The following is a 115343-nucleotide window of genomic DNA, read 5'->3' on the forward strand; positions in this document are numbered from 1 at the left end:
GCAATCTGTAAGGCCTCGTACTTGGCGCAGACCGCATCGTGAAAGCGGTGCGGCTCGGTGTCCAGTTGTACCAGGGCGAGAAGAGACGATCCGGCATAGAAGGCTGGCGGACCGCCCATGCGTTTCGCCAGGAACCGTTCGACTCCGGCGGCGAAATCCGAGTCGCTTTGGCGGGCAAGTTCCTCGGCGGGAAGCGTCCGGACGCCCAGCGAAGCCGTGATGACGGCGTCGGCCGGGCTACGTTGCGCGGTCTCCTCCGAGGCTTTCAGGAGCACGGTTTCGTCGTGCGTGCTTTTCACGACGTACCAGCCGGTGGTTTGCGGAAACGAAGCGGCGAATCCCTGGCCGTCAATTCGTCCGCCCATCGTTTCGGCGGGCTTCAACGCCCGATGGCTCGCACACCCCAAGATCGTGGAAGCCATACCGGCAACAAGCAGAAGTTTCGCGCTGATATGCATCCGTGCCTCCTTGCCGCGTAGCAGCGGCACTCTTTCCGCGCTTTTAAAAGTCAGACTGGTCCGACAGCTCGCGGTTCCTATTAACCCGGCCAACAAATATCGGCCGGGTTGCCGGGGCAGGGATGCCCCGGCGCGGCAACAAGCCGCGTGAGCCCAGGCCGGGCGTGTACCGGCCTGGGCGTCGGCCCGTAAATATCAGGAGGGTATTTACGGGCCTGATTAATAACCGGGCGGTCTCGCCTGTCATTTCGGCAGCACGTCATCAGCAGCCGCTGTTGTACGGCCAACAGTCCCGAGCTTCTATCCTCCAATAAACCCGCGTAAGAACGTCGTTCCGCTTTTGGCACAGGCTCTGCACACGGGGGAGACATCGACAACTCCGAGCTCAGACTTCTTGCCATAGAACCTCATGGAACATTCCGGCATCTCTGCCTCCATTTCCCGCCGCGTGCGGAATTTCATGCTGCTGGCGGCCCTCAACGGCACGATCATCGGCCTGGTCGGCGTCGCCGCGCCGCTGTTCGCTTTATCCCTCGACGCTTCGACCTTCGAAATCGGCATGGTGACTGGCGTCTTGCCTCTAGGGATCGGAATCATGAGCATCCCCATCGGCATGGCCATCGACCGCTTCGGCGCGAAGCGGGTATTCGCGTTCGGCAGCGTGCTCGGAGGCATTGCATTCTTTCTCGTTTCACGGGCCGCCAGCCCCGGTTGGCTGATCGCGGCCACGGTTCTCGCCAGTCCCGCCGTGCCCATGCATTTCCTTTCCATCCAGAGCGATTTCTTCCACTACCTGAACACGGCGGGCAAGCGCAAGGCCGGGTGGATCCGGGCCACGCAGATGGGCGGATCGGTAGCGCTCGGACCCTTGCTGGCGGCCGTCCTGATCGGTTTTCTCGACTACTCGACGCTTTACGTCCTGGTGGCCTTGTCCTTCGCCCTGATGCTGCCGCTCGGGGTCAAGGTTCTGACCGGACGCCGCGATGCCCTCGCGCGGCGTTCGTCTTCTCACGGGAAGCCGGTGCTCGAACAGCTCAAGGCGCTCCTCGGCCATCGGGAGATCGCGGAAACCAGTCTGATCGCCTTCGCCACCTTCGGTGCCTCCTCCTTCTACGGCGCCTTCATCCTGATCATCGCCATCGAACGGTTCCATCTCTCCGAGGCAGCGGCGGCGCCGCTGATTCTGGGGCAGGGCGTCAGCTACATCGCGGCTTTGCTCTTTCTGGGAGGCGCCCTGGAAACCTTGGGACGGCATGTTTACTACCGGGCGGCCTACGCGGTGGCCGTGTTGGGGCTGGTGCTGCTCGGGTTCGCCGAGAGGCTGCCGGCTCTTTGGATAGGCGCGGTTCTGTTGGGACTCGGTCTGGGCATGGTGGCGGTCGCCAATGTGGTCCGCCAGGCCGCCGTCAGCGATCTGCTCGGACGCGGCAACGTGGCCGGCGCCGGCAATCCGCCCGCGGCTCTCGGCGCCTGGGCCGGGGCGTTCGTCGGCGGCGCGCTGGGCGGCTGGATCGGCTTGCAGAACGTCTTCCTGGTGTTCATCGGCAGCTTCGCGGTGCTGTTCTGGTTCGAACTGCCGCGCCAAACCCGGGATAAGCTCCGCGCTTCGTTAGCCGGCCTCGCGGTATCCGTTCCGGCTGCCAGCCGTTTGGGCGTCCCGGCTGAAGGTGCGGAGAGGAGAGTGTCGGAATGAGCCTTCGCTCTTCGATCCCCGCCGCTGATTTCGAACGCCGTTTCCATCCGGCTAGGTCTCGCACACGCTCCTGCTCCCTCTGGAGAGTGTCGCAGGAACCCCAAAAAGCAGGCTGGGATGAGCGAAGCGTTCCCTGCGGCCGGCGCTTCGCCGGAAACGCTAACGCCCTTCGACGTCGCTCAGGACAGGCTTATTCCGGCCTACAACCGATGCCCACTATGGATTTCGAACGCCGTCTCCCGATCGACGAGGGCGCGGACTTTCCATCGTTTTCATCCACCCAAGGACACTACCCGACATGAACAGACGTTCCGAACGCTGCGGGCTACTGCTCGCCGGCTTTTTCGCTTTGCATACCGTCGCCGCTCAGGAGACGCTACCGAAACCCGATCCGGGCTTCCAGGGCAAGATTGGTGTGACCCTCGAGGATTCGGTGCCGGCCTGGCCGGCCCAGCCGGTAGCGCCGAAAGGCGCGCCCAACGTGGTGCTGATCCTGCTGGACGACGTCGGTTTCGGTGCTTCCGCCACCTTCGGCGGTCCCGCCGCGACACCCGACCTCGACCGGCTCGCCTCGGAAGGGCTGCGCTACAACCGTTTCCATACCACGGCCCTATGCTCGCCGACTCGCGCCGCGCTGCTGACCGGGCGCAACCATCACCAGGCCGGCTTCGGCGTCGTGATCGAGACCGCCCGCGGCTATCCCGGCTACAACGGCTACTGGCGCAAGGACACGGTATCGGTGGCCGAAGTGTTGCGCCGTAACGGGTACAGCACCGCCGCGTTCGGCAAATGGCACAACACGCCCGCCGGCGAAATCACGCCGGTGGGTCCCTACGACCGCTGGCCGACCCACTTGGGTTTTGAATACTTTTACGGATTCCAGGGCGGTGAAACCAACCAGTGGGAGCCGCAGTTGTACCGTAACACCGAAGCGGTGGAGCCGCGGAAAACGCCGGAACAAGGCTATCACCTGACCGCCGATCTGGCGGACGAAGCCATCGGCTGGCTTCGCAAACAGCGCTCCCTGGCGCCGAACAAGCCGTTCTTTCTCTACTTCGCGACCGGCGCTACCCATGCCCCTTTGCACGTGCCCAAAGAATGGATCGACAAATACCGGGGGCGGTTCGACCAGGGTTGGGACAAGCTACGCGAAGAGATCTTCGAGCGGCAGAATCGCTTGGGTGTGATCCCGGCGAATGCCGAACTGACCCCCAGGCCCAAGGAGCTACCCGCTTGGGATTCCCTGAGTCCTGATCAGAAACGCTTGTACGCGCGGCAGATGGAAGTCTATGCGGCTTTCCTGTCCCATACCGACTACGAAGTGGGGCGGCTTCTCGGCACCGTACGGCAGACCGGACAGTGGGACAACACCTTGGTGCTCTATGTCGTCGGCGACAACGGCGGCAGCGCCGAGGGCACGCTGGACGGTTCGATACGCAATATCGCCAGTTTCTTCGGAACCCGCGACGACGTGGCGACCCAATTGGCGCATATCGACGAGCTAGGCAGCCCCTTGCACGACAACCATTACGCGGTTCCCTGGGCCTGGGCCACCAACTCGCCTTTCCAATGGACCAAGCAAGTGGCCTCTCATTTCGGCGGCACCCGCAATCCCCTGGTGGTCTCTTGGCCGGCGCGCATCAAACAGCCGGGCGGGCTGCGCAGCCAATTCCACCATGTCAACGACGTGGCACCGACCATTTACGAAGCCGCGGGCATCACGTTTCCGGAAACGGTCGACGGGGTCGCCCAGATTCCTTTGGAAGGCAAGAGCTTGCTGTACAGCTTCAACGACCCCAATGCCCCTGACACTCATACGGTTCAATATTTCGAAATGTTCGGTAACCGCGCCGTCTACAAGGACGGTTGGCTGGCCGGGGCGCGTCACGGATTGCCCTGGGAGTTGCAGGGGCGCAAGGACGATTTCGAGAACGACCGCTGGGAGCTGTACCACGTCGCCGAGGATTTCAGTCAGGCCCATGATCTGGCCGCTCAGTACCCGGACAAGTTGAAAGAGTTGCAGGCGGAATTCGACAAGGAAGCCTGGCGCAACAACGTTTATCCGCTCAGCGCGGGGCTGCTCGACAATCTGCGCGGCGGAGACGGACCCTCTCTCGCCAAGGGCCGGAGTTCGTTCGTCTACACGGCCGGTTCAGTGCGCATCCCCGACGCCACCGCCCCCAGGCTCGAAGGTCGCGCCCATCGTATCGTGGCGACGGTGGACATTCCGCCGGCCGGGGCGGAAGGCGTCCTGGTCGCTCACGGCGGCCGGTTCGGCGGCTACAGCCTGTATCTCAAGGACGGTCGCCTGGTGTACGAGACCAACACCTTGGGACGCAACCGGCACGTGCTGACCTCAACCGTACCGGTGCCGGCCGGCCGCGTGGAGCTGGGCTTCGAGTTCCAACCCGACGGAAACAGCGGCAAATCCGGCATCGGCCGGCTCTTCGTCAACGGACAGCCGGCGGGGGAGGCGCATTTGGCCGGCATCGGATCGCTACGGGCCGCGCTCACCGAGACCTTCGACGTGGGCGAGGAACGCGGTTCGGTCGTTTCGAACGCCTATGCCGCGCCTTATCGATTCACCGGAACGCTGGAAAAGCTGACGGTGGACTTGCAATAACTAGAGAGATTTTGCGGATGAAACCATTCTTGCTTCTCCTCACCCTCGTCCTGGCGTGGCTACCCGTCCACGCCGCGGAGACCGAAAAGCCTAAGACCATCAACATCGGCGTGGCGGCTACGGGTGTCGGCGGCCGGCCTTTCGTGGGCGGCGGGGCGTTTTCCGTGGCCCATGTCAAACGCTATCTGGAACAGGAATTCGAGAAGGACGGCATCGAAGTGAAGTGGCATTTCTTCAAGAATGCCGGTCCGGCGGTGAACGAAGCCTATTCCAGCGGGCAGCTCGATTTCGCCTGGCAGGGCGATCTGCCCCAGCTCATCGGCCGGGCCGGGGGACTCAAGGTCAAGTACATTCTGGGCGGCGGGCGGCGCGGCAACCTTTATCTGGCCGCGCGCAAGGATTCGACCGCTAACGGAATCGAGGACATCAAGGGCCGCAAGCTGGGGCTCCACAAGGGTACTTGCTTGCAACTCGGCGTTGCCCGCTTGCTGGGGGATCACGGCATCAAAGAGAAAGACCTCAAGGTCTACAACATGGATTATCTGACCTCGGCCACCGCGCTCGGCAATGGCGAATTGGAGCTGACTTTCGGTCTCTACAACCTCTACTACCTTCGCGACCAGGGCCTCGCCAAGCTGATCTACGGCGGCAAGGACGACGGCGGGAAATACGGCTGCGCCGGCGGCTACACTGTGGCCGAGGCCTTCGCCGACCAGTACCCGGACATTACCCAGCGGGTGGTGAATGCTCTGGTCAGGGCCAATTACTGGACGGTGCAGGAGGAGAACCGCGACGAGGTCTACGAGATCTGGGCCAAGTCGGGCATTCCCTTGCAGCACTTCCGGGAGGACTGGGACGGCCAGAACTGGACGCAGAAGCTTTCGCCGCTGATCGACGACTATCTGGTGCACAGCTACCGGGTATCCTTCGAGGACGCCAAGAAGTTTGGCCTGGTGCGCGGCAAGTTTGATTTGGAGCGCTATTTCGATCGCCGTTATCTCGACAAGGCGCTTTCCGAACTGCAACTACAGGGTTACTGGAAAGAGGAAGATCCGTCCGGAAAACCGAAATCATGAGATTTCCGGTGCGCCCGGAATGGGGATGCTTGCTGCTCGCGTTCTTCCTAACTCCGGTTCTGGTCGCGGCGGAGGAAGCGGACTATGTCGGCGGCGCGGCCTGCGGAGGCTGCCACGCCGAACAGGCGAAAGCCTGGGCCGGGTCGCACCACGACCTGGCCATGCAGCCGGCGACGCCCGCAACGGTATTGGGCGATTTCCGCGGCGTCCGCTTCGATTATTTCGGCGTGACGTCCCGATTTTTCCGCCGCGGCGACCGCTTCCTGGTCAACACCGACGGCCCTGACGGCAAGTTCGCCGATTTCGAGATCAAGTACACCTTCGGCGTATATCCGCTACAGCAATACCTGATCGAGTTCCCGGACGGCAGGCTGCAAGCCTTGGGCATTGCCTGGGACAGCCGTCCCAAAACTCGGGGTGGGCAGCGTTGGTTTCACCTTTATCCCAAGGAAAGGATAGGCCCCAGCGATCCCTTGCACTGGACCGGTCCGCTGCAGAACTGGAACCACATGTGCGCCGATTGCCATTCTACGAATTTCCGCAAGAACTACGATCTTCGAACCAACCGATTCGATTCCGCCTGGACGGACATCGACGTAGCCTGCGAAGCTTGCCATGGGCCGGGTTCGCAGCATGTCGCCTGGGCCGAGGGCAAGACGGAACACTCGGCCGACCGTGGTCTCGACGTCCGTTTTCGGCCGCGTCGGGAGAGAGTCTGGACGTTTCCCGCCAATTCTTCCATTGCTCGCTTGTCCGAGGCCACGAATACCGGGCCGGAAATCGAAACCTGCGCCCGCTGCCATGCGCGGCGCGAACAGATCCAGGCAAATCCTGTTCATGGCCGACCGCTGCTGGACGGTTTCGTTCCCGCGCTTTTGACCCAGGGTTTGTACCACCCGGACGGGCAGATGCAGGACGAGGTGTACAACTACGGCTCGTTTCTGCAAAGCAAAATGTATCGTCAGGGAGTCGTTTGCAGCGACTGTCACGATCCTCACAGTCTGAAGCTTCGGGTCCCGGGGAACGGCGTCTGCGCTCAATGCCACAAGGCGGAAAAGTACGATTCGCCGGCCCATCATTTCCACAAAACGGGTTCGGAAGGTGCGCGCTGTGCCGCGTGCCACATGCCGGCGACTACCTACATGGGCGTCGATCGGCGCCATGACCATAGTTTCCGCATTCCGCAGCCCGATCTCACAGTCGAGCTGGGCGTGCCGAACGCATGCAACCGCTGCCATACCCGGGAAAAACCGTCCTGGGCAGCGGCTAGGCTCAAGCGCTGGTACGGCCGCAAGCCGCGTGCCGGCAAAGATTTCGCAGCAATCTTCGCTGCGGCGAGGCAGGGCAGGGCGAGCGCAGAAGACCGCCTTGTCCAGCTTGCCATGAACACGGCTCAGGCGGGAATCGTTCGAGCCACTGCGCTGTTCGAACTCGGGCCTTATCTGAGCGGGAAGACCTTGCCGGTGGTACGGCAGGGGCTCGGCGATTCTGATCCCTTGGTCAGACTGGGCGCTGTGGAAGCCTTGAACGAGGCCGATCCCGGCGTGCGTTTCCCGCTCTTGTCGCCCTTGCTGAACGATCCGCTTCGTGCGGTCCGTATCCGAGCGGCGCGGGCATTGGCACCGCTCGTTTCGCAAGCCTTGCCGGTGGAGCGACGCACGGCCATCGAGCGCGGGTTGTATGAATACATCGCTGCCCAAAAGGCCAATGCCGATCGTCCGGAGTCGTGGATGAACATAGGTCTTGCCTACGCGGAATCGGGACGGCACAAGGGCGCGGAAGCGGCTTATCGTACCGCCATGAAACTGCGTTCCGATTTCACGGCGGCTTATGTCAATCTGGCCGACCTGTATCGTGCTCAGGGGCGAGACGCGGAAGGCGAAAGTCTTCTTAGAGCGGCTTTGAAGATCGACCCGGATAGTCCCGAGAGCCACCACGCCCTGGGCTTGCTGCTGGTACGCCACAAGCGCCTCGATGAAGCGCTCGAACATCTGCAACGGGCGGTGACCCTGAATCCCGAAGGTTCACGTTTCGCCTATGTCTATGCCGTCGCCCTCGATGCGGCCGGTACGACCGATAAAGCCGTCGTGGTACTGGAAAAGCACTACCGCCGCCATCCCGACGATCGAGACACCCTCTACGCCCTGGTACGGTTCAACCGCCAACTCGGACGGTTCCAGGCGGCTGCGGACTATGCGAAACGGTTTCAGGAACTCGCCTCCGACGATCCTCGGAGCAGGGGACTGCAAGACGGACTCGGAACGCCGAATCGGTAATTCCGGCCACACTCGCCGTAACGATACCGGCGCATCCGTTCCGCCCGGGCGACAAGGAGATTCAGGACAGGGGCGTGACATCAGCAACTGATGAATAGATGAATAGGAATATGCAAAAAAGTTATTTATAAAAATCCATTCATGCCTTTTAGATATATTGCGATGCTTGTTATAGTACGAACACGTTCAACAAACGCCAAAGTGCGTCCACTGCAGTCGAGCCAGGAAGCCGCACGCAGGGTTAGTTTCAAGTCCAGAGGAGAAGTGAAGCATCATGGAAACGTCTTATCCCGACCGATCGACCGAACTGCTCGAGGGAAGCCACCCTTCCCCCGTGCTGAGCTTTTCCGAGCCACGCTCGCTTACCCTTTCCGTTCGCGCCAGCGCGCTGGTCTTTGAAGACCCGGCCTCTCGGCAGTTGCTGGAGCACATCGAACGCATCGCGCCTAGCGATGCCACCGTCCTCATCATCGGTGAAACCGGCACCGGCAAGGAACTGATTGCCCGACATATCCATGCGCTCAGCCCGCGTCGGAACGGACCGTTCGGTGCCTTGAATTGCGCCGCCCTGAGCGAAACCTTGATTGAGAGCGAACTGTTCGGGCATGAAAAAGGCGCTTTCACCGGTGCCGTGAGCAGCAAGGACGGGTGGTTCGAAACCGCTAACAACGGCACTCTGTTCCTGGACGAAGTCGGCGATCTGCCTCTGGGGCTGCAGGCGAAGCTATTGCGCGTGCTGCAGGAACGCGAGGTGGTGAAGGTCGGAGCGCGGCGGGCGACGCCGGTGAACGTGCGAGTGATCGCGGCCACCAACGTCAATCTGGAAGAGGCGGTGGAAGCCGGCCGTTTCCGGGCCGATCTGTACTATCGCTTCAACGTCGCCATGGTGCAGCTCGTGCCTTTGAGGGATCGGCCCGGGGACATCCTGCCTTTGGCCCGTCACTTCCTGAAACTGTACGGCGAGCGTCTGGGCTACAAGGACGCCCGGCTGACTCCGGAGGCGGAACGGCTCTTGTTGAACTACGACTGGCCGGGCAACATTCGGGAGTTGGAGAACGCGATTCATAGAGCCCTGCTGGTCTGCCCGGGCGACCATCTCCGTCCCGAGGATTTCAAGCTTTCGGGACTGCGGCCTCAAGCAACGGCGGCGCCCGTGTCGATCACATCTACTGCCTCCCTGGAGGCCGCCGTGCGTCAGTTGTGCGAGCGGGCGCCGCCGAAACTGTTCGAGCTGATCGAGTCCACAGTTCTTCGTACGGCGCTCGAATTCTGCGAACATAACCAGGTTCAGACCGCCCGACTGCTGGCGATCAGCCGTAACGTGCTGCGTCATCGCATGGCGCTGTATGGCCTCTTACCAAACAGCCAAGGCGAAAAAGCAAATACCTCTGGTTCCGTTTACGCGCCCACACGGTCTTCCCATACCCTTGCGCCGGGCTGCTGCGACTGAACTGACAAAAGGATTGCCCCTGGGCTGGCAGGTGGAGCAATGAACTCACGGTCAGGGTCGAGCAAGTGGCCGAAGGCTTAGCCTTCGTCTGCTGCCTTGCTGATCGTATAGCGTTCGCATAGTTCGAAGGAAACTCCTTTGTCCCGGTCGCGAGACCTCATTTCATGATGGCCAGCCCATCGTCGTGACCACCTCGCGCCACGGCTCGTCGTTCGTAAGAACCGTTCACACGGAAGTCTGCGCCTGACTCGGAACACTTCGCTAAAACGGCGCATGTTGAACATAAGACAACAGCGTGCTGCTTGTCTGTTGTCTATTGATCAGCCGGCAAGGGTTTCGTCTGGAACCGTTTTCCTTCTCGCCGATAGTCCCGCCTGTGGAATGGGCGCATTGCCTCGTCCTCTCGGCCATGTCTTCCGTGGTCAGGAATAGCGGACGGCAATGGCATGTACTCTGCTAAATGGCAAGCGTTCGTTTCTGCACGACTGCTCCGGCCTACGAATAGCGTAGGCCGGGTCAACTCGGGGCCGAACTACCCCGATGCGGCGACGAACCACCTGAACCAGTCCCAAGCGTGTATCTGGCCTTGCCACAGGACCGGGATGCCACAAGGGTTTTAGGGGCTGGACAAATCGATAAACAGAATCCGTTGAATACGGCTATCCAGCAAGGAGAAAAATATGAGCGCCTTGAGCTTGGCTTTTGATACGCAGCGTCTTGCCGAAAAGTACGAAGAGCTGAGCAGTGACCGTCAATTTAAGCAGGGCAAATGGCTGATCGAGGAATTGAACCTCGTTCCGGGGGAGCGGGTCCTTGATGTCGGCTGCGGAACCGGGTTATTGGCGGAGCATGTCGCGGATATCGTCGGACCTTCGGGTTTCGTGGCGGGGATCGATCCATTGCCGCTCCGCATCGCCATTGCCAACCGTAGGGCGAAATCCAATCTGGTTTTCCGGGTCGGCAATGCCTATGACTTGACCGAATTTGCCGAAAACAGCTTCGACGCAGTCTATCTGAATGCGGTTTTTCATTGGCTTTCGGAGAAGGAAGAACCTTTGCAGCAAATTCGGAGGGTACTGAAGCCGGGCGGGCGGCTCGGGTTGACTACGGGCTCGAAAGAACATCCCAACCGGCTCTTGCAGATCAGACGCGAGATTCTGTCCAAAGAGCCTTACAACGCTTTTCCCGAATCCCGGTCCGGATATCCACACTGGGTGAGCGTACCGGAGCTGGTTTGGCTACTGGACCGCAACGGCTTCTCGATCAGTAAAGTAGAGGTACTGGAAAACGTTATCCATCACGCGAACGCGGACGCCGCCATCGATTTCTCGCAGGCCAGTTCCTTCGGTAACTTTCTCGGTCACCTCCCGGACGAACTGAGAGAATCGGCCATCGCCGAGATCAAGGACGCGCTGGAGGCATTGCGGACGCCGGAAGGTATTCGTCTGGAAGGCTGCCGCATCGTGGCGGTGGCGACAAGGAAGTGAGCTCGCCATCTGGTCCGGGAAAAGGTAGGGGGAGTTCAAGTTGCTGAACGAAAAAACCTGCCGTATGGCGCGCCCGAGCATCGCTGGCTGGAGCCGGAATTGCCCGAAGGATCGCGTACGGCGATAGATCTACAGGGACGTACATTCTGTCGCCCCCGGCGTAAGCCGGCGACGCGCAGGATCAGCGCGCCATACGGGTGCCTTTTCTTTGGGTTACTTTGGATTCGCACCTTCCCTGGTGCGAACCCTTCGGGCGCTCTCCGCGCGTCCAAATGTGTTCCCGACACATTTGTTAGTCACGCAAAGAACAAACTCGCCAGGAGCGAGTTTGGACAGGCGGAGGCTGGCCCGAAGGGCTAACCTCAGGGATGGGGTTAGCACAAGTAACTCGCCCGCGGGGCGAGACCCGCTGAAAAATAACGCGCTGCCGGAGGCAGCCTCCTTATTTCAGCCTACATCAGAGATGAAAACGGCGCTTTTGGATGTATCCAACTGCCGAATTTAGGAAAAGATTCTCGTCATTGGTAACGCAAGGCCTCGATCGGTCTGAGTTCGGCCGCTTTGCGCGCCGGATAGAAGCCGAAGAAGATCCCGACCGCGGCGGCGACGGTGAAGGCGAGGAGGATGGACGATAGGGTGACGACCACGGTCATGCCGCCCAGGACGGCGGCCAGCCAGGCGCCGACGAAGCCGATCGCGGCGCCGATCAGGCTGCCGGCGAGGGAGATGATCAGCGCTTCCAGGAGAAATTGCAGCAGCACGTCGCGGCGTCGGGCGCCGATGGCGAGGCGGATCCCGATCTCGCGGGTACGTTCGGTGACCGATACCAGCATGATGTTCATGATGCCGATGCCTCCCACCAGCAGCGAGATCGAGGCGATGGCGCCCAGCATGACCGACATGGTGCGCGTAGTTCCGGCGGCGGTCTGAGCGAGAGCGGTCAGGTTGCGGACGGTGAAATCGTCTTCCTGTCCCGGCCGGATACGGTGCCGTGCGCGCAACAGTTCTTTAATGCTCTGCTCCGCACGGGGCATGACCTCCCGCGAGCGCGCTTTGACCATGATGAAGCGGATCATGCCCGGAAACGGGTTACCGAACAGTTGGCGCTGGGCGGTCGTCAAAGGCACCATCGCGGTGTCGTCCTGATCGCGCCCGTCCAGACTTTGTCCTTTAGGTTCCAGGACGCTGACGACGACGAATGGGCTATTCTTGACGCGCACGGTCTTGCCGACCGGATCTTCGTTGCCGAACAGGTTTTGAACCACGGTTTGCCCGAGTACGATGACCCGGGTCGCCGAGCGCACGTCGCTGTCCGTGAACACGGCGCCGCCGACCGGGTGCCAGTCGCGCACCTCGAAATAGGCCGGGGTGGTGCCCATGATGGACGTCGCCCAGTTGTTGGGGCCGTAGATCACTTGCGCGACGTTGGAAAATGCCGGTGCGACCGCGGCGATCTCAGGCAGTTCGCCGATGGCGTAAGCGTCGTTGACGGTGAGCGTGGGTACGGTGCCGCTGCCCATGCGCACGCCGCCCGAGGTCGACGAACCGGTGAGCACGATGAAGAGATTGCTGCCCATGGAGGCGATCGCTTCGCTCACCATGGCCTGGGCGCCTTGACCGATTGCCATCATCAGCACGACGGCGCCTACGCCGATGATCATGCCGAGCATGGTGAGCGCGCTCCGCAGCCGATTGGCGCCCATCGCCTGCAGAGCCTCCTCGAGTAGGCTGCCGAACATCATGCGTACGCTCTCTTCAGAATCGTTTTCGTCGGCCCGTCCTCGGCGATGTGGCCATCCACCACATGGATCAGACGCTGGGCATAGCGTGCCACGTCCGGCTCGTGTGTCACCAGGACGATGGTCAGGCCCTGTTCCCGGTTAAGGCGTTCGAACAAAGCCATGATTTCCTCGCTGGTATGGGTGTCCAGGTTACCGGTCGGCTCGTCGGCCAGGATCAGCGGCGGTGAGTTGGCCAAAGCCCGGGCGATGGCGACGCGTTGCTGCTGACCGCCCGAAAGCTGCGGCGGCTTATGGCCGATGCGGTGACCGAGTCCTACTTGTCGGAGCAGCTCCACCGCGCGGGCTTCCCTCTCTTCGCGGCTCACGCCGGCGTAGAGTAGAGGCAGCGCGACATTATCTTCGACGGTTTTCCTGGGCAACAGATTGAAGCCTTGGAAGACGAAACCTATGGTTCGATTACGCAGAGCGGCGAGCTGGTCCGGGTCGAGCTTGGCGGTATCGGTTCCGTTCAGCACATAACGGCCGCCGCTCGGAACATCAAGGCAACCCAAGATGTTCATCAGAGTCGATTTTCCCGAACCCGAGGGTCCCATGATGGCGACGAACTCGCCGGCATCGATCGTGAAATTCAGGCCGTGCAATATTTCCAGAGTGCCGGCATCACCTACCGGATAACTCTTGACGAGATCGACGACTTCGATGAGTGGGGACGGCATGCTCAGAACATCCTGACCCTGAAAGAACCGCCGGGGCCACGGCCGCCGCTGCCATCCGGTCGGCCTGCCTGTTGATGCTGGTCCTCGGTGATCAGAGGATCGCCTTCCTTGAGGTCGCCTTCGACCAATTCCGCGAACCTGCCGTCGGCGATCCCGATACGCACCGGTACCGCTACCGGCGCTCCGTCTTTTAGACGATAAACGTTTTTCTTTCCAGGATTCGTGGATTCAGGTCTCCCCGTCGGTCGATAGCGCAGGGCTGGCAACGGCAGCTTCAGTACGTCCTTGCGCTCGTCGACGACGATGTTGACGAAGGCCGTCATGCCGGGCAAGAGAATTTCCTCGGGGTTGTCCACATCGATCACCACATTGTAAGTCACGACGTTTTGAAGAACTTGCGAATTCAGACGAATCTGCCGCACGGTTCCCACGAATTCTTGTCCCGGAAACGCGTCCACCGTGAAATTCACCATCTGGCCGACTCTTACCTTGCCTACGTCCGCTTCGGCGACCGTAGTGTCGATCTGCATCTTCTTCAGGTCCTGGGCAATGGTGAAAAGGGTGGGCGTCTGAAAGCTGGCGGCTACGGTTTGGCCTACGTCCACGTCCCGTGATACCACGACGCCCGATACCGGCGAAACGATGACGCTGTAGCGCAGATTGGTCTCGTCACGATAAACCTGGGCCTTGGCCGCAGCCAACTGGGCCTTGGCCGCGCCCAGCGCCTGTATCGCCTGATCGAGTTCGGCGCGGGAGATATAGTCCTGTTCGTACAGGGCGCGGGCGCGCCGTTCGTTGGCTTCCGCGAGTTCCAGGGAGGCGAGCGCGTTGGCCACGTTGGCGCGGCTTTGCTCGAGTTGGGCTTGGAACAGAGCTGGGTCCAGTCTAGCCAGAACCTGGCCTTCGCGCACCCGATCATTGAAGTCCGCATACAAGGTTTGCACAGTGCCCGATACCTGGGTGCCGACGTTGACCAGCACCACGGGGTTGAGGGTTCCGTTGGCTGAAACGGTCTGCCGGATCTCGCCGCGGGCGACCGGAAGCGTGCGGTAGACCGAAGCGTCGGCGGCCTTGCGGCGCTTGTCCCACAGCACGAATCCGCCAGCGCCCAGGGCGATTAGGATCAACAGGATCAATACTTTCGAACGCGACATCGTGAACCTAGATTAGGGGAGATTGGTTTTCTTTCCCACCGTCCGCAGACTGGCACCGATTTCGGTCGGGTCTAGGGCGCCGATCGCCTGTGCCAGGCGGGCTTTGCCGATATGCCAGTTATAGCGGGCCTGAACGTATTGCAAACGGGCATTGGCAAGATCCGCTTCGGCGTTCAGAAGTTCCAAAATACTGCCTGCCCCAGCCTTATAACGTCCCAAAGCCACTTTTTCCGACTGGGTTGCGCTTGCCAACAAATCGCGGGTGCTAGCCAGCGTTTCCCTGGTGGTGTTCAAGTCGAAATAGGCGCGCCATACGTCGAGGGCGATGGCCTGATCCAACTGATCGCGGGTAGCTTCCTGTACCGCCACTTGTTCTTCTGCGTTTCGAATCTGGTAGGTGTTGGCGAAGCCGGTGAACAGGGGCACGCTCAGCTGCAGGCCGACCGACCAGCTTTGGAAATTCTGCGAGACACTGGAATCGCTGTAGGAATAATTGCTCACCAGGGACAGGGTCGGCAGGCTGTTGGAGCGAGCCGATCTCACGTTCGCCTCGGCGGCTCGGACCTGAGCCTCGGCGGCCGCCAGATCCGGGCGTAACGCCTTGGCTTCTTCGATCAAAGCCTGCACGTCCCGTTCCCGTTCCTCGTCCGGCTCGATATAGGCGGGCGACGCGATATTCAATGACGGGTCGGGTTTGAGGCCCATCACGTTGGCGAGGACGCCCAAGGCGTTCTGCGCTTCGCCTTCGGCTCGCTGGCGGTTGAGCTTGGCCTGAGCGTAAGCAGTTTGGGCTTGCAGCTTGTCGGCCAGCGCCGCGGCTCCGACCTCGTAACGGAACGACGCGGCTTTGAAAGCTTCCTCGCTGGAGCGTTCGGACGCTTGCGTGGCTTCCAGGGCCGAGCGCGCCGCGAACAACTGGTAATAGGCTTGGACCGCGTTGAACAACACGTTCTGCAAGGTAGCGGCATGGCTCCAGTTGGCGGCTTCCAATGCCGCCCGCGCGCTATCCACCCGTGCCGACCGGCCGCCGAAATCGAACAGCAGATAGTTGAGGCTCACCGAGGGCGTGATCCGGAATTGTTCCTGACGTCCGAAGCTTCCGCCGCCTATCCCCGTTCCCAGGGTAAAGTCTTGCAGTTGGCTCTGAGAGGCGCTTCGGGTGCCGGTTTGGCCATACGAGAGCGAGGTATTGAAGTTGATGGTGGGCAGGTAGGCGGCTTGCGCCACGCCGAGTTGGGCCGCCTGGGCCCGAGCGCTGGCCCAGGTCTGCCGCGTCTGCGGATTATGGCAGAGCGCTTGATCGATGATGTCGACCAAGGTCCAGGTGCGGTCGATTCGGGCCTCGGCAGGGCAAGGTTCGCCTACGCCGGGTCTATAGGCCGATCGCGCACGCGAAGGCGACACGGCTTTGCGAGTGTTTAGAGGGTCTTCCAAGAATGGCGGGCGCTCCAATGCCGGCAGATCGCCGGCTAGGAAGGAACCTGCCAACACCAGGAGCTTGAGCCCACGAGCGGGCCGCGTACTAGGCTTTTTCACGGCGCTGTCGTGTTCTTCAATGTTCCGGTTTTTCGAGTAGGCGTCGACGCCCTTCGCTCGACAACTCGGGCGCGGACGTCAGGATCACCGAGCGCAAGCTGGCTTGTAGTGCGTCCATCGCGCGCTCGCTGCGTTCCAGAGCCGCTTCCAGTTGTTCGCGCTGGAAGGGCTCGGCTTGGAGCGTCTTTCTGACCTCATCGCGCGAGGCGCGCACCGCTTCAATGCGGGCGGCGAGTTCTGGGCGCTGCGCGTCCAGGATTCTGCGGAACGCCATCGCGTCCTGCTCAGGAAGCCTCGACGTGAATCTTTCCTCGAACGCTTCGATCGATAGCCAGGAGGGGCGATGCTTGTGCTTATAGGCGCCGGCGCCGATCCATGCCAACAAGAACACGTTGGTCGCCAAGGAGCCGAGAAGGATCAGAGCCGTTGCTCTGGACGATAGGCTTAGAGGTTTCATCGTTCGCCGAAATCCCCCGCCAAGGTGCTCAAGGCCGCCGTGTTGATCCAGTCTTCGGAAGGCGTGGCGTTGATTCCGCCGCCGTACCATCCAAGGAGGCAACCCATGACGAGTGCGACGCCGAAGCTTGCGATGCCGGGCCAGTACGAGGCGAACGGCCACACGATGACATCGGGCGGCACTTCGTTAGCGGATTTGCGACGTTGCGGGAGCCCAAGGGCCTGTTGGCAAATATGCTCGGCCAATCTTTCGGGTGGTGCCTCGATTTTCCATAGATCGAGCAGACGGTCGATGTGTTCGGCCTCGGTGCGTTCGGCGTTAAAGCGTGAAGAAGCGGCAAAACTATGCCAGCGCCAGATTTGGTAGCGCTTCTTCGGCCAGCGCCGGGTATCGGCCCCAAAGGCCGCGAAATAACGTTTGAAGCGGGATAAGAGCATTGGGCTCCTCCTAAGTTCTGATCAATGGGGCCAGACGTTCGCGCAAGGTGCGCCTCGCTCGCACCAACAAAGCTTCCAAGGCGCTTACCGAGATCTCGAGGATTTCGGCGGCCTCAGCGTTGCTGAAGCCTTCGTAATAGCAGAGGACCAGAGCGGTTTTCTGTCGCATCGGCAGTTCCTCGACGGCACGAGCGATCTGCTCAGCTTGCTCTTGCCGGAAAAGCATGGATTCCAGGTCGGGCGTGGGCATGGACGGCTCGTCGTCGCCCCACGGTTCGTAGCGGTCCCGGCGGAGGCGGTCGATGCACAGGTTGACCACGATCCGTCCCAGCCAGACGGCGAAACCGCCTTTTTGCGGAGACCAGGTCGCGGCGTTTACCCAAACCCTCAGAAAGGCTTCCTGGACGATCTCCTCAGTTTCCGTCGGCATGACGCCGAGTCGGCGTGCGATCGTGTACATACGGGGTGTATGCCGGCGCACCAACTGCGAAAAGGCGTCATGGTTGCCCTCGGTGACCCGCTCCATCAGGAACTCATCGGACGGTGACGAGGCATCGCCGTCTCGTTCCCGAGACCGGAATCCGGAGCCAGACTCCATGATCAGGCAGGAGAACTCGTTCACGAGTGTTTTCCGCACGAAGGCTCGTCTAGGGAACGGCGGTGGTCGGCCCGGTACCCTTGATGGGAAGGCAGTGAGCGCGATCGACGCAAACGCTGGCAAGGGCTTGTCGCCCTACGAGCGGCAGTAGGCAGCGTGGAAATGGGAGAGAAGACGTTCATACCGTGCATATACGCAGGTAAGGAAAAAAACTTGCGCGGGATTTCGACCGATTGGCTGAGGGCGGTCAGAAGAATTTCTCGTACAGCGACAGAATCACTTCCATCACGATGAGAATAACGATGTACCACTCGACCCGGAGCGTCTGACGGCTGTTGACCAAGTCCAGGTAGGTTTCGGCGGTGCGGGAGATCAGTTCCAGCTTGCGGGACAGCGCCAGGTCCCGGTCGCGCAACTCATATTCGTAGGCCAGCCGTTCATAGAGTCGCTCGAGTTCGACGTCCTCCCAGGTGATTTCCGGCTTTTCGGTGACTTCGACACGGCCCACCGTCCGGGTCTGGATCAGCAGGACGTTCCCTATTTCGTTGAGAATCTCTTTTTTGTCACGGGCGGGTCCCAAGCCTTGGCACAAGCGTTCCGCCAGCCGCTCGACGCGGTCGAAGACCTCGGCGACGCTGCGTTCGTAGTAGCCGAGAACACAGCTTTTCGCCAGCACGTGTGCGACCACTTGCAGCCGACCAGGGCTCGCCTCACTGATGCTCAACCGTCCGTCCTGGTCGAAGCGCTCGGGCTGATGGGGATCGATGATGATATCCACCTCGTCCGATTCGGGATGAGTGAAGGCATTTTGGACCGAGGGCGCCAGACGCTCGAGGATCTCCGTTTCTTCGGCCCGGGTCAGGCCGATGAGCACGACTACGCCGAAACGAAAGATGAGGCTATACCCTCTAGGCCCCACCAGCATGGTCAGCGGCCCCACGGCGAGCCGGCTACCGCGTTCCAGATCCCGAACGTCGATGCGAGTTCCGAGAAACCAAGCGCGGGCGCGTAAGATTTGGGTGGCCTCGTTCCCCTTGCGAATATCCTCCGTCTGCACCGGACTTCGGTCCTTATAGGCTAGCGGTCAGGTTTCGGCGCGGAATGCTGCCGGCCGAACTTTTCGGCGATCTGCTTGTAGTAACGGTCTTGCAGCGCCACGTTGCCGCCGCGCATTTCTCCCAAGCGTTGCACCAACAGCTGCAATCGGTTCAAGCCTTCTCGGTATTGCGTCGACGAGTCGTCGCAGAATTCCAGCAACCGGCTGACGTCTTCGATCTCCCGGCGCAAGCGCACCTCTTCGGGGACATAGCCGGCATTCTTGAGAACCCGATACGCCATGCGAAGCTCGGCGGGCACTAAGGCCAAATCGTCTTCGTCGGGGATGGGCTTGCCGGCACCGGGCAAATCGCTCAAATCGCCACGCTCGATCGCTTCCCGGATCTTTTCTTCCGCGATTCGATCGAGGAACGCGAGTGTGCTCATGGCGTTATCGAAAACCCTCAGTGCGGCCTTTGATGAATTTCCCGGTGCAGCGCCTTGTACTCCTCGGAGAGCTTGTGGTCCGGTGCGTAGTAGATCAACGGCTTGGATTCACTGTGCGATTCGCGCACCTTGACCGAGGGCGAAAGTTTGGTTTGCAACACGGGATGGCCTTCCGATATCAACTGGTTGACCAGTTGCTGCGGGAGATTGGCGCGGCCCTGGAACTGATTGACGATGATGCCTTCGATTTCCAGCGCATTATTGTGGTCCGCTTTGATCTCACCGATCACGGCCAGGAGGTTGTAAAGGGCTTCCCGCGAGAAAGCGTCGCAGTCGAACGGAATCAAGCAATGCCGAGCCGCGATCAGGGCCGAGCGGCTGTAAAAGTTCAGAACCGGCGGTGTATCGATATAGATGTGCTCAAAATCCCCGAGCGCATCCAGCGCTTCGCGCAGCTTGTAGATTTTGTAGCGCGATTCGAGGCGGCTTTGCAGCGGCTCCAATTCGGGATGCGACGGCACCACGTAAAGATTCGGAAAAGGCGTTTCGTGGATGGCGCCGTTGAGTCCAGGATTCGGGCTTTTGCCGAAGAGATTGAGGCTCAGGGTTTCCTTGAAGAAATGCGCAATGCTGGCATCCGGGTCGGCAATTTTATGGCCCAGCAAATAATGCGTGGAATTACCCTGGATATCGAGATCGACAACCAAGGTTTTCTTGCCTTCCGCGGCACTGATGGCGGCGAGATTGCAGGTAATCGTAGATTTACCGACCCCCCCTTTTTGATTGAATATTACCCGGCGCATAAAAAGTTCTCTCAAAGCGAATGGGTGAAAACTGATCCACGAAGTATAAAAAACAATTGCATTCTATCGCTATTCTATCGCTAGCGCGCGACGCGATTAATCCATACCCCCAATGTCGTCAAAATTTAAATTAGAGGCCGCTTCGTCATTCCGGCCGGATTTGAACAGACGGCACAAAGCGAATCACATCCGGGTGCCCTAGATGTCAAGTCCCGCAAGATCGTAAACCTTCTTTCGAAAAAGATGAGGATGGGACAGTTGCCAGTTTTTGAGAGCCTGGATCGGGGTGAGATGGCCTAAGGCCTTTTGGGGAATGTGATGATTGTACAGCTCGACATAGCGGTGCAAGGTGGTGTCCAGATCGGCGGTTGAATCGAAGTGATGGGTTTGCAACACCTCCTCGATGCGGCCATTGAAGCGTTCCACCAGGCCATTCGTTTGGGGCCGTCCCGGCGGAATCAGGCGATGTTCGATGCCTTGTTCAGTACAGAGGCGGTCAAACTCATGCGTCCCCGAGGGCTGCCGAGTTCGGGTCAGGAAACGGTCGGTAAACTCCGAGCCGTTGTCGGTCAGGCATTTCTGGATGCGGAAAGGCGCGGCCTGAATCACCGCTTTGAGGAAGTCCTTTGCGCTTAAGGCGGTGCGGTTGGGCTTGAGGGCGACATAGACCCAGCGGGTGGCGCGGTCGATGGCGACGAACAGGTATCGGCGGGGTTCGCCGTCGATGGCGGGCAAGTACTTAACATCCAGGTGAAGGAAGCCGGGCTCATAGGCCTTGAAGGGTTTGACCTTCGCCTTCTCTGTAGGCGGAAGCAGGGTCTTGAGGGACGCCACCCCGTGGCGGCGCAGGCAGCGGTCTAGCCCGGAACGGGACACGGCGGGATTGAGAAATTCCCGGGTCACGGCCAGGAGATCATCCAAGGGGAGGAGCAGAGCTTGGCGGAGGTAGACCACGATGGCTTCCTGGGCGGGCGTGAGCGTGGTTCTGAGGGTGTGGGGCCGATGCGAGGCATCTTCGACCGAGGATCGGTGTTTCCACTTGCGGACGGTCGTTCGGCTAATGCCATGCTTTTGGGCCAAGGCGCGCTCGCTCAACGTGGACGCTTGAATGGCCTGCCGAACGGCCGGGGTGGTACGGGCGTTCTTATGAAGACGAATCTGCATGGAGAGAAACCTCACTTGGACGAACCGAATATCTCCTGGAGAAGGCTCCGGGCTTCGAACAGAGCATAACTCCTTCTCGGTAAATAATCACACGAGACGCGACACCTAGAGGGCGCATGACGGCCTAACCTGACGGTATTGCCCATACCATGCCGAGAGCGGGAATATCCCAGCCGAAATTCGTCGATTGCGGCTTCGGCAACTTAGAGCCTATCCCAATAGGTTTATGAAACCCTTCGACAAGCCTGTTCTGAGCGGAGTCGAAGGGCCTGTCCTGAGCTCGGTCGAAGGGCTCAGGGCGAACCGCCAATTGGGATAGGCTCTTAGACCAGCGCGTCTTCTGCTGACGCCGATCTATGCCGAGCCGGTACGAGCCGTGTGTCGCCCGGCAATGCTCATACGGCGTGCCAAAGCCGAACCGGACAGACAAGGTTCGATACCCGCCCCCTCGACTATTGCACGATGTCTTGCCGTCACTAGGGCCAACCCTTCGCACTGGACTTCGCTCCTCCAACGTCCTTTCCGCTGCAATAAACGGCACTGCTGCTCTGGAAACACAAGGCCAGCAGAGGCTGAGTCTTTATCAGCAGTCCGATTCCTGCCCGCAGCGGCCAACGCTTAAAAATCCGCCAGGGGTTGCCTGGCATGTTTTCTGAAATCGAGACTCGAGCACCGGTTTTCACGGTACGAATGGTTGGGCGGTGCAGATGAGGGATGTGGTGTTGCAACTCCGGTATGCGCCACGTCAGCAAACGTAAAAAAAGAAAAAAGGTAACGATGAAATATCCGCAATGGTTGTTGCTTGGGGGAGTCGTGGGCAGGGTTTTGTTTTGCGAGCCCTGTTACGCGAGCGATGCCGATGCCCGCATAAAGGCGCTGGAGCAAAGGGTGGCGGAACTGGAACGCCTTTTGATGTCGTCGGGAAAGCTTTCGGCGGCACAGGTGGAGGATGCCGAGCCGGTCAAGAAGCTGGATCAGAAAGTGCGTACGCTGGAACGACGTATGGAGGTGGAGCGGGAAAATGCCGCGGCAGCTAAGCAAACCTTGCCGGTCGTCAGTTTGGACGAATCCGGATTTTCGGTCCGGTCGGCGGACGGTGCCTATCAGCTGCGGCTCTCCGGCCTGCTTCAAGCCCATGGGTATTTCTTTAGCGACGACCATGATGATGCCGTCTCGGACACTTTTACGTTGCGGCGTGCTCGATTGATCTTCCAGGGGAAGCTGGCCAGGTATTTCGATTACTTCATCATGCCGGATTTCGGCGGAAACAGTCCGGCGCTCATCGATGCTTACGTCGACGTACGTTATCAGCCCGAACTTTCGCTCCGCGTAGGGCGATTCGTGTCACCTTTCGGGCTCGAACACATTCGGGCGGCGGGCAATATCTCTTTTGTCGAGCGGGCGCTACCGGACAATCTCGTACCCGATCGCGACAATGGCGTCCAGCTTTTCGGCGAGTTGGGGCACGGCGCGTTTGAATACGCGCTGGCCGTGGCTAACGGGGTGGTTGACGGTGGTACTTCGCAGAACGATACCAGCGATGCCAAGGAGTTCGTGGGGCGGATCTTCGCGCATCCGTTTCAATCACTCGGCGTCGAACCCCTGCGGGGACTCGGCATCGGCATTGCCGGTACTTACGGCAAGCAAGACGGAGCATTGCCGTCTTATAAAACCAGCGGACGCCAAACCTTTTTTAGCTATCGCAGTGGGGTCGTCGCAGATGGCGAGCGCTTCCGGATTTCGCCTCAGCTTTTTTACAACTGGGATTCGTTCAGCGTACTTAGCGAGTATGTTCTTTCCTCTCAGGAAGTCGCTTGGGGCGGTATGTCGGATACCCTCGAGAACGAAGCCTGGCAGGTGGCGCTCTCGTATGTGCTTACTGGCGAGAGCACCACGTATAAGACCGTGTTTTATCCGGTGTGGGGCAACGGCATCAAGCCGAGGCACGGATTCGATCCGCTCAAGAAGAACAAGGGACCTCAAACGGAGATCTGGGCGGCCCCGTTTCAGCCCCGCCATCCATGGGGCGCGCTGGAATTCGTTGCACGCTACAACCGCCTAGATGTCGATAGCAAGGCCTTTCCGGTTTACGCCGATCCGTCCTCTTCAGCTCGCTCAGCGAGCGCATGGGCGCTCGGTCTCAACTGGTACCTAAGTAGCCATTTCCGGGTCACCGCCGATTATGAACAGACCGCCTTCCAAGGAGGCGCGGCGAGCGGTGACAGGCCGCGTGAGAAAGTCGCCCAAGTTCGGTTTCAGGCGGCATTCTGAGATTGTTGCAATCGTTCCAAGAGGTTTTTAATGAGATCGGAAGCAAACGTGTTTGGTTTTCGCCCGTTGTCCGTCTGGCTTGCGGCACTCGCTTTTTTCCTGGCAGGAATCGCTTACGCTGCGGATACCGGCCCGGACCCGTTGCCAAAGGAAATACGCATCGGGTACCAGAAATTCGGCACCCTGATTCTTTTGAAGTCGAAAGGGGACCTGGAACGGCGTTTAGCCCCTCTGGGCGTTTCGGTCGCCTGGGCTGAGTTCCAGTTTGGTCCACCCATGCTGGAAGCGTTGAACGCCGGCAGCATCGATTTCGCCACCACCGGGGAAACGCCGCCGGTATTCGGCCAGGCGGCTCGAGGTTCCCAGCTAGTCTATGTCGGATACGAATCGCCTTCGCCAGAAGGCGAGGCCATTATCGTCCCGAAGGATTCGAACATTAGTAGCGTCGCCGATCTCAAAGGCCGCAGGGTGGCCGTAGCCAAAGGGTCCAATTCGCATTATTTGTTGGTGAGGGCCTTGGCCAAGGCCGGCCTCGGATTGAAAGACATCCAGGTGAGCTACCTGGCGCCGGCCGACGCGCGGGCGGCTTTCGAGCGCGGCGCAGTGGACGCCTGGTCGATTTGGGATTTCTACCTGGCGGCGGCGCAGGAAACCCTGGGCGCACGAATCCTCGTCGACGGCAAGGGGTTGGTCGACAATCACGAAATCTATACCTCGAGGCGTGGGTTCGCGGAACGATATCCCGAACTCGTCAAGATCGTGCTCGAGGAGATCGCCAAAATCGATGACTGGACGCGCGATCACCCGGCCGAAGCTGCCGAGTTTCTTTCGAGTCAGGTCGGAGTCGCGTCCAATGTTATCGAGCTCGCGCTGAAGCGCCGGAAATACGGCCTCAACGGGGTCTCACCGCAACTGGTCGAAGCTCAGCAAAAAATTGCCGACACCTTGCATGCGATTGGCCTAGTTCCGCAGCCGATTCGCGTGGCCGATGCCGCTTGGATGTTCAACTGAGGGGAGGAGATGCGTCGTGAGCATGTCGTGGGTTCTGCAGGTTCGAGGCGACGGATACCGTCTGGGTGCGAGGCAAGGTCGAGCGTTGGCGGTTGCGGGCTATTTGCGACGGACGGCTCTGCCGGTGTTTCGCGGCGGGTTTCGGGACGTGCCCGCGTTCGTCGATGAGCTTGCCGTCGAACCACTCTATTGCGGTATCACTCCGCGGGGCGAACCGCCGGAAACCATTGTTGCTCAGCGGCCAAAAGGGGTGATGTCATGATCGAGCGGGGGGCGATTCGCGTCGCGGCGAGTGTGGTTCCGTGGTTGCTGCCCGGCAGTTTGTTGAGCGCCTGGTTCGTGTTGGCCAAGCTGAACTGGATTCCGCCGCAAATTTTCCCTGCACCGTGGGAGGTTCTCCAAGCCGGCGTCGAATTGGCCCGTTCCGGCGCGTTGCTGGAACATCTCCGCATCAGCGCCGCTCGTGCCGGTATGGGCTTCTTGATCGGTGGCAGCATCGGTTTTTCTTTGGGCTTGATCAATGGCGTTTCCTCTGTCGCGGAAAGCTTGCTCGATACCACGCTGCAAATGATCCGCAATGTTCCTCATTTGGCGCTCATCCCGTTGGTCATCCTCTGGTTCGGTATCGACGAAGCGGCCAAGGTGTTTCTCGTCGCCTTGGGCGTTTTCTTTCCCATTTACATCAACACCTTTCATGGCGTCCGAACGGTAGACAGACAACTCGTAGAAATGGGCCGGACCTATGGTCTGAGCGGCTGGCGTTTGTTCCGGGACGTGATTTTTCCGGGGGCATTGCCATCAATTTTGATCGGTGTTCGTTATGCCCTGGGATTCATGTGGCTGACGCTAATCGTCGCCGAAACCATTGCGACCACTTCGGGCATCGGCTACCTGGCGATGAATGCCCGGGAGTTTATGCAAACCGACGTGGTAGTCATGGCCATTCTGTTGTATTCGCTACTGGGCAAGCTGGCCGACACTTTGGCCAGGCTGCTGGAGCGGAAGCTCCTGAGCTGGCACCCCAGCTATCAAGCGCCGTAATTCACCGCAAAGGAGGCAAGAACATGACTTGGAACCCCGTTAGCCTGGTCCCGATGGTGACATCTTCGGGTCGAAGGAGCGGCTTGCGCCTCGAAGTCGAGCGAGTACGTAAGGCTTTCGGCGCCATGGAGGTGTTGAAGGAACTGTCCCTGACGATCGAGTCTGGCGAGTTCGTCGCAGTCGTCGGGCGCAGTGGTTGCGGGAAGAGTACCTTGCTGCGCTTGATCGCGGGCTTGGAACGGCCGGATGGCGGCGATATCCGGGTTAGCGGCCGTTCGGACGCCAAACCAAACGGCGATATCCGGGTGATGTTCCAGGAAGCGCGCCTGCTGCCCTGGCGCAAGGTCCTGGACAATGTTGGGGTGGGATTGGTCGGTGCGTGGCGGGAACGCGCCCACCAGGCGCTTAGGCAGGTCGGGTTGGCACAAAGAGCGGACGACTGGCCTGCGGCATTGTCGGGCGGTCAGCGTCAGCGGGTAGCACTGGCGCGAGCCTTGGTGAGCCGTCCGCGACTTTTGCTGTTCGACGAGCCCTTAGGCGCGCTGGATGCGCTCACTCGTATCGAAATGCAACGCTTGATCGAAAGCATTTGGCTCGAAGAGAGATTCACCGCTTTGCTGGTTACCCACGATGTCGCTGAAGCGGTGACGCTGGCCGACCGCATCGTGATGTTGGAGCACGGGAGAGTGAGCGCGGATATACCGGTCCCGCTACCGCGTCCTCGCGAGCGCGGGGACTCGGCGTTCGCCACCCTGGAAGGCGATGTGCTCCGACGTATCCTCGGGAGGGAGCCGGTCGAAGCAGCGGCGAACCGGCAGCAGCCGGTTCGGCTGGTCTCGGCGACTTGACTTGGCGGAACGACGCATGGCGACGAATTCCGACCTGAACGTTCTGACGACAGACATCTTGGTGATCGGCGGCGGCACGGCCGGTCCCATGGCCGCCATCAAGGCGAGGGAACGTGATCCCAACCTCAAGGTGCTGCTTCTGGAAAAAGCCCATGTCAAGCGCAGCGGTGCGATCAGCATGGGTATGGACGGTCTCAACAATGCCATTATCCCCGGCTACGCATCACCGGAGCAGTATGTCAAGGAAATCACCATCGCCAACGACGGGATCGTCAACCAAAAGACCATCATGGCCTACGCGCGGCGTAGCTTCGACATGATTCAGGAACTGGACCGTTGGGGAGTTCGCTTCAAGAAAGACGAAACCGGCGAATACGACGTCAAGAAGGTTCACCCGGTGGGCGCTTACGTGCTGCCGATGCCAGAAGGACACTCGATCAAGAAGGTTCTCTACCGGCAGCTCAAGAAGCATCGGGTAGAAATCACCAATCGCTACATGGCGACTCGACTGCTCACGGATAACGGCCGCATCGCCGGAGCTGCGGCGATCAATACCCGCACGGGAGAGTTCCTGGTTATTCGCGCCAAGGCCGTGATCCTCTGTACCGGGGCGGCCGGACGGCTGGGCTTGCCGGCGTCGGGATATCTGTTCGGAACCTACGAAAATCCGACCAATGCCGGCGACGGTTATAGCATGGCCTATCGCGCCGGCGCCGAATTGAGTGGGATCGAGTGTTTTCAGATCAACCCCTTGATCAAGGACTACAACGGTCCCGCCTGCGCTTACGTGACCGGGCCGTATGGGGGTTATACCGCGAACGCAAAAGGTTATCGCTTCATTAACTGCGATTACTGGAGCGGACAGATGATGCTGGAGTTCTACAACGAACTTCAGAGCGGAAACGGCCCGGTGTTCCTGAAGCTCGATCACCTCGCCGACGAAACCATCAGCGAGATCGAAGGCATTCTCCATACTAACGAACGTCCCAGCCGGGGACGGTTTCACGAGCGCCGGGGAACGGATTACCGGCGCAGCATGGTGGAGATGCACATTTCGGAAATCGGTCTTTGCAGCGGGCACAGCGCGTCCGGCGTCTGGGTCGACGAGCAGGCAAGGACAACCGTGCCGGGGCTTTACGCCGCGGGCGACCTCGCCTGCGTGCCGCACAATTACATGCTTGGGGCTTTCGTTTACGGCGCCATCGCCGGGGAGGACGCCGCCGGATATTGCAGAGCCCACGCACTAGCGGATCTCGACCGTGAGCAGATCGCTCGAGAGCGGGATCGGGTCCTCCTTCCGTTGAAACGGAACGACGGTATTCCGCCCGGACAGATGGAGTACAAGTTACGGCGCATGGTAAACGACTATCTGACGCCGCCCAAGGTGACGCGGAAGATGGAGATCGGTTTACAGAGGTTTGCCGAAATCCGCGAAGACCTGCCTTTGTTGGTCGCGCGTGATCCACATGAACTCATGCGCGCTTTGGAAGTTCACGCCATACTCGACTGCGCCGAGATGGCGGCGCGGGCTTCCCTGTTCCGGGAAGAAAGCCGCTGGGGTTTGTACCATTTTCGGGTGGATTACCCCGAGACCGATAACCGGAACTGGTTCGTGCACGTGCAACTCAAGAAGGGGACGGACGGCGAAATGAGCTGTTTCAAACGCCCCGTCGACCCATATCTGGTTGAACCGGACGAGGAGGCCGAACGCGCTTTCGGTTCGATGCGCATCACCGAAAAACTCCAAGCTTGATGCCCTATGCCCATTGCCAACACGCCTACCAGCCTGCCCGTGGTCGTTGACGGAGACCGGTGCATTGCCGATAAAGGCTGCACCGTCTGCGTCGATGTCTGTCCGCTCGACGTCCTGAGGATAGATCCGGCTACCGGCAAGGCGTACATGAAATACGACGAATGCTGGTATTGCCTGCCTTGCGAGAAGGACTGCCCGACTGGGGCGGTCAAAGTCCACATCCCCTACCTACTGCGGTAACCGCATAATCATGCGTCACCGTTCCGTTCTGCAAGGGGCGTATGCCCGTAGGGCTTTCGCATGTCTAGGGACGGTGCGAGGACGGCGGCGCTAACCGAACTTCACCCATCCGACATACAGGAGTTTATTTGATGACAGCGACAACCAGCGCTCGCGTTCAGTCGGAAGGCACGATCGCCATCGTTGGAGCCGGTTTTGCCGGTACCATGGTCGGCGTGCACCTTCTCAAGCGGGCCAGCAGTCCGTTGCGGATCACGCTGATCGAGCGTTATCCGGAGCAATTCTGTCGCGGCGTTGCTTACTCGACCCGCGAGCGTTGCCATTTGCTCAACGTGGGGGCGGGCAATATGAGCGCTTTTCCGGATTACCCGGACGACTTCCTGCAGTGGGCGCTCGACCGAAAGCAACGCTTGGCCGACTTTTTACCTGGGGACGAAATCTCTCCCCACACTTTTCTAACGAGGCATCTTTACGGCGAATATCTGCACGGGGTGTTCGAACAGGCGCTAGGTGGTGCGCGTCCGGGCGTCGAATTGGCTGTGGTATACGACGAAGTGATCGACATCGTCGCTGACGATGCCATGCAGAACATCGAACTGCGAAGCGGAAACACCATCCAGGCGCACCGGGTCGTACTCGCTCTGGGTAATTTTCCGCCGCCCGACCCGTCGGTGGCCGACGATGCGTTTTACCAAAGCGCCCGATATTGTCGTAATCCATGGTCGAAAGGCGGTTCTCCGGTCGTCGGCCGAGATGAGACCTGTTTGATGATCGGATCGGGTTTGACCATGGTCGATCTGGCTATTGCGCTTCGCGAGCGGGATTTCCGAGGTCGCATTCACGTGGTTTCGCGGCACGGCTGGCTACCGCCGGTTCAACAGCCCGGCCCGGAGAGTCCGTGCCGTATCGATTTCGACGAGTTGCCGCGCACGGTCAGGTCGTTGTTGCGATGGTTCCGCGCGCAATTAAGGACGGGTCAAGATTGGCGGTCTTTGATCAGCGCGGTACGGCCCCGCACCGCTTCGACTTGGAGCGCGCTTCCTGTTCAAGAAAAACGGCGTTTTATCCGCCACCTGCGGACACTGTGGGACAATCACCGCCACCAACTTGCGCCGGTCGCTGCAGAAAAATTGCGTGCAATGATCGCTTCCGACCAGTTGACGGTTCACGCAGGACGCGTGGAGCGCTTCGTCGAAGACGAGCATGGGGTCGACGTAACGATCCGCTTGCGCGGAAGCAACGAACGGAAAATCCTGCGTGTGGACCGTGTCGTCAATTGCACCGGCTCGGAATGCGACTACCGTAAGCTCAGAGAGCCTCTCGTCGAGAACCTGATCCGGCGGGGAAGAGTGATTCCCGATGCGGTCGCTTTCGGGCTGGCGGTGTCTCCCGACGGTGCCCTGATCGACGCCGAAGGGCGCGTTTCCGATTCGCTCTTCACGCTCGGCCCGCCGCGAAAAGGAACTCTTTGGGAGACGACCGCTGTTCCGGAAATCCGGGTTCAAGCCCAGCAGCTGGCGGAACGGCTGTTGGCTTCCTTTGAAGGTAAAAGCGACGAGAGATCCAGCGAAGCGGCGAGTCCGGTTGCGCGCGGCGATGCCGGGGTTCGCCGTCTGGCGGTGCTTCGGCTGGCGGAATGCGAAGAGGAAGAAGCCGTTCCCGAGCTGACGAAGGCACTCTCGGATTCGGACCGGGACGTTCGACTGGAAGCGGTGCGAGTATTAGCGGAATTCGACGGGCCTCCGGTGGTTGCCTCTTTGCTCGTTGCGATCGAGGATCCCGACGACGCTGTCAGAGGCGCGGCCGCGGATGCGCTCGCGGAAAAGTGTGACGAGTCGGACCAGTTCGAGCTGCTGAATCGATTGGATCACTCCGACGCCTTCGTGCGGGCCGCGGCGCTGCGGGCGCTGAAGCCGCTGAAGTTACCTGCGGCGCTGAAGCCGGCGATCGCCGCCCTACAGGATGACCATGTCGGCGTTCGGCGCGAGGCGGTGGGTGTGCTCGGCTACCTCCAGTCCGAAGCGGCCGTGCCTGCATTGAAGGATGCGGTTCACGACGCTCATTCCGAGGTGCGGCGGGCTGCCATTAAGGCCCTGATTCCGCACGGAATCGCCTCCCGGGACAGCCTTAAAGATGCGGACTGGCAGGTACGCCAGGATGCTGCCGAGTCCGTCGGCAAAGTCAAGGACCGGCATGGTTTCGATGCACTGCTGGCCGCGCTCGAAGACGATCATTGGCAGGTTCGGCAGAAGGCCGCCTGGAGTCTGGGACAACTCGGCGACCCCCGCGCCATTCCCGTGCTCGGTAGCCAGTTGCTGAGCCACCCGGAAAGCAACGTGCGCAAGGAGGCCGCGGCAGCGCTTGGCGCGATCGGCCATGCTGACGGCGAAATTTACCTGCAAAAGGCTTCGGCCGATTGCGACGCCGATGTCCGTAAGTCCGTGAGGCTGGCGCTGCAGATGATCGGGAAAGGATTCGCGGCGAGGGATTGTTGACGAACGCTTGAGCCGATAGTCCTTGACCGATGGTGACGACGGTGCCCGCCGGGCCAGCCTTTTACCGATAGTAAGTAACCTGAGAATAAAAGAGCAGGCCGAGGCAATCGAGCGGTACCCGATTGTCGAAACTCAACTTTCAATGGCACGCCCTCACGAAGGCTGTCATGTAGGGTGCAGTGTGTCCGCATGCCCCGCCGTTTCGCGGTGTGCAGCGGGTTACAGCCTAGCGGCCTAACCCGCCCTACGACTCGCTTCCAAGTCCCTTTGCCAGCCCTGTCCCGAACGGAGGCGGAGAGTTCAGGGTGACGGGCCTATTGCGTCGGTTTCCAATCCTCGAGCAAGCCTCTCAACAGTTCGAGTCCTTCTTCCCAGTCGCCCAAGCCGCTCGATGCGTTGATATGCCCGCAAGGTGCGATCTCGACGAAACGGCTGCCCCAAGCCGCCGCACAGCGCCGGGCGTATTCCGGACTGGCGTAAGGATCGTCCGGGCTCGCCACCAGCGTGCTCGGAAAGGCGAGTGGTCGCAGCGGAACCGGCGTAAAACCGACAGCCCGACGAGGAAAGCAGGGCATTGCGGGGTCCGGAGGCGCGACCAGCAAGGCACCACGGATCGAGTGCCGGGTCCGCGTAGCCCAATGGGCGACGAGGAGGCAACCCAGGCTGTGCGCCACGAGTACGGTGCGCGGGCCCGACTTCGAAACAGCGGTCTCCAACCTCTCAATCCAGTTACGACAGACCGGTGCATTCCACTCGTCTTGCTGGACTCGGCGGATTTCCGGGTGCTTGATTTCCCAACGGGTTTGCCAATGTTCAGGACCGGAGCCGCCGATGCCTGGAAGTATGAGGACGGGAGTTTGCATTCAGATCCCTGAATGAGTTGCATCCGTGGCAAAGGCTGATGGTAGTGTCTCGTTCTCGGCTACGAGGCTATGAATTGACCGCTTCCGATGGTGTTCTCCGAGACCGAGTTGTGGTTGAACGTGCGCAGCCGCTTCGGCTGCAAATAAACGCTTTCGCCTTCACGAAAACCTTTGTTGGCGAACCGATCACGAGTCAGCTCGACTTCTACCATTCCGCGGCCGTCCGCGCGTTCCAGCTCGATGCGTACGGTGGCTCCCAAAGGACGGATGTCATTGATCTTCGCGGCGATGGTGCCGGCACTGCGGTCCCGCAGGATTTCGATTTCATGAGGACGCACGTAGAAAACGGCCGATTCGGGATGGTCCTGGCCCCCGGCGAGTTCCACCTCGGCATCGCCGATGCGGACATGGCCGTCGTGGACCCGTCCGTGGAACAGGTTGACATCGCCCAGGAACTGATAGACAAACGGCGTCGCCGGATGGTCGTAAACCTCGTGTGGGGCGCCGATCTGCTCGATCCGTCCTTCGTTCAACACCACCACCCGGTCGGCCACTTCCAGGGCTTCTTCCTGGTCGTGGGTGACGAAGACGCTGGTCACGTGCAATTCGTCGTGGAGACGCCGCAGCCAGCGGCGCAAGTCCTTGCGTACCTTGGCGTCGAGGGCGCCGAAAGGCTCGTCCAACAGCAGCACTTGTGGCTCGACCGCCAGGGCGCGGGCCAGGGCGATGCGCTGGCGTTGACCGCCCGACAATTGGTCGGGGTAGCGATCCGCCAGCCAATCGAGTTGCACGAGGTTCAGCAGGTCGTGCACTCTTTTCCGGATCACGCTTTCCGGCGGTCTTTTTGCCCTCGGCCGGACACGAAGGCCGAACGCGATGTTTTCGAATACGGTCATGTGCCGGAACAGGGCGTAGTGCTGGAAGACGAAACCGACTTGGCGGTCTCTAACGTGACGATGGGTTGCGTCTTCGCCATGGAACAGGATCGAACCGGTGTCGGGCACCTCCAGTCCTGCGATGATGCGCAGCAAGGTCGTCTTGCCGCAGCCGGAAGGTCCCAGGAGCGCTACCAGTTCGCCACTCGCGATGTCGAGGCTGATGTTTTTCAGAGCCTTGAATCGGCCGAAGGACTTTTCGACATTCTTGATTTCGATGCTCATTGCAGGGTGCTCCTAAATTGGGTGAACTAGCTCAGCCTGGGTAAAACGCCTCTCTTTTCGGCGGATAACGGCGGCCGGCCCAGTCGCTGACAGCTTCACGAATGCTTCTCGGTCTGCAGTTTGATGCGCCACTCCAGGATGCTCTTGGCCGCTAGGGTCACCAGAGCCAGCAGCGCCAACACGGAAGCCACCGCGAATGCGGCAGTGCTGTTGTATTCGTTGTACAGAATCTCCACATGCAGCGGCACGGTATTGGTCATCCCCCGGATGTGTCCGGATACCACCGAGACTGCCCCGAATTCCCCCATGGCGCGCGCGTTGCACAGGATCACGCCGTAGAGCAATCCCCATTTCACATTGGGCAGGGTGACGCGCCAGAAGGTCTGCCAGCCCGATGCGCCTAGTACGATCGCGGCTTCTTCCTCCTCCTTGCCCTGCGCCTGCATGAGCGGAATGAGCTCGCGGGCGACGAAGGGGAAGGTGACGAAAATCGTGGCGAGGACGATGCCGGGTACGGCAAAGATCAGCTTGATGTCGTGTTCCTGCAGCCACGGACCGAGCCAGCCCTGAAGGCCGAACAGCAATACGTAGATCAAGCCCGAGACCACCGGCGATACCGAGAACGGCAGGTCGATCAGGGTGATCAGTAGGCTTTTCCCCGGAAATTCGAACTTGGCGATCGCCCAAGCGGCGGCGATGCCGAAGACCAGATTGAGCGGCACCGAGATGGCCGCCGCTAACAAGGTCAACTGCATTGCTGAAACCGCGTTGGGTTCGATCAGCGCAGCGACATAAGCCTCCAAACCTTTGCTGAAGGCTTGAGTGAAGATGACGGCCAAGGGCAAGAACAGAAAACCGATCAGAAAAACGAGAGCCAACACGATCAGCAGCCAGCGGACGAGCACCGGGTCACGATTCGTGCGGGCGACGGCATGGCTACGGCCAATCGGCGACGGGATAGCAATCGTAGACATTCTGGAATTCCTTGAAAAAAGTCAGGCGCGACGCATTTCGGTCCAGCGTTGAAGTCCGTTTATGGCGAGCAGCATGCCGAACGATACGACCAGCATGGAGACAGCTAAGGCCGTGGCGCCGGCGTAGTCGTACTGCTCCAACTTGGTGACGATCAACAGCGGCGTGATTTCCGAAACCATCGGAATATTGCCGGCGATAAAGATGACCGAGCCGTACTCTCCTACGGCGCGGGCGAAGGCCAAAGCGAATCCGGTCAGGATGGCCGGAACGAGCGTAGGCAAGATGACCTTTTGGAATGTTTGCAAGCGGTTGGCACCTAGGCTGGCTGCCGCTTCCTCCAGCTCGGTATCGAAAGCCTCGAGTACCGGCTGAACCGTCCGTACGACGAACGGCAAGCCTATGAAAGTCAGTGCGATGACAATGCCCAGCGGGGTGTGGGCGATCTTGATGCCCAGCGGCGCGAAAAACTGGCCGATCCAGCCTTTGCTCGAATAAATCGTGGCCAGCGAGATGCCGGCCACGGCAGTAGGCAAGGCGAACGGTAAGTCCACGAGCGCGTCAACTAGCTTTTTCCCGAAGAAGTCGTAACGAACCAGAACCCAGGCCACCAGCAGCCCGAAGACCGCATTGATGGTAGCCCCGATCAGGGCGGCGCCGAACGTCAGCTTATAAGAAGCGAGGACCCGCGGTGAGGTGACGACCGTCCAGAATCCCTCCCAGCCCAAGGTGGCGCTTTTTAGAAACGTGGCTGAAAGCGGGATGAGTACGATCAGGCTTAGATAGGTCAACGTGAATCCCAGCGTGATCGAAAAGCCGGGCAATACGCTGTGTCGCTTCAGCATCGACAAGAAAACTCCATCGGTTGTGCTGTGAATGTGTACGATATCAGCGCAGGAATATTCCTAAAAAGAATGAAAATGACTTTGCATATGCAAGAGAGTTATTAAAAGAAGGATGAAGCGCGTCAGGACAGTAGGATGGCTGGTTCGTTCGGCTTTCTCCGAGTGCTTGGAGTTTTAACCGGAGCGGCAACACAGGGTTTGTCTTCGTATTCCGGCAGCAAGACTCACCCCGGGCTAGAGGTACTCGGTGGCGGACATGGCCCGCCGTTCACGCCGATGAATGCGGTGTCTGAACCGCCGAAAAACGGGCGAGGCTCGCCGCCTTCGAGTGTCAGAAAATTTTACGGTTCATCGATCGGATAGCTTCAGCTCATCGATCGCCGGAAAGCTATGACGGATCAGCTACTTATGACAAATCCGCGGGTCCGGGCTATGGATACTCGCCCGATTTCGGCCTTTTCAAGGTGAGCAGAGCGGGCGGAACGTTACGGAGAGCTTACGACAACGGTTTCCGCCGAATCTGAAAAGGTCTTGGCGAACAGTAACATAGGTGTCTGGCGCAAAAGTTGAAAGGAGTACGATGGCGTTCCCAAAACGCTCTGGGCTCTGAAACGGAACTGCGGAGCTCAATCCGGTCTTGTCATCCGTTCTTTCGGAACCTTCCTAGGCGACCTCCGTAGGGGATCGCCGGGACCTCCGTAGGGGAGCGCCGGAATGCCGGGTACAAGGCCGGGTAAAGCGGTCAACACCTACCACTCTCACGCAAACCTTTCACAGGGACAGGAAGGACGTCACATGAAAAGGATTCAAGGAAAAGCGCTGGTCCTGCGACTCTCCACCTGGGATATCGCTGGACTCCAGTGAAGCGTGTTGAGCGGTTGTCTCTACTTTCCCATCGGGTTTTGTCTGACCTCGGATAGATCCGAGGCGTAGGCATATTTCACCCAAATCCGCATCTGTTTTAAGGAGAAAACAAATGTCTACAACGGACTGTTTCCTGCCTTTATCTGACTTATCAGGCCAGAGTATTCAGCACCCGACCAATCCGGAATCCGCCAGGGTTAGGCGGACCTTCATTCGTATTATTGCTTTGACGATGATCATACTGTGCATGGCTATCGTCATGGGAATACGTTGGAACAATTTCACCGATTATTGGTATCAGCCCATCGTGAATGCTTATTCGATTGCAGTGGCATTATTCATTTTTTCGAGATTCGTACTTTCGGTCTTTTATAAACCTCCAAAGAGCGCCGATATTTCACCGACGGTTAGTATTGTTATTACCGCCTACAACGAAGAAGAGGCGATTTATCGAACCGTGGAATGCTGTTACGCGATCGATTACCCTGCCGACAAATTTGAGGTCATCGTAGTCGACGACGGCTCGACCGACGGTACGTTGAGGGAGGTCAGGCTCGCTCAGGAGCGCTGGCCGCAGCTCACTCTGGTGGCATTCGAGCGCAACAGGGGCAAGCGCGAGGCGATGGCGGCGGGAGCTCGCGCGGCGACTGGTGAAATCCTGGTTTACGTGGACTCGGACAGTTTCATTCGGCGCGACGGGATAAAAAAGATCGTTCAGGGCTTTGTGGATCCCACGGTCGCAGCGGTTGCGGGCCATACCGAGGTCGCGAACGTCGCGAAAAACGGTCTCACTCGGATGCAGCAGGCCCGCTACTATGTGGCGTTCCGAGTCATGAAAGCGGCAGAGAGCATATTCGGCACCGTTACCTGCTGCCCCGGTTGTTTCTCCGCCTACCGTCGCGAGTGTGTGATGGAAGTCCTCGATCGCTGGCTCAACCAGCGCTTTCTCGGGGTCCGTGCGACTTTCGGAGACGATCGCAGCTTGACCAATATGCTGCTGCGCAAATATCGCATCATTTATTCCTCAGACGCGGTGGCCACCACGATAGTCCCCGAAAGGCACCGGAAATTTCTCAAGCAGCAACTGCGCTGGAAAAAGTCGTGGTTTCGCGAGACTTTGATCGCCGCCACGTTTATGTGGAAAAAACCGCCGATTGCAGCCGTCGCATTTTACGCCCAGTTTCTGTTCCCCATTGTGGCTCCCATCCTGATACTCCGTATGTGTGTTTGGCTGCCGATTGTCAACGACGATTTTATATCGCCGATCGTGTACTTATTCGGTACGGTCATGATAGGGATGATGTTTTCCGCTTATTACCTTTTCTGGAAATCTGACAGAAACTGGATATACGGCCTTTATTTCACGCTTTATTACATGATCTTTTTGATCTGGCAGATGCCGTATGCCATTGCCACTCAGCGGAATAACGGATGGGGGACGCGATGATGGCTACGGGGCAAACGGATGTTGCAAACGAACTTTCCGGCAACGCTCGCCCGGTAGCGCACTGGCGAAATCTGCTGTGGTGGATGGTCCTCGCGGCCGTGTTGGCTGCGCTGCGGGGCACGGAATATCTCTCGGGCGAGTCGCGCTTGCCTGCCCCAGCCTCGATCGGGGCGGTCGGGGAAAACGAAGCCTTTATTGCACTGGCTTTCGGCAAGGTTAGCTCCACTCACGAATTCGCGATTTCTCCAGCTTTGTTCCGGGCTCAGATGGCAGCCCTGAAAAAGGCGGGTTATTCCACGGTAGGACTCTCCCAGATCGTTCGTTGGCGGCATGACGACGAGGCCATGCTTCCCGAAAAACCGCTGCTGCTTACGTTTGACGAACCGCACCGGGAAACAATGGAAACCGCGGACGAGGTTTTCGCGTCCCTGGGCATGACGGGGGTCGTGTTCGTGGATCCAAACGTGCTCGATCGCCGCAATACCCAGATGGTTTCCTGGCACCGACTCGAACAGTTGGTCGAGAGCGGCCGCTGGGAAGTGGGTGTGTCCGGGTGCCGAGATACCGATATCGCAGACCTTGCTTCCGCTGAAGCACTGGCGCGGAGATTCGCGCGCGAGCGCGATGCGCTGGAGCGGCGGCTGGGCCGGGCCGTCATATCGGTGGATTGTCCGCGCGCCTGGAAGTTCGAGCGACGCGATGGTGCGGAGATCTGGCGCCAGGCTGTGGAATCAGCGTCTTTCGCCGTCGGATTTGCGACGGGGCCGTGGAAGGCCAATTATCGAGACGATCCCGCGTTCGATTTCAGACGAATTCGAGTGGCGCGAGATTGGGGCGAATCCGATCTGGTCTCTCAACTCGAGATCCAGGCGCCTCGCCGCAAGCCTTTCATCGATCGTTTCCAAAGCGCGCAACCCGCGCCGGACTGGATGGTGGACAGCGGCGAAATCGCGATCGAGGACGGCATGCTCCGGCTCTCCAGCAAACCGGGAGAGCAAGGGGCGCTGGTAACGCTCGCCGGTACCGCGCATTGGCGGGATGCCCGTGTAGAGGCGGAACTCGAGGACCAGGGACGAGGCCAATTCTGGATATCCCTGCGGCAACGGCAAGGCGAGCCGTTCGTCCGTTTGGGAGTTTCCGAGGGAGAAATTCTGCTCCAGGCGCGCAACCGAGACGGCAGTTTCAACCGGCTGGGCAGCCGGAAAGCGCCTACGGGGGCAATGACTTTGTCGTTGCGGGTCGTGGGCTCCCGAGTGCTCGCCTTCGTTAACGGATATCGGCTGTTGACGCGGCCGGCCGAGGTGCCCGAGGGCGCTCACTACGGTTCATTGATGATCGCAGTCTGGAACGATCGCGGGGATGATGCGGCGGGCGTCGGTGCGTCCATACGTCTGAAACGAATCGAGGCGGAGCCGTTGCCGCGGAAATACGGCATCGTGTCTGCGATGCCCAAGGCGGCGGTTTGGACAAAACTTCGCCGCGAGGTCGACGAGATGTACATGCTCAGCCCGAGCTATTTCGCTTGGGCGGGCGGCGCCTACAAAGAGGCACGGCATCGCGACCTTGCCGTAGAGATCTTCGCTCGCCACCATCGGCTAAAGTTCCAACCGGCCTTGGTTCTCGAGGATCCTATCCAGCCTTCTGATGCCGTCGCGCTGACCGAAAAAGCATTGAGCTGGGCGGATGATCCGGCGTTCGACGGTCTGAACGTCGTCATGAAACCCGCGAACGTGGAAGATCAGCAGTCGAAAGATTTCCTAGCTGGCCTCAGTGCGCGTTTGGCGGAGAAGGGCAAGACATTGACCGTCACCCTGATTGGCGACTGGGAACGGGACACGTTCTCTTTCGTCCACGATAACTTGATCCTGGTGCAGGACGGGCAAACCAACGTCTCTGTAGACGAATATACGATGGCGTCCGTACCGTGACCGAGATCCAGGGAAGGGTGGGAGGGCTAGGATTTCTGACAGCTTATCATTTGACCTTAGGGAGGAGCGATCTGTTTATTGGACAGCGGTCGACAAAGTATGTCTATAATCGAGACAGACACTCGTCGGTACGCGAGATGTCGATAGGAACGGACGCGGGTAGCAGTCGTCGGCTATCCGGGAAGAGGAGGTCAAAATAATGAAACGCTCACGGATAACAAGGATTACAATTTTGGGGAAGACTTCGGTCCGAACCTTATATCGGCCAAGGAGTAATAGGACACGGCAGGCCGTTTCCGATTTGCCGGCGGCACGGCTGCCGAACGTAGCTGCAATTCCTTTCCTCGGCGCGACATCTCGTACCTTCTCACCTCACCCATTCTCATCTACCGGGCGGACACGCAACGGGCCGGTGCAGCAAGTGCATCGTTCCGGCGTATGCGTGCTGCGGGAGAACTTGCGTCTTCGGTGCGGTCATCGTACCGCCCGCGGCGCGAGCCGATTCTTGCGGCCGCCCCGTAATACCGCAGCGTCTAAGACAGACCGATATCCGGAACTACGCTGACGAATCCGCAAGGATCTTTCGCTATGGGCGAAAGCGGATGACGGTGGCCGGATTGCGGGTGTTTTTCTACTCCGCGTACTGTCGGCGCAGTACTTGTGCGACAGATCCGGCTCCATTGCTCGCTAAGAATTCAAACCAATAGAGTCAATGTGTCATGCTAGGGAAATATGGTCTTCTCGGCTTGCCGGGCGCAAGCCGGATCCGGGAACGTGCATTGGCCAGCCTGATCGCTCTCGTATTCGCGGTAACGGTCAACGCGGAGGAGCCGACTTCCGAATCCGTCGATACCGTCTTGAACCGCGCCGAACTGTTCTATTCCAAAAAAAAGTATGAGGATGCCCGCCGCGAGTATGAGCGGGCGATCGCCCTAGACAAAGGTTCGCTGTCGGCGTGGCGGGGACTTGCCTGGAGCCTTTGGGCTCTGGGCAAGAAAGACCGTGCCTACGAAATCTGGTCCAATCTCGCCAACGCCTTTCCGGACGACACTTCGATCCTTATGGCCCTGGCCAAGGCCAGTGAGCGGGATGGCTACTGGAGCCGGGCGCTCGATAGTTATTCACGGATATTGAGCATCATTCCGGACGACAAGCAGGCTCGCCGCGGACGCGCGAGGATTTTTTTGGCTCAACGGGATTACAAACCAGCCGAGCAGGAGGCCAGGGCGGTGCTTAGGCATGCGAGCTCGGACGTGGAAGCGAATACTCTGCTAGCCGATGCCTTGATAGGCCAACAGCGGTACAAGGATGTCGAAAGCATCTTGAGGCGGCTGACGGAGGCGGATCCGGTGCCGGAAAACCTGCGCCGCCTGGCCCATGTTCTGGGCGAGCTCGGCAGATACCAGGACGCGGTCAGCTATTACCGAAAATGCTTGCGGGTGCGGCGAGATGAGGGGCTACTCGCGGCCTGGCGGAATTTGGGCTCAAAGCTTCGGCAGCGAGGACGGAATCAGGAAGCTTACGAGATTTGGCAAGACCTCTTGCGCGATTTTCCGGACGATGTGCCAACCCTTTTGGCTATCGGCCGGGCGAGCGAGCAGGACCAGCTCTGGGGTCGGGCTCTGGATCATTACGCGTTGGTTTTGCGAAAAGCGCCGGACGATGAGGCGGCGCGTCTCGGCCGGGCACGAGTCTTCTCGGCGCAAAAAGATTACCGAGCGGCTGAGCGGGAGATCCGAGCGCTTCTGGATCGCTTTCCCGGTAGCGTGAAAGCCCGATTGGCGCTGGCCGATAATCTGGCCGTCACCGGGAATCTCAGCGAGGCGGAAGCTGTTCTGCGGTCACTGGTCGCCGCCAATCCGACGCCCGAAAACTTACGTCGCTTGGGGACGATCTTGGCCGATCTCGGGAAAAACGAGGAGGCGATCGACCATCTGAAACGGAGTCTGCAACAGCAGCCGGACGATTACTTGACCACGCTGGGCCTGGCTCACGCCTATTGGAACGAACATCGATACGATGAGGCTGTAGATGTGCTCAAACGCTTTCTCGCGGCCCATCCCGACAAGGATATCGCGCGTGCGAGGCTCGCCGAGCACTACACCGCGCTTGCCGATTGGGACCAGGCGGAACGGGAATGGAGCATCCTCGTGCAGAAGCATCCCGAAGACAGCCTTTGGAAAATGAGGCTGGCCCAGCTTCTCCATTGGGCGGGACGTCATGAGGACGCAACAGGACTTGCGAGGCAAGTCCTTGATCGCGAGCCGGAGAATGTGAGGGCCATCCAATTGCTCGCGGATGATGCGGTTTTTGCGGGAGATATCGAGAACGGTATTCGCTGGCTCGAGCGGCTGATGGCTGTCGCGCCGTCGCCGGAACAACTGGTCAGACTCGGCGAACTGCACCTTGACCTAGCGGAGCGTCTCGCCAAAGAAGGTAAGCCAGAAGCTGCGGCCATCCATTACGCTTCCGCCCTCAAGGAATTCGAGCGCGCTGCCGAGCTGGATCCGATCAAGAGCGAAGGCCCCGTGCAAATCGTCGAGGGCAAGCGTCTGCAGGGACGCGCTTCCGAGGCCATCGAACTGGCGGAGCAGCTCCGCGCGAAATACCCGAACTCCGCTCATGTCCTTCAACAATTGGCCGACGTGTATTCGGAGCAAGGGGACTACGCCGCAGCACGCGACATGCTTGAAGCGATGGAAGCATTGTATCCGGCCAACACAGCCTTGAAGCAGAATATCGCGAAGCTGTCGTTTTATCACGGCGACAGCGGCCGCGCGTTTCGGATGCTGAATCAGCTGTATGACGGCGCCGGATCACCGAGCATTCCCGTTCTTCTCTATCACGGCGTCACCGTTTCGGACCGCCAGGATACGATGCCGCTGAAGAAGTTCCGGGAGCAGATGTACGCCCTCAAGAAGGAGGGCTACCAATCCATCACCATGAGACAGCTGCTCGATTTTCTCGAAGGCAAAAACGTCGATCTGCCCCCTAAACCGATTCTGATCACGTTCGACGACGCTCGCGCGGACAGTTTCAGGAACGCCGATCCGGTGCTTGCGGAAACCGGGTTCAAGGCAACGATGTTCGTGCCGGTGGCTGATGTCGCGACGCGTGGTGCGTATACGGTAGTCTGGTCGGAAATCAGGCGCTATTTCGCTACCGGGCGCTGGGACATGCAGTGCCACAGCACAGAAGGACAGCACTATGTTCCTGTCGACAAGGAAGGCCATATGGGACGATTCCTGGTCAATCGTCTCTGGCTCGAAGAACAGGGGCGGCAGGAGACTTCCGAGGAATACGCTGCTCGAATCGACGCCGATTATCGTAATTGTCTGGAGGTTCTAAGGCGCGAAGTACCCGGCGCGGAGATCATCGCCTTCGCTTATCCCTTCAGCGATCAAGGGCACAAATCGCTGTCGAACGAACCGGCCGCTTTCAAGCTGAATCACGAGACGGTGCAAAAATATTTCCGGATGGCCTTTCACGTGGAGAACGACCATCTCGTGACCCGGAATTCTCCCAGATACTACCTCCCGCGGTTCGAGGTTCCACGCGAGTACACCGGATCGGATCTGGTCAGGCAGTTGAAGGCTGTCGACCCGATGATATCGACGTCCACCACCCTGGCGATGCTCTATACGAGTGCGGGTCACCATTCGAAAGCCCTGGCGATCCTCGACAAATTGGAGCAGGAAGGCGCGATGGAGGATGCGGAATTCCTTGTCGCGACAGGAAAGGTGCTCAGAGCGAGCGGAGATTACGCCGGTGCCCGGGACCGATTCCAGAAAGCCATGGCCCTTAGCCCGAACGATCCGCAGATCACCCACGAACTTGCCGAGCTCGACCGGCGCCTTCGGCCCGTCATGGAGATCGAGGGGTTTTATTTTGACGATAACGAGAACCGCTCGTTTTTCAGCATCGGTCCGTCCGTGTCTTATGGCATTTCGGACAAGCTTTCCTTCTGGGGTTACTACAAATACATCGATTTCGATCAGAAGGTCGATCTGAGACCTGCCGGCGCCAGCGGGCCGATGAAAACGCACTTTCAGACCGCCGGACACCAGTTCGAAGGGCAGTTGAGATACGACCTGAGCGATCTGAACCCGCGTTCGGCCGTAACAGTGTCCGCCGGCGTTGCCGACTTCTCAAGCCAATCATCACCTGCCGGCGCTCCGGAATCCTCCCCGACATTCCCGCTGGGGTCGATACGTTTCAATGCCGGCGTCGGCGATGATCTCGATTTCTCGGTCGGGGTCGATCACGGCTATGTCGACACCGCGGGCGCCATTGCCGACCATCTTACTTTTTTCAGGGCATTGGGCGGCTTCAAGCTCAGAGCTTGGGATACGCTCAGTCTGTCGGCCAGCCATATGTTCTTCTCCTATTACGACGACAACAATGAGCGCAACCGCACCGAAGTCCTGATTCAAAACCGGTTTTGGAACGAACCCGAGATCAGCATCGGAGCGCAGTTCATTTTCGACGATACGCGTAAGATGAATCCGCTCTTCTGGACACCCGATAACTACATCGGATTGATGGTGCCCGTCACACTAAGAGCGGCGTTCGGCAAGGGTCTCTCGACAGAAGTTACGGTCGCGCCCGGAGCAGGCAAGGAAACGGATACCGATTTCAGGTTTCAGATTAGCGCGGGGGGTACGGTCAAATGGAAGGTCGCCGACAACTTCAGCCTGTACGTCAGCGCTTCGAGATACGAGGCGGCGACCTATTCCAACTTCACCGCGGGCGCAGGCGTTCTGGTCGAGTTTTGACAGTCATCTTGCCGACGGCAACCGAAGGATTTGTTTTCGGATTCAAGAGTAAACGGCAGCAAGGTGGATTATCCATGGAAATGGGAAACTTATTTGGACCGTTGACCGTGCTCATTGCAGCGCTCGTCACGATGTCGGCGCCTCAGGCCGCCGGTCTTCTGAAGGGATTCGGCGGCGACGGCACGGTTTACGAAGCTGCCCGCATGAGCGAAAGCAACGACAAGGATTGGTGGGTAAACTCCGGCGCTTATTTTCACCGCTCGGGCGGTATAGGAATGACCGTTCAGGGGGAACTCGCTGGCCAGGACCGATGGCGCTTGCTTTATGCCACGACCAATCCCGTCGATACTGACGGCGGATATCATCCGCAAAATCTCTTGCGTTTAGTCACGCGATCTAAATTCAAGAACTTTACCCAACAAGTCTATTTCAATATCGAACGGATCAACCTTTCGGACAGCCCGAATAGGAACGAATCCAACGGGGTATTGTTCTTTCATCGATATCGGGACGGCAATAATTTGTATTACGCCGGAATACGCGTCGATGGCCATGCGGTCATCAAGAAGAAGCTCAACGGGCAATACTCCACGCTGAACTCGGTCCCGATATACCACGGAGCGTATGACCGTGCATCCAAACCTAACCTCATTCCCACCCATCAATGGATTGGCATGAGAACGGCCATATCGGACGGGTCTGACGGCAAGGTCGTCATTGCGCTTTACCTTAAGGACGACCTGCTTGGGCCGGGTTGGACGAAGGTACTTGAGGCTGAGGATACGAGCACTGCGGGCGCTCCGTTATTGAAGGAAGGCTATGCCGGTATCCGTACCGACTTCATGGATATTCGCTTCAAGGACTACGAGGCGATTGAAAACACCCCGGCTGGCGACTCCGGGCGCTAAGGCGTTTTCGTACCGACTGTACGGTGCTCGCGAGTCAGTCAGGCATCGCCAGTCCCTGGCCGAACGTCTTCGTCGGCAAGGGACTACGGGTCTGCAACTCCATGAATCCATTTACCTCGTCAAGACATTCTCGATCGCCCTTTATGGCACAAGGGTGAATTTATCCGCCTATCAGGCGTCCCTGAACGTACCAACGCGCTCGCTCTTACCCCCGGAAATCTGTTTAATCGACGCAATCGGCCAGGCTGGGTTTCGGTGTGCGAACGGCGTGCCGCTCGTAGTAACTTCCCTTGACCAGGTCGGCTTGCAGTAGCTTGGCCAGTTCGGCATCTGCTTCACTGTGGATGCCCTCGATCATCAATTGAGTATCCAGGCGGCGAATGGCGATCAGCAGCGAGGAACGGCGACGGTAATTTGCGGCGTCGCGGGTCAGCCTTGGGAAAAACCTCGTTTCGAACCGGACGAAATCAGGCGTGAACCGGTATAGGAATTCGATACAATACCGTTCGAGGAAGCCCACACCTGCGCGGTCGTCAAACTTGATCGCCGTCGAGTAACCGCGATCGCGATAATTTCGAAGCCGCTCGAGCAGCAGAACCAGATGGCGGTCGTAGACCGGACTGACCTGCAGCGTGATGACTACGCGGCGGGTCGAGAGGCCGCAGCGTCGGATGATTTCCTCGAAATAGGCGCCGTGATCCTTTTTTACGGCGAGCACGTGACGTGGGTGCACGTGGAGGAACAAGTGCCCGTCGTTGTGGGAAACCGGCAGGTAATTGAGCATGTGGACCGTGCGGGTTAGACGATCGAGGTTGACGATGTCTTCGGATGCATCGGAGGCCGATATCGGGGGCGCCGGATTCGATTCGGTCGGCACGTCCGGTATGAACGAGGACGCGTCGTGGCCGATTACGATCGGTAGCGACGCGGCCAGACGTACCGGTTGGAGAATGCTGCCGATACGATAGTTTCCGAAACGTCCTTCGACCCGCGTGCCATTCAGCCGCAGCGGGGGTTCCTTGAAGCCTTGCGCCTCGGTGAAGCGCTGATTGAAATACTCGACGAGCTGTTGCAGCGGCATGAGTTTACTCCTTAGTTAGAAAATGGCCACAGGGGAGGGCGGACGATCCCGGTCTGCCGGCGGATTCAAGGCGAGGAAGCTCAGCGAGTCGCTCGGGAATCCTTTCCCGACGCTGGTGTCGACAAAGAATTGCCGACCTACGGCTAGTTCAAGCCGTAAACCCTTTAGCGTCCCGGCTCGTAAATCTGATCGAACACGCCACCGTCGGCGAAGTGCGTGCTCTGCGCCTTGGGCCAGCCGCCGAAAACTTCATCGATCGTGAAGAGTTCGAGTTCCTTGAATTGGTCCTTATATTTCGCCAGCACTTCCGGGTCGCGCGGCCGGTAATGGTTTTTCGCCGCGATCTCCTGTCCCTCCGGGCTGTAAAGGTATTCCAGATACGCCTTGGCGAGTTCTTCGGTACCATGTTTTTTGACCACCTTGTCGACCCAGGTCACCGGAGGTTCCGCCAGGATGCTGATCGAGGGGGCGACGATTTCGAATTTGTCCTCGCCATATTCCTTCAGCGTCAGGTACGCTTCGTTTTCCCAGGTGATCAGCACATCGCCGATTTCCCGCTCTGCGAAGGTGATCGTGGAGCCGCGTGCGCCGGTGTCGAGCACGGCCGTGTTTTGATAGAGCTTTTTGACGAAGTCTTTGGCGGCGTCTTCGCTACCGTATTTCTTCAAGGCATAGCCCCAGGCGGCGAGATAGTTGTAGCGGGCTCCACCGGACGTTTTGGGGTTGGGCGTGATGACGGAGACGCCGGGTTTGATCAGATCGTCCCAGTCCTTGATGTTTTTGGGGTTTCCCTTGCGCACCAGGAACACCATGGTGGAGGTGTAGGGAGCGCTGTTATGCGGCAAGCGTGACTGCCAGTTTTCCGGAATCAGTTTGGCCTTGCTGTGCAGCTGATCGACGTCGAAAGAAAGCGCCAGGGTTACTACGTCGGCTTCCAGGCCATCGACCACGGCACGGGCTTGTTTACCGGCGCCGCCGTGGGATTGCTTGACGGTAACCGTGTCCCCGGTTTTTTCGCGCCAGTATTTGGTGAAGGCCGCGTTGTATTCTTCGTAGAACTCACGGGTGGGGTCGTACGAGACGTTGAGTAGGCTGACATCGGCGGCTTCGGTTGCGGTGGACGCGGCCAGTGCCGTGCCGAGGAGGATCGTACTTAAGGTCTTTTTTATGGTTCTGAATGTCATGGAATATGTTCCTTGATAAACGATGAGTGAATGTGATCAGGTTAGGGCCATTCTGAAATCAGAGCTTCGGGTTGCCATCGCCGAAGGCGTTCAGGTTGACCTCGAAATAAAAGAAGTTGCTGGGCTCCGAGGTGAAGGCGCCCATTCTCTTGCCCACGTCCTTGGTGAAATCGCCCGGCGTGAAACGGGCGTAGCTCAGACTCCAATCCATGTAAGGGTTGAGTTTGTGCACGAAACGGATGTCGAACTCATGGCCCAGGAAGCTACCGCTTCGACCCGTGGGGTCGCGCAGGTTGGCGCGGTTCCATGCGTCCGTTTCACTCTGCAGCCAATACGCGTTGTAGCCGGTCTCGACGCGAACATCCCTGAACGGTGAAAACTGCAATCTCGCTTTGGGCGCATGGATGTTGTCCCAGGAGAAATAGTCGCTGCGCGACCAGGGCTGGTTGAAGCCGTAAAAGATATCGAAGCGTTCGTTTCTGCCGTCTGTCTGTCCCCTGTCACCGGTGCCGTAGCCGTAGTAGGCGCTGACTCTTGGTTTCCAGGCGTGATCGAAGGTGTAGCCGAGTTCCAGCGAGTAGGCCAGGGCATCATGCTGGAGATTGGCCTGCACGCGGCTTCCTTGCACCGTGCGGATTTGCCCGGAACGGCCGAATTGCTTGTTGATGTCGGCGTCGAAATCGAAGCCGGTTTTGCCGAAAAAGCCGTAGACGCGCAAACCGGGCGCGTAAATGTCGCGGTCGGTCAGGCCGGCGGCGAGATCGCCGTTCTGCTTGCGTCCGAGGAAATAGGGCTGAACCGTGATGAAATCCGACCACCGCCGGATGCTGAGCACGCCGCCGTAGATCCATGTTTTTTCGTCGGGGCGGTCGAACTCGTATTTCAAACGCTCGACCGGCTGCAATGCGAAGGTGTCCAGATCCCAATCGTTTTGCCGCTTCCCGAAGCTGACCCGAAAACCTTCGAAGTTGTTGGTCGTGTTGCGGAACTGGTTGTTGCCGATCAACCTTCGGTCCAGCAACTCGAGACTCATGCGCCCGGCGCGAATGCTCAAAGGACGGTCTTCGCCCAGCGCGTTACGAAAATACAGCTCCGCATACCCCTGGATCAGCTCGAACTCGTTGGTCGTGCCGTTATCCCGTTCATACAGGCTGTTGTAGCTGCGCGCATCTTCATATTCCACGGCGAAGCGGAAGGGATCGAGGATGTCCTGAATGCCCAGATAGGCACGAGTTCTCAACAGCCAGATGTTGTCGGGATCCGGGCGATATCGTCGGACCGCAGTTCCCGATGACGTGTCCGTCCAGGGCCGGAAATCGTTTTCGCGGTACTCGTACCGGGCGCGGAAGTCGAGTCCGACGTTCAACCACGTGATGTCGCGGAATTCCTTGAACTGAGTTTTGCTCAGATTGCGCACGTAGCGGGGCGGTTCGTAGTGCGGTTCAGCCCGGTAGGCGCGAGTTGGGCGATAGTAGTCTTCGGCAATGGCCAAGCTCGGCATCCCCAACAGCTGGCTCACAAGGATCGAACCTTGCAAAGTCTTCGAAAAACGTGGCTTCATTTTTTTACCTTTTAATTCTTATTTGCCATAACGGGTGCTACCTCAACGGTTTGACCGAACCGCCCGCCGGCACCGAAGTGGACGGTTTTCGTTTCGCCTCGGCCGCCGACGGCGTCGACTGGGTTCGGTTTCCGTTCATCCCGGGGTGACTGTGGCGATATTCCAGCCATCGTTCTCGAAGTGGATCGAAAGGAGCTTTCATGCGGCTGATGGCATGTGAATGCTCCGAATGAAGCACGGACACGCCTAGCCCGAATAGGGCAATGGCGAATTTGAAATGTGGCTCTTGCATGCTGTTGTCCTCACGTAATACGGCATGGCCCCGACAACGGTCGATGTCGTTGCCGGTCTTCCGCGATGCGAGAACTTCCGGTGGTCCGGTCGGTTCACGGCTACTCTTCTTATAACCTCCGGAGGTCCGGTAGGCCGTGTTTTAAAGCTCGACAGCGCGCTCATTTCAGGGGCACGCTGACGAAAGAATGCGAGCGATTAAGAGCCTATCCCGATGGGGTTAAGAAATCCTTTGACAAGCTCAATGTGAACGGCCTATTGAGATAGGCTCTAAATCACGTCGTCGAGCTTGACGGACTCTGCAGTTTCGTTAGGACAGGGGATATTCAGCCGCAGCTTTTCCTTCCGCTCGATTTGGACGATGCGTCCATCGTGCACGACGATTTCGACCCCGCCAAAACGAAGACCGTGCAGGGCTTCCAGTATCTTTTGCACTGTCAGCCATGTTTCTGGAGTTTGATGCGGCAAACGATTTTTGAGCGACATAGCGCATGCCTTGCCTAGTATTCCTGTGACTCTTTAATTTCTCCGGTTCCGGGCTCGGGCGGCGCAATTCGAAATCGAGAGAAGAATCTGTCCGTGCCCTTGAATCGCGTTGGAGGCATGTTAGCAATGATCGTAAAAACCAAAAAGAATAAAAAATAAGAATAAAATAACAAAAAGTAATAAAACAGCTGTTCCCGTCACAGTGACGGCAAATTCCCGAAAGGCAAAAACGGGCTAGTCAAATGGGGGGCAGGGACGGGTATTCTTGGAAAATGGACAAACACTGGGGACGATCATGTGTTTTGACGCTCCTTTATCTCGCCGCCCTGTTTCACGAGTTCTTGGATGGGTTCCCGTTTATAAATCGGGACCATGCGGGGCTGTCCGCATCTTAAAGGCTTGAGACATTTCCGTTTTTGTCAGGTCCGTTTGTCGTTGGTTTTGGCATCCAACTAATATCGAGCTCTCAAAAAGAACGCGGACTTTCGCTCGATAATGTCGATGCCTCGGCAGGTACTTCCATTGACGCTGTTGTTGTACGCCGAGAACGTGATTCTTAGCCCGTGGGCGCTCAGCGGAGCTGGGCTGAGAGATCAGTTCGCTCCCATGGTAATTCTGTAAATGAGGTCCCCAGGTGTCCATGGGCGGGCAGCATTTGGTAGAACGCCCCCTTGTATTTCGAAGGCAGGTAGCGAAGTTCGAACTTCCGGATGATCGCGCCCAAGCGGAAATCGACGCAGTCCTCGAGCCTCCTCTTGATCGTGTTCTCGTCGATTTGGCCCGTGCCGAAGGTCGACACTTGAATGCTGACCGGCCGGGCCTGTCCTATGGTGTAACTCAATTGCAATTCGCATTCCTCCGCAAGCCCGGCCGCTACCACATTTTTGGCAGCATAGCGCGCGACATAGGCGCCGACGCGGTCGATGCGGCAAGGGCCTTTGCCGGACAGGGCGGACCCTGAGTGCCGCGCGTAGCCCCCATAAGTGTCGCTCGCGGTCTTTCGCCCGGTCATGCCGGAGTGGGCCGCGGGTCCGCTTTTCGGAAAAGCGCCTCGTGGGTTGATGAAGATGTCAGTCCGATCGTCCGGTCGGATCGTCTGGTCGGCAAAGGCGGGATCCACAACGTGAGCGAGGAGATCGGAGCGAAGCTGGACGGCGTCAACGTGAGAGCCTGCCTGAGGTCCTGCGATCAGGGTGATGCTATGAATCCGGTTCGGCTTGCGGTTTTCGAATTCTACGCCGACCTGGGTAGTACAGTCTGGCGATAAATAGGCAACGGTTTTGTTTTCACGCGCGAGAGTGAGTTGTCGAGCTAAACGGTTGGCCATGGTAATAGGAAACGGCATCAGTTCGGCCGTTTGATTGCAGGCGAACCCGAACTGGGTGGTTTGATTGCGGACGGTGATCCGGTCGAGTTCCCTGTCGGTCAGTTCCCTTTCGTCCCATTCGTATCGTTGATCGAGAGACTGGGCGATGAGGCTCGTAACCACGGTGCATTCGGCGGCGTTGAAGTCCTCCTTGCGATAACCGACCGCGCCCACGACCTGTCGCGCTATCTCCGGAATGTCCACAGTCGCTTTCGAGGCGAAGCGTGCCGCGACGAACACGATTCCTTTCGATAAGGCGCATTCGGTTACGATGTGAGAGTAAGGGTCTTGCTGGAGAAAACGATCGACTATGGCATCGCTGACGGTGTCGCAGAGCCGGTCGGGATGACCCTCGGTCACCGATTCGGAGGTAAACAAAAAGGTCTTTTTCATAATCATCGCTCCTTCCGATGCAATCCGGACTTAAGCCGCTTAGCTCCTTCGTTGATCAAAAATGGCGTCGTCGCGCCAGCCGCAATCGCGATCCAGTCGCGGGCGCTGATGGGAGTCAGTCGAAGCAGCGTGCGCAAGGGGGGTAGAAAGGCCGCACCGACCTGAAGAGCGGCCGAACCCAGCAGCCCCGCATTCAACAATCGATTCGTCGGCCGTTTCTCCCGGTCGAACACACTGGTACGCTCGGACCGGCAACTAATCGCGTGCAGTAACTGCCCGAGCGTGAGAGCCATAAAAGTATTAGTGCCCGCCTTGGGACCCAGACCATAGCGACTGATGCTGTAGCCATAAACCGCCATCGCGCTACCGGAGATCAGCAAGGATTCGCGCATCAGCCTGACGGCATCGGCGCGCCGGATGATAGGTTCAGTCAGACTGCGAGGAGTCTGCTTCAGCACATTCAGTTCCGGCGGCTCCAGCGCTAATCCGAGGCCCGGTAGGATATCGGTCAACAGGTTGATCCATAGCAGCTGGATGGGATTGAGTACTTCGCCTGCGCCCAGCGCCGTGCCGATCAGCATGACCTCGACTTCGCTCAAATTGCTGGAGAGCAGAAAGCGCAGGCTTTTTCGGATATTCAGGTAAATCGTCCGCCCCTGTTCCACCGCAGCGATCATGGTGTGCAGATTGTCGTCCTCCAGCACGATATCGGCGACCGACCTCGCCACATCGGTGCCCTGTCCGCCGAGCGTGACGCCGATGTCGGCCGCTTTCAGCGCCGGGCCGTCATTGATGCCGTCACCGGTCATTGCGACCACGTGTCCGGCTTTCTGGAGCGCCTGGACGATACGAAGCTTGTGCGCCGGGCTGACCCGCGCGAATACCGTCGTATCGCTGACGATGCCCGCAAGCAGATCCGGGTCGAGCGTGTCCAGACTGGCGGAATCAATGATTTCGAGGGCTTTGTCGCCGTTCAGTCGCAAACGTTTGGCAACCGAGAAGGCCGTGGCGCTCTGATCGCCGGTGATCATTACGGTATTGATTCCGGCATCGTGGAATTTGGCCATCAGCTCAGCCATCGCAGGGCGAACGGAATCTTCCATTCCGATCAAACCCAGCCAGACCAGGTTTTGGGTTACGGATGCAGTGCTGATGTCTTGAGAATAACCGAAGGCGACGCCCAGCACTCGCAAGGCGTGGCCGGCCAAGCGTTCGTTCTGCGCCATGATCGCCGCACGCGCGGTTTCGTCGAGTTCAATGCACTCGCCGTTGCGCAGCCTGTGTGTACACAAACCAAGGACATCCGCGGGACTCCCCTTAACCGCGACCAGATGTGTGCCGTCGGGATCCTTGTGCACCGTGACCATGTACGGTCGATCCTCCGCCCGGTATACCGTCTTTACGAGCGGATGCCGTGCCCGCAGGGCTTTGATGTTCTCCCCGGCATCCATCGCGATCTCCACCAATGCCGATTCCGTGGGGGTCCCATCGAGCTGGAGCCCGTTTCCGTTCTCAACCAGCCTAACCTCGCTGCAAAGACTGACGACCTGAAGTAGGCGCTCGAGGTCTTTCTGCTCTGCAAGGGCGAACGGTTCTCCATTCATGAGCAAGCTGCCGTTCGTTCGAGTGACGGAGCATTCGGGCGTTTCGATGCTGACGGCTCGCATCCGGTTTTCGGTAAGCGTACCGGTCTTGTCGAGACAAAGCGTCCGCACCGACCCGAGCGTCTCCACGGCGGGCAGCTGACGGACAAGGACCTTTCGCCTTTGCATGCGCCGTATCCCTAAAGCGAGCGTAGTGGTCGCGACCGCCGGCAAACCTTCGGGAACAGCGGCGACCGCCAGGGAGATCGAGGACTTCAGCATTTGCAGCGCGGTAAACCCGCGTAGCAGACCAAGGCCGAACATCGCCGCACAGATGCCGCCCGAGACAAGCGCGAGTTGGGTTCCCATACGGCTTAGTTGACGCTGCAAAGGGGTTTGCGGTGGCTTGACGGTTCCGACCAGGGATTGGATCACACCGATTTCGGTGTGGCGTCCCGTCGATACCGCCACGGCTTTTCCGTTGCCGCCGGTGACTACGGTGCCTCGGTGGACCATATTCTTGCGGTCGGCCAGAGGCGTATCTGCCGCAGCGAGGTCGTTATGGTGTTTGCTGACCGGGAGGCTTTCTCCCGTTAGAGCGGATTCGTCGACCGTCAATCGGTTGCTCGCGATCAAGCGCGCGTCCGCCGCTACAAAGGAGCCCGGCTCGAGTACAAGAATATCGCCTGGTACGACATGTTCGACTGCAATGTCGGTTTTTTTCCCTTCGCGAATGACCATGGTGCGGGTCGGCGTCAGGGTGGCCAGCGAACTGATGATCTTTTCCGCTTCGCTTTCGGTGAAATAGCCGACTCCTGCGTTGATTAATACGACACTCAAGATGGCTAAAGCGTCTGCTATCCCGCCAGTCGCGATCGAAATTGCCGCCGAAACCCCGAGCAGTGCGACCGGCGGACTCATGAACTGTCCCGCAAGCATCGCCATAGCCGAGCGCGGCTTTTGCTCGATCAAGGTATTCGGACCGTAGCGGCGCAGGCGCGCCGCGGCGACCTTGGCAGTCAAACCGTCATGCCCGGAACCAAAGGTCGTCAGCGCCTCTTCGGCTTTAATCGAGTGCCAGATTGGCCTGTGAGAGGTGGCTTTGACGTCCGGGTTTTCGACCAGTTGTAGTGTCGGCCTTTCGAATGCGGCTTTCTGGCCTTTGAAAAAGTCAACGTTGACAGTATTGGAGTTCCAAGAACCCTGGGTTCGCGCTTTCGCCTGGGGTTTGAGCGCAGCGGTTCTCGGCTTCCAATGTGTTCGGACCCACTGTTCCAGTTCGTCGATAATGTGGGCGATCGGCCGATCCGGCGTGAATCGAATCAAGGCGTTGCCGGTAAGCGGATTAGCGCTTACCGATTCCAGCCACCGGTTCCTGCTCGGAAGCTCTTCGAGCGCCGCCTTCAAGATTTCCGATCGGTAGAGTCCGCGGATTTTGACTCGGATGCGTCCGGGGGCGCCGTAATGAGCAAGGGTGACCAGCATGGAGCGGGAAGGGTTCGACATGGACGACGAATCCGGTCGGCGGGCGCTGCGATCGAGCCTGTCTTTCATCGGAAAAATCGTTCAGCGGCGGGATGTTTGACCTGACCCGTCGCAATAATGCAATGGTTACTTCCTGGGTGTGGAGAGCGGCGTTTACCAGGCCAACACTACTAACTTGTGACGCCCTGTTTACGCCTGGTTATTCCATTCCGCATTCAAATGAACATGAATCGTAGGGCGGGTTAGCCCCTCGGCTCCGCTCGGGGCAGGCTCCGCGTAACCCACCGACCCTTCGACCTGGCTCAGGACAGGTTCGAGGTCGCTCGGTGGGTTACGGCCTCGCGGCCTAACCCGCCCTACAAAATTAATGCCCTATTGAAAGCGATTTGGAATTACGGGATGCCGCCAGTCGTCCCTGAACATAGGTCGAGTCCACGTGTCGTTCATCTGCCAAGTGCAGCAGGCAGAAAAGCTGCTCGGCCGCGCTTTCGCATCGGCTCAGGCGGGCGGCGATATATCGGTCCTCCTCATAGTCGAGCACGAAAAAGTCGGCACTCTTGCCGGGCGCGAAATTACCGACCTCTCGTTCTAGGCCGAGCGCTTTCGCACCGGCAAGCGTCGCAAGATAAAGCAATTGTGCTGCATTTAGGCAAAAGCCCTGCAACTGCTGCACTTTAAAAGCTTCGGACAGTTCCCGCCACACGGAAAACTGCGTACCGGCACCGATGTCCGTGCCCAGCGCCATTCGAATGCCGTGAGCTAGGTGTCGTCGCAACGGGAACAAGCCGCTTCCAAGGTAGGCATTGCTGGTAGGGCAGTGGCAAACCGCACAGGACGCCGCGGCCATCCGCGCCAGTTCGGCTTCCGTGGTGTAGATGCTGTGTGCTAGTACCGTGCGCTCAGTGAGAAGTCCGAAGCTGTCGTAAACGTCCAGATAGTGTCGGTTTTTGGGAAATGCGGCACGCACCGCGGCGACTTCCTGCCGGGTTTCGTTGATGTGGGTCTGCACGTAGCTATCGGGATGCTGTTTAAGCAGCGAACCGCACAGTTCGAGCAGTTCCGGCGAACAGGACAGGGCGAAGCGTGGAGTGATGGCATAGTGAAGCCTTGGAGCCTGCCGGCACAAAGCAATGAGCTTTTCGGCCGCATCGGCCGATTGATTGACTGTAGTGAGCAACACCGCCGGCGCATTCCTGTCCATCAGGGTGATGCCGGCAATCAGATGCATGCCGGAGCGCCCGGCGGCCTCGAACAGAGCGGCGTTCGCCTCGTAGAACTGGGAGCCGAACACCATGGCCGTAGTCGTTCCGCAGGCTAGCAGGCGCTCGACGAATTGCTCCGCCGCCGTTTTGGCGAACGACTCGTCGGCAAACCGAGCCTCCGCCCGGTAGACGGTGTGCTCCAGCCAGTCCAGTAGACCTGTGCCGAAACCGGCGGTTGCGTAAAACTGAGGAAAGTGCAGGTGCGCGTCGATGAGTCCGGGGATGAGCCAAGCATTGCCGTGGTCAACGATTTCGCTTTCGGGAAAGGTGGCGAAAACCGTCGTGCGTTCCCCTAGGGAGGCAATTCGGCCCGATGAGTCTATCGCCAGCGCGCCGCATTCGATGATCTCCAGGGCGTTCTCTTCGGTAAACGGATCGGCTCGTAAATGAGCGATCGTGCCGGTGTGTATGACCTCATTCATCGCGTAGATATCGATTATCCGTTAGAGGCCCAGCAGCGCCGGCAGGTCGTTTACCGAGTCGATAATCTTGTCGGGGCGAATCGGCGAGGCGTTCACGTAGCTCTCTCGGTACTTGCCGGTCCTAACCAGAATGCCCGTAAGACCAGCCTTCTGACCGCCGCCGATATCCGAATCGATGTCGTCGCCGACGATGGCTGTTTCGTCGGGTCTCAGGCCCATATCCTGTAACGCGATTCTGAAGAAATCCGGGGAGGGCTTTCCCATGACCGTAGCCTGGATGCCGCTGCAGTATTCCAATGCCGTGACGAACCCGCCGATATCCATCTTGAGTCCCTCTTCGGTTTGCCAGAACCGGTTCTTATGAACGGCCACGAGCGTGGCGCCCTGCATCAGCCGATTGAAGATCCGGTTGAGCAACCCGTAAGACCAGCTCTCGCCGATGTCGCCAAGCACGATGCAGTTTGCTTGCTCGATCTGCACGTCCCTAATTTCCGCGAAGTCGCGTTTTACATCGTCATCCAACAACAGAGCGCAGGGCGGGGAACCGCTACGTTTCAAGTAGCGCAAAACCACCTGCGGCGCACTCAGGATTTCAGCGTGATCGATGTCGAATCCGAGTTGCAGGAGTTTGTCGTGCAGCGAAGCCAACGACTGCGTGCTGGTATTGGTGATGACACGAAGGCGATAGCCTGTCGCGCGGATGCGTTTGACGGTCTCGGGAGCGCCCTCGATAACGCGCGAGCCGATGTAAAGCACACCATCGAGATCGAACAGGATACCTTTGATGTTCGAGATAGGGTTTGATGAGCCGCAAACAGAATTCATAGGCGCTTGTCAGAGTTGTCCATGCCCGCCTTATGGTCCGGTATCGCGCATCATCCTGCAATCCGTACGGAGACGGTGAGAGCGTTGCGGTTACGGCGACATTCAAGTGGTAGGACTTCAGTAAACGGTGGCGAAGCTCGGTTTGATGATCTTGAAAGTCTTGAAGGACTCAATTCCCAGGCATCTTGAATGATGCTTGGAAAGATTTTTCGTGGAGAGTTCCAGACGATCCCATGCACCTCTGTCGACGCCGGTTTTGTGGCGCGATCGCACCTTTCAGTCGGTATTTGGTTCGATAAAGCCCGGCAGCGTGTCGGATACGGGCGATGTTCTTGGACCTTTTCAGTGGGCTATCGAAATCCGTCGACTGAATACGCCCTGCGAGGCGCGTCGAAGAGTCCGCCTTGCGCTAGGCCGACGGGTTTGCCCTGAGCTCGGTCGAAAGGACTGTCTTGAGCTAGCTCGAAGGGCTTGGGGTAACGGCCTACCGGGACGGGCGCTTAGCAATGGCGGTACAGCTTATTCGCCGCGTTGCTGAAGGAGGGCATGTTTTTCTTGATGTGGTACCGGTTCTTGCCCGTTCGCTTGGCATGGTACATGGCCTCATCGGCGGCTTTGATCAGGCTGTGGTTGTCGGTGCCGTGAATCGGATAGATCGCGATCCCGATGCTTGAGGAGACGGTGATTTCCGTACCGTCCGCTTCCAGAGGGCGCGCGACCGCGGTCAAAATTTTTTCCGCAACGATGCAGGCTTCCTCCGTTCCGGCAATCCCCGGAAGCAAAACCAGGAACTCATCGCCACCGATGCGGGCGACAGTATCACTGTCGCGCAGCGATAGGGCAATCCGATGCGCCGTTTGTTTTAGGACTATGTCGCCCACGCAATGTCCATGCGTATCATTGATTTTTTTGAAACAATCCAGATCGACGAACAGTACCGCGAACTGTTGTCCGTACCGGCTGGCTAAAGACAGCGTGCAATTGATTCGGTCGTTGAATAGGATCCGGTTGGGAAGGTTGGTGAGTGCATCGTAGTGTGCCAGGTAATAAATCTGTTCCTCGGCGGTTTTGCGCGAGGTGATGTCGAGCCCAACGCCGAGCAAGCAGTCGTCTTGCCCGAGCTTCGCTTTCGTGCTGGTGAAGAAAAACGGGATTCGTCGTCTGTCTTTTGTCAGAAAGTACGATTCCGCCGGCGGACGTTCCGAGGTGAACATTTCGATGACGTTGTCCCCGACTAGAGCACATTTATCGGCTTCAGAAACGAAATCCAAGGGATGGGCGCGTTCTAATTCGCCTGCCGAGTACCCGGACACCGCTTCGAAATTGGCGTTCCAGCGCAAAAAGCGGCCGTTCTTATCCGCCAAATAGAAGATGCCGGGCAGACTTTTTATCAGATCATCCGCGAATCGGATTTGGTTTCGAAGCTCCTCTTCGGTGCGCTTATGTTCCGTCACATCGCTGAAACACCACACGAATCGCCCATCGTCGATCATCCTTACGCTGACATCGACTGTCAGCAAACTGCCGTCTTTGCGTTTTAGGGTGAGCGTATTTCGCGCGATATCACCTGATGTCAAAGCGTCCAAGCAGAGCTGCTGGGCGGCACAGTTTTCCGCTATGGCGGCGTTGAGGTTGATTTGGCTGTGCTCTCCGAATGAAAGGCCGAACAATTCGCAAGCGGTGCGGTTGGCGTATACGCAATGCCCGTCGGTCGATTCTGTTATGCAGATGGCAGTCGGCGTCCACTCCAGGATTGTGTCGAAGTTTTTGCCGGATTGCTGGGGTGTTTGCCTTGCTCTGCCGAACCGCTTGCTCAAGATGAGCAGCGCGACCAACAAGAGTGGAACAGCCAGGCTCAAAAGCGGAAAACTCTGTAAGGCCGTTTCATCAAAATGCAAAAGTCCGGCGTTATCGAATTTCGGAACTGCTATGGCGGCGAAGACAAAGATCTCTGCCGGCGAATTCCGGCCTAATGCTGGAACGGGTAGTCCTTTCATCCGTGTGATCCAGTATCCGTTGGAAAATACGCAGCGCGAGCTGAACTTGTAGGACCTACGAATTAAGCTCCCGGTAGTATGGAGCGGCGGGCATGAAAAGCCATAAGCATTTCTACTGACATCGGCATTCCCGCCCCGCCGCATCAAGAAATCGTTTGTCCTCGCCGCACGGATGCCTGAATTTCTCGGCGGGTGAAAAAGAACCCATCGGCAGGTAAAGGCCCGCGGTTGAGTTCGCTAGGTGCGAAACCCACCTCAGGCCGGTGGGGTCCACTGATAAAGCCAGGTTTCCGTCAGTGCTCCCGATTCGTCCCGAAGAAAACAGCGCAAATCAATCGGTTCGCTGCCCTCGCTGATCAAGTCGAAATTGCAGCGCCAGGCGTTAGTACCCAGTATCGGGCGCGCCGCCGGATCCTTGAGTTGGCCGCGGGACGCCGTGATCACCGGCTCGACTTTAGCGGTATCCGGCAGTTCGCTCAAACGTCCGCCTTCGAAATCGATGACGAACTTTCGCGACGGTATGCGGTTCTTTTGTCCCGGTATGCCGCCGAGTCCGGTCCGGGTTGCAATCACTTTGGCCGCATTTGAGCTGACCGGCGGCTCGCCCCAAAAAAGCCTGTACTTGAACACCCGTTCTCGGCCGGGCTCGAACGGTTCTTCCGGGTTCCAAAACGCGACGATATTGTCGAAAGTTTCATCTAGCGTTGGAATCTCTACCAGTTGTACGGCACCCCGGCCCCATGCTTCGAGCGGTTCCACCCAGGCGGACGGACGCAAATGGTAATTGGCACCGTCATCCTGGTAGTGGTCGAAGTTGCGATCCCGCTGTAAAAGGCCGAATCCTTTCGGATTGTTGTCCATGAAAGAATTGACGCGCACCACCGGACTGTTGACCAAGGGCCGCCAAATCCATTCGCCGTTTCCGGTCCAAAGGGCTAGCCCATCGCTGTCGTGGATTTCCGGGCGGTAATCGTCGGCCACGCGGCGGTCGTTCTCACCGTGTTGATACATGGATGTCAACGGTGCTATGCCGATCCGTTCGATCGACTTACGCGGAAACAGGTAGGCTTCGATTTCCATGACGGTCGTATCCCCCGGATTGACGTCAAAGGTGTACGCGCCACAGATACTCGGGCTGTCAAGCAATGCATGGATAGTCACGAATTCAGCTTTCGGTGCCGGCCGTTCCAGCCAGAAGCGACGAAATAGTGGAAATTCCTCGGGACGCGGCAGACCCGTGTCGATCGCCAGTCCGCGCGCCGATAGGCCGTACTGCTTGGTGGCGCCGACGGCCCGGAAGTAACTCGCCCCCAGGAAAGCGAACACATCCCGTTCGAAGTCCGGCTCTGCAAGGACGCGGAACCCTGCAAACCCGATGTCGCTGACTTTCCGTGGAACTTTGAGATTCGGTCCGAAGCGGAACAGATCGGTCGAGTAGGTGATCGGTTCGGCGATGCCATGGACGACTTCATAGATTTCGACCGGGTGCTTGAAGAACAAGCCGAGGTGGAAGAGTTTCGCTTGGAACGGCAGATCTAGCTTGGCCCAGATTGCGCGCTTGTTCTTGTAGCGGATCGATTGGTAGTCGTCCCAATCGAGATCAGCGATCCATGCCGGTAAGGTTTCTTCCGGCGGATCGAAGGGTTTCTGGGAAAGCCGCCTGGCTTCCTCGATGAGCCATGCCTTGCTGAAAGGTTTGGGGCCTGCCTTGCCTTTGGCTTCCGCGAAAGTCGCGAAGAGTGCTGCCGGGCTGAGCATCCCCCATGCAACCAAAGTCAGCGAACGTGCCAATAGGTCTCTCCGAGTCATCATGTTGTTACATTAGGAGCAAAGAGAATTTTCCAATCTAATGATGTTCTGATTTTACGTCCAGCGCGGTCGCAGGCAGTGCCGCGCCTGAAATAAGCAGCTTGTAAAGCGGAAAGAGAGAATGGCGGTATTATGGCAGGCATGGCGCGCCGGCGATGAAGCGAGGCGTGCGGAGCCGGGAATGCGGGGTCTGTCAAAGGTGGCAAGATGATGACAAGAGATGATTTGGACACATTCTTAAAAGAACTCTTGAGACCGCAAGATTTTGCGGATTACGGGCCAAACGGTTTGCAAATTGAAGGGAGCCAGCAGATCGAGCGCATCGCCTTTGCCGTTTCAGCTACGGCGCATTCCGCCACTATAGCAGCGGAACGGTACGCTCAGGCGCTGATCGTGCACCACGGGCTGTTCTGGAAATTCCACGGACCTAAAACCTTGACCGGGCCTTTCGCCCGGCGCGTGTTTCCTCTGGTACGAAACAATATCAGCCTGTTCGCTTATCATCTGCCGCTGGATGCCCATCCAGACGTCGGCAATGCCGCCTGTCTCGGGCGAAACATTGGCTTAGTGGAACAGCAGCCGTTTGGTGACTACCAACGTTGTCCGACCGGGATCAAGGGGATATTCGCCGAGCCGCTGAGCGCCGCCGCGCTGCGAGACCGACTGGCTGCGATGCTCCAACATCCGGTATTGTTCGCAACGCCGGATGAACACGCGCTCGTTCGATCGGCCGGGATTATCACCGGCGGTGCCAACCGAGATTGGCCCCTGGCTTTGCAGGAAGGGCTCGACGCCTATATCACCGGCGAGATGAGCGAACACGACTGGCATGAATCCCAAGAAGCCGGGCTGCACATGTACGCGGGCGGGCATAACGCAACCGAGCGTTTCGGCATTCAAGCCCTGATGGAACGGGTACGGAGCGCTTTCGATGTCGAGTGCTTCTTTATCCCCAGCGACAATCCGGCATAACCGGTTATGACGTTTTCGACCTATCAGTTGCTGATTCACGTTCCCACGCATCTCCCGATCCAGGTTGGTCAACTGGGTATGTTTGATTTTCCGGCCGGGTATTACGTCTACACCGGCAGCGCCAAACGAGGACTGGAAGCGAGAATCGCGCGGCATCTGCGCAAGACCAAGCGACTGCGCTGGCATATCGACTATTTGTTGGCCGCCCCGGGTGTCGAGGTCGATCAAGTGTTGAGGTTCGAGGCGGCGGAGTGCGAGGTCAACCGCCTGACTCCCGGCCGCATTGTCATCGCGCGCTTCGGTGCCGGTGATTGCCGGGCGGGTTGTGGCAGTCATCTCAAGTATCGAGTGGACGGACAGCTTATCGGTTAGCCATGCTGAGTATCGTTTCCGCCCGACCCCATGACGCCGAGGATATAGCAAACATGGCCCTGGACATCTGGCGGCGCCATTATTTTCCGGATGTGCTGAACGAGGATGCCATAGCGTATTTTTGGAACCGCATGTACCGCCCTGACGTGATACGGAGCGAAATGGAACGCGGCATCGTCTACGAGCGGATCATGCTAAACGGGAAAATGATCGGTTTTCTGGCTTATCACCACCAGCCGGAGCAGGCGCGTATGCGGCTCAACAAGCTGTATCTCTTGCCGGAATATCACGGACGGGGATATGGCGCGTTTGCTTTGGCACACGCCAAGGCCATCGCCGAGCGTTTATGCGTTAAGGAAATTTATCTTTACGTGTTCCGGAAGAACGAAAAAGCGGTCCGGGCCTATCGCCGGGCCGGTTTCGTCGTAGTTCGCGCCGAAGTGACCGAAGCCGGCGACGGCTATTACTACGACGATTACGTGATGTCCTATACGCTAGACCGAAGCGGATGATTTACTGACAAGCGGTCGGCGTAATCCTGTATTGCCGGCCGCTTGTCTCCTTCAATCGCGAAGGACCTTAAAGTGGCCCGTTCGCTATCGATCTCGTCATTGTGCGGGCGTGCCGTGTTGCATCTGCTGGCCGCCTTGCATCGGACCGCCGTGTTGCCTCATTTGTTGCATGTGTCGCTGCATCATTTCCTGATGCTGTTTATGGTGCTCCCGCATGAGTTTCCGTTGTTCTTCTTTCAAGCGCTCGCGTTCTTTGTCGTCCTTGGCGGCAAGGATTTGGTTCATGAGTTCGTGCATTTTCAACATATGATCCTGCGCTTGCCGAATGTGCTGCTCGAGTTGTTCGTCAGTCATGCTTCCCATCATGCCCATGCCTCCCATCATTCCGCCCATGCCTCCCATTTGGTGCTGGCCGGGGGATGGCTGGGGCTTTTGTTCCTCGGCTAAGCCGATCGAACAAACTGGCGAAATCAGAAATGCGGCAACGATGCATTTCAAGCTTGTTTTCATAGTGATCTCCTTAACGTCAAGGCTTAACGGTTAGAACCGTCGACTCTGGTCTGCACGTCCACGACATGCATTCCGTTTTTCAAAGTAACAATTAACGTAGTGATGCACCATAGGGACAGTTCTGAGTTTGTCGAAAGGGAAATAAGGAAGACTGCGTGGGTCGGTTTGTTAACCCGGCCGATCAATATCGGCTGGGTTAATCTGGGGCAGGGATGCCCCGGCGCGGCGACAAGCCGCCTGAGCACAGGCCTAATGAATAATAGGTTCAGGAGTTGGAGCCTCAATGCGTAATATCGGTGTTATTTCGGATACTCACGGTCTGATGCGGCCGGAAGCGATCGCGGCCCTACGCGGCAGCGATCTGATTCTGCATGCCGGTGACATCGGTCGTATCGAGGTGCTCCTAGCCTTGCAACAAATCGCGCCAGTCGTCGCCGTTCGCGGGAACGTAGACAAAGGCGCTTGGGCGGCTTCGCTACCGGAGCGGGAAGTCATCTGTGTCGATGGACGAAGCATCTGCCTCTTGCACAATCTGAAAGAGCTGAATCTGAATCCAGCGACGGCGGGATTCAATGCAGTGGTTTCAGGACATTCTCACCAACCGAAGCTGCAAATCGAGGAAACGGTCCTCTATTTGAATCCGGGTAGCGCGGGGCCAAGGCGGTTCAAGCTGCCGGTTTCGATCGGACGTCTGCTGCTTTCAGACGGGGAACTGCGCGGCGAGGTCGTCGAGCTCGACGTTCCGCGGTCAACTTAAAACCAAGTTCGGGAAATCGCTTGCCAGCGCCTTTGATAGGCCCGTCCTGAGTTTGTCAAAGGTCCTGCGTTGAATTAGGCCAGGGATTTCGGCGGTCCGCTGAGATTGGCCTTTGATCGGTGAAGCGGAGGAACAGCCCGCCTTGGGGCGCGAGATTTTCTATTCTCGTGACAGCTTTTTCTTTCTTATGTTCGCCGGACTTACGTATGATGTCGCCGTAGCCCGACAATAAGAAAAGCCCCGATGGCAGAGTTCGCTTATCTCTCCCCGCTTCGACTTATAGACTTCTATGCTTTTTATGGATTGTCTTTCCTAATACTCGCAACCGTCGTGTTCTTGCAGCCGCGCAGCGACCGAATGCTTCCTTTCGCGTCGGAGCTTTGGCTGTTGGGGATATTCGGTACTTTACACGGCATCAAGGAATGGTTGGATGCCTGGACGCTGCTGAACCGGGCGGAAAATGCGGGCCTACATTGGCTGAATGCCTGCATATTGGTGCTTTCGTACCTGGCTTTGTTCGAATTCGGGCGCCGTCTGGCGATGATCTGTGCGGTTTCCCGCCCGAGCGAGCAGCCGAGTTGTCGGGCGTGGCTTGGACTTTGGGTTTATCTCCCGCTGTTGGGCGGCGTATATGCGACGACGTCGGTAGCCGATGATGCCGCTCGCGGGCTGAGTGCTGGCGGACGGATTTTTTTTGGTTTCAGCGGCGGGGTGCTGAGCGGTTTGTCTTTGGTGGTGAGGCGGGGACGCGTGTGCGGGTGGCCGGTTCTCCCAGAGACCAAGCCTTATTTTTATGTCGCGGCCGGCGCGCTGATCGTCTATGCCGTCGGTGCAGGACTCGTGGTCGAGGGAGACACCGCGTTCCCCGCTTGGCTCCCTACCACTGGCTCGTTTTTCGCCGTCGCCGGCATTCCCGTTCATCTCCTTAGAGGGCTTTGCGGGGTCGCGCTGACCTTTGCCCTGGTGATTATTACTCGGTCGGCAAATGTCGCCGCACGAAAACAGGAGGAGGCTGCGCGCGCCGAGACGGCGGCACTCACCGCCAGTCTTGCGGAGCGCGTGCGGGAAAGCACGGTTTCGCTGGAAGCGGCCAACCGAAGGCTTCTGAAGGAAATCGAGGATAGAAAGCTTATCGAGCAAGACCTTCGCGAGCGCGAGGCCGACCTTCGTCGCGCGCAGTCCGTGGCCCATGTCGGCAGTTGGCATTTGGACGTCACGAACAATACGCTCCGCGGGTCTGCCGAAATGTACCGGATCCTTGGAATGTCGGAAGCCCTGCCGCTCGCGCTGGAAGACTTCTTGACGCTGGTTCATTCCGAAGACCGCGCATTTGTCGAAAGATCCTGGCAAGCTGCTTTGCGCGGCGAGACTTACGACGTCGAGTATCGCATCATGGTCGCTGGCGAAGTCAGGTGGGTAAGAGAAAGGGCCGAGCTGGACTTCGATCGTAACGGTCGACCCGTCGCCGGTACCGGCATCGTTCAGGACATCACGCAGCGTAAACTGGCCGAGGATGAAGTCCGTCATGCTAAGGAACTGATCCAGTTGGTCGTGGATTCGATACCGGTGTACGTAGCGCTGATCGATCGCGAGCAGCGCTACGTCTTGGTCAATCGAGGCTATGAGGATTGGTTTCAACGGTCGCGCGGCGAAATTATCGGTAAGCGGATGCCCGAACTTATGGACCCGGAAGTTTACGAGCAGGCGAAACCACGTGTCCAAGCGGCTTTGTCCGGCGAGGCAGTCCGCTACGAGTTGTTGGCTAAAAACCCGAAAGGACTCCCTCGATGGCTCGACATTCAGTATGTGCCCCGAACTGACGAAAAGGGAACCGTGTCGGGTTTTTTTGCCTTATGGCATGACATTACGCACCGCAAACATACCGAGCAGCGTTTGCGGCGGGTTTTGGAGCGCCTGCGGTTTTCCGAAAACCGGCAGCGGGAGCTGGCGCGCCTCGCCCAGCAGGAACAAAGGCGCATGGGGGCGCTGCTGTCCGCTATGAGCATCGGCATTTTGCTCGAGGACCGGCAAGGCATCATCGAGTATGTCAACCCCGCCTTTCTGCGCATGTGGGCGATAGAGGAAAGCTTCGAGCCGGTGGGACGAGCGACTCGCGACGTACTGGAGCATTCGACACACCGCTTCGCCCGTCCAGATCACGCTTCCAAGCATGTCTTACGCGTGCTTGACACTCACGAGGCCAGCGAGCGGTTTGAACTTGAGTTATACGACGGACGGGTTCTGGCCCAGATTTCCTATCCGGTAACCGACGATGATGGGCAAACCATCGGCCGCTTGTGGATTTATGAGGATATCACCTTCGAGCGTCAAACCGCGAAGCAACTTCTCGATCTCGCTGAACGCGATCCGTTAACCGGCCTGTTCAATCGTCACCGCTTTCAAGACCAACTCGAACGCCTAATTACTACGTCCGTACGTACCGGCACCAAATTCTGCCTTATTTATTTCGATCTCGACGAGTTCAAATACATCAACGATACCTTCGGTCATAAGGCCGGCGATACAGTCCTCGTGCGCATCGCCGGCGAAATTTCCACTTTAGTGCGACACGAGGAAACCTTCGCCCGGTTGGGCGGCGACGAATTTGCCATTTTGAGCACGCTTACGCCGAATAGCGATCTCAATGCTTTACCGGCGCGCATCGCGAACGCGATCGCGGCCATCCCGTTCCGGTTCCGCGGCACCCATATGCGCGTCACCGGGAGCGTGGGCGTGGCCGTTTTTCCCGACCACGGGGACAATGCGGAAGACTTGGTCGCGCATGCCGACGCTGCGATGTATCAGGCCAAAGGACAGGGCAAGAATACCTGGGCGATTTATGACCCGACGCGCGACAGCTCGGAAGCGATGATGGAGCGCCTGTCATGGAACCAGCGTATCGCAGAGTCACTTCAGAAGGATTTATTCGAGCTTCATTTTCAGGGCGTGTACTCGGTCGGTGGCGGAGGATTGAGTCATCTGGAAGTTCTGGTACGGATGCAAAATCCAGCTGACCCCGCGAGCCTTATCATGCCAGGGCAGTTTATTTCCATGGCCGAGAAGAGCGGTCAGATCACCGAGATCGACCGCTGGGTGCTGAAGCGCAGCATCGAACTCTTGGCGCGGAATCCATCCATCCCGCCGCTCGCAGTCAATATTTCCGGCCGCACATTTGACGATTTATCGCTGCCGCATTTTATTCGCAGACAACTGAAACAGAACGGCGTCGACCCGGCACGGCTGATCATCGAGCTCACGGAAACGGCTGCGGTGTCGGATATCCAGGATGCGCAACGCTTCATCGAAGCCATACATCAGGCCGGTTGCCGGGTTTGCCTGGACGATTTCGGTAGCGGATTTTCGACCTTCGGCTATCTCAAATATTTGGGCGTCGAAGTGCTCAAGATCGATGGATTGTTTATCCGCGACCTACCGAACAATCGTGACAACCAAATTTTCGTCAAGGCGATGGTCGATGTGGCGCGGGGGCTGCAAAAGCTCACGGTCGCCGAGTACGTCGAGGATGCCGCGACCCTGAGCATGGTCCGCAGTCTTGGCGTCAACTTGGTTCAAGGATATTACCTGGACTGCCCCGTCGCCGATCATCCAGCATTGACGGAGTACACTTCCGTTATGGAGACTCGATCTCAGTAGGCCATTCGCCCAAAGCCTGGCTAGGTTTTGTTTGGAACCTGCTGAGATAAGGTCTCTCAAGTGAACCGGTCGACCGTTGGGAATGGACCGAAAAGTCCCGCGCAAGCGCGAAATCCTGCCCGAGTGGAGCCCGTCCTGAGCCTGTACCTTATCGGCTCCTGTGTTTTATATGATCTGGCCGACGGGCACTGCGAAGAATGTCTTCAATACTTTCAACAAATGCGCTTGATCGAGAACGCCCGCGCTTTCACGAATGCTGTGCATCGCCCATAATGGGCAGCCCACGTCGACTGTAGGAATGCCCAACCGGGCGGCGGTCATCGGACCTATCGTCGAGCCGCAGGCCAGATCGCTTCGATGGGAATATTTCTGGTAAGGTACATCCGCCTGCCGGCAAAGCTCGATGAACTTTGCTTCCGTCATGCTGTCGGTTGCGTAACGCTGGTTCGCGTTGATCTTGATCGCGGGTCCCCGGTTGACGGCAATGCGGTGGAGCGGTTCGTATGCGTTGGGAAAATTGGGGTGATAGGCATGGGCAGCGTCGGCGCTGATCATGAAGCTGCAGGACAATGCTTGCTTGTAGCCGGGTGCGTTCGCATCGGTCGCATAGGCGAGACGTTCTAAAACGTCCGAAATGAAACTGCCCATTGCGCCCCGATTGCTTTCGCTGCCGATTTCCTCGTGGTCGAAAAAAGCACCCACACAGGTGCTTTCCGGGGCTTCGGTTTCCAGAAGCGCAACCAGTCCGGCGTAGCAGGAGCTGAGGTTGTCGAGCTGGCTGTCGGCGATAAATTCGAGTTCTGGTCCCCAAAAAGAACCTTTTTGGGTATCGTATACATTTAAATCCCAACTTAGAATATCGTTTGCGTTACACTTAGCCTTTTCCGTCAAGAGATCCAAAAATTTTTGTTCTACCGATTCGTTGTCGCAGAGGCCGCAGAGCAACAAGGGCAGTTCGTTCTGCTTGTTGAATTTCAATCCGTCTTCATTCACGGAACGATTCATGTGAATGGCGAGATTGGCCAGTCGCAGTAAAGGTTGTTCGAAGCGAATCAGAAAACTGTTGAGACTCGAGTCGTTTCTGACGTAGATTCGGCCAGCGAGGCTCAGATCGCGGTCGCTAAAGGTAGCGAGGATAGGACCGCCGTAAACCTCCACGGCGAGGCGCATCATGGTTTCCGTTCGATGTGCAGGCTGGGGCTTGAGGCGCAAACCGGGCGAGTCGGTATGAGCACCTACGATGCGAAAGCCTCCCTCGGTCAGGGGTTTGGAGCCAAGAATGAAGGCAATCAGCGAGGACCCACCACGAATGACGTAGTATCGGCCTTCGGCGCGCAAATCCCAGGTTTCGCTTTCCTCCAAGCGTGTAAAGCCTTTCTCGTGCAACCGTTGTTCCATGGCGGCAACGGCATGCCACGGGCTGGGACTGGCGTCGATAAAGTCGAGCAGGTCTTGGGCGTGTCTGGCGATTTCGGAAGCGACCATGCGGAAAAGCCTTGAATAAAACGTTTGACGACAAATGGTTCTGAATCGATACTATTTGGTGGGCGTCCGTTACAAGCGGGCCCTAACGGAGGAGTGACGATGCTAACAAAGATCTTAAAAAGCGTAATCTTCTTGCTCGTCGCGCAAGCGCTTGTGGCGACTGCCTACGCGAAGCAGGAAGACATCAGCTTTCAACAGCTAAAAGACAAATACTATCAAGACCATCCCGGAAAGGGGAAATTCGGGGACCTTTGGGAGCCGATTCCAATTCAGAAATATTGGAATCCGAAGGATTTCTACAAGCCTCCCACGACCGTGACGGGCGAGGTGACGCGCGACCAATGCGTTGTCTGCCACGAATCTGTGACGCCGGGTGCGTTCCACGCCTGGAAAAATAGCACCCATGCGAATTTGGACAAGATTCGCAATATGCCCAACGCGCAGGATCCGCGCTACTACAAGAAAGCGAAACTCGCCGAGGTCGAGCAGCAATTGGTCAAGCAGGGTCTGCTCAAAGAGGGCGAGCAGCTCAAGGATGTGGGCTGTATCGACTGTCACGGCAGCGTCGGCGCCAAATCCATTCAGCACGACAAAGATCTGGTCATGCCTGACCGGGCCAAGTGCGGAACCTGCCACACGACGGAATTCGCCGAGGCCGAATCCGAGAAAGAGCAGGAATGGCCGCAGGGCCAGTGGTCGAAAGGGCATCCGTCCCATGCGGTCGACTGGAAGGCTAACGTGGAGACCGGGATCTGGGCGGGGATGGCGGAGCGCGAGATCGCCCAGGGCTGCGATATGTGTCATTACCAGCAGAACAAGTGTGACGGCTGTCATACGAGGCACACGTTCTCCGCAGCCGAGGCCCGTCAGCCGGAAGCCTGTGCGACCTGCCACAACGGCGTGGATCACAACGAATATGAAAACTATCTGCTATCCAAGCATGGCACCGTCTATCTGACTCAGGGCAAGGAGAAATGGAACTTCGAGGTTCCGTTGAAAGACGCCATCACGAAGGGCGGTTATACGGCTCCGACTTGCCAGACCTGTCACTTCGAGTTCGAGGGTGAATATTCGCACAACCTGGTACGCAAAGTGCGTTGGGCTTTCAACCCGACTCCTGCGATTGCCGACAACCTGAATCATCCTTGGTTCGAGGACCGTAAAGACGCTTGGGTGCAAACCTGTGCGAACTGCCATTCTCCGAGCTTCGCCGAGAGTTATCTCACCGCGGCGGACAAGGGCACGATTGCGGGTCTCAAAGTCGAGCAAGAAGCCAAGAAAGTCGTCGAGGCTTTATATAACGACGGCCTATTGCCCGGACAGAAGACTAATCGCCCGGCACCGCCGAATCCGGAAAAAGATGCCGCGGGTGGATTTTTCCAACTGTTCTGGGCCAAAGGGAACAACCCGTCTCACGTGGAGCGCGTTTACGCCGATATGTGGGAGCATGACCTGATCAAGCTCTACAAAGGACTGTTCCACGTCAACCCGGGCGGTTTCACCTACACTGAAGGTTGGTCGGAGTTGATGCGTGATTACGCCATTATCATGGACGAGAACACCAAGCTTCGGGAAGCGGCCGGGAAAACCGCGCAAAACGGCGAATCGACGACCCGGGCGGCCTTGCGCGAGTTTAAGGATGCCGCCACCAGTCGGTATGTACTTGGTTCGCTCCTAGTCGCCGCCGGTATCGTGGTGATCCGTTCCCGCAAGCGCTAGGAGCGGCATGACGCGCCTTGGCGAGGATACCCGACGCAGCAGCAAACCGAGACTGTTTCTAGGCCTTGGGTTGCTGCTCGTCGGGATAGCCATCTTCTTTTTCGGATTGCCGCACTTCTTTTCCGAGGAATTGCGGTTCCAGAAGATTAAGGAGATGAAACCCGGCGATCCGGGCTTCCCCACGCTGGAAGGGCAATTTCAGCCCGAGAGTCTAGGGGAATATGAGATTAGTCGGGGAGATCAAGCGAAGGTCTCTTTGCACGCCGTAAGTTACCGCGACAAAAGTGGTGAATTGCGGCGTGCTCTTATTTTTCCGCCGACCGAGCAAGGTTCATCCGCGTTGCCTGGCGTCGGTGACGGAAATCGTGTGCGTCATGATCTCTGGATGAGCGCGGCGAAAGCGGTTCGTCGACACACGGACGAGAACGCTTTGTTCGTGTCTTGGTGGGATAACGCTCAGCGAATCCACTTTTTGACCGGCCGCGACGTTTGGGCGATGCAGCCCGTAGCGGATGCGTTCTCCGAACCGCGTGCAAGGGATTTTTGGGGCGAAATTGCCGGCGGCTTTGCGGAAGACGAGCAGCCGCTGCGTCAGCTAGCGCGCTGGCTGACCATGGATGCCGATCAGGCGCTTGCCGAACTTTCGGAACGTTTGCCGAAAGATAGGCCGGTTTTCTGGGTCGTTTGTTTGGACGATCTGGCTAGACTTTCGGAGGTCGAGTCCCTGAGCGGTGTCACTCTTCCTTTCGAGGCACGATTCTTTCCGGCCGAATCGAATATCCACGCACAGATTGCGGCGGTAAAACGTTGGGCAGGGGAAAAGGGGAGCGGCAATTATCTGATTCATCCGCTTCCGGGCGGCGGTATTCGTGCTTGGCGCATCACCGCGGAAGAAGGCGAAAAAACGCTTTTGGCTCGACTGTTACCTTTCGTCGGTTCCATAGGCCACACCCCTCCTCAATTGCAACTGGTCTACCAGTCGGAGCAGGGCGCTTATCTCAGTATCTTCAAGTGGGTTACACAGTAACTGAATAGACGATTGCCTTGCGGTAGACTGTTGTGTTCCATAGGGCACACCCGGTTTGGCAGTCACCCTAAAAGAGAGAGTCGCGATTGAGAGTCTGTGTCGGCAGGGCGTTGACCCTGGGTCTGTCGAATGGCGTGTCATGAGCCGAGTCGAAGGGCTTTTAGCGCACTTCCAATGTTCTGCGATAATTAGCGGCAATGTTATGGCCGAGTTGGAAAGGGATGGTCGACAAACGCAAATATTTGCGTACCGCGATCAACGCGAGCGTGTCGATAATGCACGATTCTCTCGGTACAATCGAACTGACTACAGCTGACATCTCGGACGGCGGGTTGTTTGTTCATACGGATGGCTGCCCTCAATTTGCTGTCGGAGATGAAGTGAAAGTCCAAGTTTGTGAGATCGCGGACGCACCCGTTCTTCGTGCAGTTGTGGTCAGGCTGACGACCGAGGGTGCAGGGCTGCGCTTTCTGGATGATGACGAAACCAGCGCCGTCCAAGTCGTGTCTCACGCTGCTCGGTAATGGCCGTATCGGTTTTAATGCCGCTTGGTAACGTAATAGAGCATTCAAGACAGCTTTCCCGACTAATTGATGAATCATCCAGAGCCCACGCTTCAAGCGCGGAGATTGGAGTGCGTGCGCTCCGATAGCCTTTTGTTCACTGACCTCAACTTTTGCGTCAGAGCCGGGCAGGTTCTTCAAATTGAGGGGCCCAACGGCAGCGGTAAGACTAGTTTGCTGCGGATACTCGCCGGCCTCACTCCACCCAACGAAGGAGAAGTGTTGTGGCGTGGCGAGAACATAGCCCGGCGGCGCTCTACCTATTTTTCCGAAACCGCTTATTTGGGACACCAGTTGGGGTTAAAAGCGGATCTTTCCGTCGAGGAAAATCTACGTCTCTCGCTTGCCCTCAATGGTTTGTCTTTTTCGCGTGCAAGCTTGGAGGAAGCCCTTCAGACTGTAGGTCTCGAGGGGCGAGAAACGACGCCCGCCCGGGCGCTTTCGGCAGGACAGCGGCAGCGTATTACTTTAGCACGACTGATTTTGTCGTCCGCCGTTCTTTGGATTCTCGACGAACCTTTTACGGCACTAGATTCAAGCGGCGTTACCTTGGTAGAGGCGATGCTGAGATCACATTTGAACCGTGGCGGCTTGGCGATTCTCACATCTCACCAAACCGTACGCCTGGATGGTGGACTTATCAAGCTGGCATTGACGTGATCAAATGATCGGGCCTTTTTTTGCGCTGTTTAAGCGAGATCTGTTGCTAGCCTTCCGTCACCGCGGCGAGCTTGTCAATCCCCTGCTATTTTTCCTAATTGTTGTGACGCTGTTTCCGCTCGGCGTCAGTCCGGACAAAGTGCTGCTTCGCCAGATCGCTCCGGGAGTGATATGGATCGCGGCACTGCTGGCTGCACTGTATTCCCTGGAAAACATGTTCCGCTCCGATTTCGACGATGGTTCGCTGGAACAGTTGGCTTTGAGTCCGTACCCTCTTTCGCTCTTGGTCCTCGCGAAAGTTCTGGCGCATTGGCTGGTGAGCGGACTGCCGATGTTGCTGTTGGCCCCGCTGTTGGCCATGTTCCTTTCCATGCCTTCAGCCTCCGTGACCGTACTCGAATTGACGCTTCTGATCGGAACGCCCCTCTTGAGCCTGATCGGCTCCATCGGTGTGGCGTTAACCGTAGGTCTTAGGCGTGGAGGTATACTGCTGACCTTGCTTGTTTTGCCCTTGTACATTCCCGTTCTCATTTTTGCGACCAACGCGGTTTCGGCCGCGGCGGCGGGATTATCAGTCACTGGTCAATTATATTTTCTGGCCGCCATGCTGGTGCTGGCGCTTACCTTGGTTCCTTTAGCGACAGCTGCCGCGTTGCGAATTAGCTTGAGTTGATACTTATGTGGACGTTTTTCCATAAACTTGCGTCGCCGAAACATTTTTATCTTATTGCCGGCCATTTGATCGCCTGGTTAGGCGTGATTACGGGTTTATTGTTCTTAGTCGGCCTATATCTCGGCTTATTCGTCGCTCCGCCGGATTACCAACAAGGAGAAAGCTATCGAATCATGTTCGTGCACGTGCCGAGTGCATGGATGTCACTTTTTGTTTATGTGTTTATGGCCGTTCTGAGTGCTATTTACTTGATTTGGAACATCAAGTTGGCCGACGTGATGGCGACCAGTTCCGCTGCTCTAGGCGCATCCTTTACATTTCTCGCATTGGCGACGGGCTCGCTTTGGGGCAAGCCCATGTGGGGGGCGTGGTGGGTATGGGACGCGCGGTTGACGTCGGAACTCATTTTACTTTTTCTTTACCTGGGCTACATTGCCTTGGTCTCCGCCATCGAGGATAAGCGCGTGGCTGCCCGGGCCGGAAGCGTCTTGATCTTGGTCGGTGTTGTAAACGTCCCGATCATCCATTACTCGGTGGAGTGGTGGAGTACCCTTCATCAGGGGCCTACCGTGACGAAATTCGACAAGCCCTCCATCCATTTGAGCATGCTACTGCCGCTGCTGCTTATGGCTGCAGCTTTTCAGCTCTATTACTTCACGGTTCTTTTGATTCGTGCCCGAGCCGAAGTGCTTGATCGTGAGAGGCGCAGCGCTTGGGTACAGGAGGCGTTCTCGGAGTCCGCAGCCGATTAGAGCGTTTTCAATACGAAAAGCGGACCGGGTCGGCCTGAACGGCCCCAACCAAATCCGTGCACGCGTTCTAACGGAACGCAGTTAGCCTAAGCTGGAACTACTCTAGGGACAGGGTCCTAGACGTATAAAAAACCCCGGCCGATTCACATCGACCAGGGTTTCGAAAACTGTTCGCGACCTTGAGAGGCGCGAAATTACTTCATCATCGACTTTCTGAACATGCGATCCAATTTGCTGTTCACTTCCTCGGCAGAAGCAGCGGCTCGGCGAGCGGCGGATTCTGCGCTGGCAGCTTTCGATTCAGCGGCCTGAGCAGCAGACAGCGCTTCATCGGCGGTGCTCTTCACCGAAGCAACTTCCGCTTTCAAGCCGTCGACCTGAGTCTGAAGGTTGTTGAGATCGGATTTGCTGGCACAGCCTACGGTCAAGCCAGCCGACAACAGTAGTACGCCCAATTTGGTTGCTTTCATCATCGTTTCTTTCCTTTTTTATTGACTGAAATGCTTGGCGAGATCTTCCGTCCCGAAAAACAAACGGGTAACACGTCTAAGTTTACCCGGAACGGACGATCTTTCCAGTATTATTTTGGCACAAATTAGCGAATTACCACTAGCGTACCTTTCCTTACTCAGGCGAACCTTTTGATTTGCTCATTTGCCATGGCAAAACATCCCTGAGCCTAGCCGGAGAACTGAAGAATCCAGTGCTTGGCTAGCACCAAGTCGCGAATTCCGATATGTCTCCCAAGTACCGCGTTTTGAGGCGGAACGTACCCATCGAGACTAGCATGTAATAATAGTGCGATAGGTGTTCAGCCCTAATACGCCTTAAGATGCAAAAGCGCGTTCCAAGTTTTCCTATTCGGGTAAGTAAAACGCAAGAACGTTTGGTATCGGTCGTTCTCGGTGTTCTAGCCGATACGATATTCATCCAGCGGAGTTTTGTAATCTCCTCGCTCTTTGCTTAGGCTCGAGTCTTGGAGACCTATCGCTATCTATCTATAGAAAACATCCAAGTTGCGATCACCTTCCGTTAATTTCAGAAGGCGCGGTACGGTTTTCGATCAACAGCCATACGTTTTTCCGCGCTTTTACGCTGCTTTCGGCTCTCAAATCACTATCAACGCCGAAAGAAGGCCGAGGACAGACCGAAATTTCACGTGTTGTCCCCCAAATTCTGAATCTTCTTTCGTAAAAACTTAAAAAGGTTCTCGCCTGAGAAAATGACTGAGTAGAATAAATAGACGATTTCAGCCACCTTACAATATTTCAGCTATGCAGATCGAAACCCGAAAGACGACGCCCTATTCCGATCAAAAGCCCGGAACCTCGGGATTGCGCAAGAAAGTGAAAGTTTTCTTACAAGAGAACTATCTCGAGAATTTCGTTCAGTCGGTTTTCGATACCTTGGGGGACGTGGCCGGCAAGACGCTCGTAGTGGGGGGCGATGGGCGCTATCTCAATCGGCAGGCGATCCAAACGATCATCAAGATGTCGGCCGCCAACGGCGTCGGCCGGCTGCTGATCGGCCAAGGCGGGTTGATGTCGACGCCTGCGGCATCCTGTGTGATTCGTAAGTACAAAGCGCATGGCGGGTTCGTTCTTTCGGCCAGTCATAATCCCGGAGGACCCGATCAGGATTTCGGGATCAAATACAATGTCACCAACGGTGGACCCGCGCCCGAGAACTTCACCGACGCAGTTTACGCCCGCAGTCGCGTCATCGATCAATACAAGATTGCGCTGGCTGAGGATGTCGACATCGACACGATCGGTGAAACCCGGCTTGGTGAAATGGCCATTCAGATCATCGATCCCGTGAGCGATTACGCCCAGCTGATGGAGCACCTGTTCGATTTCAACTTGATCGAATCCGCGTTGAAGTCGGGAGCGATAACGCTAAGTTACGATGCGATGCATGCCGTTACCGGGCCATATGCGATACGAATCCTGGAAGAAAGGCTGGGCGCTCCAATCGGATCCGTGGTTAATGGCGTTCCGTTGGAAGACTTTGGCGGTGGTCATCCCGATCCGAATTTGACTCACGCTTCGGAGTTGGCGAACCGCATGTTCGGGGCCCGAGCGCCAACGCTGGGTGCAGCGTCCGACGGCGACGGTGATCGCAACATGATCATGGGTAGTCAGTTTTTCGTGACCCCGAGTGACAGTCTCGCCGTGTTGGCAGCCAATGCCCATCTTCTCCCGGGCTATAAAGAAGGCTTGCGGGGCGTGGCGCGATCGATGCCGACCAGCCAGGCGGTGGATCGAGTGGCGGAAGCGATGGGTATCGAATGTTACGAAACGCCGACCGGCTGGAAATTTTTCGGCAATTTGCTTGATGCCCGAAAAATTACCTTGTGCGGCGAAGAGAGCTTCGGCACCAGTTCCGATCACGTTCGCGAAAAGGACGGTTTGTGGGCGGTGCTGTTTTGGCTGAATCTGATTGCCGTTCGCAAACAATCGGTGGCCGAAATCGTGCGTGAGCACTGGCGCCGGTTCGGTCGCGATTATTATTCGCGCCACGACTACGAAGGTATGCCCGCCGAAATCGGCGCAGCGATCATCGAGCACCTGCGCGCGCAGTTGCCGGGATTGAGCGGGAAGACTTTCGGCCCTTACTCGGTCCGCGTGGCGGACGATTTTTGCTATCGCGACCCGGTGGACGGAAGCGTCAGCGAGAAGCAAGGGATTCGGGTCATCTTTGAAAACGGGGCTAGAATCGTAATCAGGCTCTCTGGCACTGGCACCGACGGGGCTACGTTAAGAATCTATCTCGAACGTTATGAGCGCGATCCCGCACAGCATGGCCTGGACCCGCAGGAGGCGCTCAAGGATCTCATCGAGTTGGCCGAGAGTCTTTCCGAAGTCAAAATCCGAACCGGTATGTCCGGACCAACGGTCATTACCTAAAAACCGATATCAGTGTGCCTTTTACCCCGAGGCTGTCGAAGCGATCCGTAGCCACCAGGGATCGTCCTAAGGTGTTGCTGGCTCTCAGATCGCCGAGCTGCTGACTGTGGCGTCGGTTTACGCGGTTGGTAAATACCTTCGCGGTAACGTGAGTCGCCGCTATCCTCGGCCTTTGGCTCAGGATGCTTGTCGCTGCGCCAGGTCAATTATCGGACGGGTTGTCCTGCTTTTCCCGAAGTGCACGAGCCAGGCGGGCATACGCTTCCAGTCCCAACGTTTCCGCTCGAGCCTGAGGGTCTATCCCGAGATCTCGCATTTCTCCTTCGCTAAACAACTGCTTGAGCGCATTGCGGAGTGTCTTCCGACGTTGCGAGAAAGCGGCGGCGACCACTTGCCCTAAGGTTTTCGGATCGACATCAACAGGTTTAACGTCGTGCGGCACCAGGCGGACGACGGCCGATGTGACCTGCGGCCTGGGATAGAAAGCCTCAGGCGGCACTTCAAAAAGGCTGTCGGCTCGGCAGTAATATCGAGCCATGATACCGAGCCGCCCATAGCTCTCGTCACCGGGCTCGGCGCACAGCCTGTCGACCACCTCCTTCTGCAGCATGAAATGCATGTCCGCGATACATTCGGTCTGCGTGAAAAGATGAAAAAGCAAAGGGGTCGAGATGTTGTACGGCAGATTGCCCACAATGCGAAGTTTTTCTCCCATACTCAATTCGCAGAAACGGAACTTGAGGGCATCTCTGCAATGCAGACGGAATTTCGGACTGTTGGAGAATTTGCTTTCCAGCGAAGCGGCTAAGTCGCGGTCGATTTCGACGGCATCCAGCTTTCCGCAAAGCGGTAACAGGGCTTCCGTCAGAACGCCTTGCCCGGGACCGATCTCCACGAGATGATCTTCGGACTTGGGCGCTATCCCGAGCACGATCCGCCGCACGACACTACTGTCGCGCAAGAAATTCTGGCCGAAACGCTTGCGCGGGTGGTGGTTCATGAGCCTTCGCGGCGTGCGCGACGCATTCTGTCCGCCATGCCAATAGCTTCATCGATAGCCGCCTCCAAGCTTCCGGAATCGGCTTTTCCGCTTCCGGCCAGATCCAAGGCTGTGCCATGATCTACCGATGTGCGAATGATGGGCAGCCCTAAAGTGATGTTCACCGCCCGACCGAAGCCTAGGTGTTTCAGCACCGGCAAACCCTGGTCGTGATACATGGCGAGCACGGCGTCAGCATGATCGAGATATTTCGGAAGAAAAAGCGTATCCGCCGGCAGCGGACCGATTAAGTTCATGCCCTTTTGCCTGAGATCTTCGAGCACAGGCTCGATAATCTCGATTTCCTCACGTCCTAAGTGACCACCCTCGCCGGCATGGGGATTGAGCCCGCACACGAGAACGCGCGGTGTGGCGATGCCGAAACGGGCGACCAAGTCTTGCTTCAATGTCGTGAGGACCTTCGACAACCGTTCGCGTGTGATGTTGCGGCTGACCTCCGCCAGAGGTAGGTGAGTCGTCGCCAGTGCCACGCGAAGGCCAGGCGCGGTGAGCATCATGACTGGATAGCCGCCACTGATGGCTGCAATGTATTCGGTATGGCCGGTAAAGGCGACGCCAGCCTCGTTGATGATGCCCTTATGCACGGGCGCGGTCACCAAGGCGTCGAAGCGCCCTTCGAGGCATGCGGTTACACCGTTGGCTATGGTTTCGAGAACATAGGGCACATTGGCAACGCTCAGACGCCCGCAGGTCGGGTCAGCGGCGTTGTCCGTAGGCCATACCTTGAGACACCCTGGTCGATGCAGTTGGATGTCTTCGGCTTTCGATATTCGAATCTCGATATCAAGGCCTAATCGCTTCGCTCTGTCCGCGAGCAACAAGGGATCACCGATCACGCTGAGATCGCAGGCCAGTTCCCGTTGGGCGAGTTTTACGCAGAGATCCGGGCCGATGCCGGCAGGCTCTCCGGTCGTCAACAGGATCCGGGCGATCATTGGAAAGACGGCATAAAAGAGGTGGTTTCGGGTTCGTTCAAACGAATTTCGACATAAGCTTCGTCACGAATCCGGCGCAGCCAAAGCTCGGTTTCCTCTTCCACTTTACGTTTGAAGATTTCCTCGCGGGCTTTGTTTTTCAATAATTCGTCCGTGTCGCTAGACTCTTGCCGTTCCAGAACTTGGATCAGATGCCAGCCGAATTGGGTTTGTACCGGCTCGCTAAGCTCGTTGATCTCCAGCCGGTTCATAGCTTCCTCGAAAGGCGGCACCAAGGCGCCCGGCTGTACGAATCCGAGATCGCCGCCCTTGATTGCCGAGCCTTTGTCGTCGGAATGGCCGCGTGCCAGCGTGGCGAAGTCTTCGCCGGCCTCGATGCGTTGTTTCAGGTTCAACAGCTTTTGTTTGGCGTCTTCATCTGACAAAACTTCATTGGGCTTGATCAGAATATGCCGCACATGCGTCTTGGTCATGCTCTCGTCCGCACCGCCTTTGATTCCAAGCAGCTTGATGATGTGAAATCCGCTTGGGCTTCGAATCGGTCCTTCGATGCTGCCTTCCTTCATCGTCGGCACCAGATCAACAAACAAGGAAGGGATTTGACTCAATTTGCGCCAGCCGAGATCGCCACCGTTCAGCGCCTGGGCCGCATCGGAGGACGACAAGGCCGCTTGTTTGAAATCCAAACCCTGCCTGAGTTCTTCGACCAATCGCTCAGCCTTTTCTTTGGCCTTTTGTACCTCGGATGGCGATGCGGCCTGGGGGGTCGCGATCAGAATATGACCCAGCAGGTATTCGCTGTCGCGATTGATATCCAACTTCCCTTGGGTTTCCAGATAATGTTGCACTTCGTGATCACTGACCTTGATCTGGTTATTGATCTGGCTGCTTCTCAGACGCCCAACGGTGATTTCATTACGGATCTGTTCAATGAATGCGGCGTAATCGATGCCTTCTTGTCGTAACGACCGGCGAAACTCGTCCAAACTCATGTTGTTACGCTGGGCGATTTGTTGCACCGCCTGCCTCAGAGTTTCGTCGTCGACCCGGATTCCGGCTTTTTCCGCCATATGCACTTGAATCTTGTCAACGATCATGCGTTCTAGGACTTGCCGGGCCAGAATGTCGTCCGGAGGCAGGGGCGTGTCGCTCTGGAGTAGGCTGGCTTTGATGGATTCGAGTTTTTGCCGTAGTTCGCTTTCCAGGATCACGCCGTCCTCGACAACCGCCATAATGCGGTCGATCGGTTCTCCGGCGATCACCGTCCATGGCAGTAGTAAAAGCAACAGGAAGATAGATCTTCCGGATTGGAATCCAGAGCATCTGCCGCGACAAGACGTTACGTCGCCCATGGTCTGTCGTATTCGATCATTCATCGCCTTCTAGCCGGTAGCCACTGATACTGCGCTCCAAGAACCGGTCTATCTGTCGACCGAAGCGGGTCAGTCCTTTCAGTTCAAGCTGAACGAATATTTCGTTGTTGGCGACATTGCCGCCGTCCTCACTGGTCCGTATATCATTGATGTAATGACGCCCTATGATGCTGAGACGCCAGCAACAGGTTTCCCTCTCGATTCCAAGGAAGCTTTCGAGTGTCACCTGGTCTAACAAAGAATATTGCCAGCGGCCAATGGCGTTCCATCCTTCTGCAAACGGTAAGCGGAACGACACGTCGGTTAGATCCAGACGGACTAAGTCGAGGTTCTGGTCGCGGCGAAAGCGATAAGCGACGTTGAACAGATGGTTGTCGCGGTCGTCGTACTGCAGGGCGATCTGACCGCGATCGATCGTGCCATCCTCCGGATTCCACTGTCCGCCGGTGCGAATAGACCAGGTATTGGTCAACCGAGAATAGACTTCACCGACGAGGTTGGATTTGTTCCCAGGTCTTTGAGGGAGATTGGGCAAGCTCACATCGCGATCGTCGAAGTAGAAAATTTCTCCGACACTTGCCCGGAGTCGCTCCATTCCCGAGGACTGATCTATCATTCGAGACGTGAGCGCCAGTGTGATCTGATTGGCATCGCCTAGGCGGTCGTGCCCGGTAAACCGGTTCTCTCGAAATAGCTGGTAAAAGCTGAAGTCGTATTCCCCGGTGTCGAATACGGGAAGGTCGTCCTGCTTCCTGTCGGGAATGTACAGATAAAAGAGGCGCGGTTCCAGGGTTTGAAGCAGCGGCGTATCGCCCATTTGAAATTCGCGCTCGAAAAACAGGCCGCTGTCCAGAGAGAAGATCGGCGCGGTCCGACTCGGGCTATCGCTGAGGCCGGGGGGTTGATCCTGCAGCCAGTATTGTGTGTACTGCAGACTCAGGCTGGGAATGATGAAACCGCCGGCTTTTTGATAGGGATAGGAAATCCTGGGCATGACGTTCAGACGTTGACCGGTGACGCGGCCGCCCGTATGGCTGAAGTTCGCGAGCTCGCTGGAACCACTGAAGACAAAGCCGGTATTGCCGATGCCACGCGCGTAATTGAAAGTTACCCGTGGTAGGCGGTAATAGGGCCGTGCCGCTGGCGGTATCGTCGGGTCGATGGTCTGGTAGTAATCCGCCAGGGTTGTAACGTTGAAGTTCGTGCCGACATAAGTCAACTGACCCCAACTGCGGATATGCCGCCGGTCGACGATATTCAGCTGATTGCCTAGCTCGTTCAGATAACGGTCGTCAGACACGTAATTGGCGTCCACATGGGCAAACAGATTGTCTGTGAACCGCGTATCGTTCAGTATACCGAACTGGCCTCGGGAATCGCCGCGCACCTCATCGTGGGGCATATACTCAGCGAATAGGCGGCCTCGGGTCATTTCGGTCAGATACCGGAACTCACCACGTAACAGATAACCTCGCTTGGTGAGGATTCGCGGTGTGAACGTGGCGTCAAAATTGGGCGCCAGGTTGAAGTAATACGGTATCGTCAAATCGAAGCCTCTGACCCTGGTGCTGCTGAACGAAGGCGTGAGGAAACCGCTCTGCCTACGATCGTCCACCGGAAAGGTCATGTAAGGGGTGTAAAGTAATGGTACGCCTTTGAATTCCAGCCAGGCATGTTTTGCTGAACCGCGTCCGGTTTCTTTGTTGATTTTGACGTTACGGGCGTGGAGCATCCAGTCCGTGTCTCCGGGCGGACAAGTGGTGTAAGTGAATTTCTCGTAGCGAGACAAGGTGTTACTGTCGAAATGCGTCAAGCGCGAGGTACCCCGCGCCGGAATTGTTCCTAGAATAAACTGCGCGTTACGCAGGACACCGCGATTCGTATCGAGCTCCAGAAAACCGGTATCGCTGGAGAAGGTGAGTCCTTTCTCCTGATAAATCACGTTGCCTCGGGCGTTCAGGGTGTCTGAGACCGTGTTGTGGGTGACGAAATCCCCCCATAGTTTTTGATCTGCCCGTGTCAGTTCGGCTGATCCGATAAAGGTCGCGATTTCATCGTCCACCATTTCGGCATAATCGGATCGAATTTCCAAAGGCTGCTGCTGGCGCGCGAGCCTGTCTTGCGGAGTCATCAGAAATTCGGTCATCGGCGCTGACTCCGATTTGCCTGCGCAGGCTCTTGCCCAAGGATCGGCCGGAAGCAGCGCCATCAATTTACGGAAGCGTTGTTCGTCTTCCTGGGTAATCGTCGTCGTTTCCGCCCAGTTTTCGGTCGTTTCGCCTTCTTCCGGCACTACGCGCGCAAGACCTTGGGGGTCTGGTCCGACCAAAGAGCAATCCCACTCTTTTCCGGTTTCGCCGGGGCGGCAGGTCCAACCAGATGGTTTGGCTGCGGCGACTGACTTAGGCGGTGCCGGTCTGATTGGACGGTCCCCCTGTTTCAACTCGGACTTGGCCGTCGGCGCGGGTTCTCGGGTTCTTGGCGGACGAGATACCTCTGGCCTCGCGACGGCGGAGTCGGTCGCCGGCTCGAACTCTTTCGCGGGTTCCGCCGCTTTGCTCTCCGGCTGGTCCGATGGTGTAACGGCGGTCTCGGATTTGGATTTCCGGGTCACGCAGACCCATTCGCTGTCATCCTTGCTACGCTGGCAATCCCAGTCGGACGCGGCCGCCAGCAGGCAAGAGGGCCCCAGTCCTAGGCATAACATCAACGCCGATCGGCCACGGTTGAAATGAAGCAGGGACACCATGCTGCGGCAAGGGAGTATCTAAATCTGAAAGGCGACTCGCAAAGTGACTGCCACGCTCTTAGAGCGGAAAACGAAGTGGCGAAGGGCGCGATGGGGGCGCAATGGCGGAAGGCATTATCTTAAAGCGGCACTTTATGGTGAAATATCCGATCCAAAGGCGGCATTCTACCGTAAGATCCAGGTTTTTCGAGTATTTTTCGATACAGGGACTGTCAATATGACAATACAGCAAGATGAACGTCTCGAGGCGCTCTCCGGTTGGTTGGTGGAAACGCTTAAGCTTACGGTGGAGGCGGTCGAGCCCGCATCGAGCGACGCCAGTTTCCGACGTTATTTTCGTGCCTATTCCAATGGGATGTCCTTCATTGTAATGGATGCGCCACCGTCCAGGGAAAATGTGCGTCCTTTCATTCGGGTGGCAGCGCTGCTGCGAAATGCTGGCGTGCAGGCGCCTGAGATCATCGCGACCGACGAGGAGCGGGGATTTTTGTTGCTCACCGATTTCGGAACGCGTTCTTATCTCGATGCTTTAAACGCCGCGTCGGCCGACCGCCTTTACGAAGATGCTCTGGATGCCTTGGCGCTTATGCAGTCCGGCGTGGATATCGAGACATCGGGATTGCCGCCGTATGACGAGCGCCTGCTCGGGGTCGAACTGGATCTGTTTCGGGATTGGTTTCTCGGTCTGCTTCTCGGGCTGGCTCTCGACCCTTCGGATTCCGAAGTCTTCGATGATCTGAAACAGCGTCTGATCGCTTCCGCATTGGAGCAGCCGAGAGTGTGTGTCCATCGGGATTATCACTCCCGTAATCTCATGGTCACCGAACGGCTCAACCCTGGCGTCCTGGATTTTCAGGATGCGGTCATTGGTCCCGTGACCTACGATCTGGTTTCGCTGTTGCGCGATTGTTACATTTCATGGCCGCCTTCCATGGTCGAGGTCTGGATGATCGATCATTACACGCGTCTTTGCGAAACGGGGGTGCTGGATTCGGTCGATCTTGACCTATTCCGCCGGTGGTTCGATCTCATGGGAATGCAGCGCCATCTCAAAGCCATCGGCATTTTTGCGCGGCTTAAGCTCAGGGACGGTAAGCCGGGCTACCTCAAGGATATCCCGCGTACCATGAATTACGTCACGGAAATTTGCAGGCGCTATCCGGAATTCGCCGGCTTTCTGAGCTTTTTGGACAACCGGGTCTTACCCCGGATGAGTCTGGATAAAGTGACATGAAAGCCATGATCTTAGCCGCTGGGCGTGGCGAACGCATGCGGCCTCTTACCGATAGTGTCCCGAAGCCGCTGCTGACGGCCGGCGGTCGCCCGTTGATCGAGCATACGATCGAATCTCTGGTCCGGAGCGGCTTCGTCGACATCGTCGTCAATACGGCTTATCTCGGCGAACTGATCGAAGCCCGTTTGGGAGACGGTGCGCGATTCGGGGCGCGGATAGCGTACTCTGTCGAGGGTGAGGCGCTCGAGACCGGTGGCGGTATTCACCGCGCGCTGCCGCTTCTGGGGGAGGAGCCGTTCCTGGTGGTGAATGGCGATATCGCGACCGAATTTCCTTTCGGCCAATTGAGACGGCCGATTTCCGGATTGGCTCATCTGGTGTTGGTGCCCAACCCTTCCCATAATCCTCGGGGCGATTTTAATCTGTGCGGCGGGCGGATCTCGGACTCCGGAGATGACCGTTTCACTTTTAGCGGTATCGGCGTCTATCGTCCGGAGCTGTTTGCGGGCTGTTCTCCGGGTAAGTTTCCCCTTGCGCCTCTCTTGAGACGTGCGATGGCGGATGGGCTTGTCAGCGGAGAAATGTACACTGGTTTTTGGATGGATATCGGTACGATTGACCGGCTCCAAGCATTCGATGAGTACTTGAAGTCCAAAGCAAAGCGTAACTCATGATGAGCCTGATACCGGAGGTTTGAAATGCAAGGCGAGACTTTTTCCAATTCGAGGGTAAGGGATCTCAGTAAAGAGAAAAGACTCACGCAAGTCATTTATGCCTTGCAGGCCGCGTCTTTCTTGGTGGGAATCACCTATATCTTCGCTGCGGTGATCAATTACGTGAAGTGGCCGGACGTGGCGGGTACCTGGCTGGAAACGCATTTCCGCTGGCAAATCAGAACTTTCTGGTACAGCATCCTATGGGGAATCGTCGGCGGCTTGACTTTGTTTCTTTTCATTGGCTACGTCATTCTCGCCGCCAATACGATCTGGGTCGTTTACCGAATCGCCATAGGATGGATCGCCCTGAGCGAAGATCGGCCGGTCAGCTGAACCGGGGCTAATGTGCTTGCAGCGAACCGTTGTGGAAGACCAGTTGCCCGAGGAATTCTTCGCCCTGTTCCAGACACTCGATGCGTGTAATGCCGGCGGCGGCGACCTTTATTCGGAACAGGTTGGATAAAGGGATGTCCAGGATGTGGGCAAGCACCATGCGAATGGTGCCGGCGTGGCAGATGATCAGGATGTGTTTTCCGGCGTGGTGGTTGAGAATGTCGTTCCAGGCTGAGACGATGCGGCTTCTGAACTCCGCGAGTCCCTCAGCGTCATCGGGACGGTTGTTCATGGGATCGCGATAAAAACGCTGGAGCACGCCGGGATCGTACTGGGTGATTTCTTCCCGTGTTTTCCCCTGCCATACGCCGAAACCGATTTCCTTCAGTCGCGGTTCGATTTCCATAGGAATACCGCTGCGCTCGCTCAGTTCTTCGGCGAAGGACTGGCACCGGGCGAGCGGCGAGGTGACGATAATCTCCCATGGATAATGCTGACCGACGGCAGCCCACATCTGTGACCAGCCTGTGCTACTCAGGGGATCGTCTATCTGTCCGCGGTATCGGCTTCCGCCTACGGGCTCGCCGTGGCGCATCAGATCGATGAGAGTTGAAACGCGCTCCTCGGTAATCAAGTTATAACCACCTCCTCGAGACGTCGCCGAGCCTGCTTTACGGCAGCCCTGACCTGGTTGGGAGCGGTTCCGCCAAAGTGATTGCGCGCCCTGACGGAGCCTTCCAGTGTCAGGATTTCGAAAACATCGGGTCCGATCGTAGCTGACAACTGTTGCAATTCGGTCAAGGACAACCGGGAAAGGTCGCGCCCGGTTTCTATGCCCAATCGTACCGCTTTACCGACAATCTCGTGGGCATCGCGGAAGGGAACACCCTTGCGAACTAAGTAGTCCGCCAAATCCGTGGCCGTCGCGTAGCCTTTCTGCGCGGATTTATACATGCTATCCCGGTTTGGCTGGACATGGGGCATCATGTCGGCGAAAGCCCGAAGACAATTTCGTAAGGTGTCCACCGTGTCGAACAAAGGCTCCTTGTCCTCCTGGTTGTCCTTGTTGTACGCCAGAGGCTGGCTTTTCATCAGCGTCAGCAGACTCATCAGGTGCCCGAACACCCGTCCTGATTTGCCCCGTACGAGTTCTGGTACGTCCGGGTTTTTTTTCTGTGGCATGATCGAAGAGCCTGTGCAAAAGGCATCCGGCAAATCGATGAAACCGAACTGGGCCGATGTCCATAGAATCAGTTCTTCGGAGAACCGCGACAAATGCATCATGATGAGGCTGGCGCAGGCGATGAATTCGACGGCGAAGTCGCGATCGCTGACTGCGTCCAAGGAATTCGCCGCCGGTCGGTCGAAGCCGAGCAATTCGGCGGTATAGAAACGATCCAGTGGAAACGTCGTGCCGGCCAAAGCAGCCGCACCTAGGGGCATGATGTTGACTCGTTTTCGACAGTCGAGCAGGCGCTCGTAATCTCTCGACAACATTTCGTACCAGGCCAATAAATGATGGCCGAAGGTTACCGGCTGGGCGACCTGGAGATGGGTGAACCCCGGCATGATCGTATCCGCCTCGCGTTCCGCCAGGTCCAATAACGCAGCCTGAAGTCTGAGGATTTCGCGGACAATTTGGTCGATCTCATGGCGGAGATAGAGCCGCACGTCGGTAGCGACCTGGTCGTTTCGGGAGCGGCCGGTGTGAAGCTTCTTCCCCGCTTCGCCGATACGCTCGGTCAAACGGGCCTCGATGTTCATGTGGACATCTTCGAGTTTCACCGACCAGGAAAATTCGCCGCGCTCGATCTCCCCCCGGATATGTTCCAATCCTTGGGTGATGATCTCGCATTCCTCCTCGCTCAATACACCGATGCGTTTCAGCATCGCAGCATGAGCGATGGAACCCTGAATGTCATAAGGGGCCAGACGCTTATCGAAGTCAATGGACGCGGTAAAGGCCTCTACGAAGGCATCGGTAGCCTCGGTGAAACGGCCTGCCCAGGGTTTGGGTTCGCTGCTCATCGGAGTTGTCTTGTGAAAAATGAGGCTTTTATGCCGACGATTATAACCGGAGTCCAGCGACTCGGAGGGTTTCCGTTTCACCGGTAGGAAGTAAATCGTCAAGACTTGACATAAATCAAAAATGGCTTTAGGGGCGCGTTATAAAGTTCCATGGCCTATTCGGCATACATCACTGAACAAATCAATATTCAGATTCAGGAGACAAATCCGATGGCCCTTTTAGAGTGGACTAAAGAAGCGTTTGGAACAAACGTCAGCAAAGCCGATGAACAACATCAGCAGATTTTCGCCATGGTTAACGGGCTGCACGAGTCGCTCGGCTCGGGAGACCGACAAGCAATCGGGCGTCAGTTGGACGCGCTGATCGATTACGTGGCCATGCATTTCAAGACCGAAGAAGATCTGATGCAGGCCCATGGATATCCTGAGTTTGAGGCGCACAAGGCCGAGCACGACAATTTGGTGCAAACCTGTCTCGATGTTCAGAAGAAATTCCATGCCGGAGCGATCGACATTACCCCGGAGACGACCACGTTTGTCAAGGACTGGCTTGTGAAACACATTCCAAACGTCGACAAACATTACGGTCCCTTCTTAAACAGCAAAGGCATTGCGTGACGCGGGTACATCGTGGTTCGTGTATTCGTGAGCCGCTAGGTTCCTTGAGTTGCTGTCATTCGAGATTGCCGGCCTCGTCGCCGGCAATCTTCGTTATTCCTGATTTATTCACTTCGTGGCCTGTAGTAGCATTTTGGGGAGAAAATAACGAATTCGGAACTAGTAGATGACCCAACTTTCCAGCCTTCCGGCTTGGCAGTCGCTCACCCAACATTACCGTGAAATCAGCGGTCTTCACATGCGAGATCTCTTCGCTGAAGACCCACAACGTTTCGAGCGGTTCTCGCTGCGCCTTGACGATTTATTGTTTGACTACTCCAAGAATCGAATCACAGTTCAAACCGTCAGCCTGTTGCTCGATCTGGCCCGGCAGGCGGGTTTGAAAGAAAAAATCGCCGCCATGTTCCGGGGCGACAAAATCAATGTCACCGAAAATCGTGCGGTATTGCACGTGGCTCTTCGCAACCGTTCCAACCGTCCCATTTACGTCGACGGCAGGGATGTGATGCCCGATGTCAATCGGGTTCTAGCGCAAATGCGGAAGTTCACCGAATCGGTGCGTTCCGGCGAATGGCGGGGGTGCACCGGCAAAGCGATCACCGATGTGGTCAACATCGGAATCGGTGGCTCCGATTTGGGGCCAAAAATGGCGGTGAAGGCGCTTTCGCCCTATGCGCATCCCCGTCTGCGTGTGCGTTTCGTGTCCAATGTGGACGAAGCGGATCTTTTGAACAACTTGAGAGACTTGGATCCCGAAACCACGCTGTTCTGCATTTCCTCGAAGACATTCACCACACAGGAGACCATGACCAATGCCCGATCGGCGCGGGAATGGTTTTTGACGAAGATCGATGATCAATCCGCCATTGCTAAGCATTTCGTGGCGATTTCGACCAATGCCGAAAGGGTGGCCGAATTCGGCATCGACACGGCGAATATGTTCGAATTTTGGGATTGGGTGGGCGGAAGGTATTCGTTATGGTCTGTCATTGGTCTGCCCATCGCTCTAGCCGTCGGCATGGATGCGTTCGAGGCGTTACTGGCCGGGGCGCACAAGGTAGACGAACATTTTCGAACGCAGCCTTTCGAGCGGAATATTCCGGTAATTATGGGCTTGCTCGGGATCTGGTACGCCAATTTTTTCGGTGCCGAGTCCTACGCCATTCTGCCCTATGATCAATATCTGGAGGAATTGCCTGCTCACTTGCAACAAGTCGACATGGAAAGCAACGGCAAAATGGTGGATATTGAAGGCAAGCCGGTCGATTACAGTACCGGCCCAATTATTTTCGGTCAGCCCGGCACCAATGGGCAGCATGCCTTTTATCAGTTGATTCATCAAAGCCGAAAGCTGATCCCTTGCGACTTTCTGGCGGCGGCGCAAAGCCACCACAGTCTAGGTCGACACCACGAAATCTTGGTATCCAATTTCCTCGCACAGCCGGAGGCGTTGATGCGAGGCAAGACTTTCGACGAAGCCAAGGACGAGCTCGAAGCCGAGGGTTTGACCGGTAAGGGATTGACGGAATTGGCCGCGGCGAAAACCTTTCCGGGAAACAAGCCATCCAACTCGTTTCTTTATCGAAAGCTAACTCCAGAAACGTTAGGTACCCTGATCGCTTTGTACGAGCACAAGATATTCACTCAGGGCGCGATCTGGAATATCAATTCCTTCGACCAAATGGGGGTCGAGTTGGGGAAACGGCTGGCCCGAACCATTCTGTCGGAATTGGCGGACGACGACAGGGTTTTTGCTCACGACGCTTCCACGAATGGCCTGATCAATTACTATAAAGAAATACGTTAGGGTATGACGGCACGGTCAAGGGTGGATCGCGCGCGTCCGAAATGGACCGGGGGGCAAGCGACCGTCCGCCTTGCGTGGGTATGCCGATGATCATTCCGTCCACAGTGTCCCTTTATCGACCTGGAGATGTGCTCTGGCCCTTTCCAACCAACGAAGCAATGAGCTTGCCAAGTCGCTGTCAAATCCGGAAATGTTGTACTCCAGCGTCATGCCTAGTCGAATCGGTTTGAAGTGATGAGTGATCTAAGCTACTGGTCGGCTGAGTAGCCTATTTTTGAATGTTTAGGGAGTGAGCGGCATGAGCGATCTCAAAGATCCCACTGCACCGAATCCAAGTGTACTTTCGCCAGTACATCCGGACATAGAGCGCTACCTGATCGACCTCGCCGGTCCAACGGACGCGCCGGTTCCCCTGGAAATGGAAGAATTGGCCCGGCAGCAAAACTTTCCGATCGTCGGACGGTTGGTGGGATTGTTCCTGAAAACCGTTGCCAAAAGCATCGGCGCGAAACGCATTTTCGAATTCGGCAGCGGGTTTGGTTATTCCGCTTATTGGTTTGCGGAGGCTGTTGGGTCGACCGGTCAAGTGATTTGTACCGATGGTGATGTGAACAATCGCGCAAAAGCGGAATATTTTCTCAGCAAAGCCGGGTTATGGGATAGGGTCGACTTTCGAACCGGTTTTGCTCAGGCCATCTTCCAGGCTACCGAAGGCGAATTCGACATTTGCTACAACGACGTGGACAAGGGTGACTACCCTGAAGTGTGGCGCCTCGCGCGAGAACGTATCCGTCCGGGCGGGCTCTATATTGCGGATAATGTCTTGTGGCACGGTCGTGTTACCGTCGAGAACCCTATAGATATTGTTCCTGGCTGGACTGACGCCATACGCGAGCATAACCGGCTCATCTTCAACGATCCGGATTTCGATGCCTTCATCAATCCGACGCGGGACGGCGTGATTGTCGCTAGGAAGAAATAGGCGATTTACAACATTGGCTCACATGAATACTTAACTGTCTGCATCGAACGTTATTTGTCAGTTCGCTTCGTTACCGCGCGTGATGCGCTTCGTGCATAGAGCGCATGCCTTCGTTCTACCCAAGAAGAAGGTCCTCGATTCGCGTCAATATTCAGGCTTTGGTAAAGCGCGTTGATGTCACCTACTATTAGTGCGGCGTTATCCTTGTCTGTCATGCGTTAGCGCGGCGTATTCGCATTTGCCTCTATTTTTACCTGAGTTAGGAATGATTTATGAACCAAAAACTCACCGGCAAGTCGTGTAACCGAATTCTTGCGTTGTCACTAGGGCTGGTTTTGACTGGCTGCGATCTTTTTCATGAAGCGACCGATGCGGAGCACGTCGCCAAAGCCAAGGAGTTTTTGGACAAACATGATTATCGTGGTAGCTCGATCGAATTAAAAAGTGCATTACAAAAGAATCCAGACAACGCGGAAGCCCGTCGGCTTTTGGGTGAAGTCTATGTCACCCTCGTTAACGGTCCTGCTGCCGAAAAAGAACTTAGGCGAGCCATGGAACTGGGGGTAGCCAAAGAGGCTATTTTGTTACCCCTCGCCGAGGCTTTGCAGTTGCAAGGCAAAAGCCAGCAAATTCTAGATGAAATCGATGCTCCAGCCTCGCTCGACGCAAAAGATAAAGCCAGTTTAACGGCTTACCGCGGCAACGCCTGGTTGGCTATGAATAAGCCGGATAAGGCTCGAGCTGAGTATGAGCAGGCGTTGGCAATCGACGATCGATCTGCGTTAGCACATCTTGGTTTGGCCAGCCTCGCGCTTAATGATAAGGAGTTCGATCAGGCTAAACAATTTATTTCAAAGGCTTTGGAGGCTGACCCTGGTTTGGCGAAAGCTTGGAGCTTAAAGGCTCAGCTGGAACAGGCAACGGGCGACTCCGAGCAGGCGGAGGCCAGCTATGGTAAGGCTATCGAATTAGGGCCAAGGAATTATGCTGACCGAGCAAATCGTGCTTTGCTGCGAATTGCTCTCAAGAAGATGGATAGCGCGAAAGAAGATGTGGACGTACTCATGAATGAGGCGCCGAAGTATTTTCTAGCGCATTACGCTGATGGAGTCATCAAGCTGATGGATAAGAAATACTCGGAGGCACAAGCCGCATTTGAAGAAAGTCTGAGTCTGAATGACAGATACCCACTCACGCTATACGCCCTAGCAGTTAGCCATCTGTACCAAAATCATCTTGCACAGGCCGATGCCACGTTGGCGCGTTTTTTGGCCGCGGTGCCTGGGTCCGTGAAAGGCAACCAAATGATGGCTCTGGTGAAGTTCCGCGAGAAGGACTTTCCTGCTGCCAAGCGGTTCCTAACGCCGGTAGCGCAATCTCGGCCGGAAGACCTTTTTACCTTGAAGCTGATGGCGAACGTCGAATTCGCATTGGGTAACAGCGATCAAGGTGTCGAATATCTACAGAAGGTCGCCGAACTCAATCCTGATTCGCCCGTTACTAAGGCGCAGCTTGGTCTCGGTCTGATTGGAGCGGGGGAAACCGAAAAGGGTTTGGAAGCTTTGGAGACCGCTGTTGAACTCAATCCGGACCTCATTCAAGCAGATATCTATATCGCGTTGACACACATACGAACCAAACAGTTCGACAAGGCACAGGAGGTTATCGATAAGCTCAAAGCGAAGATGCCGGACAAAGCGTTGCCGCTGAACCTCGAAGCCATGATGTCCCTGCAAAAGAATGATTTGACGAGTGCGCGGAAGTCTTTTGGGGAAGCGCTGAAATTAGCTCCCAAAGACCTCATGGCACAAATTGGCCTAGCTCAGTTGGCGTTGCGGGAAAAAGATTTCAATCAGGCAGAGGAGCACTTTCGAAAGATTCTGAAGGATTATCCGAACCATGTCCCTGCTTACGTCGGTTTGGCGGAAATCCAGGCGCGCAAAAACAACATTCCGGAGACCGAGCGCTATTTGAAGCAAGCCATCGAAGCGAATCCTAAAGCGTTGGCGCCAAGACTGGCTCTCGCTCGCTTATATACCCGTTTCGGCCAAGCCGCAAAGGCGGTCACTCAATTGGAGGAGGTTCGCGGCGATCACGGAAAAAATCCGGAATTTCTAGCCTCGCTGGTCGAGGCTCAGCTTGAGGAAAACAGCGATGTGCGGGCGCTGGAAACGGCCAAAACACTAGTGGAAATCGCACCTAAGTCGGCGCGGTCGTATTATCTCCTAGCGCGTGCTCAAGTCGAAAACAAGGACACGAAGGGTGCGCATGCGTCTCTGGAGAAGTCGCTCGAACTCGATCCGAAATTTTTTCGGTCGCGAGCGGCAATGGTGAGATTGCTAGCACAGGAGAAAAAGCTGCCGGAAGCGGAAAAACACCTCGTCAGTTTAAAGAAGGAACTACCCGAAAGTCCTGAGGTGATGGAGCTGGAAGGATGGTTTGCCATGCAACAGCGCAAGCCTAAGAACGCGGCAGCGGCCTTCGCATCCGCTCTGGAAAAAGCGCCAAGCAGTCGTGCGGTCGTCAGCCTCGCCCAGGCGCAGTGGGCTGCCGGGGATAGGGATAAGGCCATGACGACACTAGCGGAATGGACGAATCGTTATCCGAAGGATGGTTACGTACGTTACATGAAGGCCGGGTTGTTGGGCTCCATCGGGCGTACGGAGGATGCGCGAAAAGAATTGCAGATGATCCTGGAAACGCAGCCGGACAATGTGTTCGCTCTCAACGACTTGGCCTGGATGCTTCGGAAAGAGAATCCGACTCTGGCGCTTGAGTATGCGGAAAAGGCAGTAAGCCGGGCGCCCAAATCCGCCGCGTTTTTGGACACGCTGGCCATGATTCTTTTAGAAACAAATCAGCCGGATCGAGCCTTGAATCTGATGCAGCAGGCTTATACATATGCCCGGAAGAACCCCGAAATTCGTTACCACCTGGCCTTGGCATATGCTAAGAGTGGCCGGACGGAAGACGCGCGTAAGGTATTGACGGAGCTGTTGGGCGACGAGGCTGATTTCAAGGGGCGAGCGGAGGCGGAACAGTTTCTAAAGAGCCTGAAGATATCTGCCAAATAAAAAAGCAATTGTTCAATAGGCGTGACGGTATTCCTTATATCTCGATTCTGCATTCCACAAGAGGCAGAATCTCCGACTGATCATCGGACCCAGACGCTGGGCAAGACGTTGCCGACCTTGGGCCTGAAGCCCGCGCCGTAGATCGTCCCCCAGCGTCCCTTCCTCGCCATAGAGTTCGAACGGTATCGTAGGGCTGCCTTGGGCAACACCCTGGATGGATAAGGCTGAACCCGGCAGGAGCGGTTTCGATCGGTCAGCACTTTGCCCCATCGTCAACGCAGACCAAGGAGACCCTATGACGTTCATCCCCATCGGTATCGACATCGCCAAAGCCAAGTTCGACGCCGCCGCGCTACGCAACGGCAAGTACAAAACCAAGGTCTTCCAGAACACGCCCGAAGGGTTTAAGGCGTTCCTGGCCTGGCTGCAAGCCTTCCCAACGCCCCACGTATGCCTGGAGGCCACCGGCCGCTATGGTGAGGGCTTGGCCCTGTTCCTGGTCGACCACGGCCTCGCCGTCAGCGTGGTCAACCCTGCCCAAATCCACGCCTTCGGCCAAGCCGAACTGAGCCGCACCAAAACCGACAAGACCGATGCCAAGCTCATCGCCCGCTTCTGTCTCAGCCAACGGCCTCTGCTCTGGCAGCCGCCTCCGCCGGCCGTGCGCCAATTACAAGCCTTAGTGCGTCGGCTCGAGAGCCTCCTCGAGATGCGGCAGATGGAAAAAAACCGCCTGGACGGGGCCGACCCCACCGTACGCGCCTCCATCGAAGCCGTGCTTGCCAGCCTCGATGCCGAGATCGCCGCGACCCAAAAGCGCATCCGCGAGCACATCGACCGCGATCCGGACCTCCGGCAACGGCGTGACCTGCTCGACACCATCCCCGGTTTGGGCGACGCCACGATCCCGGTGCTGCTGGCCGCCCTGGGCGACGTTCACCGCTTCGAAAACGCGCGCAGCGTCGCCGCCTTTGCCGGGCTCTCGCCCAAAGAGCATCAGTCCGGTAAATGGAAAGGCCACACCCGCCTGTCCAAGACCGGCGACGCCTTGCTCCGCAAGGCCCTTTACATGCCGGCCATCGTCGCCCGGCGCCATAACCCACTGATCCGGGCCTTCTGCGAGCGCCTTAAAGCCCAAGGCAAGAACGGCAAACTCATCGTCGGCGCCGCCATGCGCAAGCTCCTCGTCCTGGCCTACGGCGTCCTCAAATCCGGCCGACCGTTCGATCCCAATTTTGCGCTTGCATCGTGATCCTTAAGACAGTATCTTAAACCGGCAAGTATGGGGCCGTCACGTAACTGTTTAAAAAGTAACGTGGCCTAAGCCGGTACCGGTTTTCGACATGGGTTAACGCATCGACGCAGACATGTCATCAGATCGCCAAAACGTCCCGCGATCCGTCAGTAGATCCCAAATCTCTGGGTTTTTGTTCTTAACGCCTTCGAGTAGATATTTGACTTCGATGATGCAGGGTTGGCGCTTCCCGTGATAATCGACGGCGGGACCTATTGGAGTGAAATTAATGCCGATGTGGGCAAGGAAACGGATCAATGCGGCTTCCATCACGGCGTACCAATGGGTCAACCCATACTGAAAATTCATTCGGATTAAGCAGGCGATCAGGGCAAGGGTAATGTGAGGGAAGAGTCGACGTTCATCGTCGGAGTAAATATATGAGTTTCCCGCGCTTACGCCTGCTATGGTTCCGGGCTCTCCCTTACGATTCTTGAAGTTCTTCGATACACAGAAACGTGACACTTCTGCCAGCTGTTTTCGCGGTACCTGTTGAACAAGATCCGTCCGCTCGATGATGCAATGTTGTTCAATGGGAAACAATCGTTCCGGAACCTTAGGATCCGGCAGTATCAATCTCGTTGTCGCCGCGTATCTTCCCGAGCGTTTGTGCCGGATCAGGAAGTGACTTGATCGCTCATCGTGCTCATCTTGTTCAAGCTCATTAGGGTAGCTTTCTCGCGGCTCGAAACCTGTTTCGATGCAATAGACCTGATATCGCAAGCGATAAGCTTCCATTTTCAGATCGTCTGTGCTTGCCGGAACCATTTCGAAATACTCTCGGAACGCATCGATGAGTGTTCTGGACATAGTCGGTCTCCTGTCGATTGGGTTAACTGCTAAAGCGCAAGAGTGACGAGTACCCGCTCGATTTGTTAGACACGGCGTGTGGTGAAATCCACATGTTCATTCCTTTCAAGTTGTCAAACCGGGTGTATCTTATGGCAAGCGTGAGTCATATATCAGACGAAGCAGTCAGTCGGAGATTTCTTCATGATTTCCAAGTTTGATTATAGGACGGCTTTTTCAAGAAACATCGGATGGATCACCGAGGAGGAGCAGTCGAATCTGAAACACAAGCGAGTCGCGATTGCTGGCATGGGGGGAGTAGGGGGTAGTCACTTACTGACGCTGACAAGATTGGGAGTTGGTAATTTCCACATTGCTGACTTTGACGTATTTGAGCTGGCGAATTTCAATCGGCAAGTTGGCGCCACTGTAAGCCATCTGGGCCGTTCGAAAGTCGATGTGCTTGCCGAGATGGCCTTGGACATCAATCCCGAGCTAGATCTCAAGCGATTTCCGGAAGGAGTCACTGAGGACAATCTGTCAAAATTTTTGACAGGGGTGGATGTATACGTTGACGGGCTTGATTTTTTTGCCTTTGAAGCGCGCAGAGCGGTGTTCGCGGCTTGTTACGAATCCGGTATTCCTGCTGTGACAGCCGCGCCGCTGGGTATGGGAACGGCAGTTCTCGTTTTCATGCCGGGAAAAATGAGCTTCGAGGAGTACTTCGGTTTCGATGGGCTATCCGAGGAAGAGATGGCGCTGCGATTCCTATCACGGCTAGCCCCGGCGGGTTTACATCGCGGGTATCTAGTTGATCCGAAATACCTCAATCTAAAAGAGCGCAGGGGGCCTTCGACTGCCATAGGCTGTGAACTATGCGCCGGGTTTGCGGCGGCGCAGGTGATCAAGCTCCTGCTCAACCGCGGTACGGTTTTGTCCGTGCCCGATGTGCTCAATATCGACGCTTTCGAGAATCGGCTGGAGCGCACTAAAGCAAGATTTACATAGCCTTGGGCTTTTCCTGGATCTTCGCCGCTAAGCGAATGTATCGACATGTCAGTTTTTTTTACAACGGCGAATGGATTCTAGGCGGCGAGTTCGTGGAATCGAATAAAATTATTTTTATATCAATAATTTATTTTGTGTGGCATCAGAGTTGCTTATGGGTGTTCGGGATGACGTTTTTTCATTCCTCGAACAACAGCTTCTGGAGAATGCCAATGAAAACGAGTGTCATAAAATCATTACTAGCATCGACCGCACTTGCGTGGGGATCGTCAGCATACGCCGTAAACGTAGGCGGGATCACCTGGGACCCGAACAGCTTTTTCGACTTTTCGATGCAAGAGGCCATCTTCGAAAACAACGTTGACTCGGTGGGTCAAACGCTGACTTTTTATGGCGAGGTGAGCCACATTAACGGCCTTAACAACGGCAGTTTCTTGGACGGCGCCTTAGAATTGACGTTTTATGGAACTGCTGTCGTGAAAGAGTTTGGCGATTTCGACGGTAACGGCACTGTCGACGTCATTTTCGACAATCTCACGGTCACTTTTTATGCCGACCAAGACGCCGCTGACTTTGATCCGTCGAACCCTGCAACAGCTACGGATGGCATAGTCTGGTTGGTTTTGCAAGGCCATTCCACGGATAGAGCTTATAACGGTAGCACACATACCGGAGAGCTCTTTGCGGAATTGAATGGCGGACTTGATTTTGCAGATCCAGGCGATGCTGGTTCGGGTTTCGCCGCGTTCGACGTGATCGGCGGGGAGGCTGCGCCCTATTTCGATACCGATACGATCACAAACTTGGCTGGCCAGACACTGTCTAACGGACCGGCAGATTTCTCATTCACGGCAAGCTTCCAGCCGGTTATTAACGACCCGACTGGGGAAACTCTGCTCGGTACGGGTGAACTCACGGGGAGGAGCCGAGTAGTGCCTGAACCCGCGACTCTGAGCCTGTTGGGGCTTGGTTTGCTTGGAATGAGATCCCGCGTGTCGCGGAAGACCAAATAATCGAGATTGGTTCATCACGAACCCTAGCTGTATCTCGTAAGGCGGGTTTTAGCGAACCCGCCTGTTTGTTTTGAATCCTCAGTTTCACACGGTTTGGTATTGCCGGTATCGAGCAACGCGATATCGACCGCCGCTGGTGTGATGACCGCGAACGACTGCCGGTCGCACTTGGCATCAACACCCCTGACGCCTCCGGCCTCGAGGCAACCTGCAAGCAGAGACTCTAAAGCGTAAACTTTTTAGGTTTCTTCTTGCGTGGTTGTTTCCGATGAGTGGAATATCGACATATCACCTGATAAACGCCGGTCGGCAAGCACCCTCGGCCGATAACTATCAGCCTTGGCGGTTCCGTGTTTTGGGAAACACGATTTCCGTCGAGTACGATATCGACCGACTTAAAGGCACAACCTTCGGTCCGGGTGAACCTGCAACCCTTTTATCCGTGGGGGGCGTGCTCGAAAACATGCTCCAGGCCTGTGGTGTTCTCGGATTGGAAGTTGTCTGTTCTAGGGACGGTGATTCGAGCGCTTATTTTACGCTTGCGGTAACGTCCCAGGATGAAGCGGTGAGTCCCGCCTCGTTTACAGATCATCCCTTGTTCAAACGGCATACCAACCGCTTTCCATACACGCCTGATCCAATTCCGGCGGAGATCATTCAAGAGATTACCGGGCTTCGGGAGGGAACGGCGCAAGTGAAAATCCTCGATACTCCGGAACAGGTTAAGGCGATTGGGATCTTGACTCGGCAGGCTTCAGAGGTCCGGTTTCAAAACCAGGAAGTCCATGAATGGCTAGCTCGGAGTTTGCGGTACACGAAAACGGAAGTCGAGCAAGGGGATGGCCTCGATCTCGCTACGATTCCACTCCCGCCGGGTGGACGCATCTTCATGCGATTTCTTATGGATTGGAAATGGATGTCCCGCTTGAATCGTCTCGGTGTGTACAAACTGATGGCATCGTTGGACGCGAAACTCCTTGCAGAGGCGCCGACGGTCATTGCGTTACTCGGTGGATCGACCCGCGAAGAAATTATCGATGCCGGGAGGTTGTTGACGCGCGTATGGATTGATCTGAACTCAAAAGGGATAGCCGTTCAGCCGTATTATGTGATTTCCGATCAACTGCAGCGCCGGCTCGAAGGCAAGATTCCTCCTCATCTTCGCGGCCAGGTAGACATCATAGCTGAAAAGGTGTCCGATCTGCTTGGGCTTGCCCAGAATCAACGGCTGCATATGTTGCTTAGGATCGGATACCCGACGAGGGATCCTGTAAGATCGAAGCGGCTACCACTTAGTGCCGTGTGTCGCGAAGTACCGAATCATTGGGAGGAATAACGCGGGGCGGCGCAATCGGCTTTCGAAGAAAGCGCGATTTACGCCAAGTCCAGTTCGCGAATATCACCTTGCTTCTACGTTACGAAGCACGGGACCGACGGGAGCGCGTGGGTGTGGACGAGCGCCAATGCGCGAGAGCCGCGTCAGCGCTCGACCGTACGGAGATGAGCATCTCAGGTTCGATGCGTAATCACGGTTTTAACGGATCTTGTCCAGAGCACCGGACGTGAAATCGGTTTCGTTAACGTTCTTCGACTTGAATGTAAAATTTTCCGACACCAGTACCGTTTTTTTGCCGGTCTGGTGATTCGTCATTTCCACCTCTCCGGCACGCCAGAATCGGTTCAGGTGGCGTTTATATTTCCGAAAAAGCTCTGTTTTAAGCAGCCCGCCCGATCGATCATAGTATTCGATCTGCCAGGGAATGTAGTGTTCCTGATCGACCCAAGCGATTTCCTTGCTGTACAGCGAATAAGGATCCTTCGGTATTCGCTCGACCACAAAGACGGGACGGCCTTGGTAGGTCTCATCGCGCAAGTAGGTGTAATTGAATTTTTCCACAATGGGCGAACTCATGTCCTCGTAGGAAAATTCGCTACCCATGAATGATCCACCTTTGCTGGAGGAAGCGATCCGTTTGACGCGCTTCAGCGCTGGAAGGTAAATCCATTGGTCGTCATCCTGAAACTTATGGGCGACGTTGAGAAATACCGTGTCCTTGACATCCAAGGGGCTGTCGAAAATCAGCAGTGATTTGTCACCGTCGTCCATCACTTCCAGCGCTTTGGATCTCATTTTTCGCACGGTGGACTCTCCCTGCTTGTTAAACAGGATCATGGTTATATTGGCGGTTTGGGTTTCCCAGCCTTCGTCGCGTCGTTCCATTTCGCGAGCGATCCGTAGTCCTTTTTCCGCGGGGTCTTCTGCGTGTGCAGGGTTAAAGAGTCCTAGGTACGGAACGGCGAATGCTATAACAAGTAGGGTTCGCGTGGTCCTAAGGAGTGTGTTCACGGCTGTTTTTCCTCGCAGGCAATTTGAATAACAAGAGTGACGGCAACAGAAGTAAATCGCCGAGCAAGGCGAAAAGAATAGTGATTGTCGTGAGCAATCCCATTTGGGCGTTGAGTTCATAAGACGAGAAAATCAACGTTCCGAATCCTGCCGAGAGGACGAGGGTGCTGACCGCCATCGCCTTGCCTACATGACGGAAGGTATACCGTACTGCCGACTCCGCCTTTTTCCCCAGGTTCCTTTGGGCGTGAACGTAGTTGCTTAGGAAGTGCACCGTATCGTCCACGACAATGCCCAGTGTCATATTGGCGACCACGGACAGCCCGAGGTTAATTTTGCCCTGGATCAGGGCCCAGAATCCGAAGGCCATTGCGGCGGGTATCATGTTGGGTATCAGGCTTAATAAGCCTAGCCTGAACGAGCGCAGCGCAACCATCAGAATGAGGGCGATCACGATAAACTCGAGCGCTGTGCCTTCGATCATGCCCTGGATGTTGGTTTGGCCAATGTGGGCGAACATTAGCGGGGTGCTTCCGGCACGCGCTTTCATGTAATCCGGGGCATTGTGCGTGAGCCATTCGTCAGCGCGGCGTTCCAGGTCGAGCATTTCATTGCTGGGCAGATCTTTGACGGTGACAACGAGGCGGCTTGCCGATTTGTCGATATTGATTCTGTCGTTAAGTTCGAGCCCCGGTGGCAAGGACATCTCATAGAGAAGGAGATATTGGGCCGCGATTTCCTTGTTGTCGGGCAAGCGATACCAATCGGGGTCGTCGCCATGCATGTTTTTGTTTAGCCGTTTATGGATATCGAGGATGCTGTCGATATGCAGCGTTTCTGGCTGCGAAGCAAACCAGTCGGCAAAACGTTCGATGACCTGGAGGTACTCAGGATCGTTGATGCCTCCTGGTTCCTTGGCTTTAATCGAGTATTCCAGTGTATAGAGACCGGTCAGATTGCTTGTGGTATAGGTCCAGTCCTGCCTAAATTCCGATTTTTCGGAAAAATATTTAACGACGTCGTCGTTCAACTCATTAAGTGGAATCATCGCGCTGAGGCCCGCGACGACAACGGCCAGAACGATAGTTAAAGGCTTCCGTTTCGCGATGACGACGCGCGCAAATTTATCGAAAAGCTGGCTATGGGATTTACGGTCTTTTCGCTGATGGTGAGCAATCGGCAGGACCGCCAACAGCGCCGGCAGAAAGAAAACGGTTAAAAAGAATGCGAGCGCTACGCCCATGGCCACAATATTTCCCAGGTCGCGAAAGGGCGGGGAATCGCTGAAATTCAGGCTGAGGAATCCAATCGCTGTGGTGAGTGTGGTGATAAAGATCGGTTTGATCGTCTGTTCGATCGACAGAATGATCGCGATGTAGCGGGCTCGCTTGACCGGATCGCTCTTGTGTGTAACGTTCAATGTGCTGAGATCGTTGAGAAAATCCACTAAAACATGAACCGAATCGGCGACGGCCACCGTGAGGAGTACGTTCGGAGCGATAACCGATGCTGGTGAAATCACAAAGCCCAACCAGCCAGCCATGCCCATGGTGCCCGCTAGCGTCAGGGCGATCACCGACAGTGCCGCAATCGCTGTGAGTGCCGAGCCCAGCAGCAGCCGCAGCGTGGCAGCGATCAGTACTACGATGAGAGGCGCGAGGATCGCCATATCACGACTCGATGCCGCGGTGAATTCGTTGCTGATGACAACGGCTCCAGCCAGTCGGACATCCAGGTTCGGATTTGACTTGACCAGCTGGTTTCGGAGTTTCTCAGCGTGCCGCATGATTTCCGGAACTTCTTTCTGCCGGTCGAGACCAGGTAGATGGAATGTTGCGAAGACGCCGGTCACGGTACCGCAGGGGTTGATGATTCTTCCGACCAGTTGGGGATCGGTCAGCGCGATGTCGCGGATCTTTTCAATTTGCGTGCGGCTTAAAGAGTCTGCGTTCCGATAGAGGTCGGAGACGACTAAGTCGTCATTCTCGGCGCGGCTATATTGGAAATTTTGCAGTGAATCCACGCGCCTTATATAAGGTATTTTCCAAGCTTCCCGGGTAAGCCATTCGACGCTCGCGAGCGTGTCTTTCGAAAATACGTTTCCTTTCTTGGGCGTGATGACAAAAAGGACCGGATCATCGTCCGTGTAGACGTTATGGATTTCTTCCAGCGCCTGTAACTGCGGATTCCACTTATCAAAAAAAACTCGGTAGTCGTTGCTGAATTTGAGAAACTGCAGCCCGGATGCGAGCGCTGCTATGATCACGAAGGTGACAAAGAGAACGATCCACCGAGAGACGAGAAGTGTCGCAACGTATCGTCTTAGGACGTTTCGAGAACGGTTTGATACGTTCATTAAACTCAGCTGATACGAAAGAGACGCCGTGTCATATTTTTCGCCCCGGTTTATGGTCAGAAATATTTCTCCAGCTCAAACATTAGATAGCTTTCCCTGCGAAACATATGCGCAAAGTCTGACCGGTCGGTATAGGCGAAGCCTCGTGCCTCGAAGTTAATTTTCCAGGAATCGCCGATCCGGCGACTCGCTTCTACGTTATAAAGAACCGTGCCGTTCGAGGTGTCCACGAAAATGCCGCTCAACAATTCGGTGCTCTGGGTATCGTTGAGGGCCAGGCGCATGCCTAAAAACAAATCATTATCATATGGCGTAGTGAGATTCCTTTTTTCTCGTCCGTCATAGAGATATTCCGCGAGCAATCCCAGGTCGGCGCCTGAATCGAAGACGCCGCTCATCGTATACTCGAAGCCGGCGGTAACTTGCTCGAACCTCTGCCCTTGTCCGCTGCGAGTAAACGCTTCCAGCTTCCACAGCCAATTTCCCTGAGCTAAAGCAAGGTCGAGGCTAGTCTGATCGATTACGTCGTAGACGGGAATGAGCTTAATTGGAATTCCGAAGCGATCGACTTGGGGCCTCCAAACGGGTTCTCGCGTCGTGCCGTGAAAATGAGCCACACCAATGTCAAGCCTATCGATTGAATGAGACCAGCGGACCGCGAAGTCCGGATGGTGGGTGCTTGCGCTTCCGTTGTAAACCGGTGCGTTTTGGGCAACGGGAATCGGCGGGCGAATGCGGCCAAACCTGCCAGGATAGGTGCGCGCCCGTGAGAAAGGTAGAAAAAAACCCTGTAGCGTGCCGTAGTCAGATGCATATTCTAGGTTTAGCATCGGCTGACCGAGCTTATCTTCGCCATCCGGATTTTCGACTAAGTCGGTCTGGTTGATGATGTCGACGGTATGCCTTGATTCGGTAACTCCCCAAAACACTCTTCCAATACCGGCTCGTACTGTGGTCTTCCCAAACCGGTATGAAATTAGGAACTCCCTCACGTCGTAATGCGACCGTTTGCTATCGTGTTCGTCCAATCTCAAAAAGGGCACGAAAGAGAACCGTCCGTCACCATGATCCCAATCGATTTTGAGCTGAGGTTCCACCGCGAGGGCGAAGTTGTGGTTGTAAGTCATGGAATCCTCTAGACCATAATTGGGAAACAAACGGTATTCCGCCGCAATCCGGCCTGAAATAAAGATATCGGCTGACTTCGAACGCGTAATCTCGGCTGGTGCTTCGGTTGTATCCGAGGCCGTCGACGGGGGTTCCGGGGCAAATAGCTCTTCGTCTTGTTCTAGGCGATCGACAGAGTCGGCAGAGTCAGGTTCGAACAGCGGACTATCGCCTGCATTTTCCGAAGGAGTTGAAGAATTCGTTGGATACTGGTTAGCGGGGCGGTCGTTCGCCGGCATTTCCGAATCGAACAACGGGCTGCCCGTCGACTCGGCGACCCGCAACTGTTCTTCGTCATGCTTCAAATGCGTGCCAGAAAAAAGCGTTTTTCCGTCTAAATCTATTCGGGATGTTTCTCCAGACGCGCACTCCGTAAGCCAAATCTGCTGAAGAATCGCCGCAATAAAGATAACTGATTGTTTTTTTGCGATTCGAATCACTTGCCCCCCTACTAATTTCAGCACAACGGCTGACGCTATATCTCTTTTAACGAGCTTGCCGCACATTCTTCCTGCTGTTAAGTCGCCAGCAAGAGAAGTCCTCCGGCGTCGGCAGTTCGCATATTGTTCGCCACAAAATTAAGTAAACGCGCGATTTTTGATAAATCAAACGCGTAAGCATAGGCATCGGACAGGATGATGAGCAATTTTAGTTTTTGATTTTCAAAGTTCAGGATGAAAAGGCGTAAGTGATTGTAATCACGTTGGCGGCATTTGAATTTTGCCTCTACACGAAGGATGCGAGGCGGGTACGTATGGAAGGTTGCCGTTTCATGAGGACAAAGCGGTCCTGTTGCAGGGACGTTAGGGACGAGGGACTGGTGAGGGTTCGATGGGGAAGACTCACCCCGTGATGCTGGATGTGGCGGAGAGTTTCCACCTGCTGAAGAGGTTCCGGTCTGCTGGGCTTGAAACCGCTGTCGCAGAACGGCCTGCAATATCCAAGGCGATGAAGCCTATCGCTGCGCGGGGGCGGGTGTGCTGAGGTAAGCGCTAGCACTTGGGGCTGATGTCGTGTTCGCTTTGGAGCACTCGGAATCTGCGTTCGATGTCGGAAAGCCCTAGCGATCGACAACGTCATCAGGTTTCAAAACCTTGCCGTCGAAGAGTTCGGACCGTACTTTCTCGAGTTCATAGGCGAACAGCATCAGTTTGAGGTCCAGGCATTCAGGCTTGGCGATACCGGCTTCGACGAGTTGTGCGTAAGGGCGGGCATCCGATTGGGTAGTCTTCACAAGCAGACCGCTACGGCTTCACGGCATCGGATTACTCCTGATAATCGATATCGATGATATGGCACTGCAATTAAAGTGCCTTTGAGACCGTATAAACCCAATCCAGGCCGTACCTTACAAGGTTTCCAACTATCGAACGCGGATTTTTCATCCTGAACTCGGGCGATCTACATCCAGGATTCCCATTGGCTTTCGTACGAGAGTTGACGCCGGAGAGAGACAAGAGGGGTTCTTAATATTCAATGCCCTATAAAAAATCCTTTTATTGTGTCGTGAAACGGCGACATAAATCTGGCGAGATCGTTGCGCCAATTGCCTATAACAATGAGAGTTTTTGGTAAGGTCCGTATTTTGCTTGCTTAAGTCGCCGTGATCAGATTTCTCGAATCTTGCCGCCATGGGCCGTGATATGGCCTCTGAGGTCACTCGCTTACCTTAATATCGTGAGGGGAGGATGAATGATGTTCGACAGTCGTTATGAAGTCGTGCTCGCAGATACAGAGGATAGTAAAGAGATTCACTATGCGTTGCGGTACAGAGTTTTTTGTTTAGAAAAGCGATTTGAAAATCCCACTCGTTTCGGCCGGCAAATGGAAATGGATCAGTACGATAGCCAAGCAGTCCATTTTTTGGTTAAGGACCGAGTGACAAACAATTGGATTGCTGCCGCGCGTTTGATTTTTAACTCGGTGGAGTCACTGCCGATCAGTACCGTCGCTAATATCGAAATCCCGGAGCGCCTTCATAACGTCGTCATTGCAGAGTTTTCGAGGCTTCTCATACTAAACTCTTTCCGCCACTCGCAAAGACAGGCGCCTGCCGAGCCGGAAATTTTGCTGGGACTAATCCGCGCGGCAAGGGAATATAGCTTGAGTCAAAATACTGAAAATTGGGTGTTCTTGTGCCGTCGGGCTATCAATAGAATTTTAGGAAGTGTAGGGATCGCTATGGAGCAAATCGGTCCGGCATGTGTGTATAGAGGAATTAGAGTCCCTTATTTGATGGATTTGAATAAAGCATTTGACAACGTCCCGCGCGTTTCTCCACGGACACATCAGATGTTTTCCCGAACCCAAACGTATTTCTGTTACTCGGATCTCTATAATCTTCGGGTGGCGTAAATCGCAGCGACGGAAGTCGGTTCCGACCATCAAAACGATCCCATAGGATTGTTTGAGCTATCGACGTCTGAATTGGATTCGGCGAAGCTGTCCTGATTCCCGCGTTTCGATGCCTCAATTCTCATAAAGACCGAAATTGCTTTCCGATGCGGCACGAACAACTTGTTGCGCGCGAGGAAGTCTGCGTTTTGCAAGGGTAACCGACCAGCGTGTGTCAATATAGTCGTCGCCTATTCCTATGCGACTTCTGACAATGGATAGCGTCGCCCGTAGGTGGCTGTTTCACCGAGTTAAGCCACACCTCGCCGGATGGTTACCTAGGTGCGGGTAGCACCCATCTAACGCTCCAGATAACGCCCTTTGGTGGCCTCATCGACCTGCTTGCGAGCGGCCAGGGTCGTACTATCGTCGGCTTGGGGCGGTGTCGGCGGCCGCGCAGCGCGTGCCCGCTCCGGTGGTGCTGCTCATCGGCAGCCCGAAGAAGCCGGATAGAAGCTCGATTCCAACCCGAGATACACACCCTAGTCGACCCACCGAGGTACGATTGGCAGGAGGCTGGCGAACGCAAGCGCATGACAGACCTCTCGCACCCGTGTCCGCGAAACAACGTCGTTTCCGAAATTCCTTCCTTGCGGGCAAACTCCGATTGCGCTCTATTATGCGGCGGTAACATCTCCTTCAACACCGTTTCTTGTCGTTCCGGCGAATACCTCATCTCTTGCTTTTTTCGTTCCTTTAACGCTGTAAGAGGTCAATCTATCTGATACGACAACGATCCCGCCAAAGGAGGCGGTAATGGACAGCCAACATGACGCGACCGGCATACGTTTGGAGTATGCTAACGCCGTCGAGCGATTCGCTTCACCCCTGTAGTTGCCTGTTTCCCGCGCACCATTACTCTCGGTTAAAACGATGTTCTCAGCTGCTAATCGGTCATATCGTGACTACGGATAAGCTTTCTAAACTTCGAATCGATAGGCCGACGCGGACGCTTCCGTCGCCCTCTCGGGCCGCCGTGGTCCGCAGACGTTTGGCCATCTTAGCGGTGTTGGCCGTATCCGGTTTGGGGGTTCTGGTTTACTCGCAACTTCGCGGCGCCGTCATAGAGAGCAAGGTCGGCACAGTTTCGAATATTTTTCCTTCGCAGAGCTTTACCTTGCTAAACGCCACCGGTTATGTAGTGCCACAGACCAAGGCAGACGTGGCGTCGAAGGCGACCGGGCGGCTCGAGAGGCTGGACGTTGAGGAAGGAAGTTTTGTCAAGAAGGGTCAGATCATTGCGCAGCTTGAAAATCGCGATCTACTGGCCAATGTTAACCAGGCGGCGGCCAATGTTGCGGTCGCAAAGACCGATTTGCTGAAAGCCGAAGCTGAGTTGAAGGAATCGACCCTGGCGTTGAACCGCGCCCGTACACTCCTACAGAAAAAATTTGTTTCTCAGGAACTGTATGACGCCGCGGTGGCTCGCCACAAAAAGGCGGTGGCCGCCGTGGAAAGCGCGAAGTCGGCGATCGCTGCTGCCGAAGCGGCGTATCAGGGCGCGCGAGTATCCTTGGATTACACCTTCATTCGAGCGCCTTTCGACGGCATCATCCTCAGCAAAAATGCGGATATCGGTGATATTCTGGCGCCGTTTTCATCGACGACCTTGTCGAAGGGGACCGTGGTTTCCATGGCCGATATGAATACCCTGGAGGTCGAGGTCGATGTGGCCGAGTCGAATCTCAATCAGGTGCGCGTTGGCCAGCCGTGCGAAGTCCAATTGGATGCCTTTCCGGATGACCGTTTTCGCTGCTCAGTGGACCGTATCGTGCCCACGGTGGACCGTACCAAGGCGACGGTGCTGGTTAAGGTGCGCTTTATCGATAAGGATGAGCGTATTTTGCCTGATATGAGCGCGAAAGTTGCTTTTCTGTCGCGGGAGCTTGCCCCGGACCAGCGGAAGCCGGTTTCCGCGGTGCCTCCCGAGGCGATCGTGACGCGCGGCGCGAGCAGCGTCGCGTTCGTGCTGCACGGCAACCGCGTGGAGGCCGTCACAGTCGAAACGGGAGAGCGCATCGGCGACCGGGTCGTCGTAAAGAGCGGTCTCAAAGCCGGCGACCGGGTGGTGCTCAGCCCCTCCGAAGACTTGCAGGATGGCGCCGAAGTTCGGATCCGGGAAGCGGAAAGTTCATAAGACCTCGGTCCCAGTCCCTCGCATGAGTCCGATCGTCGAAATCGAAAATCTCACCAAACATTATTGGCGAGGCAACCAGATCGTTCCGGTCCTCACCGACATCAACCTGGTCATCGGGGAAGGCGATTTTCTCGCGCTGATGGGACCGTCCGGCTCCGGCAAGAGCACACTGCTCAACCTGATCGCGGGGCTGGATCGGCCCACGAGCGGGGTTCTCAGGGTAAGCGGGATCAATATTGCCGAGCTGCCGGAAGCCAGCCTCACCGACTGGCGTGCGGCCAATGTCGGCTTCATCTTCCAGTTCTACAATCTCATGCCGGTCTTGACCGCGTTCGAGAACGTCGAGCTTCCGCTACTGTTGACCGGATTATCGAAACGGGAACGGCGGGAGCACGTGAATCTGGTTTTGGAGATGGTTGGCCTGGCGGACCGCATGGACCATTATCCGTCCCAACTGTCTGGCGGTCAGCAGCAACGCGTGGCCATTGCCCGCGCTCTGGTCATCGATCCTGTATTGATCGTGGCGGACGAGCCCACTGGCGACCTGGACCGCGCATCCGCGGAAGACGTCTTGGAACTTATGGAGCGTCTTAACGTAGACCTGGGCAAGACCATCGTCATGGTGACCCACGATCAGAGAGCCGCGGCTAAGGCGCATTCTATCCGGCACTTGGATAAAGGGGTCTTGACCGACGACCCCGGTGCTGTGGCTTAGCATTCGATTGATGCTGATTTTCCTGCGTCTTACGCTGCGAAATCTCTTGCGGCACAAACTTCGCACCGGCCTGACCGCGCTTGGCATCGTCATCGCGATCGTGGCTTTCGTGCTTCTTAGAACCGTGGTCGACGCCTGGTACGCCGGTGCCGAGGCGACATCGGCCAATCGCCTCATTACCCGAAACGCTATATCGCTGACATTCCCGTTGCCGATCAGTTATGCGAATCGGATTCGCCAAGTTGATGGGATTACCGGGCTGAGCTATTCAAATTGGTTCGGCGGCGTGTATATCGACGAAAGGAATTTTTTCCCCCAGTTCGCCATAGAACCGAAAAGCTATCTCGAACTTTACCCTGAACTTGTTTTGTCCGAATCGGAAAAAGCCGCTTTTCTAAAGGACCGGAAAGGCGCGATCGCCGGCCGTAAGCTGGCTCAAGAGTACGGCTGGAAAGTCGGCGACGTGATCCCGCTCAAAGGAACCATCTACGCCGGAAATTGGAGTTTCGTCTTGCGCGGCATTTATCGCGGGGCGGAAAGAAAGACCGACGAGACGCTGTTCCTGTTTCATTGGGACAATCTCAACGAGACCTTGAAGAAGACGGACCCCGCTCGGGCCGATAAGGTAGGCATTTTCGTTCTTCGCATCGACCGTGCCGATCGTGCGGCGGAACTCTCAGAGGCGGTGGACCGGCTTTTCGAGAATTCGCTCGCCGAGACCTTGACCGAGACCGAGGAAGCGTTCCAGCTCGGCTTTGTCGCTATGACGGAGGCCATCCTGATCGCCATCAAGATGGTGTCCTTCGTGGTTATCGCTATCATCATGGCGGTGATGGCAAACACCATGGCCATGAGTGCCCGCGAACGCCGGCGCGAGTATGCGACGCTTAAGGCGGTCGGGTTCGGGCCGCGCTACCTGCTCATGCTTATTCTGGGCGAATCTCTAGCCTTGTCGATCGGGTCCGGTATTCTGGGCATCGTGGCCGCTTTCCCGGCAGCCGGTTTTTTGGCGTCCAAGTTCGGCACGCTTTTTCCCGTGTTTGAAATATCCACGCACACCATCGAGCTCGGTTTGCTCGCATCCTGCATGATCGGGTTGGCAGCGGCGGTGTTTCCCGCGTGGCGCATCATCACCTTGTCGGTCAGCGAGGGATTGCGAAGCATCGGCTAGTCAGGAGGCGATGGTGAAAATACCCTTCTCTTACTCGTGGAAGAGCCTATTGGCGCGCAAGGCAACCTCCGCTTTGACTGCGGCAGGGATGGCCCTGGTCGTTTATGTATTCGCCACCGTGTTGATGCTCTCGGAAGGTCTCAAGCAAACCCTGGTAGCGACCGGAAGCGACGATAACGTAGTCTTGATTCGGCAGGGGGCGGAGACGGAAGTGCAAAGTACGATCGAGCGGGAACAGGCCGCGATCATCGAGAGTGCGCCTGAAATCGCTTACGCCCCGAACGGAACCAAGTTTGCCTCCAAGGAGGTCATGGTCTTGATGACCCTGCCCAAGCGGGGCAGCGACAAGCCTTCCAATGTAACTATCCGGGGCTTGTCGGAAAAAGGACTAGAGCTGAGGCCACAGGTACGTTTACTCGAAGGCCGCATGTTTCGCCCCGGATCGTCGGAAATCGTCGCCGGAAGGAAGATCGCGGAGAATTTCAAAGGGGCCGGTATCGGGGAAACGCTACGCTTCGGCCTGCGCGACTGGGCTGTGGTGGGCGTGACGGACGCGGGAAACACCGCCTTCAGCTCCGAAATCTGGGGCGACGCCGAGCAGTTGATGCAAGCTTTTCGGCGAACGGCTTATTCAGCCGTCGTTGCCAAGCTTGCCGACGTCTCTCTGCTGGAACGCTTCAAAGTCCGTATCGAATCCGATCCGCGCATGAAAGTGGAAGCTAAACGGGAAACGGATTTTTACGCCGAGCAGTCGGAAATGCTGGCGAATTTTCTGAAGATACTCGGGATGACACTGAGCGTGATATTTTCGCTCGGGGCGATTATCGGGGCAGTCATCACGATGTACGGCGCGGTGGCGAGCCGGACCCGCGAAATCGGCACTTTGAGAGCTCTCGGTTTTCGCCGGGTCGGCATCCTCAGCGCTTTTCTTTTCGAGTCCTTGCTCTTGGGACTGATCGGCGGATTGGTCGGTGTCGCATTGGCATCCACTATGCAGTTTTTGACGGTTTCCACTCTCAACTGGCAGACTTTTTCCGAACTGGCATTCACGTTTACGCTGACGCCCGCGATCGCTTTTCAGTCACTGGCGTTCTCGCTGTTCATGGGGCTGGTGGGCGGTCTGCTTCCTGCTTTTCGCGCGGCCCGCATGGACCTCATCGAGGCGTTAAGAGCCGTCTGATGAACGCAAACTGATTTTGGGATCGGCGGACGGCAGCGACTTGGCCCGTTTATCCCGATAAACGGATGAGGCTGAGACGTTTGCGCGCCTCGTTTAAATGTTGCCGCCAGTAGTTGCGATAGCCATCGGACCAAATCCGCTGTGCAGACCATTCTCCGCGGGCTTTGGTTTCGTAGGACATCAGCCCTCGCTTTACTTCGAAATAAATATCGGTCAGGTTTTCCGAAAGGTTTCCGAAGCTCAGGTCGTCGTACAAGGGCGAGTCGGGGTCCGGCGAGAGCTCATCGTAGGGGTCCAAATGACGCTTGAGGCGGAGATAGGACTCAAAACGCTCATCGAGGTCATGAGCCAGTTTGTAGGCGTGGTAGGGTTCCTGAGACGCGAGGCGTCTCACGGCGACGTCCAATTTCAGCAAAGCGTTCTCCACGCACTTCAGCCATTCGTCCAGTCGATTGACTCTGACGTGCTCGATCAATCGGCAATAATTGTGCGCGGCTTCGGCGACTGCTTCGAGCGGTTCTTTTTCCTCAATCACGGTTTTTCGTTCGGTAAAGTCCAATTGACTCCAAATCATACAAGCGTCATCAGCGACTGATTCGATCCGTGCCGAATTCCTTTTGCGAACGGTCGGAAACCGACCGTAGCCCGTGACCAAAGCGGTCTTCAACAAGTCTAGTCAATCCGACGCGGTTCGCTGATGGCGAAGGCGTCCCGGAGGGGGAGATTGCCGGCAGAGAGGGAAGAAGCGGAGACGGACGGGCCACGCTCTGGATCCCACATCGAAAACCGTTTTTGCCCTATGGTGTTCTTTTGAGATTAAGGTCTCAGGAACAGCTTTCGCGAGGCGAGGATTGCTCCGTCTGAAATTGTAAGAAGCCGGCTTCGAGCTAAACTCAGACGAAGTCACAGGTCCTATGTCTGGCGTTCATGCAACACAATCCGGCACTGCCATTCAAGCTTGATCTCGAATCGGCCTCGATTTGGCTCGATGGATTATACATGGCCAATACCCGTGAGTGCTGTCGCGTGCTTTATCCGATGCTGAAGGCGCTGAATGCTTCAACTGTCGAGCCTCGTCTCCGTTTTGCAATCCTCGAGAAATGTCGGACGACGGTCTCCAGGCTCGATAAGGAGTTGTTGCCTTATTTTCTGAACAAGGCTTTTCCGCTGGACGCAAAGACACGCAAAATCGCCAGTCTCAGCTCACGATTTTTTGGTGAGTTGGCGACGGGTTATCGGCAAATTGCTGAAGCGGAGTCCTTTGCTGAGGACTTCGACCTGCCCGATCAGATGCGGGTTGTGGCGAGCGCGTTCGAATACTTCGCAAACAGCCTCTTGAGATCTGCTCAGATTTTCGAGGCGCAAGCGCCGATGTTCTGGTCGTTCGTCTTCGGGCTTTTCCGTCGGGCTGAGGAGCAGGGGCTGTGCCATTCGGCGCAGCCCGACCAAGCCTCGGATGCGGACTTCGTCGCCCAGTACTTCAAGGTCGCCGTGCTGTTTTGGATGGCAGCACCAGGCAGGCTCAGTCAACAGGACATGCAATGGCTTTTCGATTTTCTAACGGCTCGCGCAGAACTCGTGAGGATTGAGGCGACGCCTGTCAGCGGCGGGACTCGTGCGGTTTTTTATTTCGATCCTGCGGTCGGTGGATCGATCATGCCGGTACCCGCACGTGCGTCGGTTGACAAACCCGGACTACGTTTCCTTTTCATGGAGCGTTTGTTGAACGAATTTCGAGCCGAGATTCGGGCCCACGGCAAGCCGGAAGAAAGCCCGCTGAATGTCGTTCTCGCCAGGTTGGGCGACCGTCTTCCGCATCAGCCGGAAATGACTGCGCGACGTGCGCTCGCCAGCGTAGGGATGGAAGCGAGTACTCAAGCGGTGGGCCGTGTCGCGTTGCGCGCAGCCAGCGATTCCTCCCGCGTCCTTTGGTCGAACCTGGACCTGCTTGAACTGGCACCTCCGAACTCGGACCTGGGTTCGGAGGGGTTCGGGTCCAAGTCCACCGGTACGTTTGCCGCCGCCTTGGCCTCAGGTTCCGGGGCAACGGTGGAGAGCTTCGCCATCGGCTTCAGTGACATGCGTGCGGCGAAGGTCTATCGTAGCGACCTTCCCGGCTTTTACATCGTTGACCTCGGCGGTCGGTTCTTCCGCACTGGTGACCTCCTATCATTGAATACCGACGATGAAATCGTACAAGTGGGGATCGTGCGCGCTGGGCAAATATACAACGGCCAGTTCTGCTACAATGTCGAGCTGTTCGGGAATCACCCGCGTGTCGTCCGATTTTCTAGCGACTCTTCCGCAAACCGTCTGCACAAAGGCTTGATGTTCGAGACAGACTCCGACTGGCCGGCAACCTTGGTCGTTCCGCGCGTCAAGCTACGCTGCGGCGACAACATTCTTGTGGAAGAACAGGGAGTGAAAAAAACGCTTCGAGTCGCCAAGCTCATGGAAGCGAACTCGAATTTCTGCCATATCGCGCTTACGGCAGCCGAAGCGTCCGCATAATCCGTCTATTGATCCAGTCGTAAATGCCTCTTTGGTATCGGGGCGCCGAGTCCTGGTGCACGCTTAAGGATTCGCTTGTTAGGCTTATCGCTGTGCCGGGGCGTCCCTGGCCCAGGTAGATAACTGCTCGGATTCCGGCTTAGCGTCTATCCCAGTAGTTCCCGAAAATCCTTCGCTTAGCTCAGCTCAGGGCGAACGCCTACCGAGCTAGTTTCCTAGACGAATTTCCAATCGGAGAACCTCGCCGCTTGGCCGCAATAGATGCCCCTGGCATCGAGCAGATTCCAAATCGTGACATGCTCGATCAAAAAGCGCCGCTGCTGCTTCGAGATGCGAATTCCCCGATAATCGTCAACATATCCGCGCTCCATGACTTCGGCCAGAAGGCGTTCCCGATTTTCCTGATTTTGCCGTTCGGCGGAGAGACGTGAAGGAAATGCGGTAAGTTCCGCCCAATTCATACCGAACAAGCTCATCGCGGTTCGGTTGGCATAGTTGAAAATTGGATCCTTGGCGTTATCGTGAGAGAGCACGGCGAAGGGAGCGAAAAACAGATACCGCGCGGCTTCATGATGATTCATTCTCGGATCGACCAGTTCGCGACCGGTCCAATGCCGGTAACTGTCTCTCAAAATGGCTATGTGGTCGGCCAAAAAACTATTCTCTTCGCTGGGTTCGGGGAAAGCGGTCATTGGACGTACATTTTCAGGACGTAGGTTAGTTTGCGCCTAACGGAAGCCTTTATTAACCCGGCCTATAAACATAGGCCGGGTCAATCCGGGGCAGGGACGCCCCGGCGCGGCGACCAGTCGCGTGAGCTCAGGTCTGGCGTGTACCGGCCCGGGCAGCGGCCCGTAAATACCAGCAGGGTATTTACGGGCCTGGTTGCCAAATTATAGGCCGATAGGAAAACGTCCCGTACATACGGTTGGAATTGCGGGGTAACGACGCCCGTCGCTACCGCTTGAAACGACTGTTCGTCAAAAAGGGAGGACACCAGAGTAACAGAGAGAAAGATGGCTTTTGCGATTAACGGAGGGATAAAGTAGGCGGTGATGGAGAAAAGGTTGGCTGTTCCCTGGTGTCCGAGATAAAGAGGTTATGCAAGAGTATTAAAGCAATGGGCATGCCATGGTCAAAAATGAGTTAAAATAACAATATATAGGGTGTCATGCCTGGTGCTGTAGTATGGCCTGGGGTATCTGCCTTAATCGTTTGGGGGAAAGTCCGCACCAAAGATGGACCATTTGTTCGGACCTGGCACAACCGTCGACTAATCCTCGCTTCAGTCTCACCTGATCGCGATGCGAAAGTACGGTGGCGTTCTTGTTCATTGTCGCCGCGACCATATCGGCATCATCGAGGTCGTCGACACGCATGGCGTGCGCTCTCTTCATTTCGGCACCCATCCCAGACAGAGCGCGATATCGCTCGCTGAACCCGAGAAATTGGAACTTTCTTACGCGCGA

General features: G+C 56.8%; 92 protein-coding genes (2 of these 92 cut by a window edge). 49 read left to right on the top strand and 43 right to left on the bottom strand.

Annotated elements, in window-relative coordinates; genetic code table 11:
- Nucleotides 1-458 carry the 5' portion of a hypothetical protein gene (locus QEN43_RS13890; protein WP_317963325.1) on the bottom strand. Its footprint begins 205 nt before the window's first position, so the window shows 458 of its 663 coding nt (coding positions 1-458); the start codon lies at nucleotides 456-458; its stop codon lies off the left edge, out of view.
- 409 nt (nucleotides 459-867) lie between these two features.
- On the opposite strand from QEN43_RS13890, the gene QEN43_RS13895 reads away from it, so the two are divergent.
- The 6 genes from QEN43_RS13895 (at nucleotide 868) to QEN43_RS13920 (ending at nucleotide 11063) form a co-directional block, all read left to right on the top strand.
- Nucleotides 868-2151 carry an MFS transporter gene (locus QEN43_RS13895; RefSeq protein WP_317963326.1) on the top strand — a complete coding sequence of 428 codons (1284 nt, stop codon included), beginning with the start codon at nucleotides 868-870 and terminating at the stop codon, nucleotides 2149-2151.
- A 298-nt stretch (nucleotides 2152-2449) separates the two neighbouring features.
- Nucleotides 2450-4774: an arylsulfatase gene (locus QEN43_RS13900; protein ID WP_317963327.1), complete on the top strand. Its 2325-nt coding sequence runs from the start codon at nucleotides 2450-2452 to the stop codon at nucleotides 4772-4774.
- Nucleotides 4775-4791: 17 nt separating this feature from the next.
- On the top strand, nucleotides 4792-5850 hold the full coding sequence (locus tag QEN43_RS13905) for an ABC transporter substrate-binding protein (protein ID WP_036269085.1): 1059 nt from the start codon (nucleotides 4792-4794) through the stop codon (nucleotides 5848-5850).
- Nucleotides 5847-8126, top strand: coding sequence for a tetratricopeptide repeat protein (locus tag QEN43_RS13910; RefSeq protein WP_051331836.1), 2280 nt, complete (start codon nucleotides 5847-5849; stop codon nucleotides 8124-8126). Before QEN43_RS13905 ends, QEN43_RS13910 begins: the two co-directional genes overlap by 4 nt.
- Nucleotides 8127-8400: 274 nt before the next feature.
- Complete coding sequence (locus tag QEN43_RS13915; RefSeq protein WP_317963328.1) at nucleotides 8401-9576, top strand: sigma-54 interaction domain-containing protein; 1176 nt, start codon at nucleotides 8401-8403, stop codon at nucleotides 9574-9576.
- A 680-nt stretch (nucleotides 9577-10256) separates the two neighbouring features.
- Complete coding sequence (locus QEN43_RS13920) at nucleotides 10257-11063, top strand: class I SAM-dependent methyltransferase (protein WP_026610967.1); 807 nt, start codon at nucleotides 10257-10259, stop codon at nucleotides 11061-11063.
- Nucleotides 11064-11581: 518 nt separating this feature from the next.
- On the opposite strand, the gene QEN43_RS13925 is transcribed toward QEN43_RS13920, so the two are convergent.
- The 11 genes from QEN43_RS13925 to QEN43_RS13975 form a co-directional block, all read right to left on the bottom strand.
- Nucleotides 11582-12805: an ABC transporter permease gene (locus tag QEN43_RS13925; protein WP_202901157.1), complete on the bottom strand. Its 1224-nt coding sequence runs from the start codon at nucleotides 12803-12805 to the stop codon at nucleotides 11582-11584.
- Nucleotides 12802-13521, bottom strand: coding sequence for an ABC transporter ATP-binding protein (locus tag QEN43_RS13930; protein ID WP_036269083.1), 720 nt, complete (start codon nucleotides 13519-13521; stop codon nucleotides 12802-12804). The genes QEN43_RS13925 and QEN43_RS13930 overlap by 4 nt, the downstream gene beginning before the upstream one ends.
- 2 nt (nucleotides 13522-13523) lie before the next feature.
- A complete protein-coding gene (locus tag QEN43_RS13935) occupies nucleotides 13524-14675 on the bottom strand; it encodes an efflux RND transporter periplasmic adaptor subunit (RefSeq protein ID WP_036269082.1) in 1152 nt (383 codons plus the stop codon).
- Nucleotides 14676-14687: 12 nt separating this feature from the next.
- Nucleotides 14688-16211, bottom strand: a complete 1524-nt coding sequence (locus tag QEN43_RS13940) for a TolC family protein (protein WP_051331834.1) — start codon at nucleotides 16209-16211, stop codon at nucleotides 14688-14690.
- A gap of 16 nt (nucleotides 16212-16227) precedes the next feature.
- Nucleotides 16228-16668 carry a periplasmic heavy metal sensor gene (locus QEN43_RS13945; RefSeq protein WP_026610965.1) on the bottom strand — a complete coding sequence of 147 codons (441 nt, stop codon included), beginning with the start codon at nucleotides 16666-16668 and terminating at the stop codon, nucleotides 16228-16230.
- Nucleotides 16665-17105 (bottom strand): hypothetical protein, encoded by a 441-nt coding sequence (locus QEN43_RS13950; protein ID WP_026610964.1) that lies wholly within the window; start codon nucleotides 17103-17105, stop codon nucleotides 16665-16667. Before QEN43_RS13950 ends, QEN43_RS13945 begins: the two co-directional genes overlap by 4 nt.
- A 10-nt stretch (nucleotides 17106-17115) precedes the next feature.
- Entirely contained in the window at nucleotides 17116-17727 is a 612-nt protein-coding gene (locus tag QEN43_RS13955; protein ID WP_156912829.1) for a sigma-70 family RNA polymerase sigma factor, read from the bottom strand.
- A gap of 223 nt (nucleotides 17728-17950) precedes the next feature.
- Nucleotides 17951-18760: an RMD1 family protein gene (locus QEN43_RS13960; protein ID WP_235726641.1), complete on the bottom strand. Its 810-nt coding sequence runs from the start codon at nucleotides 18758-18760 to the stop codon at nucleotides 17951-17953.
- A 20-nt stretch (nucleotides 18761-18780) separates the two neighbouring features.
- Nucleotides 18781-19185, bottom strand: coding sequence for a DnaJ family domain-containing protein (locus QEN43_RS13965; RefSeq protein ID WP_317963329.1), 405 nt, complete (start codon nucleotides 19183-19185; stop codon nucleotides 18781-18783).
- A 17-nt stretch (nucleotides 19186-19202) separates the two neighbouring features.
- Entirely contained in the window at nucleotides 19203-19988 is a 786-nt protein-coding gene (locus QEN43_RS13970; protein ID WP_026610962.1) for a ParA family protein, read from the bottom strand.
- Nucleotides 19989-20186: 198 nt separating this feature from the next.
- Nucleotides 20187-21152: an IS481 family transposase gene (locus QEN43_RS13975; protein WP_317963330.1), complete on the bottom strand. Its 966-nt coding sequence runs from the start codon at nucleotides 21150-21152 to the stop codon at nucleotides 20187-20189.
- Nucleotides 21153-21929: 777 nt separating this feature from the next.
- Here QEN43_RS13975 and QEN43_RS13980 point away from each other — a divergent pair.
- The 8 genes from QEN43_RS13980 (at nucleotide 21930) to QEN43_RS14015 (ending at nucleotide 30811) form a co-directional block, all read left to right on the top strand.
- Complete coding sequence (locus QEN43_RS13980; protein ID WP_317963331.1) at nucleotides 21930-23423, top strand: OprO/OprP family phosphate-selective porin; 1494 nt, start codon at nucleotides 21930-21932, stop codon at nucleotides 23421-23423.
- 30 nt (nucleotides 23424-23453) lie between these two features.
- Nucleotides 23454-24434, top strand: a complete 981-nt coding sequence (locus QEN43_RS13985; protein ID WP_051331830.1) for a sulfonate ABC transporter substrate-binding protein — start codon at nucleotides 23454-23456, stop codon at nucleotides 24432-24434.
- Between the two features lie 16 nt (nucleotides 24435-24450).
- Nucleotides 24451-24696: a hypothetical protein gene (locus QEN43_RS13990; RefSeq protein ID WP_156912825.1), complete on the top strand. Its 246-nt coding sequence runs from the start codon at nucleotides 24451-24453 to the stop codon at nucleotides 24694-24696.
- Nucleotides 24693-25475 carry an aliphatic sulfonate ABC transporter permease SsuC gene (ssuC, locus tag QEN43_RS13995; RefSeq protein WP_051331829.1) on the top strand — a complete coding sequence of 261 codons (783 nt, stop codon included), beginning with the start codon at nucleotides 24693-24695 and terminating at the stop codon, nucleotides 25473-25475. The genes QEN43_RS13990 and ssuC overlap by 4 nt, the downstream gene beginning before the upstream one ends.
- Before the next feature lie 23 nt (nucleotides 25476-25498).
- Entirely contained in the window at nucleotides 25499-26323 is an 825-nt protein-coding gene (locus QEN43_RS14000) for an ATP-binding cassette domain-containing protein (RefSeq protein ID WP_235726640.1), read from the top strand.
- 16 nt (nucleotides 26324-26339) lie between these two features.
- The gene (locus QEN43_RS14005) at nucleotides 26340-28076 is read left to right on the top strand and encodes a fumarate reductase/succinate dehydrogenase flavoprotein subunit (protein ID WP_036269620.1); all 1737 of its coding nucleotides are present in this window, start codon (nucleotides 26340-26342) and stop codon (nucleotides 28074-28076) included.
- A gap of 6 nt (nucleotides 28077-28082) precedes the next feature.
- The gene (locus QEN43_RS14010; RefSeq protein ID WP_026610955.1) at nucleotides 28083-28316 is read left to right on the top strand and encodes a 4Fe-4S dicluster domain-containing protein; all 234 of its coding nucleotides are present in this window, start codon (nucleotides 28083-28085) and stop codon (nucleotides 28314-28316) included.
- A gap of 131 nt (nucleotides 28317-28447) precedes the next feature.
- Nucleotides 28448-30811, top strand: coding sequence for a HEAT repeat domain-containing protein (locus QEN43_RS14015; RefSeq protein ID WP_317963332.1), 2364 nt, complete (start codon nucleotides 28448-28450; stop codon nucleotides 30809-30811).
- Nucleotides 30812-31125: 314 nt separating this feature from the next.
- Here QEN43_RS14015 and QEN43_RS14020 read toward each other — a convergent pair whose 3' ends face one another.
- From QEN43_RS14020 to cysT, 4 genes are all read right to left on the bottom strand, one after another.
- Entirely contained in the window at nucleotides 31126-31674 is a 549-nt protein-coding gene (locus tag QEN43_RS14020; RefSeq protein ID WP_026610954.1) for an RBBP9/YdeN family alpha/beta hydrolase, read from the bottom strand.
- A 59-nt stretch (nucleotides 31675-31733) separates the two neighbouring features.
- Entirely contained in the window at nucleotides 31734-32834 is a 1101-nt protein-coding gene (locus tag QEN43_RS14025) for a sulfate/molybdate ABC transporter ATP-binding protein (RefSeq protein ID WP_026610953.1), read from the bottom strand.
- Between the two features lie 95 nt (nucleotides 32835-32929).
- Nucleotides 32930-33808 carry a sulfate ABC transporter permease subunit CysW gene (gene cysW, locus QEN43_RS14030; RefSeq protein WP_026610952.1) on the bottom strand — a complete coding sequence of 293 codons (879 nt, stop codon included), beginning with the start codon at nucleotides 33806-33808 and terminating at the stop codon, nucleotides 32930-32932.
- A 21-nt stretch (nucleotides 33809-33829) separates the two neighbouring features.
- The gene (gene cysT, locus QEN43_RS14035; RefSeq protein ID WP_268870516.1) at nucleotides 33830-34648 is read right to left on the bottom strand and encodes a sulfate ABC transporter permease subunit CysT; all 819 of its coding nucleotides are present in this window, start codon (nucleotides 34646-34648) and stop codon (nucleotides 33830-33832) included.
- A 979-nt stretch (nucleotides 34649-35627) separates the two neighbouring features.
- Here cysT and QEN43_RS14040 point away from each other — a divergent pair.
- The 4 genes from QEN43_RS14040 (at nucleotide 35628) to QEN43_RS14055 (ending at nucleotide 44573) form a co-directional block, all read left to right on the top strand.
- The gene (locus tag QEN43_RS14040) at nucleotides 35628-36962 is read left to right on the top strand and encodes a glycosyltransferase (RefSeq protein WP_317963333.1); all 1335 of its coding nucleotides are present in this window, start codon (nucleotides 35628-35630) and stop codon (nucleotides 36960-36962) included.
- Nucleotides 36947-38890 carry a polysaccharide deacetylase family protein gene (locus tag QEN43_RS14045; RefSeq protein WP_026610949.1) on the top strand — a complete coding sequence of 648 codons (1944 nt, stop codon included), beginning with the start codon at nucleotides 36947-36949 and terminating at the stop codon, nucleotides 38888-38890. Before QEN43_RS14040 ends, QEN43_RS14045 begins: the two co-directional genes overlap by 16 nt.
- Before the next feature lie 719 nt (nucleotides 38891-39609).
- Nucleotides 39610-43665, top strand: a complete 4056-nt coding sequence (locus QEN43_RS14050) for a tetratricopeptide repeat protein (RefSeq protein WP_317963334.1) — start codon at nucleotides 39610-39612, stop codon at nucleotides 43663-43665.
- Between the two features lie 80 nt (nucleotides 43666-43745).
- A complete protein-coding gene (locus QEN43_RS14055; protein WP_317963335.1) occupies nucleotides 43746-44573 on the top strand; it encodes a hypothetical protein in 828 nt (275 codons plus the stop codon).
- Nucleotides 44574-44796: 223 nt separating this feature from the next.
- On the opposite strand, the gene QEN43_RS14060 is transcribed toward QEN43_RS14055, so the two are convergent.
- The 11 genes from QEN43_RS14060 to QEN43_RS14110 form a co-directional block, all read right to left on the bottom strand.
- Entirely contained in the window at nucleotides 44797-45654 is an 858-nt protein-coding gene (locus QEN43_RS14060; RefSeq protein WP_026610946.1) for an EAL domain-containing protein, read from the bottom strand.
- A 164-nt stretch (nucleotides 45655-45818) separates the two neighbouring features.
- Complete coding sequence (locus QEN43_RS14065; RefSeq protein WP_317963336.1) at nucleotides 45819-46838, bottom strand: sulfate ABC transporter substrate-binding protein; 1020 nt, start codon at nucleotides 46836-46838, stop codon at nucleotides 45819-45821.
- Between the two features lie 58 nt (nucleotides 46839-46896).
- Nucleotides 46897-48357: an alginate export family protein gene (locus QEN43_RS14070; RefSeq protein WP_317963337.1), complete on the bottom strand. Its 1461-nt coding sequence runs from the start codon at nucleotides 48355-48357 to the stop codon at nucleotides 46897-46899.
- 79 nt (nucleotides 48358-48436) lie between these two features.
- Nucleotides 48437-48691, bottom strand: coding sequence for a hypothetical protein (locus QEN43_RS14075; RefSeq protein ID WP_026610943.1), 255 nt, complete (start codon nucleotides 48689-48691; stop codon nucleotides 48437-48439).
- Nucleotides 48692-48960: 269 nt separating this feature from the next.
- Entirely contained in the window at nucleotides 48961-49176 is a 216-nt protein-coding gene (locus tag QEN43_RS14080) for a YezD family protein (protein WP_036269078.1), read from the bottom strand.
- Nucleotides 49177-49747: 571 nt separating this feature from the next.
- Nucleotides 49748-50935: a methionine adenosyltransferase gene (gene metK, locus QEN43_RS14085; RefSeq protein WP_026610942.1), complete on the bottom strand. Its 1188-nt coding sequence runs from the start codon at nucleotides 50933-50935 to the stop codon at nucleotides 49748-49750.
- A gap of 2 nt (nucleotides 50936-50937) precedes the next feature.
- Nucleotides 50938-54024: a cation-translocating P-type ATPase gene (locus QEN43_RS14090; protein ID WP_156912941.1), complete on the bottom strand. Its 3087-nt coding sequence runs from the start codon at nucleotides 54022-54024 to the stop codon at nucleotides 50938-50940.
- 343 nt (nucleotides 54025-54367) lie between these two features.
- A complete protein-coding gene (guaD, locus tag QEN43_RS14095; RefSeq protein ID WP_051331827.1) occupies nucleotides 54368-55687 on the bottom strand; it encodes a guanine deaminase in 1320 nt (439 codons plus the stop codon).
- A 21-nt stretch (nucleotides 55688-55708) separates the two neighbouring features.
- Complete coding sequence (locus QEN43_RS14100) at nucleotides 55709-56512, bottom strand: TIGR01458 family HAD-type hydrolase (protein ID WP_036269077.1); 804 nt, start codon at nucleotides 56510-56512, stop codon at nucleotides 55709-55711.
- Between the two features lie 500 nt (nucleotides 56513-57012).
- The gene (locus tag QEN43_RS14105) at nucleotides 57013-58509 is read right to left on the bottom strand and encodes a sensor domain-containing diguanylate cyclase (RefSeq protein ID WP_317963338.1); all 1497 of its coding nucleotides are present in this window, start codon (nucleotides 58507-58509) and stop codon (nucleotides 57013-57015) included.
- Nucleotides 58510-58764: 255 nt separating this feature from the next.
- Nucleotides 58765-60300 carry a glucan biosynthesis protein gene (locus QEN43_RS14110; RefSeq protein ID WP_317963339.1) on the bottom strand — a complete coding sequence of 512 codons (1536 nt, stop codon included), beginning with the start codon at nucleotides 60298-60300 and terminating at the stop codon, nucleotides 58765-58767.
- Nucleotides 60301-60525: 225 nt separating this feature from the next.
- Between QEN43_RS14110 and QEN43_RS14115 the strand changes: the two genes are divergently transcribed.
- From QEN43_RS14115 to QEN43_RS14140, 6 genes are all read left to right on the top strand, one after another.
- Nucleotides 60526-61290 (top strand): Nif3-like dinuclear metal center hexameric protein, encoded by a 765-nt coding sequence (locus tag QEN43_RS14115; protein ID WP_036269073.1) that lies wholly within the window; start codon nucleotides 60526-60528, stop codon nucleotides 61288-61290.
- 6 nt (nucleotides 61291-61296) lie between these two features.
- Nucleotides 61297-61662: a GIY-YIG nuclease family protein gene (locus tag QEN43_RS14120; RefSeq protein ID WP_026610937.1), complete on the top strand. Its 366-nt coding sequence runs from the start codon at nucleotides 61297-61299 to the stop codon at nucleotides 61660-61662.
- Nucleotides 61663-61664: 2 nt separating this feature from the next.
- The gene (locus QEN43_RS14125) at nucleotides 61665-62174 is read left to right on the top strand and encodes a GNAT family N-acetyltransferase (RefSeq protein ID WP_036269071.1); all 510 of its coding nucleotides are present in this window, start codon (nucleotides 61665-61667) and stop codon (nucleotides 62172-62174) included.
- A 72-nt stretch (nucleotides 62175-62246) separates the two neighbouring features.
- Complete coding sequence (locus QEN43_RS14130) at nucleotides 62247-62621, top strand: hypothetical protein (protein ID WP_156912824.1); 375 nt, start codon at nucleotides 62247-62249, stop codon at nucleotides 62619-62621.
- A gap of 346 nt (nucleotides 62622-62967) precedes the next feature.
- Nucleotides 62968-63441, top strand: coding sequence for a metallophosphoesterase family protein (locus tag QEN43_RS14135; RefSeq protein WP_026610935.1), 474 nt, complete (start codon nucleotides 62968-62970; stop codon nucleotides 63439-63441).
- A gap of 243 nt (nucleotides 63442-63684) precedes the next feature.
- A complete protein-coding gene (locus tag QEN43_RS14140; protein ID WP_202901155.1) occupies nucleotides 63685-67095 on the top strand; it encodes a sensor domain-containing protein in 3411 nt (1136 codons plus the stop codon).
- A 165-nt stretch (nucleotides 67096-67260) separates the two neighbouring features.
- On the opposite strand, the gene QEN43_RS14145 is transcribed toward QEN43_RS14140, so the two are convergent.
- Complete coding sequence (locus tag QEN43_RS14145; RefSeq protein WP_317963340.1) at nucleotides 67261-68580, bottom strand: M18 family aminopeptidase; 1320 nt, start codon at nucleotides 68578-68580, stop codon at nucleotides 67261-67263.
- A gap of 99 nt (nucleotides 68581-68679) precedes the next feature.
- Here QEN43_RS14145 and QEN43_RS14150 point away from each other — a divergent pair, with 99 nt between their 5' ends.
- The 6 genes from QEN43_RS14150 (at nucleotide 68680) to QEN43_RS14175 (ending at nucleotide 73974) form a co-directional block, all read left to right on the top strand.
- Complete coding sequence (locus QEN43_RS14150; protein WP_036269067.1) at nucleotides 68680-70299, top strand: multiheme c-type cytochrome; 1620 nt, start codon at nucleotides 68680-68682, stop codon at nucleotides 70297-70299.
- Between the two features lie 7 nt (nucleotides 70300-70306).
- Nucleotides 70307-71326, top strand: coding sequence for a hydroxylamine oxidation protein HaoB (haoB, locus tag QEN43_RS14155; RefSeq protein ID WP_036269066.1), 1020 nt, complete (start codon nucleotides 70307-70309; stop codon nucleotides 71324-71326).
- 221 nt (nucleotides 71327-71547) lie between these two features.
- Entirely contained in the window at nucleotides 71548-71850 is a 303-nt protein-coding gene (locus QEN43_RS14160; RefSeq protein WP_051331825.1) for a PilZ domain-containing protein, read from the top strand.
- Between the two features lie 69 nt (nucleotides 71851-71919).
- A complete protein-coding gene (ccmA, locus tag QEN43_RS14165) occupies nucleotides 71920-72549 on the top strand; it encodes a cytochrome c biogenesis heme-transporting ATPase CcmA (RefSeq protein WP_036269063.1) in 630 nt (209 codons plus the stop codon).
- 4 nt (nucleotides 72550-72553) lie between these two features.
- Complete coding sequence (gene ccmB / locus QEN43_RS14170; protein ID WP_026610932.1) at nucleotides 72554-73222, top strand: heme exporter protein CcmB; 669 nt, start codon at nucleotides 72554-72556, stop codon at nucleotides 73220-73222.
- A gap of 5 nt (nucleotides 73223-73227) precedes the next feature.
- A complete protein-coding gene (locus QEN43_RS14175) occupies nucleotides 73228-73974 on the top strand; it encodes a heme ABC transporter permease (RefSeq protein ID WP_026610931.1) in 747 nt (248 codons plus the stop codon).
- Nucleotides 73975-74168: 194 nt separating this feature from the next.
- On the opposite strand, the gene QEN43_RS14180 is transcribed toward QEN43_RS14175, so the two are convergent.
- Complete coding sequence (locus QEN43_RS14180; RefSeq protein ID WP_026610930.1) at nucleotides 74169-74447, bottom strand: Lpp/OprI family alanine-zipper lipoprotein; 279 nt, start codon at nucleotides 74445-74447, stop codon at nucleotides 74169-74171.
- Nucleotides 74448-75248: 801 nt separating this feature from the next.
- On the opposite strand from QEN43_RS14180, the gene QEN43_RS14185 reads away from it, so the two are divergent.
- A complete protein-coding gene (locus QEN43_RS14185; RefSeq protein WP_317963341.1) occupies nucleotides 75249-76883 on the top strand; it encodes an alpha-D-glucose phosphate-specific phosphoglucomutase in 1635 nt (544 codons plus the stop codon).
- Between the two features lie 202 nt (nucleotides 76884-77085).
- On the opposite strand, the gene rsmA is transcribed toward QEN43_RS14185, so the two are convergent.
- The 4 genes from rsmA to lptD are packed head-to-tail and all read right to left on the bottom strand — an operon-like array spanning nucleotide 77086 to nucleotide 83000.
- Nucleotides 77086-77883, bottom strand: a complete 798-nt coding sequence (gene rsmA / locus QEN43_RS14190; protein ID WP_026610928.1) for a 16S rRNA (adenine(1518)-N(6)/adenine(1519)-N(6))-dimethyltransferase RsmA — start codon at nucleotides 77881-77883, stop codon at nucleotides 77086-77088.
- Nucleotides 77880-78878: a 4-hydroxythreonine-4-phosphate dehydrogenase PdxA gene (gene pdxA / locus QEN43_RS14195; protein ID WP_036269060.1), complete on the bottom strand. Its 999-nt coding sequence runs from the start codon at nucleotides 78876-78878 to the stop codon at nucleotides 77880-77882. The genes rsmA and pdxA overlap by 4 nt, the downstream gene beginning before the upstream one ends.
- Nucleotides 78875-80230, bottom strand: coding sequence for a peptidylprolyl isomerase (locus tag QEN43_RS14200; protein WP_051331824.1), 1356 nt, complete (start codon nucleotides 80228-80230; stop codon nucleotides 78875-78877). The genes pdxA and QEN43_RS14200 overlap by 4 nt, the downstream gene beginning before the upstream one ends.
- A 16-nt stretch (nucleotides 80231-80246) precedes the next feature.
- Nucleotides 80247-83000 carry an LPS assembly protein LptD gene (gene lptD, locus QEN43_RS14205; RefSeq protein WP_026610927.1) on the bottom strand — a complete coding sequence of 918 codons (2754 nt, stop codon included), beginning with the start codon at nucleotides 82998-83000 and terminating at the stop codon, nucleotides 80247-80249.
- Nucleotides 83001-83217: 217 nt separating this feature from the next.
- Between lptD and QEN43_RS14210 the strand changes: the two genes are divergently transcribed.
- The 3 genes from QEN43_RS14210 to QEN43_RS14220 are packed head-to-tail and all read left to right on the top strand — an operon-like array spanning nucleotide 83218 to nucleotide 85283.
- Nucleotides 83218-84234, top strand: a complete 1017-nt coding sequence (locus tag QEN43_RS14210; RefSeq protein WP_036269058.1) for an aminoglycoside phosphotransferase family protein — start codon at nucleotides 83218-83220, stop codon at nucleotides 84232-84234.
- Nucleotides 84231-84908: an N-acetylmuramate alpha-1-phosphate uridylyltransferase MurU gene (murU, locus tag QEN43_RS14215; protein WP_026610925.1), complete on the top strand. Its 678-nt coding sequence runs from the start codon at nucleotides 84231-84233 to the stop codon at nucleotides 84906-84908. The genes QEN43_RS14210 and murU overlap by 4 nt, the downstream gene beginning before the upstream one ends.
- Nucleotides 84909-84932: 24 nt before the next feature.
- Complete coding sequence (locus QEN43_RS14220) at nucleotides 84933-85283, top strand: DUF4870 family protein (RefSeq protein WP_026610924.1); 351 nt, start codon at nucleotides 84933-84935, stop codon at nucleotides 85281-85283.
- A gap of 7 nt (nucleotides 85284-85290) precedes the next feature.
- Here QEN43_RS14220 and QEN43_RS14225 read toward each other — a convergent pair whose 3' ends face one another.
- Nucleotides 85291-85917, bottom strand: a complete 627-nt coding sequence (locus tag QEN43_RS14225) for a histidine phosphatase family protein (RefSeq protein ID WP_026610923.1) — start codon at nucleotides 85915-85917, stop codon at nucleotides 85291-85293.
- Nucleotides 85914-87311, bottom strand: a complete 1398-nt coding sequence (argH, locus tag QEN43_RS14230) for an argininosuccinate lyase (RefSeq protein ID WP_026610922.1) — start codon at nucleotides 87309-87311, stop codon at nucleotides 85914-85916. The genes QEN43_RS14225 and argH overlap by 4 nt, the downstream gene beginning before the upstream one ends.
- A gap of 210 nt (nucleotides 87312-87521) precedes the next feature.
- On the opposite strand from argH, the gene QEN43_RS14235 reads away from it, so the two are divergent.
- From QEN43_RS14235 to prsT, 4 genes are all read left to right on the top strand, one after another.
- The gene (locus tag QEN43_RS14235) at nucleotides 87522-87929 is read left to right on the top strand and encodes a bacteriohemerythrin (protein WP_026610921.1); all 408 of its coding nucleotides are present in this window, start codon (nucleotides 87522-87524) and stop codon (nucleotides 87927-87929) included.
- 166 nt (nucleotides 87930-88095) lie between these two features.
- Nucleotides 88096-89736: a glucose-6-phosphate isomerase gene (pgi, locus tag QEN43_RS14240; protein ID WP_026610920.1), complete on the top strand. Its 1641-nt coding sequence runs from the start codon at nucleotides 88096-88098 to the stop codon at nucleotides 89734-89736.
- A gap of 298 nt (nucleotides 89737-90034) precedes the next feature.
- Entirely contained in the window at nucleotides 90035-90718 is a 684-nt protein-coding gene (locus QEN43_RS14245; RefSeq protein WP_026610919.1) for an O-methyltransferase, read from the top strand.
- A 272-nt stretch (nucleotides 90719-90990) separates the two neighbouring features.
- Nucleotides 90991-93792, top strand: a complete 2802-nt coding sequence (prsT, locus tag QEN43_RS14250; protein ID WP_026610918.1) for an XrtA/PEP-CTERM system TPR-repeat protein PrsT — start codon at nucleotides 90991-90993, stop codon at nucleotides 93790-93792.
- A 12-nt stretch (nucleotides 93793-93804) separates the two neighbouring features.
- Here the strand turns inward: prsT and QEN43_RS14255 are convergent, their stop codons facing one another.
- Nucleotides 93805-94062 (bottom strand): hypothetical protein, encoded by a 258-nt coding sequence (locus QEN43_RS14255; protein ID WP_317963342.1) that lies wholly within the window; start codon nucleotides 94060-94062, stop codon nucleotides 93805-93807.
- A 25-nt stretch (nucleotides 94063-94087) separates the two neighbouring features.
- Between QEN43_RS14255 and QEN43_RS14260 the strand changes: the two genes are divergently transcribed.
- Entirely contained in the window at nucleotides 94088-95044 is a 957-nt protein-coding gene (locus tag QEN43_RS14260; RefSeq protein ID WP_317963343.1) for an IS110 family RNA-guided transposase, read from the top strand.
- Between the two features lie 96 nt (nucleotides 95045-95140).
- Here the strand turns inward: QEN43_RS14260 and QEN43_RS14265 are convergent, their stop codons facing one another.
- Nucleotides 95141-95896 carry a PEP-CTERM/exosortase system-associated acyltransferase gene (locus tag QEN43_RS14265; RefSeq protein WP_026610917.1) on the bottom strand — a complete coding sequence of 252 codons (756 nt, stop codon included), beginning with the start codon at nucleotides 95894-95896 and terminating at the stop codon, nucleotides 95141-95143.
- 183 nt (nucleotides 95897-96079) lie between these two features.
- On the opposite strand from QEN43_RS14265, the gene QEN43_RS14270 reads away from it, so the two are divergent.
- The 3 genes from QEN43_RS14270 (at nucleotide 96080) to QEN43_RS14280 (ending at nucleotide 99232) form a co-directional block, all read left to right on the top strand.
- Entirely contained in the window at nucleotides 96080-96883 is an 804-nt protein-coding gene (locus QEN43_RS14270; protein ID WP_051331822.1) for a ThiF family adenylyltransferase, read from the top strand.
- A gap of 212 nt (nucleotides 96884-97095) precedes the next feature.
- Complete coding sequence (locus QEN43_RS14275) at nucleotides 97096-97896, top strand: PEP-CTERM sorting domain-containing protein (RefSeq protein ID WP_317963344.1); 801 nt, start codon at nucleotides 97096-97098, stop codon at nucleotides 97894-97896.
- A 355-nt stretch (nucleotides 97897-98251) separates the two neighbouring features.
- The gene (locus tag QEN43_RS14280) at nucleotides 98252-99232 is read left to right on the top strand and encodes a nitroreductase family protein (RefSeq protein WP_026610915.1); all 981 of its coding nucleotides are present in this window, start codon (nucleotides 98252-98254) and stop codon (nucleotides 99230-99232) included.
- Nucleotides 99233-99430: 198 nt separating this feature from the next.
- Here the strand turns inward: QEN43_RS14280 and QEN43_RS14285 are convergent, their stop codons facing one another.
- The 4 genes from QEN43_RS14285 to QEN43_RS14300 all read right to left on the bottom strand — a co-directional run bounded on the left by QEN43_RS14285 (nucleotide 99431) and on the right by QEN43_RS14300 (nucleotide 105000).
- Entirely contained in the window at nucleotides 99431-100243 is an 813-nt protein-coding gene (locus QEN43_RS14285; protein WP_036269051.1) for an outer membrane lipoprotein-sorting protein, read from the bottom strand.
- The gene (locus tag QEN43_RS14290) at nucleotides 100227-102509 is read right to left on the bottom strand and encodes an efflux RND transporter permease subunit (protein ID WP_051331821.1); all 2283 of its coding nucleotides are present in this window, start codon (nucleotides 102507-102509) and stop codon (nucleotides 100227-100229) included. The genes QEN43_RS14285 and QEN43_RS14290 overlap by 17 nt, the downstream gene beginning before the upstream one ends.
- Nucleotides 102510-102655: 146 nt before the next feature.
- Nucleotides 102656-104272, bottom strand: a complete 1617-nt coding sequence (locus tag QEN43_RS14295; RefSeq protein WP_156912823.1) for a hypothetical protein — start codon at nucleotides 104270-104272, stop codon at nucleotides 102656-102658.
- Between the two features lie 554 nt (nucleotides 104273-104826).
- The gene (locus tag QEN43_RS14300; RefSeq protein ID WP_156912822.1) at nucleotides 104827-105000 is read right to left on the bottom strand and encodes a hypothetical protein; all 174 of its coding nucleotides are present in this window, start codon (nucleotides 104998-105000) and stop codon (nucleotides 104827-104829) included.
- Between the two features lie 458 nt (nucleotides 105001-105458).
- Between QEN43_RS14300 and QEN43_RS14305 the strand changes: the two genes are divergently transcribed.
- From QEN43_RS14305 to QEN43_RS14325, 5 genes are all read left to right on the top strand, one after another.
- On the top strand, nucleotides 105459-106121 hold the full coding sequence (locus tag QEN43_RS14305; protein ID WP_026610913.1) for a PEP-CTERM/exosortase system-associated acyltransferase: 663 nt from the start codon (nucleotides 105459-105461) through the stop codon (nucleotides 106119-106121).
- A 1015-nt stretch (nucleotides 106122-107136) separates the two neighbouring features.
- Nucleotides 107137-108297 (top strand): efflux RND transporter periplasmic adaptor subunit, encoded by a 1161-nt coding sequence (locus QEN43_RS14310; RefSeq protein WP_202901154.1) that lies wholly within the window; start codon nucleotides 107137-107139, stop codon nucleotides 108295-108297.
- A gap of 22 nt (nucleotides 108298-108319) precedes the next feature.
- Nucleotides 108320-109012 carry an ABC transporter ATP-binding protein gene (locus QEN43_RS14315; RefSeq protein ID WP_026610911.1) on the top strand — a complete coding sequence of 231 codons (693 nt, stop codon included), beginning with the start codon at nucleotides 108320-108322 and terminating at the stop codon, nucleotides 109010-109012.
- Between the two features lie 10 nt (nucleotides 109013-109022).
- Complete coding sequence (locus QEN43_RS14320) at nucleotides 109023-110183, top strand: ABC transporter permease (RefSeq protein ID WP_026610910.1); 1161 nt, start codon at nucleotides 109023-109025, stop codon at nucleotides 110181-110183.
- Between the two features lie 10 nt (nucleotides 110184-110193).
- Nucleotides 110194-111363, top strand: coding sequence for an ABC transporter permease (locus tag QEN43_RS14325; protein ID WP_317963345.1), 1170 nt, complete (start codon nucleotides 110194-110196; stop codon nucleotides 111361-111363).
- Between the two features lie 49 nt (nucleotides 111364-111412).
- Here QEN43_RS14325 and QEN43_RS14330 read toward each other — a convergent pair whose 3' ends face one another.
- Nucleotides 111413-111937, bottom strand: a complete 525-nt coding sequence (locus QEN43_RS14330; protein WP_317963346.1) for a DUF5063 domain-containing protein — start codon at nucleotides 111935-111937, stop codon at nucleotides 111413-111415.
- Between the two features lie 425 nt (nucleotides 111938-112362).
- On the opposite strand from QEN43_RS14330, the gene QEN43_RS14335 reads away from it, so the two are divergent.
- On the top strand, nucleotides 112363-113874 hold the full coding sequence (locus QEN43_RS14335; RefSeq protein WP_317963347.1) for a hypothetical protein: 1512 nt from the start codon (nucleotides 112363-112365) through the stop codon (nucleotides 113872-113874).
- Nucleotides 113875-114089: 215 nt separating this feature from the next.
- On the opposite strand, the gene QEN43_RS14340 is transcribed toward QEN43_RS14335, so the two are convergent.
- A complete protein-coding gene (locus QEN43_RS14340) occupies nucleotides 114090-114527 on the bottom strand; it encodes an MEKHLA domain-containing protein (RefSeq protein WP_317963348.1) in 438 nt (145 codons plus the stop codon).
- Between the two features lie 651 nt (nucleotides 114528-115178).
- Between QEN43_RS14340 and QEN43_RS14345 the strand changes: the two genes are divergently transcribed.
- On the top strand, nucleotides 115179-115343 hold the start of the coding sequence (locus QEN43_RS14345) for a spermine/spermidine synthase domain-containing protein (RefSeq protein ID WP_317963349.1). The gene runs 615 nt beyond the window's last position; 165 of the gene's 780 nt are visible here — the first part of the coding sequence; its start codon is at nucleotides 115179-115181; the stop codon falls past the right edge of the window.

The sequence above is a fragment of the Methylocaldum szegediense genome (assembly GCF_949769195.1).
Classification (GTDB): Bacteria; Pseudomonadota; Gammaproteobacteria; order Methylococcales; family Methylococcaceae; genus Methylocaldum; species Methylocaldum szegediense.

Coding starts and splice junctions, on each gene's coding strand:
- QEN43_RS13895 (WP_317963326.1), top strand. CDS start 868: ATGGAACATTCCGGCATCTCTGCCTCCATTTCCCGCCGCGTGCGGAAT.
- QEN43_RS13900 (WP_317963327.1), top strand. CDS start 2,450: ATGAACAGACGTTCCGAACGCTGCGGGCTACTGCTCGCCGGCTTTTTC.
- QEN43_RS13905 (WP_036269085.1), top strand. CDS start 4,792: ATGAAACCATTCTTGCTTCTCCTCACCCTCGTCCTGGCGTGGCTACCC.
- QEN43_RS13910 (WP_051331836.1), top strand. CDS start 5,847: ATGAGATTTCCGGTGCGCCCGGAATGGGGATGCTTGCTGCTCGCGTTC.
- QEN43_RS13915 (WP_317963328.1), top strand. CDS start 8,401: ATGGAAACGTCTTATCCCGACCGATCGACCGAACTGCTCGAGGGAAGC.
- QEN43_RS13920 (WP_026610967.1), top strand. CDS start 10,257: ATGAGCGCCTTGAGCTTGGCTTTTGATACGCAGCGTCTTGCCGAAAAG.
- QEN43_RS13925 (WP_202901157.1), bottom strand. CDS start 12,805: ATGATGTTCGGCAGCCTACTCGAGGAGGCTCTGCAGGCGATGGGCGCC.
- QEN43_RS13930 (WP_036269083.1), bottom strand. CDS start 13,521: ATGCCGTCCCCACTCATCGAAGTCGTCGATCTCGTCAAGAGTTATCCG.
- QEN43_RS13935 (WP_036269082.1), bottom strand. CDS start 14,675: ATGTCGCGTTCGAAAGTATTGATCCTGTTGATCCTAATCGCCCTGGGC.
- QEN43_RS13945 (WP_026610965.1), bottom strand. CDS start 16,668: ATGAAACCTCTAAGCCTATCGTCCAGAGCAACGGCTCTGATCCTTCTC.
- QEN43_RS13950 (WP_026610964.1), bottom strand. CDS start 17,105: ATGCTCTTATCCCGCTTCAAACGTTATTTCGCGGCCTTTGGGGCCGAT.
- QEN43_RS13965 (WP_317963329.1), bottom strand. CDS start 19,185: ATGAGCACACTCGCGTTCCTCGATCGAATCGCGGAAGAAAAGATCCGG.
- QEN43_RS13970 (WP_026610962.1), bottom strand. CDS start 19,988: ATGCGCCGGGTAATATTCAATCAAAAAGGGGGGGTCGGTAAATCTACG.
- QEN43_RS13975 (WP_317963330.1), bottom strand. CDS start 21,152: ATGCAGATTCGTCTTCATAAGAACGCCCGTACCACCCCGGCCGTTCGG.
- QEN43_RS13980 (WP_317963331.1), top strand. CDS start 21,930: ATGAAATATCCGCAATGGTTGTTGCTTGGGGGAGTCGTGGGCAGGGTT.
- QEN43_RS13985 (WP_051331830.1), top strand. CDS start 23,454: ATGAGATCGGAAGCAAACGTGTTTGGTTTTCGCCCGTTGTCCGTCTGG.
- ssuC (WP_051331829.1), top strand. CDS start 24,693: ATGATCGAGCGGGGGGCGATTCGCGTCGCGGCGAGTGTGGTTCCGTGG.
- QEN43_RS14000 (WP_235726640.1), top strand. CDS start 25,499: ATGACTTGGAACCCCGTTAGCCTGGTCCCGATGGTGACATCTTCGGGT.
- QEN43_RS14005 (WP_036269620.1), top strand. CDS start 26,340: ATGGCGACGAATTCCGACCTGAACGTTCTGACGACAGACATCTTGGTG.
- QEN43_RS14010 (WP_026610955.1), top strand. CDS start 28,083: ATGCCCATTGCCAACACGCCTACCAGCCTGCCCGTGGTCGTTGACGGA.
- QEN43_RS14015 (WP_317963332.1), top strand. CDS start 28,448: ATGACAGCGACAACCAGCGCTCGCGTTCAGTCGGAAGGCACGATCGCC.
- QEN43_RS14020 (WP_026610954.1), bottom strand. CDS start 31,674: ATGCAAACTCCCGTCCTCATACTTCCAGGCATCGGCGGCTCCGGTCCT.
- QEN43_RS14025 (WP_026610953.1), bottom strand. CDS start 32,834: ATGAGCATCGAAATCAAGAATGTCGAAAAGTCCTTCGGCCGATTCAAG.
- cysW (WP_026610952.1), bottom strand. CDS start 33,808: ATGTCTACGATTGCTATCCCGTCGCCGATTGGCCGTAGCCATGCCGTC.
- QEN43_RS14040 (WP_317963333.1), top strand. CDS start 35,628: ATGTCTACAACGGACTGTTTCCTGCCTTTATCTGACTTATCAGGCCAG.
- QEN43_RS14045 (WP_026610949.1), top strand. CDS start 36,947: ATGGGGGACGCGATGATGGCTACGGGGCAAACGGATGTTGCAAACGAA.
- QEN43_RS14050 (WP_317963334.1), top strand. CDS start 39,610: ATGCTAGGGAAATATGGTCTTCTCGGCTTGCCGGGCGCAAGCCGGATC.
- QEN43_RS14055 (WP_317963335.1), top strand. CDS start 43,746: ATGGGAAACTTATTTGGACCGTTGACCGTGCTCATTGCAGCGCTCGTC.
- QEN43_RS14060 (WP_026610946.1), bottom strand. CDS start 45,654: ATGCCGCTGCAACAGCTCGTCGAGTATTTCAATCAGCGCTTCACCGAG.
- QEN43_RS14065 (WP_317963336.1), bottom strand. CDS start 46,838: ATGACATTCAGAACCATAAAAAAGACCTTAAGTACGATCCTCCTCGGC.
- QEN43_RS14075 (WP_026610943.1), bottom strand. CDS start 48,691: ATGCAAGAGCCACATTTCAAATTCGCCATTGCCCTATTCGGGCTAGGC.
- QEN43_RS14080 (WP_036269078.1), bottom strand. CDS start 49,176: ATGTCGCTCAAAAATCGTTTGCCGCATCAAACTCCAGAAACATGGCTG.
- metK (WP_026610942.1), bottom strand. CDS start 50,935: ATGAAAAAGACCTTTTTGTTTACCTCCGAATCGGTGACCGAGGGTCAT.
- QEN43_RS14090 (WP_156912941.1), bottom strand. CDS start 54,024: ATGTCGAACCCTTCCCGCTCCATGCTGGTCACCCTTGCTCATTACGGC.
- guaD (WP_051331827.1), bottom strand. CDS start 55,687: ATGAATGAGGTCATACACACCGGCACGATCGCTCATTTACGAGCCGAT.
- QEN43_RS14100 (WP_036269077.1), bottom strand. CDS start 56,512: ATGAATTCTGTTTGCGGCTCATCAAACCCTATCTCGAACATCAAAGGT.
- QEN43_RS14105 (WP_317963338.1), bottom strand. CDS start 58,509: ATGAAAGGACTACCCGTTCCAGCATTAGGCCGGAATTCGCCGGCAGAG.
- QEN43_RS14115 (WP_036269073.1), top strand. CDS start 60,526: ATGATGACAAGAGATGATTTGGACACATTCTTAAAAGAACTCTTGAGA.
- QEN43_RS14120 (WP_026610937.1), top strand. CDS start 61,297: ATGACGTTTTCGACCTATCAGTTGCTGATTCACGTTCCCACGCATCTC.
- QEN43_RS14125 (WP_036269071.1), top strand. CDS start 61,665: ATGCTGAGTATCGTTTCCGCCCGACCCCATGACGCCGAGGATATAGCA.
- QEN43_RS14135 (WP_026610935.1), top strand. CDS start 62,968: ATGCGTAATATCGGTGTTATTTCGGATACTCACGGTCTGATGCGGCCG.
- QEN43_RS14140 (WP_202901155.1), top strand. CDS start 63,685: ATGGCAGAGTTCGCTTATCTCTCCCCGCTTCGACTTATAGACTTCTAT.
- QEN43_RS14145 (WP_317963340.1), bottom strand. CDS start 68,580: ATGGTCGCTTCCGAAATCGCCAGACACGCCCAAGACCTGCTCGACTTT.
- QEN43_RS14150 (WP_036269067.1), top strand. CDS start 68,680: ATGCTAACAAAGATCTTAAAAAGCGTAATCTTCTTGCTCGTCGCGCAA.
- haoB (WP_036269066.1), top strand. CDS start 70,307: ATGACGCGCCTTGGCGAGGATACCCGACGCAGCAGCAAACCGAGACTG.
- QEN43_RS14160 (WP_051331825.1), top strand. CDS start 71,548: ATGGTCGACAAACGCAAATATTTGCGTACCGCGATCAACGCGAGCGTG.
- ccmA (WP_036269063.1), top strand. CDS start 71,920: ATGAATCATCCAGAGCCCACGCTTCAAGCGCGGAGATTGGAGTGCGTG.
- ccmB (WP_026610932.1), top strand. CDS start 72,554: ATGATCGGGCCTTTTTTTGCGCTGTTTAAGCGAGATCTGTTGCTAGCC.
- QEN43_RS14175 (WP_026610931.1), top strand. CDS start 73,228: ATGTGGACGTTTTTCCATAAACTTGCGTCGCCGAAACATTTTTATCTT.
- QEN43_RS14180 (WP_026610930.1), bottom strand. CDS start 74,447: ATGATGAAAGCAACCAAATTGGGCGTACTACTGTTGTCGGCTGGCTTG.
- QEN43_RS14185 (WP_317963341.1), top strand. CDS start 75,249: ATGCAGATCGAAACCCGAAAGACGACGCCCTATTCCGATCAAAAGCCC.
- rsmA (WP_026610928.1), bottom strand. CDS start 77,883: ATGAACCACCACCCGCGCAAGCGTTTCGGCCAGAATTTCTTGCGCGAC.
- pdxA (WP_036269060.1), bottom strand. CDS start 78,878: ATGATCGCCCGGATCCTGTTGACGACCGGAGAGCCTGCCGGCATCGGC.
- QEN43_RS14200 (WP_051331824.1), bottom strand. CDS start 80,230: ATGGGCGACGTAACGTCTTGTCGCGGCAGATGCTCTGGATTCCAATCC.
- lptD (WP_026610927.1), bottom strand. CDS start 83,000: ATGGTGTCCCTGCTTCATTTCAACCGTGGCCGATCGGCGTTGATGTTA.
- QEN43_RS14210 (WP_036269058.1), top strand. CDS start 83,218: ATGACAATACAGCAAGATGAACGTCTCGAGGCGCTCTCCGGTTGGTTG.
- murU (WP_026610925.1), top strand. CDS start 84,231: ATGAAAGCCATGATCTTAGCCGCTGGGCGTGGCGAACGCATGCGGCCT.
- QEN43_RS14220 (WP_026610924.1), top strand. CDS start 84,933: ATGCAAGGCGAGACTTTTTCCAATTCGAGGGTAAGGGATCTCAGTAAA.
- argH (WP_026610922.1), bottom strand. CDS start 87,311: ATGAGCAGCGAACCCAAACCCTGGGCAGGCCGTTTCACCGAGGCTACC.
- QEN43_RS14235 (WP_026610921.1), top strand. CDS start 87,522: ATGGCCCTTTTAGAGTGGACTAAAGAAGCGTTTGGAACAAACGTCAGC.
- pgi (WP_026610920.1), top strand. CDS start 88,096: ATGACCCAACTTTCCAGCCTTCCGGCTTGGCAGTCGCTCACCCAACAT.
- QEN43_RS14245 (WP_026610919.1), top strand. CDS start 90,035: ATGAGCGATCTCAAAGATCCCACTGCACCGAATCCAAGTGTACTTTCG.
- prsT (WP_026610918.1), top strand. CDS start 90,991: ATGAACCAAAAACTCACCGGCAAGTCGTGTAACCGAATTCTTGCGTTG.
- QEN43_RS14255 (WP_317963342.1), bottom strand. CDS start 94,062: ATGGGGCAAAGTGCTGACCGATCGAAACCGCTCCTGCCGGGTTCAGCC.
- QEN43_RS14260 (WP_317963343.1), top strand. CDS start 94,088: ATGACGTTCATCCCCATCGGTATCGACATCGCCAAAGCCAAGTTCGAC.
- QEN43_RS14265 (WP_026610917.1), bottom strand. CDS start 95,896: ATGTCCAGAACACTCATCGATGCGTTCCGAGAGTATTTCGAAATGGTT.
- QEN43_RS14270 (WP_051331822.1), top strand. CDS start 96,080: ATGATTTCCAAGTTTGATTATAGGACGGCTTTTTCAAGAAACATCGGA.
- QEN43_RS14275 (WP_317963344.1), top strand. CDS start 97,096: ATGAAAACGAGTGTCATAAAATCATTACTAGCATCGACCGCACTTGCG.
- QEN43_RS14295 (WP_156912823.1), bottom strand. CDS start 104,272: ATGTGCGGCAAGCTCGTTAAAAGAGATATAGCGTCAGCCGTTGTGCTG.
- QEN43_RS14305 (WP_026610913.1), top strand. CDS start 105,459: ATGATGTTCGACAGTCGTTATGAAGTCGTGCTCGCAGATACAGAGGAT.
- QEN43_RS14315 (WP_026610911.1), top strand. CDS start 108,320: ATGAGTCCGATCGTCGAAATCGAAAATCTCACCAAACATTATTGGCGA.
- QEN43_RS14320 (WP_026610910.1), top strand. CDS start 109,023: ATGCTGATTTTCCTGCGTCTTACGCTGCGAAATCTCTTGCGGCACAAA.
- QEN43_RS14325 (WP_317963345.1), top strand. CDS start 110,194: ATGGTGAAAATACCCTTCTCTTACTCGTGGAAGAGCCTATTGGCGCGC.
- QEN43_RS14330 (WP_317963346.1), bottom strand. CDS start 111,937: ATGATTTGGAGTCAATTGGACTTTACCGAACGAAAAACCGTGATTGAG.
- QEN43_RS14335 (WP_317963347.1), top strand. CDS start 112,363: ATGGCCAATACCCGTGAGTGCTGTCGCGTGCTTTATCCGATGCTGAAG.